This window comes from Streptomyces sp. NPDC088706 (genome assembly GCF_044752765.1).
In the GTDB taxonomy this organism is placed as follows: Bacteria; Actinomycetota; Actinomycetes; order Streptomycetales; family Streptomycetaceae; genus Streptomyces.
On the sequence record NZ_JBIVLW010000015.1, the window covers coordinates 1 to 114,246 of the forward strand.

General features: G+C 71.5%; 105 protein-coding genes, 3 tRNA genes, 1 pseudogene and 1 riboswitch (1 of these 110 only partly in view). Of the genes and pseudogenes, 86 read left to right on the top strand and 23 right to left on the bottom strand.

Annotated elements, in window-relative coordinates; genetic code table 11:
* Positions 1–21 precede the first annotated feature (21 nt).
* The 3 genes from ACIQAK_RS26405 to ACIQAK_RS26415 all read left to right on the top strand — a co-directional run bounded on the left by ACIQAK_RS26405 (position 22) and on the right by ACIQAK_RS26415 (position 271).
* Positions 22–94, top strand: a tRNA-Glu gene (locus tag ACIQAK_RS26405).
* A 12-nt stretch (positions 95–106) separates the two neighbouring features.
* Positions 107–178, top strand: a tRNA-Gln gene (locus tag ACIQAK_RS26410).
* Positions 179–198: 20 nt separating this feature from the next.
* Positions 199–271: transfer RNA gene (locus ACIQAK_RS26415), tRNA-Glu, on the top strand.
* Positions 272–450: 179 nt separating this feature from the next.
* Here ACIQAK_RS26415 and ndgR read toward each other — a convergent pair.
* The gene (gene ndgR / locus ACIQAK_RS26420) at positions 451–1,167 is read right to left on the bottom strand and encodes an IclR family transcriptional regulator NdgR (RefSeq protein ID WP_003966003.1); all 717 of its coding nucleotides are present in this window, start codon (positions 1,165–1,167) and stop codon (positions 451–453) included.
* 173 nt (positions 1,168–1,340) lie between these two features.
* Between ndgR and leuC the strand changes: the two genes are divergently transcribed.
* The 4 genes from leuC (at position 1,341) to ACIQAK_RS26440 (ending at position 4,492) form a co-directional block, all read left to right on the top strand.
* A complete protein-coding gene (gene leuC, locus ACIQAK_RS26425) occupies positions 1,341–2,768 on the top strand; it encodes a 3-isopropylmalate dehydratase large subunit (protein ID WP_366387678.1) in 1,428 nt (475 codons plus the stop codon).
* A gap of 2 nt (positions 2,769–2,770) precedes the next feature.
* On the top strand, positions 2,771–3,364 hold the full coding sequence (leuD, locus tag ACIQAK_RS26430) for a 3-isopropylmalate dehydratase small subunit (RefSeq protein ID WP_366387679.1): 594 nt from the start codon (positions 2,771–2,773) through the stop codon (positions 3,362–3,364).
* Positions 3,365–3,468: 104 nt separating this feature from the next.
* Complete coding sequence (locus ACIQAK_RS26435; RefSeq protein ID WP_015611645.1) at positions 3,469–3,696, top strand: hypothetical protein; 228 nt, start codon at positions 3,469–3,471, stop codon at positions 3,694–3,696.
* Positions 3,697–3,838: 142 nt separating this feature from the next.
* Entirely contained in the window at positions 3,839–4,492 is a 654-nt protein-coding gene (locus ACIQAK_RS26440) for an HU family DNA-binding protein (RefSeq protein ID WP_366387680.1), read from the top strand.
* A gap of 97 nt (positions 4,493–4,589) precedes the next feature.
* On the opposite strand, the gene ACIQAK_RS26445 is transcribed toward ACIQAK_RS26440, so the two are convergent.
* On the bottom strand, positions 4,590–4,793 hold the full coding sequence (locus tag ACIQAK_RS26445; protein WP_366387681.1) for a hypothetical protein: 204 nt from the start codon (positions 4,791–4,793) through the stop codon (positions 4,590–4,592).
* Between the two features lie 10 nt (positions 4,794–4,803).
* Positions 4,804–5,487: a 2-phospho-L-lactate guanylyltransferase gene (gene cofC, locus ACIQAK_RS26450; RefSeq protein WP_366387682.1), complete on the bottom strand. Its 684-nt coding sequence runs from the start codon at positions 5,485–5,487 to the stop codon at positions 4,804–4,806.
* A 160-nt stretch (positions 5,488–5,647) separates the two neighbouring features.
* Between cofC and ACIQAK_RS26455 the strand changes: the two genes are divergently transcribed.
* The 3 genes from ACIQAK_RS26455 to ACIQAK_RS26465 are packed head-to-tail and all read left to right on the top strand — an operon-like array spanning position 5,648 to position 8,614.
* Positions 5,648–6,400: a lysophospholipid acyltransferase family protein gene (locus ACIQAK_RS26455; RefSeq protein ID WP_366387683.1), complete on the top strand. Its 753-nt coding sequence runs from the start codon at positions 5,648–5,650 to the stop codon at positions 6,398–6,400.
* Positions 6,397–7,407 (top strand): NAD(P)H-dependent glycerol-3-phosphate dehydrogenase, encoded by a 1,011-nt coding sequence (locus ACIQAK_RS26460; protein WP_366387684.1) that lies wholly within the window; start codon positions 6,397–6,399, stop codon positions 7,405–7,407. The genes ACIQAK_RS26455 and ACIQAK_RS26460 overlap by 4 nt, the downstream gene beginning before the upstream one ends.
* A gap of 34 nt (positions 7,408–7,441) precedes the next feature.
* A complete protein-coding gene (locus ACIQAK_RS26465) occupies positions 7,442–8,614 on the top strand; it encodes a D-alanine--D-alanine ligase family protein (protein WP_366387685.1) in 1,173 nt (390 codons plus the stop codon).
* Between the two features lie 157 nt (positions 8,615–8,771).
* Here ACIQAK_RS26465 and ACIQAK_RS26470 read toward each other — a convergent pair whose 3' ends face one another.
* The gene (locus ACIQAK_RS26470) at positions 8,772–9,005 is read right to left on the bottom strand and encodes an Lrp/AsnC family transcriptional regulator (RefSeq protein WP_015611652.1); all 234 of its coding nucleotides are present in this window, start codon (positions 9,003–9,005) and stop codon (positions 8,772–8,774) included.
* A gap of 240 nt (positions 9,006–9,245) precedes the next feature.
* Between ACIQAK_RS26470 and ACIQAK_RS26475 the strand changes: the two genes are divergently transcribed.
* Together ACIQAK_RS26475 and thiD are read left to right on the top strand one after the other, a co-directional pair.
* A complete protein-coding gene (locus ACIQAK_RS26475; RefSeq protein WP_366387686.1) occupies positions 9,246–10,217 on the top strand; it encodes a thiamine-phosphate kinase in 972 nt (323 codons plus the stop codon).
* A gap of 32 nt (positions 10,218–10,249) precedes the next feature.
* Entirely contained in the window at positions 10,250–11,059 is an 810-nt protein-coding gene (gene thiD / locus ACIQAK_RS26480) for a bifunctional hydroxymethylpyrimidine kinase/phosphomethylpyrimidine kinase (protein ID WP_366387687.1), read from the top strand.
* Between the two features lie 110 nt (positions 11,060–11,169).
* Here the strand turns inward: thiD and rpmB are convergent, their stop codons facing one another.
* Positions 11,170–11,355 carry a 50S ribosomal protein L28 gene (gene rpmB, locus ACIQAK_RS26485; RefSeq protein WP_019762972.1) on the bottom strand — a complete coding sequence of 62 codons (186 nt, stop codon included), beginning with the start codon at positions 11,353–11,355 and terminating at the stop codon, positions 11,170–11,172.
* Positions 11,356–11,610: 255 nt separating this feature from the next.
* On the opposite strand from rpmB, the gene ACIQAK_RS26490 reads away from it, so the two are divergent.
* The 9 genes from ACIQAK_RS26490 (at position 11,611) to mutM (ending at position 20,844) form a co-directional block, all read left to right on the top strand.
* Positions 11,611–13,326: a DAK2 domain-containing protein gene (locus ACIQAK_RS26490; RefSeq protein WP_366387688.1), complete on the top strand. Its 1,716-nt coding sequence runs from the start codon at positions 11,611–11,613 to the stop codon at positions 13,324–13,326.
* Positions 13,327–13,377: 51 nt separating this feature from the next.
* Positions 13,378–15,591, top strand: a complete 2,214-nt coding sequence (recG, locus tag ACIQAK_RS26495) for an ATP-dependent DNA helicase RecG (RefSeq protein WP_366387689.1) — start codon at positions 13,378–13,380, stop codon at positions 15,589–15,591.
* Between the two features lie 121 nt (positions 15,592–15,712).
* Positions 15,713–16,297: a 16S rRNA (guanine(966)-N(2))-methyltransferase RsmD gene (gene rsmD, locus ACIQAK_RS26500; protein WP_366387690.1), complete on the top strand. Its 585-nt coding sequence runs from the start codon at positions 15,713–15,715 to the stop codon at positions 16,295–16,297.
* A gap of 26 nt (positions 16,298–16,323) precedes the next feature.
* Entirely contained in the window at positions 16,324–16,803 is a 480-nt protein-coding gene (coaD, locus tag ACIQAK_RS26505) for a pantetheine-phosphate adenylyltransferase (RefSeq protein ID WP_366387827.1), read from the top strand.
* 99 nt (positions 16,804–16,902) lie between these two features.
* Positions 16,903–18,021 (top strand): cell division initiation protein, encoded by a 1,119-nt coding sequence (locus ACIQAK_RS26510; RefSeq protein WP_366387691.1) that lies wholly within the window; start codon positions 16,903–16,905, stop codon positions 18,019–18,021.
* Between the two features lie 167 nt (positions 18,022–18,188).
* Positions 18,189–18,854, top strand: a complete 666-nt coding sequence (locus ACIQAK_RS26515; protein ID WP_366387692.1) for a DUF177 domain-containing protein — start codon at positions 18,189–18,191, stop codon at positions 18,852–18,854.
* Positions 18,855–18,856: 2 nt separating this feature from the next.
* Positions 18,857–19,030, top strand: coding sequence for a 50S ribosomal protein L32 (gene rpmF, locus ACIQAK_RS26520; protein ID WP_003965982.1), 174 nt, complete (start codon positions 18,857–18,859; stop codon positions 19,028–19,030).
* A gap of 19 nt (positions 19,031–19,049) precedes the next feature.
* The gene (rnc, locus tag ACIQAK_RS26525; protein WP_366387693.1) at positions 19,050–19,874 is read left to right on the top strand and encodes a ribonuclease III; all 825 of its coding nucleotides are present in this window, start codon (positions 19,050–19,052) and stop codon (positions 19,872–19,874) included.
* 109 nt (positions 19,875–19,983) lie between these two features.
* The gene (mutM, locus tag ACIQAK_RS26530; RefSeq protein WP_366387694.1) at positions 19,984–20,844 is read left to right on the top strand and encodes a bifunctional DNA-formamidopyrimidine glycosylase/DNA-(apurinic or apyrimidinic site) lyase; all 861 of its coding nucleotides are present in this window, start codon (positions 19,984–19,986) and stop codon (positions 20,842–20,844) included.
* Here the strand turns inward: mutM and ACIQAK_RS26535 are convergent.
* Entirely contained in the window at positions 20,817–21,203 is a 387-nt protein-coding gene (locus ACIQAK_RS26535) for a helix-turn-helix domain-containing protein (RefSeq protein WP_366387695.1), read from the bottom strand. The genes mutM and ACIQAK_RS26535 overlap by 28 nt on opposite strands.
* 73 nt (positions 21,204–21,276) lie before the next feature.
* Positions 21,277–22,245: a CAP domain-containing protein gene (locus ACIQAK_RS26540; protein ID WP_366387696.1), complete on the bottom strand. Its 969-nt coding sequence runs from the start codon at positions 22,243–22,245 to the stop codon at positions 21,277–21,279.
* Between the two features lie 169 nt (positions 22,246–22,414).
* Here ACIQAK_RS26540 and ACIQAK_RS26545 point away from each other — a divergent pair, with 169 nt between their 5' ends.
* The 4 genes from ACIQAK_RS26545 (at position 22,415) to ACIQAK_RS26560 (ending at position 29,108) form a co-directional block, all read left to right on the top strand.
* On the top strand, positions 22,415–22,696 hold the full coding sequence (locus ACIQAK_RS26545; RefSeq protein WP_366387697.1) for an acylphosphatase: 282 nt from the start codon (positions 22,415–22,417) through the stop codon (positions 22,694–22,696).
* A gap of 438 nt (positions 22,697–23,134) precedes the next feature.
* Positions 23,135–23,347, top strand: coding sequence for a hypothetical protein (locus ACIQAK_RS26550; protein WP_003965973.1), 213 nt, complete (start codon positions 23,135–23,137; stop codon positions 23,345–23,347).
* A gap of 374 nt (positions 23,348–23,721) precedes the next feature.
* Positions 23,722–27,483: an AAA family ATPase gene (locus ACIQAK_RS26555; protein WP_366387698.1), complete on the top strand. Its 3,762-nt coding sequence runs from the start codon at positions 23,722–23,724 to the stop codon at positions 27,481–27,483.
* Between the two features lie 206 nt (positions 27,484–27,689).
* Positions 27,690–29,108 carry a sugar porter family MFS transporter gene (locus tag ACIQAK_RS26560; RefSeq protein WP_366387699.1) on the top strand — a complete coding sequence of 473 codons (1,419 nt, stop codon included), beginning with the start codon at positions 27,690–27,692 and terminating at the stop codon, positions 29,106–29,108.
* A 38-nt stretch (positions 29,109–29,146) separates the two neighbouring features.
* On the opposite strand, the gene ACIQAK_RS26565 is transcribed toward ACIQAK_RS26560, so the two are convergent.
* The gene (locus tag ACIQAK_RS26565; RefSeq protein WP_366387700.1) at positions 29,147–30,127 is read right to left on the bottom strand and encodes an LLM class flavin-dependent oxidoreductase; all 981 of its coding nucleotides are present in this window, start codon (positions 30,125–30,127) and stop codon (positions 29,147–29,149) included.
* 178 nt (positions 30,128–30,305) lie between these two features.
* On the opposite strand from ACIQAK_RS26565, the gene ftsY reads away from it, so the two are divergent.
* A complete protein-coding gene (gene ftsY / locus ACIQAK_RS26570; RefSeq protein WP_366387701.1) occupies positions 30,306–31,517 on the top strand; it encodes a signal recognition particle-docking protein FtsY in 1,212 nt (403 codons plus the stop codon).
* 144 nt (positions 31,518–31,661) lie between these two features.
* On the opposite strand, the gene ACIQAK_RS26575 is transcribed toward ftsY, so the two are convergent.
* A complete protein-coding gene (locus tag ACIQAK_RS26575; RefSeq protein WP_366387702.1) occupies positions 31,662–32,309 on the bottom strand; it encodes a bifunctional DNA primase/polymerase in 648 nt (215 codons plus the stop codon).
* A gap of 420 nt (positions 32,310–32,729) precedes the next feature.
* Between ACIQAK_RS26575 and ACIQAK_RS26580 the strand changes: the two genes are divergently transcribed.
* From ACIQAK_RS26580 to ffh, 5 genes are all read left to right on the top strand, one after another.
* On the top strand, positions 32,730–34,205 hold the full coding sequence (locus ACIQAK_RS26580) for a hypothetical protein (RefSeq protein WP_366387703.1): 1,476 nt from the start codon (positions 32,730–32,732) through the stop codon (positions 34,203–34,205).
* 400 nt (positions 34,206–34,605) lie between these two features.
* Positions 34,606–35,958: an ammonium transporter gene (locus tag ACIQAK_RS26585; protein ID WP_366387704.1), complete on the top strand. Its 1,353-nt coding sequence runs from the start codon at positions 34,606–34,608 to the stop codon at positions 35,956–35,958.
* Positions 35,955–36,293 (top strand): P-II family nitrogen regulator, encoded by a 339-nt coding sequence (locus ACIQAK_RS26590; RefSeq protein ID WP_006127894.1) that lies wholly within the window; start codon positions 35,955–35,957, stop codon positions 36,291–36,293. Before ACIQAK_RS26585 ends, ACIQAK_RS26590 begins: the two co-directional genes overlap by 4 nt.
* A gap of 65 nt (positions 36,294–36,358) precedes the next feature.
* Positions 36,359–38,821 carry a [protein-PII] uridylyltransferase gene (locus ACIQAK_RS26595; RefSeq protein WP_366387705.1) on the top strand — a complete coding sequence of 821 codons (2,463 nt, stop codon included), beginning with the start codon at positions 36,359–36,361 and terminating at the stop codon, positions 38,819–38,821.
* 132 nt (positions 38,822–38,953) lie between these two features.
* Entirely contained in the window at positions 38,954–40,507 is a 1,554-nt protein-coding gene (ffh, locus tag ACIQAK_RS26600) for a signal recognition particle protein (protein WP_366387706.1), read from the top strand.
* 139 nt (positions 40,508–40,646) lie between these two features.
* Here ffh and ACIQAK_RS26605 read toward each other — a convergent pair whose 3' ends face one another.
* The gene (locus ACIQAK_RS26605) at positions 40,647–41,504 is read right to left on the bottom strand and encodes a methyltransferase domain-containing protein (protein ID WP_366387707.1); all 858 of its coding nucleotides are present in this window, start codon (positions 41,502–41,504) and stop codon (positions 40,647–40,649) included.
* 536 nt (positions 41,505–42,040) lie between these two features.
* Between ACIQAK_RS26605 and ACIQAK_RS26610 the strand changes: the two genes are divergently transcribed.
* The 17 genes from ACIQAK_RS26610 to ACIQAK_RS26690 all read left to right on the top strand — a co-directional run bounded on the left by ACIQAK_RS26610 (position 42,041) and on the right by ACIQAK_RS26690 (position 55,065).
* A complete protein-coding gene (locus ACIQAK_RS26610; protein WP_014048587.1) occupies positions 42,041–42,634 on the top strand; it encodes a hypothetical protein in 594 nt (197 codons plus the stop codon).
* A gap of 157 nt (positions 42,635–42,791) precedes the next feature.
* The gene (gene rpsP, locus ACIQAK_RS26615) at positions 42,792–43,232 is read left to right on the top strand and encodes a 30S ribosomal protein S16 (protein WP_366387708.1); all 441 of its coding nucleotides are present in this window, start codon (positions 42,792–42,794) and stop codon (positions 43,230–43,232) included.
* A 2-nt stretch (positions 43,233–43,234) separates the two neighbouring features.
* A complete protein-coding gene (locus ACIQAK_RS26620) occupies positions 43,235–43,474 on the top strand; it encodes an RNA-binding protein (protein WP_003980229.1) in 240 nt (79 codons plus the stop codon).
* A gap of 132 nt (positions 43,475–43,606) precedes the next feature.
* Positions 43,607–44,218, top strand: a complete 612-nt coding sequence (gene rimM, locus ACIQAK_RS26625; protein WP_366387709.1) for a ribosome maturation factor RimM — start codon at positions 43,607–43,609, stop codon at positions 44,216–44,218.
* Positions 44,218–45,039 (top strand): tRNA (guanosine(37)-N1)-methyltransferase TrmD, encoded by an 822-nt coding sequence (trmD, locus tag ACIQAK_RS26630; RefSeq protein WP_366387710.1) that lies wholly within the window; start codon positions 44,218–44,220, stop codon positions 45,037–45,039. The genes rimM and trmD overlap by 1 nt, the downstream gene beginning before the upstream one ends.
* Before the next feature lie 129 nt (positions 45,040–45,168).
* Positions 45,169–45,519, top strand: coding sequence for a 50S ribosomal protein L19 (rplS, locus tag ACIQAK_RS26635; RefSeq protein ID WP_031124475.1), 351 nt, complete (start codon positions 45,169–45,171; stop codon positions 45,517–45,519).
* A gap of 45 nt (positions 45,520–45,564) precedes the next feature.
* Positions 45,565–46,338, top strand: a complete 774-nt coding sequence (gene lepB, locus ACIQAK_RS26640) for a signal peptidase I (RefSeq protein WP_366387711.1) — start codon at positions 45,565–45,567, stop codon at positions 46,336–46,338.
* A complete protein-coding gene (gene lepB / locus ACIQAK_RS26645) occupies positions 46,331–47,407 on the top strand; it encodes a signal peptidase I (RefSeq protein ID WP_366387712.1) in 1,077 nt (358 codons plus the stop codon). Before lepB (ACIQAK_RS26640) ends, lepB (ACIQAK_RS26645) begins: the two co-directional genes overlap by 8 nt.
* Positions 47,310–48,221 carry a signal peptidase I gene (lepB, locus tag ACIQAK_RS26650; protein WP_366387828.1) on the top strand — a complete coding sequence of 304 codons (912 nt, stop codon included), beginning with the start codon at positions 47,310–47,312 and terminating at the stop codon, positions 48,219–48,221. Before lepB (ACIQAK_RS26645) ends, lepB (ACIQAK_RS26650) begins: the two co-directional genes overlap by 98 nt.
* A 50-nt stretch (positions 48,222–48,271) precedes the next feature.
* Positions 48,272–49,027: a signal peptidase I gene (gene lepB, locus ACIQAK_RS26655; RefSeq protein WP_366387713.1), complete on the top strand. Its 756-nt coding sequence runs from the start codon at positions 48,272–48,274 to the stop codon at positions 49,025–49,027.
* Positions 49,024–49,512, top strand: a complete 489-nt coding sequence (locus ACIQAK_RS26660; RefSeq protein ID WP_366387714.1) for an NUDIX hydrolase — start codon at positions 49,024–49,026, stop codon at positions 49,510–49,512. The genes lepB (ACIQAK_RS26655) and ACIQAK_RS26660 overlap by 4 nt, the downstream gene beginning before the upstream one ends.
* 64 nt (positions 49,513–49,576) lie before the next feature.
* Positions 49,577–49,885 carry a DUF2469 domain-containing protein gene (locus ACIQAK_RS26665; protein WP_003965949.1) on the top strand — a complete coding sequence of 103 codons (309 nt, stop codon included), beginning with the start codon at positions 49,577–49,579 and terminating at the stop codon, positions 49,883–49,885.
* 165 nt (positions 49,886–50,050) lie between these two features.
* Complete coding sequence (locus ACIQAK_RS26670) at positions 50,051–50,410, top strand: YraN family protein (protein WP_366387715.1); 360 nt, start codon at positions 50,051–50,053, stop codon at positions 50,408–50,410.
* A complete protein-coding gene (locus ACIQAK_RS26675; protein WP_366387716.1) occupies positions 50,410–52,032 on the top strand; it encodes an ATP-binding protein in 1,623 nt (540 codons plus the stop codon). The genes ACIQAK_RS26670 and ACIQAK_RS26675 overlap by 1 nt, the downstream gene beginning before the upstream one ends.
* Positions 52,033–52,193: 161 nt before the next feature.
* The gene (gene dprA / locus ACIQAK_RS26680; protein ID WP_366387829.1) at positions 52,194–53,321 is read left to right on the top strand and encodes a DNA-processing protein DprA; all 1,128 of its coding nucleotides are present in this window, start codon (positions 52,194–52,196) and stop codon (positions 53,319–53,321) included.
* A 252-nt stretch (positions 53,322–53,573) separates the two neighbouring features.
* Entirely contained in the window at positions 53,574–54,410 is an 837-nt protein-coding gene (gene whiG, locus ACIQAK_RS26685; RefSeq protein ID WP_366387717.1) for an RNA polymerase sigma factor WhiG, read from the top strand.
* A gap of 97 nt (positions 54,411–54,507) precedes the next feature.
* Positions 54,508–55,065 (top strand): helix-turn-helix domain-containing protein, encoded by a 558-nt coding sequence (locus ACIQAK_RS26690; protein ID WP_366387830.1) that lies wholly within the window; start codon positions 54,508–54,510, stop codon positions 55,063–55,065.
* Here the strand turns inward: ACIQAK_RS26690 and ACIQAK_RS26695 are convergent.
* The gene (locus tag ACIQAK_RS26695) at positions 55,016–55,906 is read right to left on the bottom strand and encodes a M23 family metallopeptidase (RefSeq protein WP_366387718.1); all 891 of its coding nucleotides are present in this window, start codon (positions 55,904–55,906) and stop codon (positions 55,016–55,018) included. The genes ACIQAK_RS26690 and ACIQAK_RS26695 overlap by 50 nt on opposite strands.
* 280 nt (positions 55,907–56,186) lie before the next feature.
* On the opposite strand from ACIQAK_RS26695, the gene rpsB reads away from it, so the two are divergent.
* From rpsB to ACIQAK_RS26740, 9 genes are all read left to right on the top strand, one after another.
* Positions 56,187–57,113, top strand: a complete 927-nt coding sequence (rpsB, locus tag ACIQAK_RS26700) for a 30S ribosomal protein S2 (RefSeq protein WP_366387719.1) — start codon at positions 56,187–56,189, stop codon at positions 57,111–57,113.
* 99 nt (positions 57,114–57,212) lie between these two features.
* A complete protein-coding gene (gene tsf, locus ACIQAK_RS26705; RefSeq protein ID WP_366387720.1) occupies positions 57,213–58,049 on the top strand; it encodes a translation elongation factor Ts in 837 nt (278 codons plus the stop codon).
* 161 nt (positions 58,050–58,210) lie between these two features.
* Positions 58,211–58,984, top strand: coding sequence for a UMP kinase (pyrH, locus tag ACIQAK_RS26710; RefSeq protein ID WP_366387721.1), 774 nt, complete (start codon positions 58,211–58,213; stop codon positions 58,982–58,984).
* 115 nt (positions 58,985–59,099) lie between these two features.
* Positions 59,100–59,657, top strand: coding sequence for a ribosome recycling factor (gene frr / locus ACIQAK_RS26715; RefSeq protein ID WP_018509617.1), 558 nt, complete (start codon positions 59,100–59,102; stop codon positions 59,655–59,657).
* Positions 59,657–60,742: a phosphatidate cytidylyltransferase gene (locus ACIQAK_RS26720; protein ID WP_366387722.1), complete on the top strand. Its 1,086-nt coding sequence runs from the start codon at positions 59,657–59,659 to the stop codon at positions 60,740–60,742. Before frr ends, ACIQAK_RS26720 begins: the two co-directional genes overlap by 1 nt.
* A gap of 100 nt (positions 60,743–60,842) precedes the next feature.
* Entirely contained in the window at positions 60,843–61,949 is a 1,107-nt protein-coding gene (gene rlmN, locus ACIQAK_RS26725) for a 23S rRNA (adenine(2503)-C(2))-methyltransferase RlmN (RefSeq protein ID WP_084749954.1), read from the top strand.
* Between the two features lie 65 nt (positions 61,950–62,014).
* A riboswitch (TPP riboswitch) is annotated at positions 62,015–62,131 on the top strand.
* Between the two features lie 82 nt (positions 62,132–62,213).
* Positions 62,214–63,314 carry a thiamine ABC transporter substrate-binding protein gene (locus ACIQAK_RS26730; protein WP_366387723.1) on the top strand — a complete coding sequence of 367 codons (1,101 nt, stop codon included), beginning with the start codon at positions 62,214–62,216 and terminating at the stop codon, positions 63,312–63,314.
* A 53-nt stretch (positions 63,315–63,367) separates the two neighbouring features.
* Positions 63,368–64,981 carry an iron ABC transporter permease gene (locus ACIQAK_RS26735; protein WP_366387831.1) on the top strand — a complete coding sequence of 538 codons (1,614 nt, stop codon included), beginning with the start codon at positions 63,368–63,370 and terminating at the stop codon, positions 64,979–64,981.
* Positions 64,982–64,986: 5 nt separating this feature from the next.
* Positions 64,987–66,009 carry an ABC transporter ATP-binding protein gene (locus ACIQAK_RS26740; protein ID WP_366387724.1) on the top strand — a complete coding sequence of 341 codons (1,023 nt, stop codon included), beginning with the start codon at positions 64,987–64,989 and terminating at the stop codon, positions 66,007–66,009.
* Positions 66,010–66,088: 79 nt separating this feature from the next.
* Here the strand turns inward: ACIQAK_RS26740 and ACIQAK_RS26745 are convergent, their stop codons facing one another.
* The 4 genes from ACIQAK_RS26745 to ACIQAK_RS26760 all read right to left on the bottom strand — a co-directional run bounded on the left by ACIQAK_RS26745 (position 66,089) and on the right by ACIQAK_RS26760 (position 70,041).
* Positions 66,089–67,249, bottom strand: coding sequence for a hypothetical protein (locus tag ACIQAK_RS26745; RefSeq protein ID WP_366387725.1), 1,161 nt, complete (start codon positions 67,247–67,249; stop codon positions 66,089–66,091).
* Complete coding sequence (locus tag ACIQAK_RS26750; protein WP_366387726.1) at positions 67,231–67,968, bottom strand: ATP-binding cassette domain-containing protein; 738 nt, start codon at positions 67,966–67,968, stop codon at positions 67,231–67,233. Before ACIQAK_RS26750 ends, ACIQAK_RS26745 begins: the two co-directional genes overlap by 19 nt.
* Positions 67,969–68,185: 217 nt before the next feature.
* The gene (locus ACIQAK_RS26755) at positions 68,186–69,565 is read right to left on the bottom strand and encodes an aspartate aminotransferase family protein (RefSeq protein WP_366387727.1); all 1,380 of its coding nucleotides are present in this window, start codon (positions 69,563–69,565) and stop codon (positions 68,186–68,188) included.
* Complete coding sequence (locus tag ACIQAK_RS26760; protein ID WP_030928325.1) at positions 69,550–70,041, bottom strand: Lrp/AsnC family transcriptional regulator; 492 nt, start codon at positions 70,039–70,041, stop codon at positions 69,550–69,552. The genes ACIQAK_RS26755 and ACIQAK_RS26760 overlap by 16 nt, the downstream gene beginning before the upstream one ends.
* A gap of 176 nt (positions 70,042–70,217) precedes the next feature.
* On the opposite strand from ACIQAK_RS26760, the gene ACIQAK_RS26765 reads away from it, so the two are divergent.
* From ACIQAK_RS26765 to ACIQAK_RS26775, 3 genes and pseudogenes are all read left to right on the top strand, one after another.
* Positions 70,218–71,657, top strand: coding sequence for a gamma-aminobutyraldehyde dehydrogenase (locus ACIQAK_RS26765; RefSeq protein WP_366387728.1), 1,440 nt, complete (start codon positions 70,218–70,220; stop codon positions 71,655–71,657).
* Positions 71,658–71,832: 175 nt separating this feature from the next.
* On the top strand, positions 71,833–72,996 hold the full coding sequence (locus tag ACIQAK_RS26770) for a spermidine/putrescine ABC transporter substrate-binding protein (RefSeq protein ID WP_366387729.1): 1,164 nt from the start codon (positions 71,833–71,835) through the stop codon (positions 72,994–72,996).
* A gap of 89 nt (positions 72,997–73,085) precedes the next feature.
* Positions 73,086–73,409 (top strand): annotated as a pseudogene (locus ACIQAK_RS26775) (hypothetical protein); the annotation flags it as partial.
* Position 73,410: 1 nt separating this feature from the next.
* On the opposite strand, the gene ACIQAK_RS26780 reads toward ACIQAK_RS26775, so the two are convergent.
* Positions 73,411–74,109 carry a glycerophosphodiester phosphodiesterase gene (locus tag ACIQAK_RS26780; protein ID WP_366387730.1) on the bottom strand — a complete coding sequence of 233 codons (699 nt, stop codon included), beginning with the start codon at positions 74,107–74,109 and terminating at the stop codon, positions 73,411–73,413.
* 23 nt (positions 74,110–74,132) lie between these two features.
* Entirely contained in the window at positions 74,133–75,167 is a 1,035-nt protein-coding gene (locus ACIQAK_RS26785) for an adenosine deaminase (protein ID WP_366387731.1), read from the bottom strand.
* Between the two features lie 138 nt (positions 75,168–75,305).
* On the opposite strand from ACIQAK_RS26785, the gene ACIQAK_RS26790 reads away from it, so the two are divergent.
* A complete protein-coding gene (locus tag ACIQAK_RS26790) occupies positions 75,306–76,004 on the top strand; it encodes a DUF4190 domain-containing protein (RefSeq protein WP_366387732.1) in 699 nt (232 codons plus the stop codon).
* Here the strand turns inward: ACIQAK_RS26790 and ACIQAK_RS26795 are convergent.
* Positions 76,001–76,636, bottom strand: a complete 636-nt coding sequence (locus tag ACIQAK_RS26795; RefSeq protein WP_366387733.1) for an NADAR family protein — start codon at positions 76,634–76,636, stop codon at positions 76,001–76,003. The two genes, ACIQAK_RS26790 and ACIQAK_RS26795, sit on opposite strands and share 4 nt — an antisense overlap.
* 207 nt (positions 76,637–76,843) lie before the next feature.
* On the opposite strand from ACIQAK_RS26795, the gene ACIQAK_RS26800 reads away from it, so the two are divergent.
* The 8 genes from ACIQAK_RS26800 (at position 76,844) to ACIQAK_RS26835 (ending at position 86,651) form a co-directional block, all read left to right on the top strand.
* Entirely contained in the window at positions 76,844–78,358 is a 1,515-nt protein-coding gene (locus ACIQAK_RS26800) for a gamma-aminobutyraldehyde dehydrogenase (RefSeq protein WP_366387734.1), read from the top strand.
* A 73-nt stretch (positions 78,359–78,431) separates the two neighbouring features.
* Complete coding sequence (locus tag ACIQAK_RS26805) at positions 78,432–79,679, top strand: spermidine/putrescine ABC transporter substrate-binding protein (RefSeq protein ID WP_366387735.1); 1,248 nt, start codon at positions 78,432–78,434, stop codon at positions 79,677–79,679.
* Between the two features lie 92 nt (positions 79,680–79,771).
* The gene (locus tag ACIQAK_RS26810) at positions 79,772–80,929 is read left to right on the top strand and encodes an ABC transporter ATP-binding protein (protein WP_366387736.1); all 1,158 of its coding nucleotides are present in this window, start codon (positions 79,772–79,774) and stop codon (positions 80,927–80,929) included.
* Complete coding sequence (locus tag ACIQAK_RS26815) at positions 80,926–81,867, top strand: ABC transporter permease (protein WP_366387737.1); 942 nt, start codon at positions 80,926–80,928, stop codon at positions 81,865–81,867. The genes ACIQAK_RS26810 and ACIQAK_RS26815 overlap by 4 nt, the downstream gene beginning before the upstream one ends.
* On the top strand, positions 81,867–82,670 hold the full coding sequence (locus ACIQAK_RS26820; RefSeq protein ID WP_366387738.1) for an ABC transporter permease: 804 nt from the start codon (positions 81,867–81,869) through the stop codon (positions 82,668–82,670). Before ACIQAK_RS26815 ends, ACIQAK_RS26820 begins: the two co-directional genes overlap by 1 nt.
* A 23-nt stretch (positions 82,671–82,693) precedes the next feature.
* On the top strand, positions 82,694–84,109 hold the full coding sequence (locus ACIQAK_RS26825; RefSeq protein ID WP_366387739.1) for an FAD-dependent oxidoreductase: 1,416 nt from the start codon (positions 82,694–82,696) through the stop codon (positions 84,107–84,109).
* Positions 84,110–84,275: 166 nt separating this feature from the next.
* The gene (locus tag ACIQAK_RS26830) at positions 84,276–84,740 is read left to right on the top strand and encodes a hypothetical protein (RefSeq protein WP_366387740.1); all 465 of its coding nucleotides are present in this window, start codon (positions 84,276–84,278) and stop codon (positions 84,738–84,740) included.
* Positions 84,741–84,827: 87 nt separating this feature from the next.
* The gene (locus tag ACIQAK_RS26835; protein WP_366387741.1) at positions 84,828–86,651 is read left to right on the top strand and encodes a glycoside hydrolase family 18 protein; all 1,824 of its coding nucleotides are present in this window, start codon (positions 84,828–84,830) and stop codon (positions 86,649–86,651) included.
* Between the two features lie 88 nt (positions 86,652–86,739).
* Here ACIQAK_RS26835 and ACIQAK_RS26840 read toward each other — a convergent pair whose 3' ends face one another.
* Positions 86,740–87,534, bottom strand: coding sequence for a phosphatase PAP2 family protein (locus ACIQAK_RS26840; protein WP_401370511.1), 795 nt, complete (start codon positions 87,532–87,534; stop codon positions 86,740–86,742).
* A 149-nt stretch (positions 87,535–87,683) separates the two neighbouring features.
* Complete coding sequence (gene gabT, locus ACIQAK_RS26845) at positions 87,684–89,024, bottom strand: 4-aminobutyrate--2-oxoglutarate transaminase (RefSeq protein WP_366387743.1); 1,341 nt, start codon at positions 89,022–89,024, stop codon at positions 87,684–87,686.
* Between the two features lie 640 nt (positions 89,025–89,664).
* Between gabT and ACIQAK_RS26850 the strand changes: the two genes are divergently transcribed.
* The 10 genes from ACIQAK_RS26850 (at position 89,665) to ACIQAK_RS26895 (ending at position 105,179) form a co-directional block, all read left to right on the top strand.
* Complete coding sequence (locus ACIQAK_RS26850; RefSeq protein WP_366387744.1) at positions 89,665–92,061, top strand: ATP/GTP-binding protein; 2,397 nt, start codon at positions 89,665–89,667, stop codon at positions 92,059–92,061.
* A 173-nt stretch (positions 92,062–92,234) separates the two neighbouring features.
* Positions 92,235–93,809 (top strand): PucR family transcriptional regulator, encoded by a 1,575-nt coding sequence (locus ACIQAK_RS26855; protein WP_366387745.1) that lies wholly within the window; start codon positions 92,235–92,237, stop codon positions 93,807–93,809.
* Between the two features lie 204 nt (positions 93,810–94,013).
* Positions 94,014–95,459, top strand: a complete 1,446-nt coding sequence (locus ACIQAK_RS26860; protein ID WP_366387746.1) for an aldehyde dehydrogenase family protein — start codon at positions 94,014–94,016, stop codon at positions 95,457–95,459.
* Positions 95,460–95,764: 305 nt separating this feature from the next.
* Entirely contained in the window at positions 95,765–97,720 is a 1,956-nt protein-coding gene (locus ACIQAK_RS26865) for an acyl-CoA dehydrogenase family protein (protein ID WP_366387747.1), read from the top strand.
* Between the two features lie 127 nt (positions 97,721–97,847).
* Complete coding sequence (gene dxr, locus ACIQAK_RS26870) at positions 97,848–99,101, top strand: 1-deoxy-D-xylulose-5-phosphate reductoisomerase (protein WP_366387748.1); 1,254 nt, start codon at positions 97,848–97,850, stop codon at positions 99,099–99,101.
* Positions 99,098–100,408 carry a site-2 protease family protein gene (locus ACIQAK_RS26875; protein ID WP_366387749.1) on the top strand — a complete coding sequence of 437 codons (1,311 nt, stop codon included), beginning with the start codon at positions 99,098–99,100 and terminating at the stop codon, positions 100,406–100,408. The genes dxr and ACIQAK_RS26875 overlap by 4 nt, the downstream gene beginning before the upstream one ends.
* A 186-nt stretch (positions 100,409–100,594) precedes the next feature.
* Entirely contained in the window at positions 100,595–101,749 is a 1,155-nt protein-coding gene (gene ispG / locus ACIQAK_RS26880) for a flavodoxin-dependent (E)-4-hydroxy-3-methylbut-2-enyl-diphosphate synthase (RefSeq protein ID WP_366387750.1), read from the top strand.
* Positions 101,750–101,916: 167 nt separating this feature from the next.
* Positions 101,917–102,759, top strand: a complete 843-nt coding sequence (locus ACIQAK_RS26885; protein WP_366387832.1) for a GNAT family N-acetyltransferase — start codon at positions 101,917–101,919, stop codon at positions 102,757–102,759.
* A 74-nt stretch (positions 102,760–102,833) separates the two neighbouring features.
* Positions 102,834–103,406, top strand: a complete 573-nt coding sequence (locus tag ACIQAK_RS26890) for a GNAT family N-acetyltransferase (protein ID WP_366387751.1) — start codon at positions 102,834–102,836, stop codon at positions 103,404–103,406.
* Positions 103,407–103,475: 69 nt separating this feature from the next.
* Positions 103,476–105,179 carry a proline--tRNA ligase gene (locus ACIQAK_RS26895; protein ID WP_366387752.1) on the top strand — a complete coding sequence of 568 codons (1,704 nt, stop codon included), beginning with the start codon at positions 103,476–103,478 and terminating at the stop codon, positions 105,177–105,179.
* Between the two features lie 61 nt (positions 105,180–105,240).
* Here ACIQAK_RS26895 and ACIQAK_RS26900 read toward each other — a convergent pair whose 3' ends face one another.
* From ACIQAK_RS26900 to ACIQAK_RS26910, 3 genes are read right to left on the bottom strand one after another with little or no spacing between them, the layout of a single operon-like run.
* On the bottom strand, positions 105,241–106,173 hold the full coding sequence (locus ACIQAK_RS26900; protein WP_366387753.1) for an aminoglycoside phosphotransferase family protein: 933 nt from the start codon (positions 106,171–106,173) through the stop codon (positions 105,241–105,243).
* Between the two features lie 28 nt (positions 106,174–106,201).
* Complete coding sequence (locus ACIQAK_RS26905; RefSeq protein WP_366387754.1) at positions 106,202–106,711, bottom strand: ferritin-like domain-containing protein; 510 nt, start codon at positions 106,709–106,711, stop codon at positions 106,202–106,204.
* Positions 106,708–107,223, bottom strand: coding sequence for a hypothetical protein (locus tag ACIQAK_RS26910; RefSeq protein WP_366387755.1), 516 nt, complete (start codon positions 107,221–107,223; stop codon positions 106,708–106,710). Before ACIQAK_RS26910 ends, ACIQAK_RS26905 begins: the two co-directional genes overlap by 4 nt.
* A gap of 176 nt (positions 107,224–107,399) precedes the next feature.
* Here ACIQAK_RS26910 and rimP point away from each other — a divergent pair, with 176 nt between their 5' ends.
* From rimP to truB, 7 genes are all read left to right on the top strand, one after another.
* The gene (gene rimP / locus ACIQAK_RS26915; protein WP_366387756.1) at positions 107,400–107,903 is read left to right on the top strand and encodes a ribosome maturation factor RimP; all 504 of its coding nucleotides are present in this window, start codon (positions 107,400–107,402) and stop codon (positions 107,901–107,903) included.
* A gap of 2 nt (positions 107,904–107,905) precedes the next feature.
* Complete coding sequence (gene nusA / locus ACIQAK_RS26920; protein WP_366387757.1) at positions 107,906–108,946, top strand: transcription termination factor NusA; 1,041 nt, start codon at positions 107,906–107,908, stop codon at positions 108,944–108,946.
* A 113-nt stretch (positions 108,947–109,059) separates the two neighbouring features.
* On the top strand, positions 109,060–109,338 hold the full coding sequence (locus ACIQAK_RS26925) for a YlxR family protein (RefSeq protein ID WP_366387758.1): 279 nt from the start codon (positions 109,060–109,062) through the stop codon (positions 109,336–109,338).
* A gap of 148 nt (positions 109,339–109,486) precedes the next feature.
* Entirely contained in the window at positions 109,487–112,633 is a 3,147-nt protein-coding gene (infB, locus tag ACIQAK_RS26930; protein WP_366387759.1) for a translation initiation factor IF-2, read from the top strand.
* A 187-nt stretch (positions 112,634–112,820) separates the two neighbouring features.
* Positions 112,821–113,114 (top strand): DUF503 domain-containing protein, encoded by a 294-nt coding sequence (locus ACIQAK_RS26935; protein ID WP_015611818.1) that lies wholly within the window; start codon positions 112,821–112,823, stop codon positions 113,112–113,114.
* A 36-nt stretch (positions 113,115–113,150) separates the two neighbouring features.
* Positions 113,151–113,624: a 30S ribosome-binding factor RbfA gene (gene rbfA, locus ACIQAK_RS26940; protein WP_366387760.1), complete on the top strand. Its 474-nt coding sequence runs from the start codon at positions 113,151–113,153 to the stop codon at positions 113,622–113,624.
* Positions 113,621–114,246, top strand: partial view of a tRNA pseudouridine(55) synthase TruB gene (gene truB, locus ACIQAK_RS26945; protein WP_366387761.1) — the 5' portion only. The gene runs 274 nt beyond the window's last position; only the first 626 of its 900 coding nucleotides appear in the window; its start codon is at positions 113,621–113,623; its stop codon lies beyond the right edge, outside the window. Before rbfA ends, truB begins: the two co-directional genes overlap by 4 nt.

The following is a 114,246-nucleotide window of genomic DNA, read 5'->3' on the forward strand; positions in this document are numbered from 1 at the left end:
CACGTAAGATCAGCAGGACAAGCCCCCGTTGTGTAGCGGCCTAGCACGCTGCCCTCTCACGGCAGTAGCGCCGGTTCGAATCCGGTCGGGGGTACTTGTCACACCATGGGCTATGGTGTAATTGGCAACACTACGGTTTCTGGTACCGTCATTCTAGGTTCGAGTCCTGGTAGCCCAGCGCAAGTCAGCAGTAACCACGCCCCCGTTGTGTAGCGGCCTAGCACGCTGCCCTCTCACGGCAGTAGCGCCGGTTCGAATCCGGTCGGGGGTACAACAGAGCGGTACGGGAAGGCTTTTCACTTCGGTGGAGGGCCTTTTCGCTTGCCCGGACCAGAAGGCCCCGGGGCAAGTCGCTTATGTCACACGGCTGTTGGCGGGGAAGGAAAAGGGCCGCCACGGCGCTGGGGCGGCCTTTCGGAACAGGGGAGAAGGGTGTGGCGCGGGCGGACGTCAGCCCGTGCGGCGCAGGGCCTCGCTCAGCCGCGCGGCCGAGTCGATGACCGCCTGGGCGTGCATCCGGCCCGGGTGGCGGGTCAGCCGCTCGATCGGCCCGGAAACCGAGACGGCGGCGACCACCCGGTTCGAGGGGCCGCGCACCGGGGCCGAGACCGAGGCCACGCCCGGCTCCCGCTCGCCGATCGACTGGGCCCAGCCCCGCCGCCGAACGCCGGAGAGTGCCGTCGCCGTGAACCTGGCCCCCTGGAGGCCCCTGTGCAGCCGCTCCGGCTCCTCCCAGGCCATCAGGATCTGGGCGGAGGAGCCCGCCTTCATGGTGAGCGTCGAGCCGACCGGCACCGTGTCCCGGAGTCCGGACAGTCGTTCCGCCGCCGCCACGCAGATGCGCATGTCGCCCTGTCGGCGGTAGAGCTGGGCGCTCTCGCCGGTGATGTCGCGCAGGTGGGTCAGTACCGGTCCGGCCGTGGCCAGCAGGCGGTCCTCGCCCGCCGCGGCGGCCAGTTCCGACAGCCGGGGGCCGAGAATGAACCGGCCCTGCATGTCCCTCGCCACCATCCGGTGGTGTTCCAGTGCCACAGCCAGTCGATGGGCCGTGGGCCGTGCGAGCCCGGTCGCCGCGACCAGCCCGGCGAGGGTGGCCGGACCGGACTCCAGGGCGCTCAATACCAGAGCCGCCTTGTCGAGAACGCCGACGCCGCTAGAGTTGTCCATACGACGATACTCCCGTCTCACTCTGTGAAACGCAAGTTCAATTTTCCGCGGAAGTTGCGAACCTGTACGGGCGGCCCCACCACGGCCCGCAGCCACCGCCCCGCGGGGGATCCGGACGGCGGCGCACCGAATCTCTAGTTGGGCCGGCGAAGACGCCGGCCGGAGGGAAAGCGATGGGTAGGACACTCGCGGAAAAGGTCTGGGACGACCACGTCGTCCGACGCGCGGAGGGCGAGCCCGACCTTCTCTTCATCGATCTGCACCTGCTGCACGAGGTGACCAGCCCGCAGGCCTTCGACGGTCTGCGCCAGGCCGGACGCCCGGTGCGACGCCTCGACCTCACCATCGCCACCGAGGACCACAACACCCCGACCCTCGACATCGACAAGCCGATCGCCGACCCGGTCTCCCGTGCCCAGCTGGAGACCCTGCGCAAGAACTGCGCGGACTTCGGCGTCCGGCTGCACCCGCTCGGCGACGTCGAGCAGGGCGTCGTGCACGTGGTCGGCCCGCAGCTGGGCCTGACCCAGCCCGGCACCACCGTGGTCTGCGGCGACTCCCACACCTCCACGCACGGGGCGTTCGGCGCGCTGGCGTTCGGCATCGGCACCAGCCAGGTGGAGCACGTCCTGGCCACCCAGACGCTGCCGCTGGCCCGCCCGAAGACGATGGCCATCACGGTCGACGGCGAACTGCCCGATGACGTCACCGCCAAGGACCTGATCCTGGCGATCATCACCCGGATCGGCACCGGCGGCGGCCAGGGCTACATCCTCGAATACCGCGGCTCCGCCATCGAGAAGCTCTCGATGGAGGCCCGGATGACCATCTGCAACATGTCGATCGAGGCAGGTGCCCGCGCGGGCATGATCGCCCCGGACGCCACCACCTTCGCCTATCTGGAGGGCCGCGACGCCGCCCCCAAGGGCGAGGACTGGGACGCCGCCGTCGCGTACTGGAAGACCCTGCGCTCGGACGACGACGCGGTGTTCGACGCCGAGGTCGTCATCGACGCCACCGAACTGGCCCCCTTCGTCACCTGGGGCACCAACCCCGGCCAGGGCGCGCCGCTCTCCGCCCACGTCCCCGACCCGGCTTCGTACGAGGACGCCTCGGAGCGCAACGCCGCCGAAAAGGCCCTGGAGTACATGGGGTTGACCGCGGGCCAGCCGCTGCGCGAGATCAGCGTGGACACCGTCTTCGTAGGTTCGTGCACCAACGGCCGCATCGAGGACCTGCGCAACGCCGCCGCGATCCTGGAAGGCCGCAAAGTCGCCGACGGCGTACGGATGCTGGTCGTCCCCGGCTCCGTCCGGGTCGCCCTCCAGGCCGTCTCGGAAGGCCTGGACAAGGTCTTCACCGGGGCCGGCGCCGAATGGCGGCACGCGGGTTGCTCGATGTGCCTCGGTATGAACCCCGATCAGCTGGCCCCCGGTGAGCGCTCCGCCTCCACCTCGAACCGCAACTTCGAGGGCCGGCAGGGCAAGGGAGGCCGCACCCACCTGGTCTCGCCCCAGGTCGCCGCCGCCACCGCCGTGCTGGGCCACCTGGCCTCGCCCGCCGACCTGTCCGACACCCGTACCCCCGCCGGAGTCCGATAGCCATGGAAGCCTTCACCACGCACACCGGCCGGGCCGTCCCGCTGCGCCGCAGCAACGTCGACACCGACCAGATCATCCCCGCCCACTGGCTGAAGAAGGTCACCCGCGACGGGTTCGAGGACGGTCTCTTCGAAGCCTGGCGCAAGGACGCCGACTTCGTCCTCAACCGTCCCGAGCGGCAGGGCGCCTCGGTCCTGGTGGCCGGTCCCGACTTCGGTACGGGCTCCTCCCGCGAGCACGCGGTCTGGGCCCTGCAGAACTTCGGCTTCAAGACCGTCATCTCCTCCCGCTTCGCCGACATCTTCCGGGGCAACTCGCTGAAGAACGGGCTGCTGACCGTGGTCCTGGACCAGCAGGTCGTCGACGCCCTGTGGGAGCTGAGCGAGGCCGACCCGACCGCCGAGATCACCGTCGACCTGGAGTCCCGGCAGGTCCGCGCCGAGGGCATCACGGCCGACTTCGAGCTGGACGAGAACGCCCGCTGGCGGCTGCTCAACGGTCTCGACGACATCAGCCTCACCCTTCAGAACGAAGGGGACATCGCGGCTTACGAGGCGGCCAGGCCGACCCACAAGCCGCGTACAATTGATGCCTGAGCAGCGCTTTTCCACGACTGCGCCCCCTGCCTCCGGGCAGGGGGCGCAGTCGCTTGTTGAGCCCCCCTCGGGCGACAACTCGCCCCAGATGGCACAATCGGTGCATGGAACGCGACAGCCAACTCAAGCTTTACGGCCAAGTCGCCGACCGATTGAAGGAAGCGCACGCGAAGGTGCGTGCACTGCAAGTCCCGGAGAGCGTACGGATGGCGCTGTCCCGGAAGCTGCTGGTCGTCACGGCCGCGGCGAAGCACGATCTCCCGGACGCGGCAAGGCGTCTGGACCGGTTGATGAAGGACCTCGATGAGGGCCGATTCCCCGAAGGTGACTGACACGTGGAACTGCGCATCGGTCGACTTCGTTGCGGCACTAGGGTGATTAGCCCGTTTCGTGTTTGATTTGCGGTATATATCTGCCTAACGTGCGAAAAAGCCTGAACGCATTCGTTCTGGCAATGTCTCCGAAGGGGAAGACGTGAACAAGGCGCAGCTCGTAGAAGCGATTGCCGACAAGGTCGGCGGCCGCCAGCAGGCCGCGGACGCGGTCGACGCGGTGCTCGACGCGATCGTCCGTGCCGTTGTCGCCGGGGACCGTGTCTCGGTCACCGGCTTCGGCTCGTTCGAGAAGGTCGACCGCCCCGCCCGGTACGCCCGCAACCCGCAGACGGGTGAGCGCGTCCGGGTCAAGAAGACCTCGGTGCCCCGCTTCCGCGCGGGTCAGGGGTTCAAGGACCTGGTGAGCGGCTCCAAGAAGCTCCCCAAGAACGACGTGGCCGTGAAGAAGGCCCCCAAGGGCAGCCTCTCGGGCGGATCTTCCGCCGCCCGCACGACGGTCAAGGCCGCCGCCGCCAAGAAGTCGGCCGCCAAGAAGGCCACGGCGAAGAAGACCACCGCCAAGAAGACGGCTCCGGCGACGACCGCCGCCGCCAAGAAGACCACCGCCGCCGCGAAGAAGACGGCCCCGGCCAAGACCGCCGCCGCCGCGAAGAAGACGGCCCCGGCGAAGAAGGCCACCGTGACCGCCAAGAAGACCGCGCCCGCCAAGAAGGCCACGGCGAAGAAGGCGCCCGCGAAGAAGACCACGGCGCGGACCACCACGGCCAAGAAGGCCACCGCACGCAAGAAGTAGGACCGGGCACCCGCTCGCTCCTCACACGCGCCGGGCCGGGCTCCCCCCTGGGGGAGCCCGGCCCGCGGGCTGTCCGGGGGACTCGCCCCCGTACGGTCTAGAACGTCTGCAGCGTCACCAGCGTGATCCGCAGGGCGGCGCCTTCACCCTCGCCCTCGATCCGCACCCGCTGCCCCGGACGCAGCAGCAGCAGGCCGCCCGCGTCGAAGGCCGGGGCGTCGAACCCCACCGGGGTGCCGTCGTCCAGCAGCACGCTGCCGGTACGGGTCTCGGGGTCGTACGTGTACGAGGTCGCCTGCATGGGCGGCAGCCTATCGGTCCGGGGCCGGGGAGATGGCCGACCCGAGCCGCTCGGTGTACGGCCCCACCCCCAGAGCCAGGGCCACTTCCAGGTCCTCTCCCGTATCCACGTCCCGGCGCACCGAATCGACCCCGGGCAGGGCTATTTCCACCGCGCCCGAAGCCAGATGCCGGGCGGCGGACCGGCCGCCGAAAGCCGGACGCAATTCTGTTCCCGCACGGCAGGACAGAAATGTCGTTCCGATTCCCGCCGCGTCCCGGAGAAATGTGCGGGGAAAAGCGGAAGCAAATTCGAGCACCCGAGCCAATTCCCCGGCGCGCAGGGCCGGCAGATCCGCGTTCAGCGCGGCCACCGGGACGGCCGGCGCGAGCGCCCGCACGGACCGGGCGCCGTACGCCAGCGCGGCGTTGAGTCCGGCCGCCGGCAGGTCCGGCACGATCCGAGCGCCGAGCGCCGTCAGGGCCTGACCGGCCGCCGCGTCGTCCGTGACGACCACCACATCCCGCACCCGGGCACAGGAGAGCGCCGCCACCACCGTGTCCTGCGCGAAGGCCAGGGCCAGCCGGGGCCGGGCGAGCTCGCCCGCCGCCCGCCCCAAGCGGCTCTTGGCCCGCGTCAGCGGCTTCAGCGGAACGACCAGGGACCAGGGCCCCGCCGCATCGGTGTTCGTGGCGATCTCCCCCTCCGTACGCATGAGGACCCATTCTCGCCCGCCGGTACGACAACCCGGAGGTCCGGGCCCGGAGGTGAGGCGTACGGTGTTCTCGACAGAGGAGGGGCCTGGGGCGAGACTTGACCGTCGGTAGCCGGCAACAGGTCGATGTCCGATGAGGTCCTTAGAGGAAGGTGTCCGAGTGTCCCGCCGCAGCATCGGCTTCTGGTACCGCCTGGCGGCGGTTATCGCCAAGCCGCCACTGGTGGTTCTGTTCAAGCGCGACTGGCGGGGGATGGAGCACATTCCGGCCGACGGCGGATTCATCACCGCCGTCAATCACAACTCCTATCTGGACCCGCTCTCCTACAGCCACTTCCAGTACAACACCGGACGCGTGCCCCGGCTGCTGGCGAAGGCCGGACTCTTCCGCACCCCCTTCGTCGGGATGATGCTGCGCGGCACCGGACAGATCCCCGTCTACCGTGAGACGACCAACGCGCTGGACGCCTTCCGGACCGCCGTCGACGCCATCGAGCGCGGCGAGTGCGTCGCCTTCTACCCCGAGGGCACCCTCACCCGCGACCCCGACATGTGGCCGATGGCCGGCAAGACCGGTGCCGCCCGCGTCGCGCTGATGACCAAGGCCCCGGTCATCCCCGTCGCCCAGTGGGGCGCCAACCTGGCGATGCCGCCGTACGCAAAGGAGAACAAGCTCCGGCTGTTCCCCCGCAAGACCCTGACGGTGCAGGCCGGTCCGCCCGTCGACCTCAGCCGTTTCTACGATGTCGAGCCGACGCCCGACGTGCTGCGCCAGGCGACCGAGGTCATCATGGCCGCGATCACCCGCCAGCTGGAGGACGTACGAGGGGAGAAGGCCCCCACCGAGCTCTACGATCACCGCGAAGCCCGCGCTGAACAACGGCGCAGGGCGCAGGGAAAGGGATCCACGTGACGCACCCCGTAAAAGCAGCCGTCTTCGGAACCGGCTCATGGGGTACGGCGTTCGCCGTGATCCTCGCCGACGCGGGCTGCGAGGTCACCCTCTGGGGGCGCCGCGCCGAGGTCGCCGAGACCGTCAACACCACCCGCACCAACCCGGACTACCTGCCGGGCATCGCGCTACCCGACACCATCCGCGCCACCACCGACCCCGCCGAGGCCCTGCGCGGCGCCGACTTCGCCTTCCTCGTCGTGCCCTCCCAGACATTGCGCGCCAACCTCGCCGACTGGGCCCCGCACCTGGAGGCGGGCACCGTCCTGGTCTCCCTGATGAAGGGCGTCGAGCTGGGCACCGCCAAGCTGATGAGCGAGGTGATCGAGGACGTCACCAAGGTCTCCGCCGACCGCATCGCCGTCGTCTCCGGCCCCAACCTGGCCAAGGAGATCGCCGAGCGCCGCCCCGCCGCGGCCGTCGTCGCCTGCGCCGACGAGTCCGTCGCCCAGCGCCTCCAGGCCGCCTGCCACACCCCGTACTTCCGGCCGTACACCAACACCGACGTGGTCGGCTGCGAGCTCGGCGGCGCGGTGAAGAACGTGATCGGCCTCGCCGTCGGCATCGCGGACGGCATGGGCCTCGGCGACAACACCAAGGGCTCCCTCATCACCCGCGGCCTCGCCGAGACCACCCGCCTGGGCGTGGCCATGGGCGCCGACCCGCTGACGTTCTCCGGACTGGCGGGCCTGGGCGACCTGGTGGCCACCTGCTCCTCGCCGCTCTCCCGCAACCACACCTTCGGCACCAATCTCGGCCGCGGTATGACCCTCCAGGAGACGATCGCCGTCACCAGGCAGACCGCCGAGGGCGTCAAGTCCTGCGAATCGGTCCTCGACCTGGCGCGTCGGCACGGGGTCGACATGCCCATCACGGAAACCGTCGTCTCCATCGTCCACGAGGGCAAGTCACCGGTCGTCGCCGTCAAGGAGCTGATGTCGCGGAGCGCCAAGGCCGAGCGACGCTGACGTCTCCCTTACCAGCAGGTACGCTCAACGCGATATGAGCAGCGAGAACCTCCCCCAGAGCCCTGAGCGCGCCGAGAGCCCGCAGCAGCACCGTAAGCCGCGTGTGGCTGTCGTGTTCGGCGGCCGCAGCTCCGAACACGGCATCTCGGTCGTCACGGCCGGCGCCGTCATGAAGGCCATCGACCGGACGAAGTACGACGTCCTGCCGATCGGCATCACGACGGACGGCCGCTGGGCGCTCACCGCCGACGAGCCCGAACGCATGGCCATCACCGACCGTAAGGTCCCCGACGTGGCCCAGCTGGCGGAGTCCACCGAGGGCACCGTCGTCCTCTCCGTGGACCCGGGCAGCCGCGAGGTCGTCTACAGCGAACCCGGTTCGGTGCCCAAGGCGCTCGGCGAGGTCGACGTCGTCTTCCCCGTGCTGCACGGCCCGTACGGGGAGGACGGCACCCTTCAGGGGCTGCTCGAACTCTCCGGTGTGCCCTACGTCGGCGCCGGCGTCCTCGCCTCGGCCGTCGGCCAGGACAAGGAGTACATGAAGCGCGTCTTCCTCTCCTTCGGGCTGCCGGTCGGACCCTACGAGGTCGTCCGCCCGCGCGAGTGGGACCACGACCCCTCCGCCGTACGCGAGCGGATCGTGGACTTCGCCGGTGAGCACGGCTGGCCGCTGTTCGTGAAGCCCGCCCGCGGCGGCTCCTCCATGGGCATCACCAAGGTCGACGAGCTCTCCGGGCTCGACGCGGCGATCGAGGAGGCCCGCCGCCACGACCCCAAGTTCCTGGTGGAGTCGCTGCTGCGCGGCCGCGAGATCGAGTGCGGGGTGCTGGAGTTCGAGGACGGACCGCGCGCCAGCGTGCCCGCCGAGATCCCGCCGGTCACCGCGCACGAGTTCTACGACTTCGAGGCGAAGTACATCGACTCGGCCGCCGGTCTGGTGCCCGCCCCGCTCACCGAGGAGCAGACCGCCGAGGTCCAGCGGCTCGCCGTCGCCGCCTTCGACGCCACCTCCTGCGAGGGCCTGGTGCGTGCCGACTTCTTCCTCACCGAGGACGGCACGTTCGTCATCAACGAGATCAACACCCTGCCGGGCTTCACCCCGATCTCCATGTACCCGCGCATGTGGCAGGAGAGCGGCGTGAGCTACCCGGAGCTGGTCGACCGGCTGATCCAGGCCGCGTTGACCCGTTCCACCGGACTGCGCTGACACACCCGGAAGGCCGGGGCGGCCTGTGCCGCCCCGGCCTTCCGTGGTGGGGGCATCCGTCTTCGTGGGCCGGGGGCGCCACGGCGCAGTACGATCGCCCCGTCAGCGCGCGGAGATCACGGTGCCGCGCGTCCCACGCGCGGCAACCGGACGGGGGTCAGAGGTGGACGACCGGACAGGTCAGCGTTCGCGTGATGCCGTCCACCTGCTGCACTTTGGCGACCACCATGCGGCCGAGCGCGTCGACCGTGTCGGCCTGGGCCCGCACGATCACGTCGTACGGACCGGTGACGTCCTCTGCCTGGATGACTCCCGGAATCTTGGAAATGGTCTCGGCGACGATCGACGCCTTGCCCACCTCGGTCTGGATGAGGATGTACGCCTGTACCACGGAACCTCCAGGGCGGCCACGAGGATCATGTGGGGGAAAGGGACGCCACGTTATCGCGTCGCCGAGGGTGACGGGGAGACCTACGGGCCGTGTGACGTCCACAGCGTGGCGTGCGGAGCGCGGAAGTTGACGTATCCCTTGACGGTACCGGCGGCTCTCCTGACGGTACCGACAGCAGTGACGGCGCGCGACCGGGGGCCCGGACGGGTGTCCGGGGCGATAAATGAGAGGTGAGACTCGGTGAAGGGAACCGTGGGCGAGTTGGGGGAGTTCGGGCTCATCAGAGAGCTCACGTCCCGGCTCACCACCACTCCGGCGGTACGGCTGGGGCCCGGCGACGACGCCGCGGTCGTGGCCGCTCCCGACCGCAGGGTCGTGGCCAGTACGGACATCCTGCTGGAAGGGCGGCATTTCCGCCGCGACTGGTCGACGGCGTACGACGTCGGCCGCAAGGCGGCGGCCCAGAACCTCGCCGACATCGCGGCCATGGGAGCCGTGCCCACCGCGCTGCTCCTCGGCCTCGTCGTCCCCGCCGACCTCCCGGTCACCTGGGCCGCCGAGCTGATGGACGGGCTCCGCGACGAGTGCCAGGTGGCGGGGGCGGCCGTGGTCGGCGGCGATGTGGTCGGCGGCGACACCATCACCGTCGCCATCACCGCCCTCGGCGACCTGCGCAACCACGAACCCGTCACCCGCGCCGGCGCACGCCCCGGTGACGTCGTCGCCGTCACCGGCTGGCTCGGCTGGTCCGCCGCCGGCTACGCCGTGCTCTCCCGCGGCTTCCGCTCGCCCCGCGCCTTCGTCGAGGCCCACCGCCGCCCGGAACCGCCGTACCACGCGGGCCCCGCCGCCGCCGGACTCGGCGCCACCGCGATGACCGACGTCAGCGACGGCCTGGTCGCGGACCTCGGGCACATCGCCGAGGCCAGCAAGGTCCGCATCGACCTGCGCTCGGGCCTCATCGACATCCCCTCGCAGATGTCCGACATCGGCCAGGCCGTCGGTGTCGACCCGCTCCAGTGGGTGCTGACCGGGGGAGAGGACCACGCCATCGTGGCGACCTTCCCGCCCGACGCGAAACTCCCCGCCCGCTGGAAGGTGATCGGCGAGGTCCTCAACCCCTCCGCCCTGCCCCAGGTCACCGTCGACGGTGCCCCCTGGACCAGCAAGGGCGGCTGGGACCACTTCGGTGCCATCGAGGACACCCACTAGTCCCCTGCGGGGCTGCCGCTAGATTGCTGCGTATGCCCATACGTACCGCTGTACCGCCCCGCGTCCTCACCGTCGCCGGATCCGACTCCGGCGGCGGTGCGGGGATCCAGGCCGATCTGAAGACCATGCTCGCCCTCGGTGTGCACGGCATGAGCGTGCTCACCGCCGTCACCGCACAGAACTCCCTCGGCGTCCAGGGCGCGTGGGAGCTTCCGGTGGACGCCGTACGCGCCCAGTACCGCAGCGTCGTCGACGACATCGGCGTCCAGGCGGTGAAGACCGGGATGCTCGCCTCGGCCGCCCTCGTCGAGACCGTCGCCGAACTGCTCGCCGGGACAAGGGCTCCCATCGTCGTCGACCCGGTCGGGGTCTCCAAGCACGGGGACGCCCTGCTCGCCGCCGAAGCGCTCGACTCCGTACGGACCAAGCTGCTGCCCGTCGCCACGGTGGCCACTCCGAACCTCGACGAAGTGGCCCAGCTCACGGGCGTACAGGTCACCGACGAGGACGGAATGCGCCGGGCCGCCGAGGAGATCCTCGCGTTCGGACCGCGCTGGGCGCTGATCAAGGGCGGCCACCTGCCCGGCGAGGCGGTGGACCTGCTCTCCGACGGGAGCGCCGAACACTGGCTGCGCGCCCCCCGCCACGACAACCGGCACACCCACGGCACCGGCTGCACCCTGGCCTCCGCCATCGCCTCCGGGCTCGCGCTCGGTCAGGACGTGCCCACGGCGGTGCGGGGCGCGAAGGCGTACGTCACCGGAGCGATCCGGGCGGGATTCGCGCTCGGCGGCGGCATCGGCCCGGTCGACCACGGCTGGCGGACCCGCCGGACCGACTGATCAGCCCCCGGGCACCCGACGAGCACAGCCCCCTGAGCACAGCAAAAAGCCGGTCCACCGAGGTGGACCGGCTTTTCGGGCAACCGGAAGGCTGCGCTACGACGGATACGTCAGCGCGCGACCTTGCCGGCCTTGATGCACGAGGTGCAGACGTTGAGCCGCTTCGGCGTTCGACCGACCACGGCACGCACGCGCTGGATGTTGGGATTCCAGCGACGGGACGTACGGCGGTGCGAGTGCGAAATGCTGTTGCCGAAGCCCGGCCCCTTGCCGCAGACGTCGCAGTTGGCAGCCACGGGTCACTCCAAAGACTTCAGATGCACTTACAGTGAATTCCGGCGCGCCGGAATCATTGAATGAAGTGGCGGTACCGGAGGAATGGCCCGACTCTCATCGGGCAACCGAAGCAGCATACAACGCCTGCTTCGGAGATACGAAACTACCACGGGTTGGCCCACCGCCCTCCCGCCCCCTGTCCCGGCCGGGACCCTGACAGGCGGGCTAACCTGCGGTGCAGCCCGTTGCCACGGCCGCTTCAAGGAGGACCATCGGTGCCGCAGCTCCCCGACGATCTGGACGCCGTCGCGGTGCGCACCTGGTGCTCACTGGCGCTGGAGGCCCTGGGCCGGGAGCGGGCGGAGATCGACGCGATCAACGTCTATCCCATCGCCGACGGGGACACCGGCACCAACCTCTACCTGACCGTCGAGTCCGCCGCAGCGGCCGTCGAAGCGGTCTTCGCCGCCCATGAGACCGGCACCACCGCACCCGCCACCGCCGACGCCGTACGCGCCATGGCGCACGGCGCCCTGATCGGCGCCCGCGGGAACTCCGGCACGATCCTGGCCCAGCTGCTGCGCGGGATGGCCGGGGTGCTCGCCGACGGCGGTGACGCGGCCCACCTGCGCCTCGCCCTCACCCGGGCCGCCGCGGCCGCCCGGCAGGCCGTCGCCCACCCGGTGGAGGGCACGGTGCTGACCGTCGCCGCCGCGGCCGCCGAAGCCGCGCAGGGCGAGGAGCCGGACCTGTACGCCGTGGTGAGCGCCGCCTACGAGGGCGCGCGCGCCGCGCTGGCGAAGACCCCGGAGCAGCTCGCCGTGCTCGGCCGGGCCGGGGTCGTGGACGCCGGGGGACGCGGGCTGGTCGCGGTCCTGGGGGCGCTGGTGGAGGCGGTGACCGGGCGGGCGCCGGTACGCGGGCCACGCGCCGGTTCCGGGACGGCGCCCGCGCCGGTGGACGGCGGGGCGGTGGTGGGGCTGCCGGTGGGAGGCGTGCCCGTGGGCAGCGTTCCCGTGGGCAGCGTTCCCGTTGTGGACGGACCGCTCGACTGCCCCGAGGACGCGGACGGCGGCGGCCCCGCCTTCGAGGTGATCTACCTCCTGGAGGCCCGGGACGAGCAGGTGGACCGGTTGCGGACCCGCCTCGACGCGCTCGGCGACTCCCTGGTCGTGGTGGGCGGCGACGGGCTCTGGCACGTCCACGTCCATGTCGACGACGCCGGGGCCGCGGTGGAGGCGGGCGTCGAGGCCGGGCGGCCGTACCGCATCCGGATCACCCACTTCGCCACCGAGAGCGGCCACGACGTCCGTATCCAGGCGGAACCCGCCCAGCGCGCCGTGGTCGTCGTGGTCCCCGGCGACGGCCTCGCCGGGCTCTGCGCCGAGGCCGGCGCCACCACCGTGATCGCCCGCCCCGGCGAACCGCCCGCCAGCGGCGAACTGGTCGACGCCATCCGCCGCGCCCACGCCCGCGAGGTGGTGCTGCTGCCCAACGACGCCGCCCTGCGCCACACCGCGGCCGCCGCCGCCGAACAGGCCAGGACCGAGGGGGTCAGGGTCGCCCTCGTCCCCACCCGCGCCGCCGTCCAGGGCATCGCCGCCCTCGCCGTCCACGAGCCGGACCGTGGCTTCGACGAGGACGTGGTCGCCATGAGCGCCGCCGCCGGCGCCACCCGCTACGCCGAACTGGCCGTCGCCGAGCGCCAGTCGTGGACCATGGCGGGCATCTGCCAGGCCGGGGACATCCTCGGCCTGATCGACGGGGACGTGGCCGTGATCGGCGCCGACGTCCCGGCCACCGCCCGCACCGTGCTGGACCGGATGCTGGCGGCCGGCGGCGAACTGGTCACCCTCGTCCTGGGCGAGGACGTCCCGGACGCGCTCGCCGACGCGCTGGAGGAGCACGTACGCGAGGGCCATCTCGCCGTGGACACCGTGGTCTACCGCGGCGGACACCAGCGCGCACCGCTGCTGATCGGCGTCGAGTAGCCGCACCACGCGAGCGTGCCCGGCGGACAGCTGTCAGTGCCGTGGTGTGCAATGGATCGCGTGTCCTCGTTCGATGAACCTCTCAAGAAGCTGCTCGGCGGAGCCACCGCGAAGGTGATGGCCGAACATCTCGACCTGCACACGGTCGGTGATCTGCTGCACCACTACCCGCGGCGGTACGAGGAGCGCGGCAAGCTGACCGCGCTGGCCGACCTCCCGCTGGACGAGCACGTCACGGTGGTCGCCCAGGTCGCCGACGCCCGCATCCTGATGTTCAACAACGGCCGGGGCAAGCGCCTGGAGGTCACCCTGACCGACGGCAGTGGCCGCCTCCAGCTGGTCTTCTTCGGCCACGGCGTCCACAAGCCGCACAAGGAGCTGCTGCCGGGCCGCCAGGCGATGTTCGCGGGCAAGGTCTCCGTCTTCAACCGGAAGATGCAGCTGGCCCACCCCACGTACCAACTGCTCGACGCCTCCGACGCCGACGAGGCGACCGAGGCCGTGGACGCCTTCGCCGGACGGCTGCTGCCGATCTACCCCGCCTGCAAGCAGCTCGACTCCTGGCGGATCGCCAAAGCCGTCGACGCCGTACTGCCGAGCGCCCAGGACGCGGTGGACCCGCTGCCCGCCGCCCTGCGCGAGGGGCGCGGCTTCACCCCGCTGCCCGAGGCCCTGCTGAAGGTGCACCGGCCGCAGACGAAGGCGGACGTGGAGGACGCCAAGGACCGGCTCAAGTGGGACGAGGCGTTCGTCCTCCAGGTCGCCCTGGCCCGCCGCCGGTACGCCGACACCCAGCTCCCCGCCGTCGCCCGCCGCCCCGTCGCCGACGGCCTGCTGGACGCCTTCGACGCCGAGCTGCCCTTCACCCTCACCCAGGGCCAGGAGAAGGTCAGCAAGGAGATCTTCGACGACCTGGCCACCGAGCACCCGATGCACCGCCTCCTCCAGGGCGAGGTCGGCTCCGGGAAGACGATGGTGGCCCTGCGCGCCATGCTCACCGTCGTCGACGCGGGCGGCCAGGCCGCGATGCTCGCGCCCACCGAGGTCCTCGCCCAGCAGCACCACCGCTCGATCACCGAGATGATGGGCGAGCTGGCCGAGGGAGGCATGCTCGGAGGCTCGGACCGGGGGACCAGAGTCGTCCTGCTCACCGGCTCCATGGGTACGGCCGCCCGCCGGCAGGCCCTGCTCGACCTGGTCACCGGCGAGGCCGGGATCGTCATCGGCACCCACGCCCTGATCGAGGACAAGGTGCGGTTCCACGACCTGGGCCTGGTCGTCGTGGACGAGCAGCACCGCTTCGGTGTCGAACAGCGCGACGCCCTCCGCTCCAAGGGCAAGCAGCCGCCCCACCTCCTCGTCATGACCGCCACCCCCATCCCGCGCACGGTCGCCATGACGGTCTTCGGCGACCTGGAGACCTCCGTCCTGGACCAGCTCCCGGCCGGCCGCTCCCCGATCGCCAGCCATGTCGTCCCCGCCAAGGACAAGCCGCACTTCCTCAGCCGCGCCTGGGAGCGCGTCCGCGAAGAGGTGGAGAACGGTCACCAGGCGTACGTGGTCTGCCCCCGCATCGGCGACGACGCCGAGGAGGCGGAGGGGAAGAAGGGGAAGTCCAAGAAGGCGGCCCCCGAGGAGGACGGCGACAAACGGCCGCCGCTCGCCGTGCTGGAGATCGCGGACGAGCTGCGCAAGGGCGCGCTGGCCGGGCTGGGCGTCGAGGTGCTGCACGGGCGGATGCACCCGGACGAGAAGGACGACGTGATGCGCCGGTTCGCCGCCGGCGACGTCGACGTCCTGGTCGCCACCACCGTCATCGAGGTCGGCGTCAACGTCCCCAACGCCACCGCCATGGTGATCATGGACGCCGACCGGTTCGGCGTCTCCCAGCTCCACCAGCTCCGCGGCCGGGTCGGCCGGGGATCCGCCCCCGGACTCTGCCTGCTGGTCAGCGAGGCCCACGAGGCGAGCCCCGCCCGCGCCCGCCTCTGTGCCGTCGCCGCCACCCTCGACGGCTTCGAGCTCTCCCGCATCGACCTGGAGCAGCGCCGCGAGGGAGATGTGCTCGGCCAGGCCCAGTCCGGGGTGCGCTCCTCGCTGCGGATGCTCACCGTCATCGACGACGAGGAGGTGATCGCCGCCGCCCGCGAGGAGGCCGTCGCGGTCGTCGCCGCCGACCCGGAGCTGGAGCACCTGCCGGAGCTGCGCACGGTGCTGGCCGCGCTGCTGGACAAGGACCGCGAGGAGTACCTCGACAAGGGGTGAGCCCACGGGGGAGAGGCGGACGGGTGGGTGCGGGCCGCACGCCATATCGTGGACGCACGGCACGCGCCCGCCGCCGCACCGACCACCCCGCACCCCCTACGACCCCGAGGACCCGACACCCATGACCCGCGTGATCGCCGGATCGGCCGGCGGACGCCGCCTGGCCGTACCGCCCGGCACCGGCACCCGCCCCACCTCCGACCGCGCGCGGGAGGGCCTGTTCTCCACCTGGGAAGCGCTGCTCGGCACGCTGGAAGGCGTCCGCGTCGCCGATCTGTACGCCGGATCCGGCGCCGTCGGCCTCGAAGCGCTCTCCCGAGGCGCCGTCCACGCCCTGCTCGTCGAGGCGGACCAGAAGGCGGTGCGCACGGTCCGGGACAACGTCCGCACGCTCGGCCTGCCCGGCGCCGAGGTCCGTACCGGCAAAGCCGAGCAGATCGTGACAGGACCGGCGCCCTCGCACCCGTACGACCTCGTCTTCCTGGACCCGCCGTACGCCGTCACCGACGATGACCTCCGCGAGATCCTGCTCACACTCCGTGCTCAGGGGTGGCTCACCGGCGATGCGCTCGTCACCGTGGAACGCAGCACCCGGGGCGGAGAATTCGGCTGGCCCGCCGGATTCGAGCCACTGCGGGCCCGTCGCTACGGCGAGGGAACGCTTTGGTACGGTCGCGCCGCCGCTACGTGCGAAGACGCACGATGACCGGACCGGAGAGCGAGGGAATGACAGTGCGCCGCGCCGTCTGTCCGGGGTCCTTCGACCCCATCACCAACGGACATCTCGACATCATCCAACGTGCCTCGAAGCTGTACGACGTGGTGCACGTCGCGGTGATGATCAACCAGTCCAAGCAGGGGCTGTTCACCGTGGACGAGCGGATCGAGCTGATCCGCGAGGTCACCGCCGACTTCGGCAACGTGGAGGTGGAGTCCTTCCACGGCCTGCTGGTCGACTTCTGCAAGCAGCGGGAGATCCCGGCGATCGTGAAGGGCCTGCGGGCCGTCAGCGACTTCGACTACGAGCTCCAGATGGCCCAGATGAACAACGGCCTCTCGGGCGTCGAGACGCTCTTCGTACCGACCAACCCGACGTACAGCTTCCTGTCCTCCTCGCTGGTCAAGGAGGTCGCCACCTGGGGTGGTGACGTCTCCCACCTGCTGCCGCCCGCGGTCCACGCGGCCCTCGTGGAGCGTCTGGACGAGCGCTGACCGGCTGACGGCCCGTCACCAGGTGTCGGGCGGGAGTCGACTGGCCTTACAGTCGTCCCGTCCGTCTCCAACAGAGCAGCAGAGAGTGGCGAGCACACGGTGGACGTGCAGAGGAAGCTCGACGAGATCGTCGAAGCGGTCGGGAACGCCCGCGCCATGCCCATGTCGGCCTCGTGCGTGGTCAACCGCGCCGAGCTGCTCGCCATGCTCGAAGAGGTACGTGAGGCCCTGCCCGGCTCGCTCGCCCACGCCCAGGAGCTGATCGGCGGCCAGCAGCAGTTCGCCGAGCAGGCCCGGCAGGAGGCCGAGCGGATCATCCGGTCCGCCCACGCCGAGCGCTCCTCCCTGATCACCGAGACCGAGATCGCCCGCCAGTCGCAGAGCGAGGCGGACCGGATCCTCTCCGAGGCCCGCCGCGAGGCCGAGGAGGTCCGGGCCGAGGCCGACGACTACGTCGACAGCAAGCTCGCCAACTTCGAGGTCGTCCTCACCAAGACCATCGGCTCCGTGGACCGCGGCCGCGAGAAGCTGCTCGGCCGGGGCCAGGGTCTGGACGAGCAGGGCTACCAGGACCCCGACTTCGCCGAGGCCCCCGAGCGCAGCGCCGACCCGGAGATACTGCGCCGGCGGGCGGACGCGTACGTGGACGCCAAGTTCGGCGCCTTCGAGGCGGTGCTCGCCAAGACCCTGGAGGCGGTCGGCCGCGGCCGGCAGAAGCTGCACGGCCGGGTCGCCTCCGACGACCTCGGGGCCCACATGGCCGCCCAGGACGCTGCGGGCGCCCAGGGCCACACCAGCGACGCCGACTACCTGGCCGGACTCGCCGAGCTCGCCACCCCGGAGCCGCGGCAGGTGCCCCAGCAGCCGCTCTACCAGGAGCAGCGGCTCGCCCAGGACGAACCGGACCACGCACCGGCGGAGTACGGGCAGGCCGAGTACGCGCAGGCGGCCTACGGCTACCAGGAGCAGCCGCCGCAGCAGACCGCCCAGGACCCCTACGGCTACCAGCAGGTGCCGGACCCGTACGCGGCCTACCAGCAGCCCGCCTACGACCCGAACCAGTACCCGCCCCCGCCGCAGGCCCAGCCGGAGTACGGCTGGCAGCAGCAGCCCCAGGTGCCCGCCCAGCAGAACCAGGGCGCGCTGGACGAGACCAGCCTCTTCGACACCAGCATGATCGACCTGGAGCAGCTGCGCCGCTACGAAGAGGGCCGCTGACCCGAGGCCGGGCTGGTCCGATTGGGTGCTGAGCGGTCCGTCCAGTATCCTGAATCCTCGGCCGCGCACAGGTCCGCGATCTCGGCTGCCCGTTTCGTCTCCGAAGCGGTGCCGGCCCGAATCGGGACCACGGACGGCCCCTCCCCTTCGCAGCGAGCACGACACCCATGATTCTGAAAGCAGGAAACGCCCTGAACGGCCACCTCGACCACCGCAACCCTCTCGTGTTCGATACGCGCGAGCTGGGTCGGCGTCCAGGTGCCCTGAAGCGGCTCTCCCGCTCGGTGGACGCACCCGGTTCACCGGTTCTCGGTATCGACGGCGTCATCGGTGTGCCGGAAGGCGCGCCCCTGGAGCTGGACCTCCGACTCGAATCGGTCATGGAAGGGGTGCTTGTCACAGGGACCGCCCGTGCGAGCGCCGAGGGGGAGTGCGTAAGGTGTCTGGAGCCGCTGACCGTCGAGGTCGACGCGGATTTCCAGGAGATGTTCTCGTACCCTGACGCCGATGACCGGGGCCGCCCTGCGGACCCGGCCGACGACGCCGAGGGCGACGAGGACAGGTTCTTCCTTGAGGACGGCTTGTTCGACCTCGAGTCAGTGCTGCGTGACGCGGTAGTGCTCGCACTGCCCATGCAGCCGGTGTGCAAGGAGACCTGCGCCGGTCTGTGTTCCGAATGCGGAATCAGGCTGGACGAGAACCCGGGCCACCACCACGACGCCGTCGACATCCGTTGGGCGGCACTGCAAGGACTCGCCGAGACCGTTCAGGACGGCGAGAAGGACAACATGGGCGGCGCCGAACCGGGCGTCGACGAGAAGCAGGAGAAGTAGCCGTGGCTGTTCCGAAGCGGAAGATGTCGCGCAGCAACACGCGCCACCGCCGGTCGCAGTGGAAGGCTGCGGTCCCCACCCTGGTTTCGTGCGAGCGTTGCCAGGAGCCGAAGCTCCAGCACATTGCGTGCCCGAGCTGCGGCACCTACAACAAGCGCCAGGTCCTCGAGGTCTGAGCGGCTGGTGAGAGGCCCGATGTCTGAGTTGTCCAGCGCCAAGAAGCAGGCAGACAACGTCAACACAGCCTCGTCCCACACGCTTCTGGAAGGGCGGCTCGGGTATCACCTCGAGTCCGCCCTTCTGGTGCGTGCGCTGACCCATCGTTCGTACGCATACGAGAACGGCGGTCTGCCCACCAACGAGCGGCTCGAATTCCTCGGGGATTCGGTGCTCGGCCTGGTGGTCACGGACACGCTGTACCGCACCCACCCCGACCTGCCCGAAGGCCAGCTGGCCAAGTTGCGGGCCGCGGTGGTCAACTCACGTGCACTTGCGGAGGTGGGCCGCGGCCTCGAACTCGGCTCCTTCATCCGGCTCGGCCGCGGTGAAGAGGGCACGGGTGGCCGGGACAAGGCTTCCATCCTCGCCGACACACTGGAAGCGGTGATCGGCGCGGTCTATCTCGACCAGGGCCTCAGCGCGGCCTCGGAGCTGGTCCACCGGCTCTTCGACCCGCTGATCGACAGGTCCTCGAACCTCGGCGCCGGCCTGGACTGGAAGACCAGCCTCCAGGAGCTCACCGCGAGCGAGAGCCTCGGAGTCCCCGAGTACCTCGTCACGGAGACCGGCCCGGACCACGAGAAGACCTTCACTGCTGCTGCTCGCGTCGGTGGTGTCTCGTACGGCACCGGCACCGGCCGTAGCAAGAAGGAAGCGGAGCAGCAGGCGGCGGAATCCGCCTGGCGCGAGATCAGCGCCGCCGCGGAGGCACGGCAGGCCGCGGAGAAGTCCGCGGCCGACGGAGGGGCCGCCGACACCCCTGCCGAACCGTCGCCGAACGCGGACGCCACTCCGGCCTGAAGCACAACCCGAAACCCCTCGGTGCCCCGCGCACCGGGGGGTTCTCGCTGTCCCGGGGAGCGGGTACCGCGCCCCCGTACTACCGTCGTCGTGTCTGGAGTGGTCCACCGTGCCCGAGCTGCCCGAGGTCGAAGTCGTACGCCGGGGCCTGGAGCGCTGGGTGAGCGGCCGGACCGTCACCGACGTCGAGGTCCTGCACCCCCGCTCGGTCCGCCGGCACCTCGCGGGCGGCCCCGACTTCGCCGCCCGGCTGCGCGGGGTCCGCTTCGGTACGGCGATGCGGCGCGGCAAGTACCTCTGGGTACCGATCGACGAGGCCGCCTCCTCGCTGCTGGGTCATCTCGGTATGAGCGGACAGCTGCTGGTCCGGCCCACGGACGCGCCCGACGAGAAGCACCTGCGCATCCGGTTGCGGTTCGACGACGCGCTCGGTACCGAGCTGCGCTTCGTGGACCAGCGCACCTTCGGCGGGCTCTCGCTCCACGACACCACCCCCGACGGCCTGCCCGACACCATCGCGCACATCGCCCGGGATCCGCTCGACCCGCTCTTCGACGACGCAGCGTTCCACACGGCCCTGCGCCTGCGCCGTACGACGGTCAAGCGCGCGCTGCTGGACCAGTCGCTGATCAGCGGCGTCGGCAACATCTACGCGGACGAGGCGCTCTGGCGCGCCAAGCTCCACTACGACCGGCCCACCGCGACCCTGACCCGCCCCAGGTCCGCCGAGCTGCTCGGCCACGCCCGGGACGTGATGAACGCGGCCCTCGCCCAGGGCGGCACCAGCTTCGACAGCCTCTACGTCAACGTCAACGGCGAGTCCGGCTACTTCGACCGCTCACTCGACGCGTACGGCAGGGAGGACGAGCCGTGCCGCCGCTGCGGGACGCCGATGCGCCGCCGCGCCTGGATGAACCGGTCCAGCTACTTCTGCCCGCGCTGTCAGCGGCCGCCACGGCTCTCGTCGTAGCGCGTCCGGGCGGTCAGTACGTCACCCATCCGCCCCTCGACGAGCTGGATGAGCCCGATGAGTCTCCCGGCGACCTCGCGGCCGAACGGGGTGAGCTCGTAATCCACCCGGGGCGGATTGACCGGCTGCGCGTCCCGCAGGACCAGCCCGTCGCGCTCCAGGGCGTGCAGCGTCTGGGAGAGCATCTTCTCGCTGACCCCGTCGACCCGGCGGCGCAGCTCGTTGAACCGGAGCCTGTTCCCGTACAGCGCGCCCAGCGTCAGACTGCCCCAGCGGCCGGTGGCGTGCTCCAGCGTGGAGCGCGAGGGGCACTGCCGGGAGAAGACGTCGAAGGCGAGATCGCCCGGGTCGCTGGCCATCTCATCAGCTTACGCCCGCACCGCGCCCACTCCGAGTGAGCGCGGTGCGGGCGTGAGTCGGGGGTGCGATGCGTCAGAAGCCGAAGTTCTGGGTCCACCACGGGCCGCCGGAGCCCTCATGGACGCCGATGCCGATCGTCCTGTAGTCGCAGTTGAGTATGTTCTCGCGGTGGCCGTCGCTGTTCATCCAGGCGGTCATCACGGCCTGGGCGTCGGCCTGGCCGCGGGCGATGTTCTCCGCGCCGAGTCCCTGCACGCCGGCTTGGGCGGCCCGGTCCCAGGGGGTGTCGCCGTCCGGGTCGGTGTGGTCGAAGAAGCCGCGGGCCGCCATGTCCTCGCTGAAGTTCTGGGCGAGCGAGGTGAGGGGGGTGCTGGTGGTCAGCGGGGAGCAGCCGACCTTCGCGCGCTCCTGGTTCACCAGGGCCAGCACCTCGGCGCGGGCGGAGGTGCCGGAGGGTGAGGGGGCGGGCTTCTTGCTGGGCGGCGGGGCGACGGTCTTCTTCGGCGGCGCCGGAGTCCTGCTCGCCGGGGCGGTGCTCTTCTTCGGGGCCGTGGTGGGCGCCTTCGACCTCTCGGACGGTGTGGTGACCGGCTTCCTTGAGGGGGTGGCGGAGGGCGCGGCCGGCTTCGACGGGGTCTTCGACGCGCTGCTGGAGGGCGACTTCGAGGGGGTCGTGGACGGCGACTTCGTGGGCGTCTTCGACGGGGCCCCGGGGCGCTCGCTGCCCCGGCTGGTGGGGGAGGCGGAGCGGTCGGCCGGGGCGGTGGAGCCGCCCTGCTGCGTCAGCAGGTCGGGGGCGCCGCCGGTGCGCACCTGGTCGGCCGCCGATCTGCCGCCCGAGGTGTGGGTGTCGCCGCCGGGGAGCAGCCCCGAGGCGACGGCGACCGCGCCGACCGCCATCGCGGCCGACGCACCGAGGAGCCCGGTGCGCAGGGGCACCGCGGACTTCTTCTTCCGGCGCGTGCCCCGGTGCCGCGAGGAGGCTCCGGCCGCGGGTTCCTCGGCGGCGGGGCCTGCGGCGGATCGTCGGTGGCGTCCCATGCGCGGTGCCTTCCTCATGCTCCGGACGTCACGGCGACGTCACCCGATTACCGGTCGATCTTCATTCCCATACTCACCCGATCGAGTGAGGCTATTGCGACGGGACTGTACGCCATGGGTCAAAGGGGCCGCCGTGCCCTTGGAGCTATTGGCCGGTTAGCGTTCGGGCATGAACGAAGAGGCACGGCTGGTCGTCTGGGTACGCGGCCGAGTACAGCAAGTAGGATTCCGCTGGTTCACCAGGGCAAACGCTTTGGAGATCGGCGGACTCGTGGGCTTTGCACTCAATCTCGACGACGGCCGGGTGCAGGTCGTAGCCGAGGGGTCACGTGACAATTGCCACCGTCTGCTGGACTGGCTGCGCTCCGCCGACACACCCGGGCGGGTAGACGGAGTCACTGAGATCTGGGACACCCCGCGCGGCGGTTACGACGGATTCGCCATCCGCTGATACGGGGTCGTGCCGGCGCCGCGGATCCGCTCGGTGAACGCGGCGCGGCGAACGGTCACCGGTCGGCCCCTCGGACCCCCGCACCCGAAATGACCTGCGGAAGGACCGCGCGGAGACCGACGGTTGCCAGAAGCGGAATGTCGTGCAAGGCTGCGGCATTGACGAAGATCTCCACACCCGTCGGGGTCCCGCAGGAGAGTCGCGCCGCATGATCGTCCGGCCGCGCGCCCCCGGGACACCTGGCTCCACGGGGTGTGATCGTGTTGACCGTCAAACTTTTTGGTGAGACGCTGAAAACCCCGCGCACCTTAGCTGTTCGGTAGAGCTGATATGCAGCAGAACCGCAGTGGTGACAGAGCCCTGCCGAGCACCGCGGGTGCGATCCCCTGACGACCCACACCGCATCGGTCGGTCACTCATTGTGGAGGACCATCCATCATGGCAAAGGCGCTTCTCGGTTACGTCGGCGGTTCCGACCCGCGACTCCTCGCCGAGATGCGACGGCTCCAGCAGCGCGTCCAGGACCTGGAATCCGAGCTCAACCGGATCCAGGACGAGAACGACGCGCTCAACGCCGCCGCTCAGCACCAGGAGTCGCTGCTCGACAGCATCGACATCGACGTACCCCAGGGCGAGCCCGCACTGACCTGACCGGTGGCCCCTCGGGCCGGTCGCTGTGCATGCTCGGCAGCCTCGTGACATCTCTCTATATCTGATCCGTCCTGCGTCACGGATCGCCGTCCCCGGAGGACCGGGTCCCTGACCGAGGGGGCTCTCTGTCTCCGGTTGCCGGCGGCGCACCGCCCCGGTCGCCGTGGCGATGCGCCGTGCAGGACCGCACCAGGATCTACGCGGCAAGTTCTACGCGAACAAGTTCTACGCGAACAAGATCTACAGGGACGCTTCGGCGTCCCTTTTTTCTTTGCCCGGACCCCCCGGCCCCCGCCGCAGCCCCCTCGCTCACCGTCTGATGTGCCCTGCACCTTCATCACCGAAACCGAGCGGGAAAGGTAGAGTCCGGCGGCGTGCACCTCAAGGCCCTGACCCTGCGTGGTTTCAAATCGTTCGCATCCTCCACCACCCTGCGGTTCGAACCGGGGATCACCTGCGTCGTCGGCCCCAATGGATCCGGAAAGTCCAATGTGGTGGACGCCCTCTCCTGGGTCATGGGGGAACAGGGGGCCAAATCCCTGCGCGGCGGCAAGATGGAAGACGTGATCTTCGCCGGGACGACCGGGCGGCCCCCGCTCGGCCGGGCCGAAGTGTCGCTGACCATCGACAATTCCGATGGCGCATTGCCCATCGAGTACGCCGAAGTGACGATCACTCGGATCATGTTCCGCAATGGCGGCAGTGAATACCAGATCAACGGCGACACCTGTCGGCTGCTGGACATCCAGGAACTCCTCTCCGATTCCGGTATCGGCCGTGAGATGCACGTCATCGTCGGCCAGGGCCAGTTGGACTCCGTCCTGCACGCCGACCCGATGGGCCGCCGGGCCTTCATCGAGGAGGCCGCCGGCGTCCTCAAGCACCGCAAGCGCAAGGAGAAGGCGCTGCGGAAGCTGGACGCGATGGGCGCCAATCTGGCCCGTGTCCAGGACCTCACCGACGAGCTGCGCCGTCAGCTGAAGCCGCTCGGGCGGCAGGCCGCCGTCGCCCGCCGGGCCGCCGTCATCCAGGCCGACCTGCGCGACGCCCGCCTCCGGCTCCTCGCCCACGACCTGGTGACCCTGCGGGACGCGCTGCGCGACGAGATCGCCGACGAGGCCGAGGTGAAGAAGCGCAAGGACGCGGCCGAGGCCGAGCTGAAGGCGGCCCTCACCCGGGAGGCCGAGCTGGAGGGTGAGGTGCGCCGCCTCGCGCCGCGGCTCCAGCGGGCCCAGCAGACCTGGTACGAGCTGTCGCAACTGGCCGAGCGGGTCCGCGGCACGGTCTCGCTGGCCGACGCCCGGGTCAGGAGCGCCACCGAGGCCCCCGCCGAGGAGCGCCGCGGCCGTGACCCCGAGGACCTGGAGCGCGAGGCCGCCCGGATCCGCGAGCAGGAGGCGGAGCTGACGGCGGGCCTGGAGGCGGCCGAACACGCGCTGGAGGACACCGTCGCCCACCGCGCCGACCTGGAGCACGAGCTGGCCGCCGAGGAGCGCCGCCTCAAGGACGCCGCCCGGGCCATCGCGGACCGCCGCGAAGGACTGGCCCGCCTGAGCGGCCAGGTCAACGCGGCCCGCGGCCGGGCCGGTTCGGCACAGGCCGAGATCGACCGGCTGGCCGCCTCCCGCGACGAGGCGCAGGAGCGCGCGGTCACCGCCCAGGAGGAGTACGAGCAGCTCAGGGCCGAGGTCGAAGGCCTGGACGCGGACGACGAGGAGCTGACCGCCCGCCACGAGGAGGCCAAGCAGGCGCTCGCCGGGGCCCAGGCCGCCCACAGCGCCGCCCGCGAGGAGGCGACGGCCGCCGAGCGCAGGCGGGCGGCGGTCGCGGCCCGGCACGACGCACTGGCCCTGGGGCTGCGCCGCAAGGACGGTACGGGCGCGCTGCTGGGCGCCCGGGACCGGCCGGCGGGGCTGCTGGGCCCGGCCGCCGAACTGCTCACCGTCGAGCCCGGGTACGAGGTCCCGGTCGCCGCCGCCCTCGGTGCCGCGGCGGACGCGGTGGCGGTCCGGGACCCGGCCACGGCCGCCGAGGCGATCCGGCTGCTGCGCGCGCGGGACGCGGGGCGCGCGGCGATGCTGCTGGGGAGCGGGGCGGCGGGCGCCGACGAGGGCCCCCGGGCCGGTCACGTACCGGGGCAGGGCGGGGAGCACGTACCGGGTGAGGGCCATGCCGCCCGGCTGCCCACGCAGAGCGGAGCGCCCGGTGGCGCGGAGGACGAGGCGCCGGGCGGCGCGGAGGGTGGAGCGCACAGCCCTACGAGGACCGCAGGGCCGGGAAGGACGGAGACCGGGGCCGGCGCTCCGGGCCGTACCGAGAGTGTCACCAGCCTCGCCGCCCCCGCCGTGGCCGCCCTGGTCACCGGCCCCGCCCCCCTGATGCGCGCCGTGCACCGCCTCGTACGCGACATGGTCGTCGTCCCCACCCTGCGGGACGCCGAGGCCCTCGTCGCCGCGCACCCCGGGCTGACGGCGGTGACCGGTGAAGGGGACGTGCTCTCCGCCCACTTCGCGCACGGCGGCTCCGCCGGGGCACCCAGCCTCCTGGAGGTGCAGGCCTCCGTGGACGAGGCCGCCGCCGAGCTGGCCGACCTCGCCGGGCGGTGCGAGGAGCTGGCGCGGGCCCAGCGGCTGGCGGGGGAGCGGCGCGAGGAGGGCACCGCGCTCGTCGAGGAGCTGGGGGAGCGGCGGCGGGTGGCCGAGCGGGAGAAGTCGGGCGTCGCCCAGCAGCTCGGCCGGCTCTCCGGGCAGGCCCGGGCCGCGGCGGGCGAGGCCGAGCGGATGACGGCCTCCGCCGCCCGCGCCCAAGGGGCCCTGGAGCGGGCGGTGGCGGAGGCGGAGGAGCTGGCCGAGCGGCTGCTGGTGGCCCAGGAGGCGCCCGTGGAGGAGGAGCCCGACACCTCCGTACGGGACCGGCTCGCCGCCGACGGTGCCAACGCCCGCCAGACCGAGATGGAGGCCCGGCTCCAGGCCCGTACCCACGAGGAACGGGTCAAGTCGCTGGCCGGGCGCGCCGACGGGCTCGACCGGGCGGCCAGGACCGAACGCGAGGCCCGCGCCCGTGCCGAGCAGCGCCGGGCCCGCCTGCGGCACGAGGCGGCCGTCGCCTCCGCCGTCGCCTCCGGCGCCCGCCAACTGCTGGCGCACGTCGAGGTGTCCCTCGTACGGGCCGACCGGGAGCGGACCTCGGCCGAGGCCGCCAAGGGTGAGCGGGAGCGCGAGCTGGCCGCCGAGCGGGGCCGGAGCCGCGACCTGAAGGGTGAGCTGGACAAGCTCACCGACTCCGTCCACCGGGGCGAGGTGCTGGGCGCCGAGAAGCGGCTGCGCATCGAGCAGTTGGAGACGAAGGCCCTGGAGGAGCTGGGTGTGGAGCCGGCCGGGCTGACCGCCGAGTACGGCCCCGACCAGCTGGTGCCGCCGTCCCCCGCGGCGGAGGGCGAGGAGCTGCCGGAGGACCCGGAGCATCCGCGTAACCGGCCGAAGCCCTTCGTCCGGGCGGAACAGGAGAAGCGGCTGCGGTCGGCCGAACGGGCGTACCAGCAACTCGGGAAGGTGAATCCGCTCGCGCTGGAGGAGTTCTCGGCGCTGGAGGAACGGCACAAGTTCCTCTCCGAACAGCTCGAAGACCTGAAGAAGACCCGGGCCGACCTGCTCCAGGTGATCAAGGAGGTCGACGAGCGGGTCGAGCAGGTGTTCACCGAGGCGTACCGGGACACCGCCCGCGAGTTCGAGGGCGTCTTCGCCCGGCTCTTCCCCGGCGGTGACGGGCGGCTGATCCTGACCGACCCGGACAACATGCTCGCCACCGGGGTGGACGTCGAGGCCCGCCCGCCGGGCAAGAAGGTGAAGCGGCTCTCCCTGCTCTCGGGCGGGGAGCGCTCCCTGACGGCCGTGGCGTTGCTGGTCTCCATCTTCAAGGCCCGGCCGAGTCCCTTCTATGTGATGGACGAGGTCGAGGCCGCGCTCGACGACACCAACCTGCAGCGGCTGATCCGGATCATGGAGGAGCTCCAGGAGAGCTCCCAGCTGATCGTCATCACCCATCAGAAGCGCACGATGGAGGTCGCCGACGCGCTGTACGGCGTCTCCATGCAGGGCGACGGGGTCTCCAAGGTGATCAGTCAGCGGCTGCGCTGACTTTTTACCGGATCATCAGAGGTTCGACGCACGCTCTGCGCGGACCTGGGTAGACGTCGTTCCGACCCCGGTGTTTGACTTCGTTTCTTGAACGCATAACCTCTGCAAAGTTAATTTCACCTTCAAGTGGTGGCGGGCCGGATGTTGTGCCCCACTGGGAAGGCTCACCCCCCACCTCTGACTTGGGCCAGGCATCAGGAGTTCACGTGACCAGCACAGCGAACGGACCGGAGTCCGGAGCCCGAGCGGCCCATCCGGACCACCTCGGCCATGTCATCTTCATCACGGCGGCCGCGGCGATGGGCGGCTTCCTGTTCGGCTACGACAGTTCGGTCATCAACGGGGCCGTCGAGGCCATCCGTGACCGGTACGACATCGGCTCCGGGACGCTCGCCCAGGTCATCGCCGTCGCGCTGATCGGCTGTGCGATCGGCGCCGCCACCGCCGGCCGGATCGCGGACCGGATCGGCCGCATCCGCTGCATGCAGATCGCCTCGGTGCTCTTCACCGCCAGTGCGATCGGCTCCGCGCTGCCGTTCGCGCTCTGGGACCTGGCGATGTGGCGCGTCATCGGCGGCTTCGCCATCGGCATGGCGTCCGTGATCGGCCCGGCCTACATCGCCGAGGTCTCCCCGCCCGCCTACCGCGGCCGGCTCGGCTCCTTCCAGCAGGCCGCCATCGTCATCGGCATCGCCATTTCCCAGCTGGTCAACTACGCCGTCCTGCAGATCGCCGACGGCGACCAGCGCGGCGAGATCCTGGGCCTGGAGGCCTGGCAGTGGATGCTCGGCGTGATGGTCGTCCCGGCCATCCTGTACGGCCTGCTCTCCTTCGCCATCCCCGAGTCCCCGCGCTTCCTCATCTCGGTCGGCAAGAAGGACCAGGCACGCAAGATCCTCGCGGAGGTCGAAGGCAAGAACATCGACCTCGACGCCCGCGTGGCCGAGATCGAGACCGCCATGCACCGTGAGCACAAGTCCTCCTTCAAGGACCTGCTCGGCAGCCGCTTCGGCTTCCTGCCCATCGTCTGGGTCGGCATCGGCCTGTCGATGTTCCAGCAGCTCGTCGGCATCAACGTGGCGTTCTACTACTCGGCGACGCTGTGGCAGTCCGTCGGTGTCGACCCGAGCGGCTCGTTCTTCTACTCGTTCACCACCTCCATCATCAACATCATCGGTACGGTGATCGCCATGGTGCTGGTGGACCGGGTGGGGCGCAGGCCGCTCGCCCTCGTCGGTTCCGTCGGTATGGCGGTCGCGCTCGCCGTCGAGGCCTGGGCCTTCTCCGCCGACCTGGTCGACGGCAAGCTGCCCGAGACGCAGGGTGTCGTGGCCCTGATCGCCGCCCACACGTTCGTGCTCTTCTTCGCCCTGTCGTGGGGTGTCGTCGTCTGGGTCTTCCTGGGCGAGATGTTCCCCAACCGCCTGCGCGCCGCCGCACTCGGCGTCGCCGTCTTCGCGCAGTGGATCGCCAACTGGGCCATCACCGCGAGCTTCCCGAGCCTGGCCGACTGGAACCTCTCGGGGACGTACATCATCTACACCTGCTTCGCCGTGCTCTCGATCCCCTTCGTGCTCAAGTTCGTGAAGGAGACCAAGGGCAAGGCGCTGGAGGAGATGGGCTGACCCCCCGCTGCCCCCTCTCCTCGACCCGCTGCCCCGGCTCATCCCCGAGCCGGGGCAGTCGGCGTCCGCAGCGCCGAGCAGAACAGCCGCAGGCTGCGCCACCCTTCCTCCACCGGCATCCCGCCGCATAGGGGATGCAGCACCAGGGAGTCCGCGTCCCTCGCCGCCAGGGCCTGCGGTGTGAGGATCCGGTACACCCCCTCCGCGCGCAGCTCCGCCACCGTCGTGGCCGCCGAGCGCACCGCCGAGCGGATGTCCTTCGACTGCCAGGAGGCGTACGTCCGCGCTTCGTGCAGCAGGTGCTCCCCGTGCAGCGCCCACGCCCGCTCCGGGTCCTCGGACACATGGAGCAGCGGCGTCCGGGCCGCGGGCATCACGCAGTACCCCTGTGTCCCGTAAGCCTCCCGCTGCCGGTGGTAGTACGCCTCCAGCTCCGGCAGATGCGCGCTCGGGAAGAACGGCAGCCCCAGCCGGGCCGCCCGCCGCGCCGCCGCCCGCGAGCCCCCGCCCACCAGGAGCAGCGGATGCGGCCGGGTGTACGGGCGCGGGGTGACGCGTACCGTACGCCCCCGGTACGGGAACGGCTCCCCGGTCCAGGCCGTCAGCAGCGTCTCCAGCAGCTCGTCCTGGAGCCTGCCGCGCCGCCTCCACTCGACCCCCGCCCGCTCGTACTCCTCGGGCCGGTAACCGATCCCCGCGACCGTCACCAGCCGGCCCGCGCTCAGCAGGTCGAGCACCGCGATGTCCTCCGCGAGACGCAGCGGGTCGTGCAGGGGGCCGATGATCGCCGACACCGTCACCGCGATCCGGCGGGTGGCGCCGAAGACCGCACCGGCGAAGGTGAACGGGGAGGGCAGCCAGGAGTTCGCCACCCCGTGGTGCTCCTCGGTCCGCACGGTGTCGACGGAGTGCTCGTCCGCGTACGCGGCCATCTCCAGGGCGGCCCGGTAGCGGGCCGCGTGGGTTACGGGGGTGGCTTCGGGATCGACGAGGTTGAACCGGACCACGGTGAAGGCCATGACGGGCGTTCCCTTTCGCCGGGTGGGCGGGCGGAGCGCACCGTAGCTGCCGTGTCGTCAGAAGTGTAGGGATGAACATGCCGCGCTACGCCCAAAAGGTGCATAGGGGTTCGGTGGAGGGCCGGACGGCGTGCGGGGCCGTGCCCACGCGGCGGCTGTGGCCGATACTGGTCGGGTTATGGAACTCGTCGAAATCGTCATCCTCGCTGTAGTCATCGCCCTGGTCGCTGTCGGCCTGGTCGGCGGGCTCGTGGTCGGCAGCCGCAAGAAGAAGAAGCTGCCGCCCCCGCCGCCGTCCACGCCGACCATCACCCCTCCCGCCGAACCGCGTGTCGGCGAGGAGGCCGAGACGCCGCGCGACGAAGCGCGGCGCACCATCGACGAAGTCGGCCTCCCGGACGCCACCGCGCCCGTCGAGGAGACCCCGGTCGTCGAGGCTCCGGCGCCGCCCGCGCTGGAGATCCCCGAGCCCACCGAGGGCCGGCTCGTCCGGCTGCGGGCCCGGCTCGCCCGCTCGCAGAACTCGCTCGGCAAGGGGCTGCTCACGCTGCTGTCCCGGGACAACCTGGACGAGGACACCTGGGAGGAGATCGAGGACACCCTCCTCACCGCCGACGTCGGCGTCGCCCCCACCCAGGAACTCGTCGAGCGGCTCCGCGAGCGCGTCCGGGTGCTCGGCACCCGCACCCCCGAGGACCTGCGTGCCCTGCTGCGCGAAGAACTGATCACCCTGCTCGGCCCGGACTTCGACCGCGAGGTCAAGACCGAGGGCGGCGCCGAGACCCCGGGCGTCGTGATGGTCGTCGGCGTCAACGGCACCGGCAAGACCACCACCACCGGCAAGCTGGCGCGGGTGCTCGTCGCCGACGGCCGCAGCGTGGTGCTCGGCGCGGCCGACACCTTCCGCGCCGCCGCCGCCGACCAGCTCCAGACCTGGGGCGAGCGCGTCGGAGCCCGTACGGTCCGCGGGCCCGAGGGCGGCGACCCGGCGTCGATCGCCTACGACGCGGTCAAGGAGGGCATCGCCGAGGGGGCCGACGTCGTCCTCATCGACACCGCCGGCCGGCTGCACACCAAGACCGGTCTCATGGACGAGCTGGGCAAGGTCAAGCGGGTCGTCGAGAAGCACGGTCCGCTGGACGAGATCCTGCTGGTCCTGGACGCCACCACCGGGCAGAACGGCCTCGTGCAGGCCCGGGTCTTCGCCGAGGTCGTGGACATCACCGGCATCGTCCTCACCAAGCTCGACGGCACCGCCAAGGGCGGCATCGTCATCGCGGTCCAGCGCGAGCTGGGCGTACCGGTGAAGCTGATCGGGCTGGGGGAGGGGGCGGACGACCTGGCTCCGTTCGAGTCCGGCGCCTTCGTGGACGCGCTGATCGGGGACTGACGCGGGCTCACACCCTTGCGTACGGCGGACGGGCGGCGGCTCCCACGGGAGCCTGCCGCCCGTCCGCCGTTCCCGTCCGCCGTTCCGTCCGCCGTTCCCGTCCGCCGTTCCGTCCGCCGTTCCCGTCCGCCGTTCCCGTATCCGTTACGAGCGGTGGCAGACGTACGCCAGCGTCCCCAGCAGCAGCCGCGCCCGCGGGGGAGTGGCGGCGGTGTCCAGCACCGGTGGGCGCAGCCAGCGGACCGGGCCGAGGCCGCCGAGGTCGGAGGGCGGGGCGGTGATGTGCGTGCCCGGACCGAGCGCCCGCAGGTCCAGGTCCGCGTCGTCCCAGCCCATGCGGTAGAGCAGGCCGGGCAGTTCGGCGGCGGCTCCGGGGGCGACGAAGAACTGCGCCCGGCCGGTCGGCGTCACCGCCACCGGACCCAGCGGCAATCCCATCCGCTCCATCCGCACCAGGGCGCGCCGCCCGGCCTGCTCCGCGACGTCCAGGACGTCGAAGGTGCGGCCCACCGGCAGCAGCATCGAGGCGCCCGGCGTCTCGCCCCAGGCGTCCGCCGCGGCGTCGAGACCGGCCCCCGCCGGGACCTCCCGGGCGAAGCCGAGCGGATGGGCGCCGGGGGAGGAGCAGGCCCGCTGCCCGCAGGAGCAGGCGCCGGCCTCGGCCCGGGTGCCGGGCACCACGGCCCAGCCCCGGAGTCCTGTGTACTCGGCCACCGCGGTGCCCTCGGTGCCGCGGCCGCGCCGTCGCGCGCCGGAACGTTTCTCACGGATGCCGCCGATCGTGAAGCCCATGCCCCCTCCAACGGGTCCGACTCATCGGTGGTTACGACCCGGAGCGCTCGGGTGACCCAACCGTCGCTGCGACTCGATCGAGTGGTTGTGCGCAGTGGTGCGGCACGGTTCGCGCGCCCCCAGGCGCAGCCGTACGCTCGCCCTCGGTCGTCGTGGCCCAAGTCAAGCGCGCCGGGAGGCAGTCGGGTTCATTCGAAGGGGTGGCGAATGGTGGCGTTTCCGCGATCCCCGTCGCGGGAGTGGTGATCGTAGGATTACCGTCGGTACACGGGTCCTGGGAGAATGTGCGGCCACGGGTATGCCCCAGGCAACCCGCTTTCCTGTTCGATCGTGTGCAACTCCCGTACGAGCAGCACCGATGCACGGCATTCTGATAATGGTTCGCGCGACAAGAGGATTCAGCGGGATGGGGGCGTTCCAGTGAGTGGCAGCGGCGCAGGCGATACGGATGCCGGTAAGCGCCCCAACGGGCAATTGGGGTCGTGGTTCGTGCGCAGTGGCTGGTCCAAGGGCGAGCTGGCGCGCCAGGTCAACCGGCGGGCGCGGCAGATGGGCGCCCACCACATCAGTACCGACACCTCCCGGGTGCGGCGCTGGCTCGACGGCGAGCAGCCGCGCGAGCCGATCCCGCGCATCCTCTCCGAGCTGTTCTCCGAGCGGTTCGGCGCCGTGGTCGCCGTCGAGGACCTCGGGCTGCGCACCGCGCACCAGTCACCCTCGGTGGCCGGCGTCGACCTGCCCTGGGCGGGCCCGCAGACCGTCGCCCTGCTCAGCGAGTTCTCCCGCAGCGACCTGATGCTCGCCCGGCGCGGCTTCCTCGGCAGCTCGCTGGCGCTGGCCGCCGGGCCCGCGCTGATCGAGCCGATGCAGCGCTGGCTGGTGCCCGTCCCGGCCAAAGCCCCCGACGAACCGGAGTCGGAGGCCGCCGCCCGCAGGCCCTCCCGGCTCTCCGGCCCCGAGCTGGACCTGCTGGAGTCGACCACCGCGATGTTCCGGCAGTGGGACGCCCAGTGCGGCGGCGGACTGCGCCGCAAGGCCGTCGTCGGGCAACTCCACGAGGTCACCGACCTGTTGCAGGAGCCGCAGCCGGGACCCACCGCCCAGCGCCTCTTCCGCTGCGCCGCCGAGCTCGCCGAGCTGGCGGGCTGGATGAGCTACGACGTCGGCCTCCAGCCCACCGCCCAGAAGTACTTCGTGCTCGCCCTGCACGCCGCCAAGGAGGCCGGGGACAAGCCGCTCGGCAGCTATGTGCTCTCCAGCATGAGCCGCCAGATGATCCACCTGGGCCGCCCCGACGACGCCCTGGAGCTCATCCACCTCGCGCAGTACGGCAGCCGCGACTGCGCCACCCCCCGCACCCAGGCCATGCTGTATGCGATGGAGGCCCGCGCCTACGCCAACATGGGCCAGCCCAGCAAGTGCAAGCGCGCGGTCCGGATGGCCGAGGACACCTTCCTCGACGCGGGACTGGACGGCGAGCCCGAGCCCGACTGGATCCGCTTCTTCTCCGAGGCCGAACTCAACGGGGAGAACGCCCACTCCTACCGTGACCTGGCCTATGTCGCCGGCCGAAGCCCCACCTACGCCTCCCTCGCCGAGCCCGTCATGGAGAAGGCCGTCGAGCTGTTCGGCGAGGACGACGAGCACCAGCGCTCCTACGCGCTCAACCTCATCGGCATGGCCACCGTCCACCTGCTCCAGCGCGAGCCCGAGCAGTCCACCGTGCTCGCCGGACAGGCCCTGAAGATCGCCAGGAAGGTCCGCTCCGAGCGGGTCAACACCCGGCTGCGCAAGACCGTCGACACCGCTGCCAGGGACTTCGGCGATGTCGCCGATGTCGCCCGGCTCACCGACCTGCTCAGCGAACAGCTGCCGGAGACCGCCGAAGCGGTCTGACCCGGCACCACCGGCCCCGGCCGCGGCGCCCCTCCGTACAGCCCGACTCGGCTCCCCCATCGCCTGGTCACCCGGAGAGGAGCCGCGGCCGGTTCGCGTTGTACGGCACCCAGGGGTATCCGGCGGCGTTTCAACCGGACCGTATGCGGCGTGGGCTGCATGGTAGGCAGGGCACCGGACCCGCCACCCGGGATTCATTCCGACGTAACACGCACCACCTCTTCGTCACGCTCGTGAAACATCGTGCGGCATCCCCGGAAACGGCGCTCCGCCAATCTCATGGCGCACAGGCGGTCTCCGGCCATGATCCCGGACACCCCCTGACCGGCCCGCACCCTTCCCAGTGGTCCCGCAGCCTTCCCCCGCACGCCGCGGCCGCTCCGACGACGAGGAGACGCCGATGCCCCCAGGCATCACGACGCTTGCCGCAGACGCCCCAGAGCTGTCTGCCGCCAACACCGGGTTCATGCTCATCTGCTCGGCCCTGGTGATGCTCATGACCCCCGGCCTGGCCTTCTTCTACGGAGGGATGGTCCGCGTCAAGAGCACCCTCAACATGCTGATGATGAGCTTCATCAGCCTCGGGATCGTCACGATCCTGTGGGTGCTCTACGGATTCAGCCTCGCCTTCGGCTCCGACGTCGGCTCGGTCATCGGCTGGAGCTCCGACTACGTCGGCCTCGGCAACATCGGCGTCACCGAACTCTGGGACGGCTACACCATCCCGGTCTACGTCTTCGCCGTCTTCCAGCTGATGTTCGCCGTCCTCACCCCGGCTCTGATCAGCGGCGCGCTGGCCGACCGCGTGAAGTTCTCCGCGTGGACGATCTTCATCGTCCTGTGGGTCACGGTCGTCTACTTCCCCGTCGCCCACTGGGTCTGGGGCTCGGGCGGCTGGCTCTTCGAGATGGGCGTCATCGACTTCGCCGGCGGTACCGCGGTCCACATCAACGCGGGTGCCGCGGCCCTCGGCGTGATCCTCGTCATCGGCAAGCGCATCGGCTTCAAGAAGGACCCGATGCGGCCGCACAGCCTGCCGCTCGTCATGCTCGGCGCGGGCCTGCTGTGGTTCGGCTGGTTCGGCTTCAACGCCGGATCCTGGCTCGGCAACGACGACGGCGTCGGCGCGGTCATGTTCCTCAACACCCAGGTCGCCACCGCCGCCGCCGTCCTCGGCTGGCTCGTCTACGAGAAGCTGCGCCACGGTTCCTTCACCACGCTCGGCGCCGCCTCCGGCGCGGTCTCCGGCCTGGTCGCCATCACCCCCGCGGGCGGATCCGTCTCCCCGCTCGGTGCCATCGCCGTCGGTGCCATCGCCGGTGTCCTGTGCGCCATGGCCGTCGGCCTGAAGTACAAGTTCGGCTACGACGACTCCCTGGACGTCGTCGGCGTCCACCTCGTCGGCGGCATCATCGGCTCGATCCTGGTCGGCTTCTTCGCCACGGGCGGTGTCCAGTCCGACGCCAAGGGCCTCTTCTACGGCGGCGGTGTCGAACAGCTCGGCAAGCAGGTCGTCGGCGTCGCCGCGGTCCTCGCGTACTCTCTGGTCGTCTCCGGCCTCATCGCCCTCCTGCTCCACAAGACCATCGGGATGCGGGTCTCCGAGGACGTCGAGGTCTCCGGCATCGACCAGGTCGAGCACGCCGAGACCGCGTACGACTTCAGCGGCGCCGGCGGCGGCACGGTCTCCCGCACCACCGCACCCGCCCAGGACACGACAGCAGCACCGAAGGCAAAGAAGGTGGACGCATGAAGCTCATCACCGCGGTCGTGAAGCCGCACCGCCTGGACGAGATCAAGGAGGCCCTCCAGGCCTTCGGCGTCCAGGGGCTGACCGTCACCGAGGCCAGCGGTTACGGGCGTCAGCGCGGCCACACCGAGGTCTACCGGGGCGCCGAGTACACCGTCGACCTGGTCCCCAAGATCCGCATCGAGGTCCTCGTCGAGGACGAGGACGCCGAACAGCTCATCGAGGTCGTCGTCAAGGCCGCCCGTACCGGCAAGATCGGTGACGGGAAGGTCTGGAGCGTCCCGGTCGACACCGCCGTCCGCGTGCGGACCGGCGAACGCGGCCCGGACGCCCTCTGACCGACGGCTCCGACAGACGGCCGGACGCCACCTGGCCGACGGCCCGCCAAACGGAAGGCACCTGGGTGACGAGCACCGAAGCGATCACCGATGGCGAAGACTCGGGACCCAGCGGCTACGCGGCGGCCCGGCTGCGCCTCCTCCAGCAGGAGGCGCGGTCCGGGCCGCCGCGCCGTGCGGCCCTCGCCCGGCTCACCGACGACTGGCTCACCGGCCTGTTCACCGCGGCGGCCACCCGCGCCGGGGTCCGCGGCGCCGCCCTCGTCGCCGTCGGCGGCTACGGCCGCGGCGAACTCTCCCCGCGCAGCGACCTCGACCTGCTCCTCCTGCACGACGGCAGCGCCGACCCCGCGGCCATCTCCGCCCTCGCGGACGGCATCTGGTACCCGGTCTGGGACCTGGGCCTGGCCCTCGACCACTCCGTACGCACCCCCGGCGAAGCCCGGAAGACGGCCGGGGAGGACCTCAAGGCCCAGCTCGGCCTGCTGGACGCCCGCCCGGTGGCCGGCGAGCTCGGCCTGGTCGCCTCCCTGCGCACCGCGATCCTCGCCGACTGGCGCAACCAGGCGCCCAGACGCCTCCCCGCCCTCCACGAGCTCTGCCAGGAGCGCGCCGAGCGGATGGGCGAGCTCCAGTTCCTCCTGGAACCCGACCTCAAGGAGGCCCGCGGCGGCCTCCGCGACGCCACGGCCCTGCGTGCCGTGGCCGCCTCCTGGGTCGCCGACGCCCCGCGCGAAGGGCTCGACCAGGCCCGCCGCACCCTCCTGGACGCCCGCGACGCCCTCCACCTCACCACCGGCCGCGCCACCGACCGCCTCGCCCTCCAGGAGCAGGACCAGGTCGCCCAGGCGCTGGGCCTGCTCGACGCCGACGTGCTGCTGCGCCAGGTGTACGAGGCCGCCCGCACGGTCTCGTACGCCACCGACGTCACCTGGCGCGAGGTCAACCGGGTGCTGCGCGCCCGCTCGGTCCGCCCCCGGCTCCGCGCCATGCTCAGCGGTTCCCTCGGCACCGCCAAGCCCGTCCCCGAGCGCGCCCCGCTCGCCGACGGCGTGGTGGAGGCCGACGGCGAAGTGGTCCTCGCCCGGGCCGCCCGCCCCGACCGCGACCCCGTCCTCACCCTGCGCGCCGCGGCGGCCGCGGCCGAGGCCGGACTGCCGCTCTCCCGCCACCTCGTACGCCACCTCGCCACCACGGTCCGGCCGCTGCCGGTCCCCTGGCCGCCCGAGGCCCGCGAGGAACTGGTCACCCTGCTCGGCGCGGGGGAGTCCACCATCGGCGTCTGGGAGGCGCTCGAAGCGGAAGGGATCATCACCCGGCTGCTCCCCGACTGGGAACGCGTCCACTGCCGCCCCCAGCGCAACCCCGTGCACACCTGGACCGTCGACCGGCACCTCGTGGAGACCGCCGTCCGCGCCGCCTCCCTCACCCGCCGCGTCCACCGCCCCGACCTGCTCCTGGTCGCCGCCCTCCTGCACGACATCGGCAAGGGCTGGCCCGGCGACCACTCGGTGGCCGGCGAGGTCATCGCCCGGGACATGGCCACCCGGATCGGCTTCGACAAGCACGACGTGGGCGTCATCGCCACCCTCGTACGCCACCACCTGCTGCTCGTCGAGACCGCCACCCGGCGCGACCTGGACGACCCCGCCACCGTGCGGTCGGTCGCCGAAGCCGTCTCCACCGCCTCCACCCTGGAGCTGCTGCACGCCCTCACCGAGGCCGACGCGCTCGCCACCGGGCCCGCCGCCTGGTCCACCTGGCGGGCCTCCCTCGTCACCGATCTCGTCAAGCGCGTCGCAGCCGTCCTCGCGGGGGAGACCCCCGAGGAACCGGAGGAGGCCGCACCCAGCGCCGAGCACGAACGCCTGGCGATCGAGGCCCTGCGCACCGGCGAACCCGCCCTCACCCTGCACACCCACCCCGAGGAGCCCGCCGATGAGGGGGAGGTGGAACCGGTCGGCGTCGAGCTCCTCATCGCCCTGCCCGACCGCCCCGGCGTCCTGCCCGCCGCGGCCGGCGTCCTCGCCCTGCACCGCCTCACCGTGCGCGCCGCCGACCTGCGCGCGGTGGAACTCCCCAACGAAGTGGGGGAGCGGGCGGACCTGCTGCTGCTCAGCTGGCGGGTGGCGGCCGAGTACGGGTCCCTCCCGCAGGCCGCCCGGCTCCGCGCCGACCTCGTACGCGCCCTGGACGGCTCCCTGGACATCCGGGCCCGGCTCGCGGAGCGGGAGGCCGCCTATCCGCGCCGCAGGGGCGTGAAGGCCCCGCCGCCCCGGGTCGCCGTCGCGGCGGCCGGCTCGCGCCGCGCCACCGTCATCGAGGTCCGCGCCCAGGACGCCCCCGGGCTGCTGCACCGGATCGGCAACGCCCTGGAGCAGAGCGCGGTACGGGTGCGCAGCGCCCATGTCTCCACCCTCGGCGCCAACGCCGTGGACGCCTTCTACGTCACCGGGACCGACGGCGAACCGCTGCCGGAGGTCCGGGCCGCGGAGGTCGCCAGGGAGGTCGAGAAGGCCCTCGGCTGACCCGTACGGCACCGGTGTGGAGCCCTCGCCCGGCTCCGTATCCCGGGCGAGGGCTTGGTGTTCTCCGGGGGACGGATACCCTGGAGGGCGATTGACCTGCCCCGCCCCCGACCCTGAGGACCGACGAGCGCCGTGTTCGATACTCTCTCCGACCGCCTTAGCGCGACCTTCAAGAACCTCCGGGGCAAGGGCCGCTTGTCCGAGGCGGACATCGACGCCACGGCACGCGAGATCCGTATCGCCCTGCTGGAAGCCGACGTCGCCCTGCCCGTGGTGCGGGCGTTCATCGCCAAGGTGAAGGAGCGGGCGCGCGGCTCCGAGGTCTCCCAGGCGCTGAACCCCGCCCAGCAGGTCGTCAAGATCGTCAACGAGGAGCTCGTCGCCATCCTCGGCGGCGAGACCCGCCGGCTGCGGTTCGCCAAGAACCCGCCCACCGTGATCATGCTCGCCGGCCTCCAGGGTGCCGGTAAGACGACGCTGGCCGGAAAGCTCGGCCTCTGGCTCAAGGGCCAGGGCCACTCCCCGCTGCTCGTCGCCTGCGACCTCCAGCGCCCCAACGCCGTCAACCAGCTCAGCGTCGTCGCCGAGCGCGCCGGCGTCGCGGTGTACGCCCCCGAGCCGGGCAACGGCGTCGGCGACCCGGTCCAGGTCGCCAAGGACTCCATCGAGTTCGCCAAGGCCAAGGTGCACGACATCGTCATCGTCGACACCGCCGGCCGCCTCGGTATCGACCAGGAGCTGATGCGCCAGGCCGCGGACATCCGCGACGCCGTCAGCCCCGACGAGATCCTCTTCGTCGTCGACGCGATGATCGGCCAGGACGCGGTCAACACCGCGGAGGCCTTCCGCGACGGTGTCGGCTTCGACGGCGTGGTGCTCTCCAAGCTCGACGGCGACGCCCGTGGTGGTGCGGCCCTGTCGATCGCCCATGTCACGGGCAAGCAGATCATGTTCGCGTCGAACGGCGAGAAGCTGGAGGACTTCGACGCGTTCCACCCGGACCGGATGGCTTCCCGCATCCTCGACATGGGTGACCTGCTCACCCTGATCGAGCAGGCGGAGAAGACGTTCAGCCAGGAAGAGGCCGCCAAAATGGCCTCCAAGCTGTCGTCGAGCAAGGGCGGCAAGGACTTCACGCTCGACGACTTCCTGGCCCAGATGGAGCAGGTCCGCAAGATGGGCTCCATCTCCAAGCTGCTCGGGATGCTGCCCGGCATGGGGCAGATCAAGGACCAGATCAACAACATCGACGAGCGCGACATCGACCGCACCGCCGCGATCATCAAGTCGATGACCCCCAAGGAGCGCGCCGAGCCGACGATCATCAACGGCTCGCGCCGGGCCCGTATCGCCAAGGGTTCGGGCGTCGAGGTCTCCGCGGTCAAGGGCCTGGTGGAGCGCTTCTTCGAGGCGCGCAAGATGATGTCGAAGATGGCCCAAGGCGGTGGCATGCCCGGGATGCCGGGGATGCCCGGCATGGGCGGCGGCCCCGGCCGTCAGAAGAAGCAGGTCAAGCAGGCCAAGGGCAAGCGCAAGAGCGGCAACCCGATGAAGCGCAAGGCCGAGGAGGCCGCCGCGGCGGAGCGCCGCGAGCAGGCAGCCGCCCAGGGCGGTGCGCTCGGGCTGCCGGCCCAGGAGGACAAGAACTTCGAGCTGCCGGACGAGTTCAAGAAGTTCATGGGCTGACCGGCCCCCGGATCACGCGTAACCAGCCCTCGGACCATGCGTAACCGGCCCCCGGACCCGCGCAACCGGCCCCCGGACCATGCGTAAGGGGCGCCCTTGAGAGAGGGCGCCCCTTACGCATGCCAGGAACGACCGCCGGTCAGGTCGTGCAGACCAGGTAACGGAAGACGTTCGGCATCCACACCGTGCCGTCCGGGCGCCGATAGGGATGCAGCGCCTCCGCGACCTCCTTCTCCACCTGGGAGCGGTCGGTGGCCCGTACGGCGGCGTCGAACAGGCCGGTCGACAGCAGCCCGCGCACCGCGCTGTCCGGATCGGCGTACCCGAACGGGCACGAGACCCGCCCCGAACCGTCCGGCTGTAGCCCGGCCCGCGCGGCCACGTCCTCCAGGTCGTCCCGGAGGGCCGGCCGCCACCCGCCCGGCCGGGCGGGGCGGGCGGACTCCGCCAACCGGGCCGCGACCCGCAGCACGGGCGCCGTGGCACACCGCTCCGGCGGACCCCAGCCGGTCAGCACCACGGTGGCGCCCCGGGCGGCCAGCGGCAGCGCCGACTCCAGGTCCGGCGCCGGCCCCTCGGAGTCACCGGCCGCGCAGCCGATCGGCTCGAACACGGTGATCAGGTCGTACGGTGCCCCGTCCGCGCCGGTGCCCGCCGGGAGGCCGTTCTCGTGCAGCCGGGCCCGGTGCGCGGGCGCACCTTCCTTGTCCGCGTCGGGCAGCAGCCGCGCACGCGCCAGCGCCAGGCGCTCGCGGTCGGAGTCCACGCCCGTGACATGCGCCCCCCGGGCCGCCGCGACGAGCATGGCGAGCCCGGAGCCACAGCCGAGCGACAGCATCCGGGTGGCGGCCCCGACTTCGAGCCGGTCGTACACCGCCTCGTAGAGCGGTGCCAGCATGCGTTCCTGGATCTCGGCCCAGTCGCGGGCACGGGTACCGGCGTCCGCCGGCGCGGAGGGATCCGCGTCCCGGTGGTTCCGGACGAGCGTTGGTGTCATGGAAAGCGCCCCAATCCGCCAAGAGGTCGATCTTGCCCGAGTGGATGGCCCCCGCGTGCGTATGTCCGCACCCCCGTATGCCAGGGAACTGCGCATCCGCCGATCCGTCCAGGGGGCGTGGGGCAATGCTTGCGTGCCCCGGTCGTGCGCCCCGTCGGCGGACCGCCGCGCCAGGCCTTTCACGCCGTCGTGAGCCCGGCCCGGCCGAGGGCCGCACACACCCTCGTACCGCGTCCGCGCTTCGGACCAGTCTTACCCGACCCGGGGCACCGGGCACGTCGAGCGGTCCGGCGGGTACCCTCACCGGCGGACCCGTAAGTGGCGCCGGACGCCGGCGCACCGCACATCCCGTGCGCCGGGCGCACCGCGCGCTGTGCACCACCTTGGTGCGAGCTGTGCGGCTTCTCCGCAGTTCGGCGCACCCGCCCGCGTCCGGACACATCCAGGGCACATCACGGGCAACTGACTGGTACGTGCAAATTATTTGGGATGCCCCGGAATAGGAACACCGGGGCACTCGGACTCGTTGTCACGACGTGAGCACGACACCACCTGTACTTGCCGCAGAGCTGGCACAGGCGTGGGCCGACATTCAGCGGTACCACCCCGAGCTGCCCGATCTAGCCGCGCCCGAGTCCCTGATCGGAGAGTCCTCGTCCGCCTGTGGCGCCGAGCTCTCCTTCGAGCGACTGCTCCACGAGGCAGTCCACGGCATCGCCGCCGCGAGAGGAGTCCGTGACACCTCACGTGCCGGCCGCTACCACAACCGACGCTTCCTCGCGATCGCCGAGGAGCTGGGCCTCGACCATGTCGAGGAGCCCCACCCCAGCAGCGGATTCTCGCTGGTCACGCTGAATCCGGAGGCCAAGCGCCGGTACCGTCCGACCACCGAACGGCTGCAGCGCGCCCTCAAGGCGCACACGGTCGCCACCGCCGCCGACACCAAGCGCTCCTTCCGGGGCCCGGCCGCCCGGCACGGTTCCTCCGGGGGCGGCGTCCGGGTCAAGGCCGTCTGCGACTGCGGACGCAACGTCCGTGTCGTCCCCTCGGTCCTGGCCCAGGCCCCGATCGTCTGCGGCGGCTGCGGCAAGCCGTTCCGGATTCCGGAAGCGGCGGTCGCGGTGGGGTGAGCGGAAGTGGTGTGGCACAATGGCTAGCTGTACTCGACAGTCGCACAGGACCCCTCTCTCCTCCGGCTGACGCGTCCATCGGGCACTCCGAGTACCGCAACCCCACGTGGCATCTTGTTGTGCCCAACCACGTCAGAGACCAGGAGACACCACTTCCGTGGCAGTCAAGATCAAGCTGAAGCGTCTGGGCAAGATCCGTTCGCCTCACTACCGCATCGTCGTCGCCGACTCCCGTACCCGCCGTGACGGCCGGGCCATCGAGGAGATCGGCCTGTACCACCCGGTGCAGAACCCCTCGCGCATCGAGGTCAACTCGGAGCGCGCGCAGTACTGGCTGTCCGTCGGCGCCCAGCCGACCGAGCCGGTCCTCGCGATCCTGAAGCTCACCGGTGACTGGCAGGCCCACAAGGGTCTCCCGGCCCCCGCGCCGCTGCTGCAGCCGGAGCCCAAGGCTGACAAGCGTGCCCTGTTCGAGGCGCTGTCCGCGGACGGCGACGAGGCCAAGGGTGAGGCCATCACCCCCAAGGCCAAGAAGTCCGACAAGAAGGCGGACGAGACGGCTGACGCTGCCGCGTCCACCGAGTCGACCGAGGCCTGAGCATGCTCGAGGAGGCTCTCGAGCACCTCGTGAAGGGCATCGTCGACAACCCCGACGACGTGCAGGTGGCCTCGCGCACCCTGCGCCGCGGGCGCGTGCTGGAGGTCCGGGTCCACCCCGACGACCTCGGTAAGGTGATCGGCCGCAACGGCCGCACCGCTCGCGCTCTGCGGACCGTCGTAGGCGCCATCGGCGGCCGTGGCATCCGCGTCGACCTCGTCGATGTGGACCAGGTCCGCTGACCGCAGTTGAACACCGGCCAGGGCCGGGGAGGGCTTTCGAGCCGTCCCCGGCCTTTGTCGTCGGCCACCACCCCGGGCGTTCCCGCGACAGGTCGGGTCCCCAGTTCCCCACCCCATCAATCGGAGAACAGCGTGCAGTTGGTAGTTGCGCGGATCGGCCGCGCCCACGGCATCAAGGGCGAGGTCACCGTCGAGGTACGAACGGACGAGCCGGAGCTGCGGCTCGGGCCCGGCGCCGTCCTGGCCACCGACCCGGCGGCCATTGGCCCGCTGACCATCGAGACGGGCCGCGTGCACAGCGGCAGGCTGCTGCTGCGCTTCGAGGGCGTGGCCGACCGCACCGGCGCCGAGGCCCTGCGCAACACCCTGCTGATCGCCGACGTGGACCCCGAGGAACTCCCGGAGGACCCCGAGGAGTTCTACGACCACCAGCTGATCGACCTGGACGTCGTCCTCGCCGACGGTACGGAGATCGGCCGGATCACCGAGATCTCGCACCTGCCCTCGCAGGACCTCTTCATCGTGGAGCGCCCCGACGGCAGCGAGGTGATGATCCCCTTCGTGGAGGAGATCGTCACCGAGATCGACCTGGAGGAGCAGCGCGCGGTCATCACCCCGCCGCCCGGCCTGATCGACGAGAGGGAGGCCGTGGTGGCCTCCTCCCGTGACGAGGAGCAGGACGAGGGCCAGGACGAGGGTAAGGACGAGGACGAGGCCGACGAGGCGCCGCGGGGCGACGCCTGATGCGGCTCGACGTCGTCACGATCTTCCCCGAGTACCTGGACCCGCTGAACGTCTCCCTCGTCGGCAAGGCCCGCGCCCGCGGAGTGCTCGACGTCCACGTCCACGACCTGCGGGAGTGGACGTACGACCGGCACAACACCGTCGACGACACCCCCTACGGCGGCGGCCCCGGCATGGTCATGAAGACCGAGCCCTGGGGGGACGCGCTGGACGAGGCGCTGGCCGACGGGTATGAGTCCGGCGCGCACGCCCCGGTCCTCGTCGTGCCCACCCCCAGCGGTCGCCCGTTCACCCAGGAGCTGGCCGTCGAGCTCTCCACCAATCCCTGGCTGGTCTTCACCCCGGCCCGGTACGAGGGCATCGACCGCCGGGTGATCGACGAGTACGCCACCCGGCTCCCGGTCGTCGAGGTCTCCATCGGCGACTACGTGCTGGCCGGCGGGGAGGCCGCCGTCCTCGTGATCACCGAGGCCGTCGCCCGGCTGCTGCCCGGCGTCCTGGGCAACGCGGAGTCCCACCGCGACGACTCCTTCGCCCCCGGCGCGATGGCGAACCTCCTGGAAGGCCCCGTCTACACCAAGCCGCCCGCGTGGCGCGGCCGGGGAATCCCGGACGTCCTGCTCAGCGGCCACCACGGGAAGATCGCGCGCTGGCGGCGGGACCAGGCCTTCGCCCGTACCGCCCTCAACCGGCCCGACCTGATCGAGCGGTGCGAGGCGGGAGCCTTCGACAAGAAGGACCGCGAGATCCTCTCCATCCTCGGCTTCGCCCCGAAGCCCGGCGGCCGATTTTGGCGCAGGCCGTCCGCCGTGGAAGAATAGGCCGCTGCTGTACGTCCGATGTGCGCCCCTGCCACAGGGGGAAAGACGCCCGCCCGACGCGGTCAGCACTCCGAACCTCTCCCGACATCCCGTCGATGACCTGTGGCATCGGCGAAGAAAGCAGAACTCATGACTTCCCTGCTCGATGGCGTCAACGCCGCCTCTGTCCGTACGGACGTCCCGGCGTTCCGCCCCGGCGACACCGTCAACGTCCACGTGCGCGTGATCGAGGGCAACCGCTCCCGTATCCAGCAGTTCAAGGGCATCGTCATCCGCCGCCAGGGCTCGGGCGTCAGCGAGACCTTCACGGTCCGCAAGGTCTCCTTCAGCGTCGGCGTCGAGCGCACCTTCCCGGTGCACAGCCCGATCTTCGAGAAGATCGAGCTCGTCAGCCGCGGTGACGTCCGTCGCGCCAAGCTGTACTTCCTCCGTGAGCTCCGCGGCAAGGCCGCGAAGATCAAGGAGAAGCGCGACAACTGAGCTGCTTCCGGCGTCCACAGCGCGGCCGGATAGGATTCGGCCGCGATGGACACGCAAGCAGAGCACTCGGAGCGCGATCGCTCCTCGGAACCCCGCGCCGGGTCCGAGGAGGGGTCGCGCTTCTCGCGCGTCCGGGGCCGCGTCGAAGCCGTACGGCCCTGGCGGCGGCGCGTCCTCGCCGGGGCAGTGGCGGGCACGGCCGCGCTGCTGCTGTTCAGCGCGTTCGTGGTCCAGCCCTTCCTGGTCCCCAGCGGCTCGATGGAGCCCACGCTGCGGGTCGGCGACCGGGTGCTCGTCAACAAGCTGGCGTACCGGTCCGGCGCCGTGCCCGAGCGCGGTGACGTCGTGGTCTTCGACGGGACCGGCTCCTTCGTCCGCGAGGGCCTGGACGAGAACCCGGTGGCCGCGTCGGCCCGCGGGGCGGCGGCCTCCCTGGGCTTCGCCGAGCCCGCCGACACCGACTTCGTGAAGCGCGTGGTGGGCGTGGGGGGCGACCGAGTCGTCTGCTGCGACGCGCGGGGCAGGCTCCGGGTGAACGGTGTGCCGGTGGACGAGACGTACCTCCAGCCCGGCGACTCCGCCTCCAAGGCCCCGTTCGACGTCGTGGTGCCGCGGGGCACGCTCTGGATGATGGGCGACCACCGCAGCCGCTCCAGTGACTCCCGCGACCACCTGGGGTCGCCCGGTGGCGGGATGGTCCCCGTCGAGCGGGTGATCGGCCGGGTGGACTGGCTGGGCTGGCCGCCCGCCCGGATCGGCGGCCTTCGGGGGACCGGCGCCTTCGAGGGCGTACGGGCACCCGGCGGGGCGCATGGGTAACCGCGGGCGCCCGCGCGGCGCCCATGCCCCCGACGCGTCCCTGCCGACCGGGAGCCGGCCCACCGTGCCGCGCTCGCTGCCGACCCGGGCCGAGCGCCGCAAGCTCGCCAGGAAGGTCCGGCGCAAGCGCCGCAGATCCGCGGTGCGGGAGATACCGGTCCTCATCGTGATGGCGCTGCTGATCGCGCTGGTGCTGAAGACCTTCCTCGTGCAGGCGTTCGTGATCCCGTCCGGATCGATGGAGCAGACGATCAAGATCGGCGACCGTGTCCTGGTGGACAAGCTGACCCCGCTGTTCGGGTCGAAGCCGCAGCGCGGGGACGTCGTCGTCTTCAAGGACCCCGGCGGCTGGCTCCAGCAGGAGAACGCCGGAGGGAAGAAGGACCCGCCGGTCGGCGTCAAGCAGGTCACCGAGGCGCTGAAGTTCATCGGTCTGCTGCCATCCGACGACGAGCAGGACCTGATCAAACGGGTGGTGGCCGTCGGCGGCGACACGGTGAGGTGCTGCGGCACCGACGGTCGCGTCACCGTCAACGGCGTACCGCTGACCGAGCCCTATCTGCACCCCGGCGACCGGCCCTCGACCGTCCGGTTCGAGGTGGAGGTCCCGGCCGGGCGCCTCTTCATGATGGGCGACCACCGCTCCAACTCCGCCGACTCCCGCTTCCATCTCGACGAGCCGGACAGGGGCACGGTCTCCGAGGACGAGGTGGTGGGGCGGGCCGTCGTGATCGCCTGGCCGCTCGCCAACTGGAGCACCCTGGAGGAGCGCGAGGCCTTCGCCGCGGTGGCGCGGGCGAGCGGATCGGAGACGGCGGGTCCGGGGCCGTCGCATAGGGTTGCCACTTCGGATCGAGACGGAATGGTCCGGCTCCCGACCCCTGCGGAACTCCCGCTCGTTATGGGAGTGGTGGGCCTGCACCGGATCGGGCGCGGGCAGTGGCACGTATTGAGGAGTGGATGTGGGGGATTTGGCGGTCGGCGCACGATCCGGACACGACGAACCCGAGGACCGGCCGGAGCGCGACGAGTCTCCCGCGGGCGGGGCTGCGGTCCCGCCGGACGGTGACGGCGGTACCCCGGGCGACGGCGGTGGTGCGCCGGGCGGCGGCAGGGCTCCCAAGAGGCAGCGCTCCTTCTGGATGGAGCTGCCCCTGCTCGTCGGTATCGCGCTGATCCTGGCGCTGTTGATCAAGACCTTCCTGGTCCAGGCGTTCTCGATCCCCTCGGACTCGATGCAGAACACCCTGCAGCGGGGCGACCGGGTGCTGGTCGACAAGCTGACCCCCTGGTTCGGCTCCGAGCCGGAGCGCGGCGAGGTCGTGGTCTTCCACGACCCGGGCGGCTGGCTGGAGGACACCGCGACCCCGGAACCCAACGTGGCGCAGAAGTTCCTCAGCTTCATCGGTCTGATGCCCTCCTCCGAGGAGAAGGACCTGATCAAGCGGGTCATCGCCATCGGCGGCGACACCGTGGAGTGCAAGGAGAACGGACCGGTCACGGTCAACGGCAAGGCGCTCGATGAGAAGTCGTTCATCTTCCCGGGGAACACCCCGTGCAACGACAAGCCCTTCGGCCCGATCAAGGTGCAGGAGGGCCGGATCTTCGTCATGGGCGACCACCGGCAGAACTCCCTGGACTCCCGCTACCACCAGGAGCTCCCCGGCCAGGGCACCGTCTCCACGGACGAGGTCGTCGGCCGGGCGATCGTCGTCGCCTGGCCCGTGGGCCGCTGGGCGACCCTGCCCATCCCCAGCACGTTCGACCAGCCCGGGCTGAACGCGACCGCCGCGATGGCTCCGGCCGCCCTGGGCGTAGCCGGAGCGCTGCCTCTCGTGCTGTGGCGGCGCAGGAGGCTGACCGCCGGGCGTACCGCCGGGTAGGGTGCCGACTCGGATCAGCGATTGTCGATCTCCGATGGGGGAGCGCTGGGATGAGCGGTACGAAACGCGACGATGACGGCCGCGGCCGGACCGGCGCCATGGTGTCGGGTCTGGCCGTGGCGGTCGGCTGTGTGCTCTTCCTGGGCGGGTTCCTCTGGGCGGCGGTGGTGTACAAGCCGTACGCCGTCCCCACCGATTCGATGTCCCCCACGGTGAACGCCGGCGACCGGGTGCTCGCGGAGCGCATACAGGGCGCCGACGTCCGCCGCGGTGACGTGGTGGTCTTCACCGACCGCGTCTGGGGCGACACCCCGATGGTGAAGCGCGTGGTGGGCGTCGGCGGGGACACGGTGGCCTGCTGCGACAAGGGCGGACGGCTCACCGTCGACGGGACGCCCGTCGAGGAGCCGTACATCAACCGCGGCCCCGCCGCCCCGGGGACACCGGCGCCCGCCTCCCCGCAGAAGTTCTCCGCCGAGGTGCCCGAGGGCCAGATCTTCCTCCTCGGCGACGAGCGCTCCACCTCTCTGGACTCCCGGGTCCATCTGGAGGACGCCGGCCAGGGCTCCGTACCCCTGAGCGCCGTCCAGGCCCGGGTCGACGCGGTGGCCTGGCCGCTGGACGGCATGATCGGCCGCCCCGCGTCGTTCGCCGCGCTGCCCGGTGGCGTCTCCGCCGACGGCCCGCTCCCGCTCCAGGTGGGTGCCGTGCTGGTGGGCGCGGTGCTCATCCTGGGCGGGGCCGTGTACGGACCCGTCGCCGCCCGCTCAGCCCGCCGCGGGCGGACCGCCGGAACCACCCCGTGACCGGCACGGCCCGCCGGGTCGCCCGGGTGGTGCTCCTGGACCCCGACGACCGCATCCTCCTGCTCCACGGCCACGAGCCGGGCGACCCCGGCAACGACTGGTGGTTCACGCCGGGCGGCGGCCTGGAGGGCGACGAGACCCATGCGGAGGCGGCCCGCCGCGAGCTGGCCGAGGAGACCGGGATCACCGATGTCGAGCTGGGCCCGGTGCTCTGGAAGCGGATCTGCTCCTTCCCGTTCGACGGGCGGCGCTGGGACCAGGACGAGTGGTACTTCCTGGCCCGTACGGCACAGACCGCCACCGACCCCCAGGGCCTCACCGAGCTCGAACTGCGCAGCGTCGTCGGTCTGAGGTGGTGGACTTCCGCCGAACTCCTCGCGGCGCGTGAGACGGTGTACCCGACCAGACTCGCCGAGCTGCTGCGCACGCTCCTCGACGAGGGTCCCCCGCGTGTTCCGTTGGTCCTCGCCGCCGAAATCGTCTGATCGGCCGGGGGCGTCGGAGGCTGACGCACAATGGGGGGACGCACGGCTGAAGGGGAAACATGCCATGAGCGCCGAGGACCTCGAGAAGTACGAGACCGAGATGGAGCTGAAGCTCTACCGGGAGTACCGCGATGTCGTCGGTCTGTTCAAATATGTGATCGAGACCGAACGGCGCTTCTACCTCACCAACGACTACGAGATGCAGGTGCACTCGGTCCAGGGTGAGGTCTTCTTCGAGGTGTCCATGGCGGACGCCTGGGTCTGGGACATGTACCGGCCCGCGAGGTTCGTCAAGCAGGTCCGCGTGCTGACCTTCAAGGACGTCAATATCGAAGAGCTCAACAAGAGCGATCTGGAACTTCCGGGAGGCTGACGCCGCGCGGCCCGTGCGTCACAGGGCCGCCGACTCGTGCGAGATGCGAACACAGACCCGGTCACCCATGTGGGTGGCCGGGTTTTCCACATCCGGGAAGTTGTCCACCAAGATCCACAACTTCCGTCCGGCCGGGACAGAGTCGGTCCCGGAGGTGGTGGAGAGATGAACGCACGGGGGGCACTCGGGCGGTACGGCGAGGATCTGGCGGCCCGGCTGCTGACCGACGCCGGGATGGCCGTGATCGAGCGGAACTGGCGCTGTCGCGCCGGAGAGGTGGACATCGTCGCCAGGGACGGCGACGCACTGGTCTTCTGCGAGGTCAAGACCCGCAGATCGGACGCTTTCGAACATCCCATGGCCGCGGTCACCCCGGTCAAGGCGGATCGCCTGCGGCGGCTCGCCGAGATCTGGCTGGAGCGGCACGGCGGGCCACCGGCCGGCGGGGTCCGGATCGACCTGGTCGGGGTGATCGTGCCCCGGCGCGGCGCCCCCGTCACCGAACACGCGCGGGGGGTGTCCTGATGGGGTACGCGCGGGCGTGTTCCGTGGCGCTGGTCGGCGTCGAGGGCGTGGTGGTGGAGGTCCAGGCGGACCTGGAGCCCGGGGTCGCGGCCTTCACCCTGGTCGGGCTGCCGGACAAGAGCCTGATCGAGAGCCGGGACCGGGTGCGGGCGGCGGTGGTCAACTCCGGGGCCGAGTGGCCGCAGAAGAAGCTCACGGTGGGGCTCTCCCCGGCGTCGGTCCCCAAAAGTGGATCGGGTTTCGACCTCGCCGTGGCGTGCGCGGTCCTCGGTGCGGCGGAGCGCATCGACCCGGCCTCCATCGCCGATGTGGTGATGATCGGCGAGCTGGGCCTGGACGGCCGGGTCCGTCCCGTACGGGGCGTGCTGCCCGCCGTCCTCGCGGCGGCCGAGGCCGGATACCAGCAGGTCGTCGTCCCCGAACAGACGGCCGGGGAGGCCGCCCTGGTGCCGGGCGTATCGGTCCTGGGCGTCCGGAGCCTGCGCCAGCTGATCGCCGTCCTCCGCGACGAACCGGTCCCCGACGAGCCCGTCGACGACCGGGGGCGCCCCGACGCGATGCTCGCCGGACTCATGGTCCCGGGCACCGGCCTCGGCGCCGGTCTTGCCCCGGCCTCCCCACGCGGCGAGGGGCACCCCCCGGACCTGGCGGACGTCGCGGGACAGCTGCGACCCCGCAAGGCCCTGGAGGTGGCGGCGGCCGGGGGACACCATCTGCTGCTCTCGGGTCCGCCGGGCGCGGGCAAGACCATGCTGGCCGAACGGCTCCCGGCGGTCCTGCCGCCGCTGACCCGGCAGGAATCCCTCGAAGTGACGGCGGTCCACTCCGTGGCGGGCATCCTCCCCCCGGGTGAACCGCTCGTCTCCCGGGCGCCCTACTGCGCCCCGCACCACTCGGCGACCATGCAGTCGCTGGTCGGCGGCGGCAACGGCATGCCGAGACCGGGGGCGGTCTCGCTCGCTCACCGAGGGGTCCTGTTCCTGGACGAAGCACCCGAATTCTCGGGCAAGGCCCTGGACGCGCTGCGCCAGCCGCTGGAGTCGGGCCATGTGGTGGTCGCGCGGGCGGCGGGGGTGGTGCGGCTGCCCGCCCGGTTCCTGATGGTGCTGGCCGCCAACCCGTGCCCCTGCGGGCGGCACACCCTCACCGGTGCGGGCTGCGAGTGCCCGCCCTCGGTGGTCCGCCGCTACCAGGCACGGCTCTCGGGCCCGCTGCTCGACCGGGTGGACCTGCGGGTCGAGGTGGAGCCGGTGGACCGCGCGGATCTCCTGGAGCAGGGCGGCCGGGGCGAGCCGACGGCCGTGGTCGCCGCGCGGGTGCGGGAGGCCAGGGCACGGGCGGCGGAGCGGCTGACCGGGACGCCGTGGACGACCAACAGCGAGGTACCCGGCCACGAGCTGCGGACCCGGCTGCTCGCGGCCCCCGGGGCGCTGGCCGCGGCGGAGCGGGATCTGGAGCGCGGCATCCTCACGGCCCGGGGCCTGGACCGGGTGCTCAGGGTGGCCTGGACGGTGGCGGACCTGAGAGGCGCCGCCCGACCGGAGGCCCACGACATCGCGGTGGCCCTGGAGCTGCGGACCGGCATCCAGCGCGGGGCGCCGATGGAGGCGGGGGCGTGGTGAGCGGGGTGGATGCGGAGCGGTTGGGCCGGGGGTCGGGGCCCGAGCGGCCGGAGTCGGGCGAGGGGGCGCCGGGTGTGGGACAGCTGAGGCTGGGGTTGGACGCCGGGCCGACGGGCCGGGGGCCGGAGCCCGAGCGGGTGGCGCGGGCTGCTCTGACGCGGGTGTTGGAGCCGGGGGACGAGCGCGCCGGGGTGTGGCTGCGGCAGGCGGGACCTGTCGCCCTGCTGCGGGCACTCCGGGTCGCGGACGGCTCCGCGGAGAAGCTGCCGGGGATGACCGCCGTACGGCTGGAGGGTTACCGGCTCCGTGCGGCGGCGGTCGAGCCCGAGCGGGACCTGGCAGCGGTCGCCGCCCTGGGCGGGCGCCTGGTCTGCCCGGGGGACCGGGAGTGGCCGAGCCAGCTCGACGACCTGGGGGACGCGCGGCCCGTCGGGCTCTGGGTGCGGGGCCGGCCGAACCTGCGGCTGTGGGCCCTGCGCTCGGTCGCGGTGGTGGGTGCGCGGGCCTGCACGCCGTACGGGGCGCACATGGCGGCGACCCTCGGCGCCGGTCTCGCGGAGCGCGGCTGGGTGGTGGTGTCGGGTGCGGCGTTCGGCGTGGACGGGGCGGCGCACCGCGGGGTCCTGGCCGCGGGCGGTGCGACGGCGGCGGTGCTGGCCTGCGGTGTCGACGTCCCCTATCCCCGGGGCCACGCGGAGTTGATCGGGCGGGTGGCTCAACAGGGCCTCGTGGTGGCGGAGTTGCCGCCGGGCTCTCATCCCACCCGCAGCAGGTTCGTCCTGCGCAACCGGGTGATCGCCGCCCTGACCAGGGGAACGGTCGTGGTGGAGGCGGAGTACCGCAGCGGTTCCCTCGTCACCGCCCGGCAGGCACAGCGGCTCGGCCGGTTCGTGATGGGGGTGCCGGGACCCGCCACCAGCGGACTGTCGGCAGGAGTCCACGAACTGCTGCGCGGCGAGGGGGTGCTGGTCACCGACGCGTCCGAAGTCGCCGAGCTGGTCGGGGACATCGGCGACCTCGCACCGGACCGGCGCGGCCCCGTGCTGCCCCGCGACCGGCTGGACCCGGTGGCGGCGAGGGTCCTCGACGCCCTTCCGTACCACGGCCCCACCGACGCGCGAGCGCTCGCCCGCAGCGCGGGGACCTCCGCCGACGAAGCACTCGGGCGGCTGTACGAGCTGCACTCACTGGGGTTCGTCGAACGTGAGGGCGACGGCTGGCGGTTGACGCGTTCGCCCATGACGCGTCCGTCCCTCCGCGGCGGCGAGGCACGGCGAGGCGGTTCTTGACCTGGAGCATTCGGGTGAAAAGGTGAGCCGATGACCTCGCACGATCGATCGGTGACCGGTCGGGGGCCGTCGCCCACGGCGATGGCCCCGGCCACGGCGGGGGTGGGCAGCGTGAACGACAGAACGCAATGACGCAGCCCGGATCTCCGCTCCTGTGCGGACTGCGACACTTCAGTCACGCTACGCTCACAAGGATTCCGCCCCAGACAGAAGTCCCCCAGCACTTCACGGCAGAACGGCTCAAGGCACCACATGCCCCAGCACACCTCCGGGTCTGACCGCGCGGCAGTACCACCCGTTGCGCGTGGCACTGTGCGCCCTCCCGCCCCCTCCTCACTCGACGAACTGTGGCGTTCGTACAAGACCACCGGCGACGAGCGGCTGCGGGAACAGCTGATCCTGCACTACTCGCCCCTCGTCAAGTACGTCGCGGGCCGGGTGAGCGTGGGGCTGCCGTCCAACGTCGAGCAGGCGGACTTCGTCTCCTCCGGAGTCTTCGGACTGATCGACGCCATCGAGAAGTTCGACATCGAGCGGGCCATCAAGTTCGAGACGTACGCGATCACCAGGATCCGCGGCGCGATGATCGACGAACTGCGGGCGCTCGACTGGATCCCGCGCTCGGTGCGGCAGAAGGCGCGGAACGTGGAGCGCGCCTACGCCACGCTGGAGGCGCGGCTGCGGCGCACCCCGTCCGAGTCCGAGGTCGCATCGGAGATGGGTATCACCCTGGAGGAACTGCACGCGGTTTTCAGCCAGTTGTCACTGGCCAACGTGGTCGCCCTGGAGGAGTTGCTGCACGTCGGCGGCGAGGGCGGCGACCGGTTGAGCCTGATGGACACCCTGGAGGACACCGCCGCCGACAATCCGGTGGAGGTCGCCGAGGACCGCGAGCTGAGACGGCTGCTCGCGCGTGCCATCAACACCCTCCCCGACCGGGAGAAGACGGTGGTGACCCTCTACTACTACGAGGGGCTGACCCTCGCGGAGATCGGCAACGTCCTCGGTGTGACGGAGAGCCGGGTCAGCCAGATCCACACCAAATCCGTGCTCCAGCTCCGGGCCAAACTGGCCGATGCCGGACGCTGAGAAGTCCCTCCTCCGGCCACCCGGACCGAGGCTGAGCCCTTCCCTCCGGCACCTGCCGCCGTAGAGTGGACGCGTGCCCAGGATTCGAGCGGCCTCCGTGGCCGAGCACCGGACCATGCAGCGCGGCGCCCTCCTGGACGCCGCGCGCTCCCTGCTGTCCGAGGGCGGTACGGAGGCGCTGACCTTCCCCGCACTCGCCGAGCGTACGGGCCTCGCCCGGTCCTCCGTGTACGAGTACTTCCGCTCCCGTGCCGCCGTCGTCGAGGAGCTCTGCGCCGTCGACTTCCCGGTCTGGGCGGCCGAGGTCGAGAACGCGATGCAGCGCGCCGAGACCCCCGAGGCCAAGGTCGAGGCGTATGTGCGTCGCCAGCTCGACCTCGTCGGGGACCGGCGCCACCGCGCGGTCGTGGCGATCTCCGCGAGCGAGCTGGACGCCGGGGCCCGGGAGAAGATCCGGGCCGCGCACGGCGGTCTGATCGCCATGATCGTCGAAGCGCTGGGCGACCTCGGCCACACCCAGCCGAGGCTGGCCGCGATGCTCCTGCAGGGATCGGTGGACGCTGCCGTGCGCCGTATCGAGCTGAGTGTGGCGGAGGAGCCCGGCGTCATCGCGGACACCGCCGTCGCGATGATCCTGCGCGGCGTACGCGGCTGAGCGCGGCGGTCCCCGGCGCCGCCGCCCCTTCCGGTTCGGGCACCCCGAACACCGGCAGCAGCCGTGAGGGGCCGCGCCGCAGGAGGGAGGGGGGCAGCAGCGAGAGCGGGTCCAGGTAGGTGTCGCCCCGCCGCAGGCCCCAGTGCAGACAGCCCGCGGCGCAGTGGAACGGCCCCGCCTCCAGCGCGCCGACCGGCCGGCCGGCGACCACCTCCGCGCCCTCGGCCACCAGCGCCCGCACCGGCTCGTACGTCGTGCGCAGCGGGGGAGCCCCGCTCCCGGCCAGCTCGACGACGAGCACCCCGCGCCCGGCCACCCGTCCCGCGAACGAGACCCGGCCGGTGGCGGCGGCCAGGACCTCCGCGCCCGGCCGGGCCGTCAGGTCGACGCCGCGGTGGCCGGACCCGTACGGGCCGGTGGGCGGCGCCCACCCCCGTACCACCGTGGGTCTGCCGGCCAGCGGCCAGACCGGGCCACCGTCCAGCTCCGCGAACGTCCCGCGACCCGCACCCGCACCCGCACCCGCATCCGCATCCGCATCCGCATCCGCATCCGCATCCGCACCCGCATCCGCATCCGCACCCGCGCCCTCGTCCGGCCCGCCCGCCGACGTGGGCGGCTCCGCAGCCGTGTCCAGCCCGGCCGCCGGCGGGGGCCTCTCCGCCTTCGCGTCCGGCCCCGGCGGTGGCGGCGCCACCTCGCTCCGGGCGGCGGGCAGAAACCGGGTGCCGGCCGAGGTCACCGGCAGCGCCGCCGTCAGCACGGCCACGACCAGCAGGAACATCGGCACGCGGCACCGGTGGGGGCCGGGCGCGCGGGGCGGTGCGGGCAGGAATCGCATGGACCAACGCTCTCCCGGAGGGCCGGATTCCGGGGATCATGGACCACTCCTGTGGAGTACTCGCCGGTTGTGGACATCGCCGTCACCCGGCACCCTGCGGGTCCCGTACACTTCTTGTGGCGATCCGGGTCACCGGGTCGACTTCGCACGCCCCGCCACCTCCCCCATTTTCCGGATGGGTGGCCGCGCTCCTCGGTCCCTCGTGGCACGGCGCGTCGGGGCGTCAGGCGCGAACGCAAACCTGCGGTCGCGGTAACCGAGTACCTCAAGGAGTACGGCCATGGCCGTCGTCACGATGCGGGAGCTGCTGGAAAGCGGCGTCCACTTCGGTCACCAGACCCGTCGCTGGAACCCGAAGATGAAGCGCTTCATCTTCACCGAGCGCAACGGCATCTACATCATCGACCTGCTCCAGTCGCTGTCGTACATCGACCGCGCCTACGAGTTCGTCAAGGAGACCGTCGCCCACGGCGGCTCCATCATGTTCGTGGGTACGAAGAAGCAGGCCCAGGAGGCCATCGCCGAGCAGGCGACGCGCGTCGGCATGCCGTACGTCAACCAGCGTTGGCTCGGTGGCATGCTCACCAACTTCTCCACCGTCTACAAGCGCCTTCAGCGTCTGAAGGAGCTGGAGCTCATCGACTTCGAGGACGTGGCCGCCTCCGGCCTCACCAAGAAGGAGCTCCTGGTCCTCTCGCGTGAGAAGGCCAAGCTGGAGAAGACCCTCGGTGGTATCCGCGAGATGCAGAAGGTGCCCAGCGCCGTCTGGATCGTCGACACCAAGAAGGAGCACATCGCCGTCGGTGAGGCGCGCAAGCTCCACATCCCGGTCGTCGCGATCCTCGACACCAACTGCGACCCCGACGAGGTCGACTACAAGATTCCGGGCAACGACGACGCGATCCGCTCCGTCACCCTGCTCACCCGCGTGATCGCCGACGCCGTCGCCGAGGGCCTCATCGCCCGTTCCGGTGCCGCCACCGGTGACTCGAAGCCGGGCGAGAAGGCCGCCGGCGAGCCCCTCGCCGAGTGGGAGCGCGACCTGCTTGAGGGCGACAAGAAGGACGAGACCGCGGCTGACGCCGAGGTCCAGTCCTCCGCCGAGACCGAGAAGGTCGCCGACGCCGAGAAGCCGGCCGAGGCCGTCGCCGAGGCCGAGGCCGCTGCCGAGGCTCCGGCCGCCGACGCGGACGCCGAGCAGGCCTGACACCCGTCACGGCTGCTGACGGCGGGGGCCGGCGCCACAAGCGCCGCCCCCGCCGTTCACCCGTAGATCTTTCAGACTTCGAGAGAGACATACAGACTCATGGCGAACTACACCGCCGCTGACGTCAAGAAGCTCCGCGAGCTCACCGGCGCCGGCATGATGGACTGCAAGAAGGCGCTCGACGAGGCCGACGGCAGTGTCGACAAGGCCGTCGAGGCGCTCCGTATCAAGGGCCAGAAGGGCGTCGCCAAGCGCGAGGGCCGCTCCGCCGAGAACGGTGCCGTCGTCTCCCTCATCTCCGAGGACAAGACGTCCGGCGTCCTCCTAGAGCTGAAGTGCGAGACGGACTTCGTCGCCAAGGGCGACAAGTTCCAGGCCGTCGCCAACGCGCTCGCCGCGCACGTCGCCGCCACCTCCCCGGCCGACATCGCCGCGCTCCTCGCCTCCGAGATCGAGCCCGGCAAGACCGTCCAGGCCTACGTGGACGAGGCCAACGCCAACCTCGGCGAGAAGATCGTCCTGGACCGCTTCGCGCAGTTCACCGGCGACTTCGTCTCCGTGTACATGCACCGCACCATGCCCGACCTGCCCCCGCAGATCGGTGTCCTGGTCGAGCTGGACAAGGCCGACGCCGAGCTGGCCAAGGGCATCGCCCAGCACATCGCCGCGTTCGCCCCGAAGTACCTCTCCCGCGAGGACGTCCCGGCCGAGGTCGTCGAGGCCGAGCGCCGCGTCGCCGAGGAGACCACGCGCGCCGAGGGCAAGCCCGAGGCCGCCCTCCCGAAGATCGTCGAGGGTCGCGTCAACGGCTTCTTCAAGGAGGCCACGCTTCTCGGCCAGCCGTACGCGCTGGACGCGAAGAAGTCCGTCCAGAAGGTCCTGGACGAGGCCGGTGTCACCCTGAAGCGCTTCTCGCGCATCAAGGTCGGCATCTGAGTCCGTCCGGGCGAACAGCACTCGACCCGATAGGGTCGGGTGCGGTCGACGGCCGCACTCACGCCGGACGACCGCAGATCTGACGAGGAGGCCATTGCCGCTGTAGGGACACCAGACCCACCGGCAATGGCCTTCTTCGTATGTGCACGAGGAGAATTTCCATGGACAAGGGCGCGGACGCCTCTCAGGCCGACGACAAGCGCGACGACACGATTTCCGGGCGCTTCATGCTGAAGCTCTCCGGCGAGGCCTTCGCCGGCGGTGGCGGCCTCGGCGTCGACCCCGACGTCGTGCACACCATCGCCCGCGAGATCGCCGCCGTCGTACGCGACGGCGCCCAGATCGCGGTGGTCATCGGGGGAGGCAACTTCTTCCGCGGTGCCGAGCTCCAGCAGCGCGGCATGGACCGGGCCCGGTCCGACTACATGGGCATGCTCGGCACCGTCATGAACTGCCTGGCGCTCCAGGACTTCCTGGAGAAGGAGGGCATCGACTCGCGCGTCCAGACCGCCATCACCATGGGCCAGGTCGCCGAGCCGTACATCCCGCTCCGCGCCGTACGGCACCTGGAGAAGGGGCGCGTGGTCATCTTCGGCGCCGGCATGGGCATGCCGTACTTCTCCACCGACACCACCGCCGCCCAGCGCGCCCTGGAGATCGACGCCGAGGCGCTGCTCATGGGGAAGAACGGGGTGGACGGGGTGTACGACTCCGACCCGAAGGCCAACCCCGACGCGGTGAAGTTCGACGCGCTGGAGTACGGCGAGGTGATCACGCGCGACCTGAAGGTCGCCGACGCCACCGCCATCACGCTCTGCCGTGACAACCAGCTCCCGATCCTCGTCTTCGAGCTGACCGCCGAGGGCAATATCGCCCGCGCGGTCAAGGGTGAGAAGATCGGCACGCTCGTCAGCGACGAGAGCACCCGGGCCTGACGGCCCCCAGGATGGACAACGGCCTGCCGGTCGGACACCGTGCAGGTGAGGACGCGACGCAGGACCCGCAGGGCCCGTCGATGACGGGTCCGCTCAAGACACGCAGGAGCACGTGGTGATCGAAGAAATCCTCCTCGAGGCCGAGGAGAAGATGGAGAAGGCCGTTGTCGTTGCGAAAGAGGACTTCGCCGCGATCCGTACCGGCCGCGCGCACCCGGCGATGTTCAACAAGATCGTCGCCGACTACTACGGCGCGCTGACCCCGATCAACCAGCTGGCCTCGTTCTCGGTTCCCGAGCCGCGGATGGCCGTCGTGACGCCGTTCGACAAGACCGCGCTGCGCAACATCGAGCAGGCGATCCGCGACTCCGACCTCGGCGTCAACCCGAGCAACGACGGCAACATCATCCGGGTGACGTTCCCCGAGCTGACCCAGGACCGCCGCAAGGAGTACATCAAGGTCGCCAAGACCAAGGCCGAGGACTCCAAGATCTCGATCCGCTCCATCCGCCGCAAGGCCAAGGAAGCGCTCGACAAGCTCGTGAAGGACAAGGAGTCCGGCGAGGACGAGGTGCGCCGCGCCGAGAAGGAGCTCGACGACACCACCGCGAAGTACGTCGCGCAGGTGGACGAGCTGCTCAAGCACAAGGAAGCCGAGCTGCTCGAAGTCTGATGAACGACTCTTCCTGGGGCGCACCGCAGGGAGCCGGTTTCCGGGGTGCCCCCGAGATGGGGGTCGCTCCGGCGGGTCCTGCCTACGATGTGTATGAAGCCCAGCAGACTCGGCCCATGCCCAACGTGCCGGACGTTCCCGACGCAGGTAGAGACGCAGAGAGCCCCGACGGCCGGGACGGGGACGCCGCGTACGTCAGCGGCCCCCTGTTCCGTGACGAGAAGCCGCAGGAGCCCATGTCCACCCCGTTGCCGTCCCCGCCGCAGAAGAAGCGTGCGGGGCGTGATCTGCGCGCCGCCATAGGGGTCGGCCTGGGGCTCGGCGCCGTCATCGTGGCCTCGTTGTTCATCGTGAAGGCCGTCTTCGTCGGCGTGGTCGCCCTCGCCGTCGTGGTCGGCCTCCGGGAGCTCACCTCCCGGCTGCGGGAGCAGAAGGGCATCAAGGCGCCCCTCGTCCCGCTGGCGGTGGGCGGGGCCGCGATGGTCGTCGCCGGTTACGCGCGGGGCGCGGAGGGCGCCTGGGTCGCCATGGCCCTGACCGCCCTGGCGGTGCTGGTCTGGCGGATGACCGAACCGCCGGAGGGGTACCTCAAGGACGTCACCGCCGGCGTCTTCGCCGCGTTCTACGTCCCGTTCCTCGCCACCTTCGTCGCCCTGATGCTGGCGGCGGACGACGGGCGGTGGCGGGTCCTGGTCTTCCTCGTCCTCACCGTCGTCAGCGACACCGGGGCGTACGCGGTCGGCTGGCGCTTCGGCACCCACAAGCTCGCGCCGCGCATCAGCCCCGGCAAGACCCGCGAGGGTCTGCTCGGTGCCGTTTCCTTCGCCATGGTCGGCGGCGCGCTGTGCATGGAGTTCCTGATCGACGGCGGCGCCTGGTGGCAGGGGCTGCTGCTCGGTCTCGCGGTCGCCGTCAGTGCCACCCTCGGCGACCTGGGCGAGTCGATGATCAAGCGGGACCTCGGGATCAAGGACATGGGCACCCTGCTCCCCGGCCACGGCGGCATCATGGACCGGCTGGACTCGCTGCTGCCGACCGCGCCGGTGGTCTGGCTCCTGCTGGTGCTGTTCGTCGGCTCCGGCTGAGCCCGTACGCACCCGTCCCACCTGCACGTTCTACGAGTGAGGGTCCGTCGTCCACAGGGCGGCGGGCCCTCACCCGTCTGTCTGCGACACTGGATGAACCATGCCTAAGCCCGGAGAACTCACTTTCGTCGCGCCCCGCGGAGCCAAGAAGCCGCCGCGGCACCTCGCCGACCTCACGCCCGCCGAGCGCAAGGAAGCGGTCGCCGCGACCGGCGAGAAGCCGTTCCGCGCCCAGCAGCTCTCGCAGCACTACTTCGCGCGGTACGCGCACGACCCGGCGCAGTGGACCAACATTCCCGCCGGGTCCCGGGAGAAGCTCGCCGAGGCGCTGTTCCCCGACCTGATGTCCGTGGTCCGCCACATCAGCTGCGACGACGACACCACCCGTAAGACGCTGTGGAAGCTGCACGACGGGACGCTCGTCGAGTCCGTCCTGATGCGCTACCCCGAGCGCGTCACGATGTGCATCTCCTCCCAGGCCGGCTGCGGGATGAACTGCCCCTTCTGCGCCACCGGGCAGGCCGGGCTCGACCGCAATCTGTCCACCGCCGAGATCGTGCACCAGATCGTCGACGGCATGCGGGCCCTGCGCGACGGCGAGGTGCCCGGCGGTCCTGCCCGGCTCTCCAACATCGTCTTCATGGGCATGGGCGAGCCGCTCGCCAACTACAACCGCGTCGTCGGAGCGATCCGCCGGCTCACCGACCCCGAGCCGGACGGTCTCGGCCTCTCCCAGCGCGGGATCACCGTCTCCACCGTCGGGCTCGTCCCGGCGATGCTGCGCTTCGCGGACGAGGGCTTCAAGTGCCGCCTGGCCGTCTCGCTGCACGCCCCGGACGACGAGCTGCGCGACACCCTGGTCCCCGTCAACACCCGGTGGAACGTGCGCGAGGTGCTGGACGCCGCCTGGGAGTACGCGGAGAAGTCCGGCCGCCGCATCTCCATCGAGTACGCCCTGATCCGGGACATCAACGACCAGGCCTGGCGCGGCGACCTGCTCGGCCGGCTGCTCAAGGGCAAGCGGGTGCACGTCAACCTGATCCCGCTCAACCCCACGCCCGGCTCCAAGTGGACAGCCTCGCGGCCCGAGGACGAGAAGGCGTTCGTCGAGGCCATCGCGGCCCACGGCGTGCCCGTCACCGTCCGGGACACCCGCGGCCAGGAGATCGACGGGGCCTGCGGGCAGCTGGCGGCCTCCGAGCGCTGAGTGCGGACGGCCTCACGGCACCCGGCCGAAAACCGCCGGTGTAGCCTGGGCGCGAAATCAACTTCATATTCCGACAGGGGAGCGCCACAGCGCTGAGAGTGCGGCACCGAGGACAGGTCGGCCGCAGACCCTCTGAACCTCGCCCGGGTCATTCCGGGTAGGAAGTTCGGACCTTACTCAAGCTGTTGCGCCCTGCCCGCTTCCGGTACGACCCGGCGGCGGGCAGGGCCGCGTCTCTTCCTGGTCACCTCCAGGAGGAATCACATGAACACCACCAAGAAGTACGCCTCGACCGCGCTCGCGGCGGCGCTCGGCGTCACCGTCCTCGCGGGCTGCGGCGGCTCGGGCGACAGCTCGGCCGGGTCCGGCGCGTCCAAGGGCAGCGGCTCCAGGACCGTCACCCTGGTCACCCACGACTCCTTCAACGCCTCGCCAGCGGTGCTGAAGCGGTTCACCAAGGAGAGCGGCTACACCGTCAAGCTCCTCAAGAGCGGCGACGCCGGCGCCGCCCTCAACCAGGAGATCCTGACCAAGGGCTCCCCGCGCGGCGACGTCTTCTTCGGCGTCGACAACACCCTGCTCTCCCGCGCCCTCGACAACGGCCTCTTCACCGCGTACGAGGCCAAGGGCCTGGACCGGGTCGCGGAGGGCACCGAGCAGGACGACAAGCACCGCGTCACGCCCGTCGACACCGGCGACATCTGCGTCAACTACGACAAGAAGTACTTCGCCGACAAGAAACTCGCGCCGCCGCAGACCTTCGAGGACCTGCTGAAGCCCGCGTACAAGAACCTCCTCGTCACCGAGAACGCGGCGAGCTCCTCGCCCGGCCTCGGCTTCCTCCTCGGCACCGTCGCCACCCAGGGCGAGGACGGCTACGAGGCGTACTGGAAGAAGCTCAAGGCCAACGGCGTCAAGGTGGTCGACAGCTGGGAGCAGGCCTACAGCGAGGAGTTCTCCGGCTCCGCCGGCGGCAGGAAGGCCAAGGCGGACCGGCCGCTCGTCGTCTCCTACGCCTCCAGCCCGCCCGTCGAGGTCCTCTACGCCGACCCGCGGCCCGAGGAGGCCCCCACCGGCGTCTCCACCGGGACCTGCTTCCGGCAGACCGAGTACGCCGGACTGCTGGACGGCGCGAAGAACGAGGAGGGCGGCAAGGCGCTGCTGGACTTCCTGATCAGCAAGCCGTTCCAGGAGGACGTGCCGCTGAACATGTTCGTGAACCCGGTCGTCACGGACGCGAAGCTCCCGGCGATCTTCACCGAGTTCGGCGAGAGTGTCGACAAGCCGGCCACGGTGGCGCCGGACAAGATCGCCGCCAACCGTGAGCAGTGGGTCCGGTCGTGGCACTCGCTCGCCGTGAAGTAGCCGGTACCGCCGGCGGGGGAGGGCGGCGCGGGGCGGCGGTACGGCTCGGCCTGATGGCCGTGCCCGTCGCGTTCTTCGCCCTCTTCTTCGGCTACCCCGTGACCGCGATCGTCGGCCGTGGGCTGAAGGTGGCGGGCCGGTGGCAGTTCGGGCGGATCGGCGAGGTGCTGATCCGCCCGGACATCCTCGACGTCCTCTGGTTCACCACCTGGCAGGCCCTCGCCTCCACCGCGCTCACCCTGCTGATCGCCCTGCCCGGCGCGTATGTCTTCGCCCGCTTCGACTTCCCCGGGAAGCAGGTGCTGCGCGCGGTCGTCACCGTGCCCTTCGTGCTGCCCACGGTCGTCGTCGGCACCGCGTTCCTGGCGCTGCTCGGGCGCGGCGGCTTCCTGGACGAGCTGTGGGGGCTGCGGCTCGACACCACCGTGTGGGCGATCCTGCTGGCGCACGTCTTCTTCAACTACGCCGTGGTCGTACGGACGGTGGGCGGCCTCTGGTCGCAGCTGGACCCGCGCCAGGAGGAGGCCGCCCGGGTGCTCGGCGCCGGACGGTTCGCCGCCTGGCGGCGGGTGACGCTGCCCGCGCTCGCTCCGGCGGTGGCCGCCGCCGCACTGATGGTCTTCCTGTTCACGTTCACCTCGTTCGGTGTCGTGCAGATCCTCGGCGGCCCGGGCTACTCCACCCTGGAGGTGGAGGTCTACCGCCAGACCGCCCAACTGCTCGACCTGCCGACGGCCGCCGTGCTGACCATGGTCCAGTTCGCGGCGGTCGGCGCGATCCTCGCCCTGCACGCCGTGACCGTACGCCGCCGGGAGCGGGCGCTGAAGCTCGTCGACCCGGCGCAGACCTCCCGCCGGCCGCGCGGCGCCGGACAGTGGGCGCTGCTCGGCGGGGTGCTGTTCACCGCGCTGCCGCTGATCCTGCTGCCGCTCGGGGTGCTGGTGGAGCGGTCGTTCGACGGGCCGGGAGGTCACGGCCTCGGCTACTACAGGGCACTCCAGACGGCCGGGGGCAGCGGCTCGACCTTCTTGGTGCCGCCGCTGGAGGCGGTCGGCAACTCACTGCGATACGCGTTCGTCGCCACCCTCATCGCCCTGGTCGTCGGCGGTCTCGCGGCGGCAGCCCTGACCCGGCGGGCGGGGCCGCTGGTACGCGGATTCGACGCGCTGCTGATGCTGCCGCTCGGGGTCTCCGCCGTCACCGTCGGCTTCGGCTTCCTGATCACCCTGGACAAGCCGCCGCTGGACCTGCGGACCTCCTGGATCCTGGTCCCGCTGGCCCAGGCGCTGGTGGGCGTCCCCTTCGTCGTACGGACCATGCTCCCCGTACTCCGTGCGGTGGACGACCGGCTGCGCGAGGCCGCCGCCGTGCTGGGGGCCTCACCGCTGCGGGCCTGGCGCGAGGTCGATCTGCCGCTGGTGCGCCGGGCGGTGCTGGTCGCGGCCGGGTTCGCGTTCGCCGTGTCGCTCGGGGAGTTCGGCGCCACCGTCTTCATCGCCCGGCCCGACAACCCGACCCTGCCGGTCGCGGTCGCCCGGCTGCTGGGTCGGTCCGGGGAGCTCAACTACGGGCAGGCGATGGCCCTCAGCACGATCCTGATGCTGGTGTGCGCGGCCTCGCTGCTGCTCCTCGAACGCATCCGTACCGACCGATCCGGGGAGTTCTGAACGACATGCTGAGCTTGCAGGCGGCCACCGTACGGTTCGGGCAGCGGGCCGCCCTCGACGCCGTCGACCTGGAGGTCGCCGACCACCGGATCGTCTGCCTGCTCGGCCCCAGCGGCAGCGGGAAGTCCACCCTGCTCCGGGCCGTCGCCGGGCTCCAGCCCATGGACGGCGGCCGGGTGCTGCTGGCCGGCCAGGACCAGGCGGGCGTCCCGGTCCACCGGCGCGGCCTCGGCCTGATGTTCCAGGATCACCAGCTCTTCCCGCACCGCGATGTCGGCGCCAACGTCGCCTTCGGGCTGCGGATGCACGGCACCGGGCGGGCGGAATCCGAGCGCCGGGTCCGTGAACTCATGGAGCTGGTGGGCCTCCCCGGCGCCGAGCGACGTGCGGTCGCCGCCCTCTCCGGCGGGGAGCAGCAGCGCGTCGCCCTGGCCCGCGCTCTCGCCCCACGCCCCAAGCTCCTGATGCTGGACGAGCCGCTCGGCCAGCTCGACCGCAGCCTGCGGGAACGGCTCGTCGTCGAACTGCGCACCCTCTTCCAGGACTTGGGTACGACGGTGCTAGCCGTCACCCACGACCAGGGCGAGGCGTTCGCGCTCGCCGACCGGGTCGTCGTGATGCGGGACGGCAGGATCGCCCAGGAGGGCAGCCCGCTGGACGTCTGGCAGCGCCCCGCCTCCGCGTTCGTCGCCCGCTTCCTCGGCTTCGACAACGTCACCCCCGCCACGGTCACCGGCCGGGCCGCCGCCACCGCCTGGGGCAAGGTGCCGGTGCCCGAGGGCTCCCCGCAGGGCGAGGCCGACCTGCTGGTGCGCCCCGCCGGGGTCCTGATCGGCGCCCCCGAGGACGGGCTGCGCTGCACGGTCGGCGTCCGCACGTTCCGCGGGAACCACGTGACCGTGCGGCTGGCCCCCGGGAACGCGCCGGTGCTGGAGGCCGAGTGCGCCCTGCGGGACACCCCGGACGAGGGCGCGGTGGTGGGCGTCCGCTTCGACGCGGCGGAGACGGTGGTGCTGGCAGGTCCCTAGGCGGTGGCCCGGGGTCCCGGGTGCGGCGGCGGGCCGTCCGTGGGGGACGGGAGGGGCTGCCGCCGTCCCCAGGAGATCTTCAGCGCGCCAGGGGTAGCGCCGCCAGCTCCGCGAACAGCCAGGTCAGCGGGGCGAGCACGACCAGCAGCACGGCGGCCCGCAGAGCGGTCGCGGCGCGCAGCACCGAGGCCGGGGCCCCCATCCGCAGCAGCGCCTGGGCGGTCCGGGCGCGGGCCTGCCTCGCCTCCAGGGCCGAGGTCAGCAGCGTCGCCGCCGTACAGCCGAGGACCAGCACCGCCCCGAGCGCCGTGAGCGGACCGTAGGGGCGCTCGTCGCCCCCGTACAGCGCCGACGCGGTGATCACCGCGGCGAAGACCGCGCAGACGATCCCGAGCGGGCGGCCGATCCGGCGCGCCTCGCTCATCAGGACCCGGCCCGCCAGCAGGCGTACGGCACCGGGCCGCATCGTCTGGAGCGCCCGCCCGCACAGATGGGTCAGCCCCGGTCCGGCCAGCGCCAGGCCGATCGCGGCCAGCGTCCAGCCCGCCAGTACCGCCACCGGTGTCGCGTCGAACCGGCCCGGCAGCGGGAACGCGTGCCCGGCGGCGCCCCGCGACGCATACGCCTCGACCGCCAGGCCCGCGGCCACCAGCGCCACGCCCCAGGGCAGGCCGCCCGGCACGGGCGCGGGCTCGGGCAGCTCCTCGGAGCCGAGGGTGTCCTCGGCCGCGTCGGGCCGCGACCGCAGCGCCAGCGCGCTCGCCGTGGCCGAGACCACCGGTACCAGGGCCAGCAGCATCAGGGCGGCGGCCGGCGGCAGCGGGGTGCCCGCGCCGAGGAACTCCGCCGCGCCACCGTCGAACGGCATCCCGGTCAGATCGCCGCGCAGATGCAGGAAGAACAGCAGCGCCACCATCGAGCCCAGCGTGGTGGAGACGGCGGTGGAGACCGCCGCCAGCACCGAGAGCCGCACCGGGCCCAGGCCCAGCGAGGAGAGGCCGGGACGGGGCCGCGTGCTCGGATCCGTACGGGCCACCGCCACGGCGAACTGCGCGGTGGCGGCCAGCGGGACGAAGCACCAGAGCAGCCGCAGCACCGAACCGGCGGAGGCGGGGTGCGCCGAGGCGTACCCCAGGGCGCACAGGAGGAGGAAACCGACACCGGCGGAGGCGGCGGCGACGAGCAGCCGCCGGACCAGGACGAGGGGGTGCGTACCGCGGGTCAGACGGAGAGCGAGCACGCCGCGCTGCCCTCCCCGTCGGGTACGCCGGGCAGCGCGACGGTGGCGACGCGGCGGCCGTCCAGCAGCGGGACGGTCCGGTCGGCGAGGGCCGCGACCTCGGCGTCGTGCGTGGCCAGGACCATCGTGATGCCGTGCGAGCGGGCCGCGGCGGTCAGGGTGCGCAGCAGCTGGGAGCGCTCGGCCCGGTGCAGGGTCGCGGTGGGCTCGTCGGCGAAGATCACCGCCGGCTGCGCGCACAGGGCCCGGGCGACGGAGACCCGCTGGCGCTCGGCCTGCAGCAGGGCGTGCGGGCGCTTCTTGGCGAGGGCGGCGATGTCGAGGCGCTCCAGCCACTCCGTCGCCGCCTTCTTCGCGGCCCGGTGCGAGGCGCCGCGCAGCAGCAGGGGCAGCGCCGCGTTCTCCCAGCTGGTCAGCTCGGGGACGAGCTCCGGGTCGGCGCCGATCCAGCCGAACCGTTCCCTCCGCAGCTGCTCGCGCACCCGGGGGGCCATCGTGTGCACGGGGACGCTGTTGAACCAGACCTCGCCCTGCTCGGGCACCAGCCGGCCCGACAGGCAGTGCAGCAGGGTCGTCTTGCCGCTGCCGCGCGGGCCGGTGACGGCCAGGATCTCGGCGTCGCGGATGCCCACGGAGACACCGCCGAGACCGGGCGATCCGTTGTGGGAGTGGTGCAGGGAGCGCGCCCAGATCACGTCGTTGTCCGGCGGGGCCACCATGGCGTACACCTCGGTTCGGATGAGTTTTCCCATTCCCCCGTACGGGGGAACGAGGACGCGGCCGATCGGTCACTGGGCACCGTAGATAGTCGGACCGGTGTGTACGCACAGCACGCGGCCCGGAGGCACCCCTTCTCACTCGAAAGGGCGCATCCGGGCCGGGTGGACCGTATGAAATGACCGTCGAATGATGATCATCCGGCGCTCATGGCGGTGGTCAGAGCTTCGTCCACGCCTCCGTCAGCACGGCTCGCAGGATGGACTCGATCTCGTCGAACGTGGACTGGTCCGAGATCAGCGGCGGCGCGAGCTGGACGACCGGGTCGCCGCGGTCGTCGGCGCGGCAGTAGAGGCCGTTGGCGTACAGCGCCTTGGAGAGGAAGCCGTACAGGACGCGCTCGGTCTCCTCGTCGGTGAACGTCTCCTTGGTGGCCTTGTCCTTCACCAGCTCGATGCCGTAGAAGAAGCCGTTGCCGCGGACGTCGCCGACGATCGGCAGGTCGTGCAGCTTCTGCAGCGTGGTGAGGAAGGCGTTCTCGTTGTCCAGGACGTGCTGCGTGAGGTTCTCACGCTCGAAGATGTCCAGGTTGGCGAGGCCGACCGCGGCGGAGACCGGGTGGCCGCCGAAGGTGTAGCCGTGCAGGAAGGTGTTGCCGCCCTGGTAGAACGGCTCGGCGATCTTGTCCGAGACGATGCAGGCACCGATCGGGGAGTAGCCGGAGGTCATGCCCTTCGCGCAGGTGATCATGTCCGGCACATAGCCGAACTTGTCGCAGGCGAAGATCGTGCCGAGGCGGCCGAAGGCGCAGATGACCTCGTCGGAGACGAGCAACACGTCGTACTTGTCGCAGATCTCGCGGACCCGCTGGAAGTAGCCGGGCGGCGGCGGGAAGCAGCCGCCCGCGTTCTGCACGGGCTCCAGGAAGACCGCGGCGACGGTCTCCGGGCCCTCGAACAGGATCTCCTGCTCGATCTGGTCGGCGGCCCAGCGGCCGAAGGCCACCGGGTCGTCGCCGAAGAGCGGGGCGCGGTAGATGTTGGTGTTCGGCACCTTGTGCGCGCCGGGGACCAGCGGCTCGAAGGGGGCCTTCAGGGCCGGCAGTCCGGTGATGGACAGGGCGCCCTGCGGGGTGCCGTGGTAGGCGACCGCACGCGAGATGACCTTGTACTTGGTCGGCTGGCCCTTGAGCTTGAAGTACTGCTTGGCCAGCTTCCAGGCGGTCTCGACGGCCTCGCCGCCGCCGGTGGTGAAGAAGACCTTGTTGAGGTCGCCCGGGGCGTAGTCGGCGAGCCGCTCGGCGAGCTCGACGGCCTTCGGGTGGGCGTAGGACCACACCGGGAAGAAGGCGAGCTCCTGGCCCTGCTTGTACGCCGTCTCGGCGAGCTCGTGACGGCCGTGGCCGGCGTTGACCACGAACAGGCCGGAGAGGCCGTCGAGGTAGCGCTTGCCCTTGTCGTCGAAGATGTAGGTTCCCTCGCCACGCACGATGGTGGGAACGGGTGCGTTCTCGTAGTCCGACATGCGGGTGAAGTGCATCCACAGGTGGTCGTACGCGGTTCGGCTGAGGTCCTTGCTCACGGCTATCGGGTTCCCCACATATAGGTCTGCTTCTTGAGCTTGAGGTAGACAAAGCTCTCGGTGGAGCGCACGCCGGGAATGGCCCGGATGCGTTTGTTGATCGTCTCCAGCAGGTGGTCGTCGTCCTCGCAGACGATCTCCACCATCAGGTCGAAGGAGCCCGCGGTCATCACCACGTACTCGCACTCGGCCATGGCCGACAGGGCCTCGGCCACCGGGTCGAGGTCGCCCTCGACGTTGATGCCGACCATCGCCTGACGCCGGAACCCCACGGTGAGCGGGTCCGTGACGGCGACGATCTGCATCACGCCCTGGTCGAGCAGCTTCTGGACGCGCTGGCGCACAGCCGCTTCGGAGAGGCCGACGGCCTTGCCGATCGCGGCGTACGGACGGCGTCCGTCCTCCTGGAGCTGCTCGATGATTGCGAGGGAGACGGCATCGACCGCTGGGGACGACCCGTTCCCGGTCCTGGAGTCTGCGCTGCGACTGGCCACGCATCCACTCTGCACCGCACTCGTCTGTCTCGCAACCCCAGATCGATGAAATTCGTTGACTAGACCCTCAGAACCGACTGAATCCGAAGCTGGGGCTAGTTGCCTATGTCGAAAGCGGCGCCGGAACGATTAAGGTGGACATCTCACCCATCGGACAGCCGACAGGAGGGGTGGTTATGACCACCGAGGTGCGCCGTCTGCGCAACTACATCAACGGAGAGTTCCGGGACGCCGCGGACGGGCGGACCATCGATGTGGTCAGCCCGGTGACGGAAGAGGTCTACGCGACCTCGCCGCTCTCCGGCCAGGCCGACGTCGACGCCGCCATGGAGGCCGCCGCGGCCGCGTTCCCGGCCTGGCGCGACACGACGCCCGCCGAGCGCCAGAAAGCCCTGCTGAAGATCGCCGACGCCTTCGAGGAGCGGGCGGAGGACCTGATCGCCGCCGAGTCGGAGAACACCGGCAAGCCGCTGGGGCTGACCCGCAGCGAAGAGATCCCGCCGATGGTGGACCAGATCCGCTTCTTCGCGGGGGCCGCCCGGCTCCTGGAGGGCCGCTCGGCCGGCGAGTACATGGAGGGCCTGACCTCCATCGTCCGCCGCGAGCCCGTCGGCGTATGCGCCCAGGTGGCGCCGTGGAACTACCCGATGATGATGGCCGTATGGAAGTTTGCCCCGGCCCTCGCCGCGGGCAACACCGTCGTGATCAAGCCGTCCGACACCACCCCGGCGTCGACCGTGCTGATGGCCGAGATCATGGGCCAGATCCTGCCCAAGGGCGTCTTCAACGTCCTGTGCGGCGACCGGGACACCGGCCGCGCCATGGTCGAGCACCCGATCCCCGCGATGGCCTCCATCACCGGTTCGGTCCGGGCCGGCATCCAGGTCGCCGAGTCCGCCGCCAAGGACGTCAAGCGCGTCCACCTGGAGCTCGGCGGCAAGGCGCCCGTCGTGGTCTTCGACGACGCCGACATCGCCAGGACCGTCTCGGGCGTCTCGGAGGCGGGCTTCTTCAACGCCGGCCAGGACTGTACGGCCGCGACCCGCGTCCTGGTCCACGAGTCCATCCACGACGAGTTCGTCACCGCGCTCGCCAAGGCCGCCGCCGACACGAAGACCGGGCGGCCGGACGACGAGGACGTGGCGTACGGCCCGCTCAACAACGCCAACCAGCTCAAGCAGGTCAGCGGCTTCATCGAGCGGCTGCCCGCCCACGCCAAGGTCGAGGCGGGCGGCCACCGGGTCGGTGACAAGGGCTACTTCTACGCCCCGACCGTCGTCTCCGGCCTCAAGCAGGACGACGAGATCATCCAGAACGAGGTCTTCGGGCCCGTCATCACCGTCCAGTCGTTCACCGACGAGAAGCAGGCCGTCGAATACGCCAACGGCGTGGACTACGCGCTGGCCTCCTCGGTGTGGACGACGAACCACTCCCGCGCCATGCGGATGTCCAAGAACCTCGACTTCGGCTGCGTGTGGATCAACACCCACATCCCGCTGGTCGCGGAGATGCCGCACGGCGGATTCAAGAAGTCCGGCTACGGCAAGGACCTCTCGGCGTACGGCTTCGAGGACTACACGCGCGTCAAGCACGTCATGACGTCCATCGAGGACTGACCGCCGCGCACGTCGCAGGGATACGGCCCCGGGCTCCGCGCCCGGGGCCGTATCTCGTACGCCGGTCCTGTACAGGGTGTGCGGAAGGGGCCCGTCCCGCTGGACGCTTGGTCCATTGCCCGCCCCGGCGGCCGACGGGCATCCTGCGCGGGTGCGAGTGATCCCGAACCACCCCATGTCCCGCCGTTCCCTGCTGCGCGCCCTCGGGGCGGGGGCGGCCGGGGCCGGCCTGGCCGGCTGCGGGGTGCCCGCCGCCTTCGTCGAGCCGGGGGAACGAGCGGGGCGGGACAGCTCCGCGACCGACCACCGCCTCCACTTCGCCAACTGGCCCCTCTACATCGACACCGACGACGAGAACACCTCGAAGCGGCCCACCCTGGACGCCTTCTCGAAGCGGACCGGGATCTCCGTCACGTACACCGAGGAGATCAACGACAACGACGAGTTCTTCGGGAAGATCAGCCCCGCCCTGATGAACCGCCAGCAGACCGGGCGGGACCTGATCGTCATCAGCGACTGGATGGCCGCCCGCTTCGTCCGGCTCGGCTGGGTCCAGGAGATGGACCGGGCCGAGCAGCCCAATGTGGCCAAGTACCTCGACCCGCAACTGCGCGACCCCGCCTTCGACGAGGGGCGGCGCCACAGCGTCCCCTGGCAGTCCGGGATCACCGGCATCGCGTACAACCGCAAGCGGCTCGGCCGCGAGCTCCGGTCCACGGGCGACCTGTGGGCGGACGACCTGCGGGGCAAGGTGACCCTGCTGGCCGGGCTCGACGAGTCGTTCGCCCTGCTGATGCAGGGCGACGGCGTCGACATCACCCGCTGGAGCGCCGACGACTTCCACACCATGTGCGAGCACATCGAGAAGCGGGTCCGCTCCAAGCACATCCGCCGCTTCACCGGCAACGACTACATCAAGGACCTCTCCACCGGCGACGTGCTGGCCTGTCAGGCGTACTCCGGTGACGTCATCCAGCTCCAGGCGGACAACCCGGACATCGAGTTCGTCGTCCCCGAGGAGGGCGCCGAGCTGTGGGCGGAGTCCCTGATGATCCCCAACCTCGCCCGCCACAAGCGCAACGCGGAGCGCCTTGTGGACCACTACTACGATCCCGAGGTCGCCGCCGAACTCGCCGCCTGGGTCAACTACGTCTGCCCGGTGCCCGCCGCCCGTGACGTGCTGGCCTCCTCGAAGGACGAGGAGAGGGCCGCGCTCGCCGAGGATCCGCTGATCTTTCCCGACGACGCGATGCGCGAGCGGCTGGCCATCGCCCGTGACATCACCTCCGAGGAGCGGATGGGCTTCGCCAAGAAATGGAACGCCATCGTCGGGTTGTGAGCCCATGCCGGGGCGGCGAGAAGAGCGCGTAAATGCGGGCGTACGCTGCGGATATGAGCGAGCGACACGCCCTCACGCGGCGTATACGCGAGCGGGACCAGCCCTTCATGCTGTACGGCACCGACTGGCTGGCCTTCGCCCACCTGGTCATCGCGGTCGCCTTCTACGGGCCCTACCGCGATCCGGTCCGCAACATCTGGGTCGTCGAGTTCGGCATGATCGCCTGCGCCGGGATCATCCCGCTCGCCCTGATCTGCGGGCCGATCCGGGGCATCCCGTTCTGGTGGAGCGTGATCGACATGTCCTTCGGGGTCTTCGGTGTCATCCCGCTGCTGATCGTCCGCCGCATGATCAAGCGGCTGGAGGTGCTGGAGCGGGCGGCCGCCCCGGCACCCCTTCCGGTTGCCGCCTGAGTCACGCCTTGCCGGTACGCAGCGTGTGCAGCGTGTCGATCCGGTTGGTGGTGATCGAGTCGACGCCCCGCTCGATCAGCCGGCGCATCGTGCGCTTGGTGTCGGCCGTCCAGGCGGAGACGAGGAACCCGTCCCGGTGCGCCCGGTCGGCCAGTTCGCGGCTGACGAGGCCGAAGCGGTAGTTCAGCCAGCGGGGCTTCACCGCCGCCAGCAGGACCGGGCGCGGCGGGGCGAGCGTGTTCCAGGTCAGCGCGATCTCGGCGGCCGGGTCCGCGGCGCGCACCCGCAGCATCGCGTCCGCGCCGGCGCAGTAGTACGCCCGGTCACCCGCCCCGCACTCCAGGACCGTGGCGACGATCGTCTTCACCGACGCGTCCGTGGAGCCGGGCAGGTCCACCATCACCCGGCGCCCTCCGGCGGCGTCCAGCGCCTCGCGCAGGGTCGGCACTCCGCCGCCGGTCAGCTCCTGCACCTCCCGGTGGTTCAGCCGGTCCAGGCGCAGGTCGTGGCCCCACAGCCGCTCCAGCGTGGTGTCGTGGAGCAGGACGGGCACCACGTCGCGGGTCACCCGCACATCGATCTCGACCGCGTCCGCCCCCCGGTCGAGGGCGGAGCGGATCGAGGGCAGCGTGTTCTCGCGGGCCCGGTACGGGTCGCCGCGATGCGCCACGGCGGTGAAGGGGGTGGTGGTGTCGGCCATGGGGCCATTGTGACGAGGCGGGGTCAGCGGGCGGGGCCCCGGAGCCAGTTCGCCGTGTACGTGTCGATCTCCTCGGCCAGTCGGCGCTTGCCGGCCGGGTCGTGGAACGAGGCCTCCACCGCGTTCTTCGCCAGGCCGGCGATCCCCTGTTCGTCCAGCTCCAGCAGCCGGGCGGCGACCGCGTACTCGTTGTTCAGATCGGTGCCGAACATGGGCGGGTCGTCGCTGTTCACGGTGACCAGGACCCCGGCCCGCACCATCTCCCGGATCGGGTGGAGCTCGATGTCGGTGACCGCGCGGGTGGCGATGTTGGACGTCGGGCAGACCTCCAGGGCGATACGGTGCTCGGCGAGGTGCTCCAGCAGCTTCGGGTCCTGCACGGAGCTGGTGCCGTGGCCGATGCGCTCGGCCCGCAGCGCGGTGAGCGCGTCCCAGATCGTCTGCGGTCCCGTGGTCTCCCCGGCGTGCGGCACCGAGTGGAGCCCTTCGGCGATGGCCCGGTCGAAGTAGGGCTTGAACTGCGGGCGCTCCACCCCGATCTCCGGTCCACCGAGGCCGAAGGAGACAAGCCCCTCCGGCCGCCGTTCCACCGCGAGCCGGGCCGTCTCCTCGGCGGCCTCGAGTCCGGCCTCGCCCGGTATGTCGAAGCACCAGCGCAGGATGACGCCCAGCTCCGACTCGGCGGACTTGCGGGCGTCCTCGATCGCCTCCATGAAGGCCACCTCCGGGATCCCGCGCCGGGTCGAGCTGAACGGGGTCACCGTCAGCTCCGCGTACCGGATGTTCTGCCGGGCCATGTCCCGGGCCACCTCGAAGGTGAGCAGCCGGACGTCCTCGGGGGTGCGGATCAGGTCCACCACCGAGAGGTAGACCTCGATGAAGTGCGCGAAGTCGGTGAAGGTGAAGTAGTCGGCCAGTGCCTCCGGGTCGGTGGGGACCTTGGAGTCCGGGTGCCGGGCGGCCAGTTCGGCGACGATCCGCGGCGAGGCGGACCCGACATGGTGGACATGGAGCTCGGCCTTGGGCAGCCCGGCGATGAAGGGGTGCGGATCGGTCATGTGTCTCTCTCCCACAATTCGGCGTGTGCATCGGCGAAGCCCGCGAGGGCGTCCGGCCGGCTGCACCGATCATCCTAGGCGGGGTGAGACGGCGGGGAGCCGGGCCGTAGCATGACGGGACCACGATGGGGGAGGCCCATGTCAGACAACACAGAGCAGCCCGGGGGCGGGGCCGCGCCGCGCGATCCATGGGCACCGCCGGACAGCAGGGTGGAGTTGGGCAAGCAGGACGCCGCCACTCCGCCGCCGCCCGCCGTCCACGACCAGCAGACCATGACGTCGATGCCGAGCGCGGGCCCGGCCCCGGACTCCACCGGACCGATACCGTCGGGCGGCGGCTTCGGCCCTCCGCCCTCGGCCGTACCGCCGCCGCCGGTCGGCCCGGGCGGCCCCGGCCACCAGGCACCGCCGCCCCCGACCGCCGGCCACTACGGCTACCCGGCCCCGCCGGCGCAGCCGTACGGCGGCTATCCCGGGTACGACGCCTACGGCGGCCAGCAGGCCTGGGGGCCCCAGCCCTCGAACGGCCTCGGCACGGCCGCGCTGGTGCTCGGCATCATCTCGGTGGTCGGCTTCTGCCTGTACGGGGTGAACATCGTCCTCGGCATCCTCGCGCTGATCTTCGGCATCATCGGCCTCGGCCGGGCCAAGCGCGGCGAGGCGACCAACCGGGGCATGGCGATCGCCGGGATCATCACGGGCTCGGTCGGCATCCTGCTCGGTTCCGTGCTCCTGGGCTTCATCATCTGGGCCGTCGCCAACGGTGACTCGAGCTTCGAGGAGACCTACGACGACGACCCGTTCGCCACGTCGCTGGTCATCGAGGGCCGGGGCTAGCCACCGGCGCGTACGGCATCCGCCGCCGGGCCCGGCAGGGAGGCTCTCCCCGCCGGACCGGGCGGCGCTGTCGTACCCGCCGTCCGAACGGCCCGCAGCCGCGCCCGCGCCTCCATCAGCGCGAACCCCAGCAGATTCAGCCCCTGCCACTCCCGCGGCCGCTCCACCCGCTCGTCGTCCGCGGCCAGCCCGATGCCCCAGATCCGGTCCAGCGGGGATGCCTCCACCAGCACCCGGTCGCCGGTGCCCAGCAGGTAGCCGGCCAGCTCAGGGCTCTGCCCGAACTTGTGCGTGCTGCCTTCCACGACCAGGGCGAACCGCTCGCGTATCCACACGTCCTCGTCGAAGCCGCGCACCAGCCGCCCCGCCTTCTTCGCCGTGGCCGGGCTGCTCGCCGCGACGGCCGCCCGCTCCGCCTCCGGATCACCGAAGAGGCGCGCCTTGCCGGCCATCATCCAGTGCTCCGCGCTCGCGTACGTGACGCCCTCCACCGTGAACGGCGACGGCCACCACTGGCTGAGGCAGCTCGGTCCCAGCCGCCCGTCCGGGCGCGGGCGGTGTCCCCAGAACGGCAGATACTTCACCCGCCTGCCCCGCGCCACGTCCGTCAGAAGCTCATCGATCGGTCCCATGGCATGTGAGTGTGGCATCCGCCACTGACACTCCGTACGGGGATTTCCGCATCGACACGACACATGGTCGACAGATTCCGTCGCGTAACCAAAAGGCAACAACGGAATCACTTGTTGGGCCTGGACCCCTCTGTCAGGATCGGCACTCAATTCACGAAGAGGCTACGCCGACCCCGCCCAGCGGGTACAGCGGCGGAGGAGAGCGTCATGAGCAACGGCTTCCAAGTTCAGGACCGCTTCGCGGAAGGTGCGCAGTACATCGGCGGCAAGCTGCTCCCGGGCACGTCCGGCCGCCACCACGACGTGGTGAACCCCGCGACCGGCGAGAGCGTCCTGCGGTACGAGCTGGCGGGCACCGACGACGTGGACGCGGCGGTCGCCGCCGCCCGGGCCGCCTTCCCCGGCTGGTCCGGCGCCACCCCCGGTGAGCGCTCCGAGGTCCTGCACCGGTTCGCCGCGGTCCTCGCCGAGCAGGCCGACGACTTCGCGTACGCCGAGTCCCTCCAGTGCGGCAAGCCGGTCAAGCTCTCCACCGAGTTCGACGTCCCCGGCACCGTCGACAACGCCGCGTTCTTCGCCGGCGCGGCCCGCCACCTGGAGGGCAAGGCCGCCGCCGAGTACGACGGCGACCACACCTCCTACGTACGGCGTGAGGCGATCGGTGTCGTCGGCTCCATCGCCCCCTGGAACTACCCCCTCCAGATGGCCGCCTGGAAGGTCCTCCCGGCCGTCGCCGCGGGCAACACCATCGTCCTCAAGCCCGCCGAGCTCACCCCCCTGACCTCGCTGATGTTCGCCCAGGCCGCCACCGAGGCCGGCATCCCCGACGGCGTCATCAACATCGTCACCGGCGCGGGCAAGGACGCGGGCGAACACCTCGTCGGCCACCCCGACGTCGTGATGACCTCCTTCACCGGCTCCACCGCCGTCGGCAAGCGGGTCGCGGAGATCGCCACCGCCACCGTCAAGCGCCTCCACCTGGAGCTCGGCGGCAAGGCCCCCTTCGTGGTCTTCGACGACGCCGACCTGGAGGCCGCCGTCCACGGCGCGGTCGCCGGCTCCCTGATCAACACCGGCCAGGACTGCACCGCGGCCACCCGCGCCTACGTGCAGCGCCCCCTCTACGACGCCTTCGTCCGGGACGTCGCCGCCCTCATGGAGACCGTCCGCCTCGGCTCACCCTTCGACGCGGCCACCGACCTCGGCCCCCTCATCAGCCACGCCCAGCGCGACCGCGTCGCCGCCTTCGTCGAGCGGGCCCGCGGCTACGCCCAGGTCGTCACCGGCGGCGAGGCCCCCGGCGGGGACCTCGCGGACGGGGCGTACTACCGGCCGACCCTCATCGCCGGCGCCGCCCAGGACAGCGAGATCGTCCAGTCGGAGATCTTCGGCCCGGTCCTGGTCGTCCTGCCCTTCGACACCGACGACGAAGGCATCGCGCTGGCCAACGACACCCCCTACGGACTGGCCGCCTCCGCCTGGACCCGCGACCTGTACCGCGCGAACCGCGCCACCCGCGAGATCCAGGCGGGCTGTGTGTGGGTGAACGACCACATCCCGATCCTCTCCGAGATGCCGCACGGCGGATACAAGGCCAGCGGCTTCGGCAAGGACATGTCGGCGTACTCCTTCGAGGAGTACACGCAGGTCAAGCACGTCATGTACGACAACACCGCGGCCGCCCGCAAGGACTGGCACCGCACGATCTTCGGGGACCGATAGCAGCTGCCGCGCGATCGGGGCCCGTCCACGACGACAGGCCCCGGCGGCCTCCCACCCGAAAGGGCAAACGCGTATGGAAAGTTACGAGCCCGAGCGCCTCTCGTCCGCCCAGCTGGCGGCCATGAAGCGTTCCCTGACCGGCGGCCGGGGCGCCCTCACCCGCCGCTCCCTGCTGCGCGCCTCCGGCATGGGCGCCCTCGCACTGGGCGGGATAGCCACCCTCGGCGCCTGCGGCATCCCGCCCGCCGGACGCGCCGAGGGAGCAGCCGCCGCCGACGACCACTCGGCCAAGGAGAAGGAACTCACCTTCTCCAACTGGACCGAGTACATGGACGTCAGCGACGACGAGAAGAGCCGGCCCACCCTTGAGGCGTTCACCAAGCGCACCGGGATCCGGGTCAGGTACACCGAGGACATCAACGACAACGTCGAGTTCTTCGGGAAGATCAAACCGCAGCTCGCCGCCGGCCAGAACACCGGGCGCGACCTCATCTGCGTCACCGACTGGCTGGCCGCCCGCATCATCCGGCTCGGCTGGGCGCAGAAGCTCGACCCCTCGAACCTCCCGCACGCCTTCGCCAATGTCTCCGCCCAGTTCCGCACCCCCGACTGGGACCCCGGCCGCGCCTACTCCTACCCCTGGACCGGCATCCCCACGGTCATCGCGTACAACGCGAAGGCGACCGGCGGCCGGAAGGTCGACTCGGTCACCCAGCTCCTCGACGACCCGAAGCTCAAGGGCCGGGTCTCCTTCCTCTCCGAGATGCGCGACACCATCGGCATGACCCTGCTCGACCAGGGCAAGGACCCGGGGAAGTTCACCGACGCCGACTTCGACGGCGCGATCGGCCGGCTCCAGAAGGCCGTCGACAGGAAGCAGATCCGCCGCTTCACCGGCAACGACTACACCGCCGACCTCAGCAAGGGCGACATCGCCGCCTGCGTCGGCTGGGCCGGGGACATCATCCAGCTCCAGGCCGACAACCCGGACATCGAGTTCGCCATCCCGACGGCCGGTTACATCACCTCCAGCGACAACCTCCTGGTCCCCGCCCAGGCCCGGCACAAGACCAACGCCGAGAAACTCATCGACTACTACTACGAGCCGCCGGTCGCCGCCCAGCTCGCCGCGTACATCAACTACGTCTGCCCGGTCGACGGCGTACGCGGTGAACTCGCCAAGATCGACGAGTCGATGGCCGCCAACACCCTGATCCTCCCCGACCGGGAGATGGCGGCGAAGTCCCGCTCCTTCCGCTCCCTGAGCACGGAGGAGGAGACGGCGTACGAGGAGAAGTTCGCCAAGCTCATCGGCGCCTGACCGGACCCGGTCACCGGCCCCGCAGCGGGCGGGCCCCAGCCAGGTCACCCCCTCCGTCCGAACTCCCCCCGAACACACTGGGACTGCGACCCATGACACAGCAGCAGCAGCAGACCGCGGGCGGCGATGTCCGCCTCGCCGGGATCAGCAAGACCTACGGCTCCTTCACCGCCGTACAGCCGCTCGACCTGACCGTCCCCCAGGGCTCGTTCTTCGCCCTGCTCGGCGCATCCGGCTGCGGAAAGACCACCACCCTGCGAATGATCGCGGGCCTGGAGGAGGCCACCACCGGCACGGTCCTCCTCGGCGAGAAGGACATCACCGACCTGCCCCCGTACAAGCGGCCCGTCAACACCGTCTTCCAGAGCTACGCGCTCTTCCCGCACCTGGACATCACCGAGAACGTCGCCTTCGGACTGCGCCGGCGCGGCATCAAGTCGGTGAAGAAGCAGGTCGACGACATGCTGGAGCTGGTCCAGCTCGGCGACTTCGCCCGCCGCAAGCCGCACCAGCTCTCCGGTGGCCAGCAGCAGCGCGTCGCCGTCGCCCGCGCGCTCATCAACCACCCGCAGGTCCTGCTGCTGGACGAACCGCTCGGCGCCCTCGACCTCAAGCTCCGCCGCCAGATGCAGCTGGAGCTCAAGCGGATCCAGACCGAGGTCGGCATCACCTTCGTGCACGTCACCCACGACCAGGAGGAGGCCATGACCATGGCCGACACCGTCGCGGTGATGAACGGGGGCCGCGTCGAGCAGCTCGGCGCCCCCGCCGACCTCTACGAGAACCCGCGCACCACCTTCGTCGCCAACTTCCTCGGCACCTCCAACCTCATCGAGGGCGAGATCGTCTCCTGCGGCAGCGACCTCGTCGTGGCCGCGGGCGGTGGGAAGCTCACCCTGCCCCGCGAGCGATGTTCGGCCCCCACCACGAGCGGCGGCCGGCTCCTCCTCGGCATCCGGCCCGAGAAGATATCCCTGGCCCACGCGGGCGACACGGGCGACATCGCCGCAGGCCGTAACCGGGTCACCGGCCGCATCACCGACTCCAGCTTCATCGGCGTCTCCACCCAGTACGTGGTCGAGAGCCCGGCCGGGACCGCCCTCCAGGTCTACGAGCAGAACATCGAGCGCGACTCCCGGCTCACCCCCGGCGCCGAGGTCGTCCTGCACTGGAACCCCGCCCACACCTTCGGCCTCGACGCCGCCCAGGACATCGACGCGGGCGCCACCAGCGTGGAGGACGCGGAGTGAGCCTCACCGAAGCGCCGCCCGCGCCCCCCGCACAGCCCGAGGAGCCCCGGAAGCTCGCGCTCCGCAAGCCCTCCACCCGCAAACGGCTCGTCCCGTACTGGCTGCTGCTCCCCGGCATCCTCTGGCTGGTCGTCTTCTTCGCCCTGCCGCTCGTCTACCAGGCATCCACCTCGGTACAGACCGGCTCCCTGGAGCAGGGCTTCGAGGTGACCTGGCACTTCCAGACGTACGTGGACGCGCTGCGCGACTACTACCCGCAGTTCATCCGGTCCCTGCTGTACGCGGGCACCGCCACGATCCTGTGCCTGCTGCTCGGCTACCCCCTCGCCTACCTCATCGCCTTCAAGGCGGGCCGCTGGCGCAACCTGGTGCTGGTGCTGGTCATCGCCCCGTTCTTCACCAGTTTCCTCATCCGTACGCTGGCGTGGAAGACGATCCTCGCCGACGGCGGCGCGGTCGTGGACCTGCTCGACACCCTGCACGTCCTGGACGTCACCAGCTGGCTCGGCTGGACCGAGTCCAACCGGGTCCTGGCCACCCCGATGGCGGTCGTCTGCGGTCTGACGTACAACTTCCTGCCGTTCATGATCCTGCCGCTGTACACCTCGCTGGAGCGGATCGACGGCCGACTGCACGAGGCGGCGGGCGACCTCTACGCCACCCCCGCCACCACCTTCCGCAAGGTGACGTTCCCGCTCTCCATGCCCGGCGTCGTCTCCGGCACCCTGCTGACCTTCATCCCGGCCAGCGGCGACTACGTCAACGCGGAGCTGCTGGGCTCCACCGACACCAAGATGGTCGGCAGCGTCATCCAGAGCCAGTTCCTGCGGGTCCTGGACTATCCGACGGCCGCCGCCCTCTCGTTCATCCTCATGGCGATCGTCCTGCTGATGGTCACCTTCTACATCCGCCGCTCCGGGACGGAGGACCTGGTCTGATGCCCGTACTGCGCTGGATACGCCGGAACCTGATCGTCATCGCGGGTCTGCTGACCCTCGCGTACATGATCCTGCCGAACATCGTCGTGATGGTGTTCTCGTTCAACAAGCCCAACGGCCGCTTCAACTACGCCTGGCAGCGGTTCTCGCTGGACGCCTGGAAGGACCCCTGCGGGGTCGCCGACCTCTGCGGCTCGCTCTCGCTCTCCCTCCAGATCGCCTTCTGGGCGACGCTGGGGGCCACCGCGCTCGGCACGGCGATCGCCTTCGCACTGGTCCGCTACCGCTTCCGGGCGCGCGGCGCGATCAGCTCGCTGATCTTCCTGCCGATGGCGATGCCCGAGGTGGTCATGGCCGCCTCCCTGCTCACGCTCTTCCTGAACATGGGCGCCCAGCTCGGCTTCTGGACCGTGCTCATCGCCCACATCATGTTCTGCCTCAGCTTCGTGGTGACGGCCGTCAAGGCGCGCGTGATGTCGATGGACCCGAGACTGGAGGAAGCCGCCCGCGACCTCTACGCGGGCCCCGTGCAGACCTTCGTACGGGTGACCCTACCCATCGCCGCCCCGGGAATCGCGGCGGGAGCGCTGCTCGCCTTCGCGCTCTCGTTCGACGATTTCATCATCACGAATTTCAACGCGGGCTCCACCGTCACCTTCCCCATGTTCGTCTGGGGTTCGGCACAGCGCGGCACACCCGTACAGATCAACGTCATCGGTACCGCCATGTTCATCATTGCGGTAACGGTGGTTCTCGCCGGACAGGTCATAGCGAGCCGGCGGAAGAACAACGCTCGACCCTGAAATTCCTGAAGGAGTTGGAAACCATGGCCCCAGCTGCCATGAGTATCGCCGCACAATCACTCTCCGGCGCCAGGCCGGTCTCCTACTGGCTCGACGACCCCGCCAGGCCCGATCCGCTTCCCGCCCTCACCGGCGACGAGCACACCGACCTCCTGGTCATCGGCGGCGGCTACACCGGCCTGTGGACCGCGCTCATCGCCAAGGAGCGCGACCCGGACCGGGACGTCGTCCTCATCGAGGGGCACGAGGTGGGCTGGGCCGCCTCGGGCCGCAACGGCGGCTTCTGCGCCGCCTCCCTCACCCACGGCCTGGCCAACGGCGTGGAGCGGTGGCCGGACGAGATCGCGCAGCTGGAGGAGCTGGGGGAGCGGAACCTCGACGCCATCGAGGCCGCCGTCGCGCGCTACGGCATCGACTGCGAGTTCGAGCGGACCGGCGAGATCGATGTCGCCACCGAGCCGCACCAACTCGATGAGCTGCGGGAATGGCATCAGGAGATCCAGAAGCTCGGTATCACCGGCGTGGACTTCCTGGACCGCGAGGCCCTACGCGCCGAGGTCGACTCGCCCACCTTCCTCGGCGGCCTCTGGGACCGCCGGGGCGTGGCGATGCTGCACCCGGCCAAGCTCGCCTGGGGCCTGAAGCGGGCCTGCCGGGAGCTGGGCGTACGGATCTACGAGCACACCCGGGGCCTCGACCTCGTGCGCTCCGGCTCGGGGATGGCGGTGCGTACGCCGTACGGGCGGGTCTTCGCCCGGCGGGTGGCGCTCGGCACCAACATCTTCCCCTCGCTCGTCAAGCGGGTCCGCCCGTACACCGTGCCGGTCTACGACTACGCGCTGATGACCGAACCGCTCACCCCCGGACAGCTGGAATCCATCGGCTGGCAGGGGCGCCAGGGGCTGGGCGACAGTGCCAATCAATTCCATTACTTCCGGCTCTCCGCGGACAACCGGATCCTGTGGGGCGGATACGACGCGATCTATCCGTACGGAGGCCGGCTCAGCGCCGATCTCGACCAGCGTCCGGAGACGTTCCTGAAGCTCGCGGAGCAGTTCTTCGACTGCTTTCCGCAGCTTTCCGGGCTGAATTTCTCGCACGCCTGGGGCGGCGCGATCGACACCTGTTCCCGTTTCACGGCGTTCTTCGGCACGGCCCATCAGGGGCGGGTCGCCTACGTCGCCGGATATACCGGTCTCGGCGTCGGCTCGACGCGATTCGGGGCCGATGTGATGCTCGATCTGCTCGCCGGTGAGGAGACCGAGCGGACCGGCCTGGAGATGGTGCGTTCGAAGCCGATGCCGTTCCCGCCGGAGCCTTTCGCCTGGGCGGGGATCGAGATCACCAAGCGGTCCCTCGCCCGCGCCGACAGCAACGGCGGGCACCGCAACCTGTGGCTGAAGGTCATGGACAGGCTGGGCCTCGGCTTCGACAGCTGACCGACCGGCCTCGGTCCTCAGCGCTGTGTCCCGCTTCACCGCCGGCGTGACCCACGTCACTGCCAACAAGTAGTCCCGACCCGCGTCATAGTCAGCGCCTGACGCTCTCTCGCCCGTGTACGCACCGGTAGGAACCTGCCGGTGCCCACGTCAACGGGAGGCAGGCATGACTGGCTCGGAGACCAGGGCCGCGGTCGAATGGCTCACATCGGTGGCACCGGATCCACGCGCCTGTCGGTGGGAGTGGGAGCGCGACCCGCACGGGATCGCGCTCCTGCCCGCCGGGAGGCGCTGGGACGTGCTGATCCTGCCGGGGAAGCTGGGATACCCGACGCTCGACGTGCTCACCCGTCTCGTCGGCCGGCCCGGCCCGGTCCTCGCCGACAGCGGCGAGTCGCGCACGGGCTTCTTCGTCCCGCCGGGCACCGCGTCCCGCTGGGTCGGCACCGGTGTCCGGGGCGCCGGCCCCGGCACCTGGATCGTCGTCCCGCACCCGGGCCGGGCGGCCGGGGGGGTGCGGTGGCTGATCCCGCCGGACGGCTCGGGGACGCTCACCGACGCGGGGCTGCTGGAACTGGCCATGCACGAGGCGGCCGGAGCCGCCGCCCAGGACGGCCGCGAGGGAGGGTGACCCACTGCCGGAGGCCTTGACAACCTGATTGGTCTGGACCATGTTGTGCGCACGCCACATCCAAATCCCCCCTGCACGGAGGCTGTTGTGGAACGCACCGGACCAACCGTCACAATCTCCGGACTTCTGGCCACCTGTACGGCCGCAGTGCTCGCTGCCGGTGCCCTGGTCGCCACGGCACCGGCGGCAAGCGCGGCGGACGTGGACGTGGCGCGCAACGGCGGCTTCGAGGCGGGTCTCGACGGCTGGAGCTGCAGCGCCGGCAGCGGGGCGGCCGTCTCCACCCCGGTGCGCGGCGGTACCGCGGCGCTGAAGGCGACCCCGGCGGGCAACGACAACGCCAGGTGCTCCCAGGCGGTCACGGTCAAGCCCAACTCCCGCTACACGCTGAGCGCCTGGGTGCAGGGCAGCCCCGTCTACCTCGGCGCCACCGGCACCGGCACCACCGACGTCTCCACCTGGACCCAGTCCACCGGTGCCTGGAAGCAGCTCACCACCAGCTTCACCACCGGCCCCTCCACCACCTCCGTGAGCGTCTACACCCACGGCTGGTACGGCACCCCCGCCCACTACGTCGACGACCTCACCCTCGTCGGCCCCGGCGGCGACCCCGTCGTCCTCCCGGCCGTCCCCGCCGGTCTGAAGACCACCGCGATCACCTCCTCCTCCGTCGCGCTCTCCTGGAACGCCGTCTCCGGCGCGACCGGCTACCACGTCTACCGAGGCGGTACGAAGGTGGCCACGGCCACCGGCCCCTCCGCCACGGTGACAGGACTGGCCGCCTCCACCGCGTACAGCTTCCAGGTCACCGCCGCCAACGCGGCCGGCGAGTCCGCGAAGTCGGCCGCCGTCACCGCGACCACCACGGCGGGTGGCGGGGGCGGCGACAACCAGCTCCCGGCGCGGGCGCTGGTCGGCTACCTCCACGCCAGCTTCGCCAACGGCTCCGGCTACACCCGCATGGCGGACGTGCCCGCCTCCTGGGACGTCATCAACCTCGCCTTCGGGGAGCCCACCTCGGTCACCTCCGGCGACATCCGCTTCTCGCTCTGCCCGGTCGCCGAGTGCCCGAACGTCGAGTCCGAGGCGGAGTTCAAGGCGGCCATCAAGGCCAAACAGGCGGCGGGCAAGAAGGTCCTGATCTCCATCGGCGGCCAGAACGGCCAGGTGCAGCTCGCCTCCACCGCCGCCCGGGACGCCTTCGTCACCTCGGTCTCGAAGATCATCGACACCTACGGCCTGGACGGCCTGGACATCGACTTCGAGGGCCACTCCCTCTCCCTGAACACCGGCGACACCGACTTCCACTCCCCTACCTCACCGGTGATCGTCAACCTGATCTCCGCGGTGAAGTCCCTCAAGGCGAAGTACGGCTCCGACTTCGTCCTCACGATGGCGCCCGAGACCTTCTTCGTGCAGCTCGGCTACCAGTTCTACGGCTCCGGCCCCTGGGGCGGCCAGGACCCGCGGGCCGGCGCCTACCTGCCGGTCATCCACGCCCTGCGCGACGACCTGACCCTGCTGCACGTCCAGGACTACAACTCGGGCCCGATCATGGGGCTGGACAACCAGTACCACTCGATGGGCGGCGCGGACTTCCACATCGCCATGACCGACATGCTGCTCGCCGGCTTCCCGGTCGCGGGCAACACCAGCCGCGTCTTCCCCGGCCTGCGCCCCGACCAGGTCGCCATCGGCCTCCCCGCCTCCACCCAGGCGGGCAACGGCCACACGTCGCCGGCCGAGGTCGACAAGGCGCTCAACTGCCTGATCAAGAAGACCGACTGCGGCTCCTACCGGACCCACGGGACCTGGACCGATCTGCGCGGCCTGATGACCTGGTCGATCAACTGGGACCGGTTCAACCAGTGGGAGTTCTCCCGGAACTTCGACTCCTACTTCGGCAGCTGACCCACCAGGCGTACGGCCGGTGACCGCCGGCCGTACCCCACCAGACCGATGCCCGTCGCCGGGGTGAAGAGGATCGCGGCGACGGGCATCATCCACGCCGTCGGGCGGCCCACCACAGCGGCGCGAGCAGCACCGGCCCCAGGCACCAGCTCGCCAGGACGTCCAGCGGCCAGTGGTAGCCGTGCAACACCAGCCCGGCACCGGTCGCCGCGGTCAGCAGCACAGCGGCGCAGGGCAGCGTCCAGGACCGTAGCCACGCCGGGCGGGGAAGGGCCAGCAGGAGCAGGGCAGAGGCCCCGTACGCCACCGCCGCCGTCGCCGTATGGCCCGACGGGTAGTAGTTGACCGCCTCGGTCAGCGGGCCCTGCCGGGCGGTGGCCACCTTGAGCGGGATCACCAGCGCGGGCACCGCGGCCATGGTGAGGGCCGCGTACACCGGTAGCCGGCGGGCGCCGCGCCGGAGCGCGTACGCGATGGCGCAGCCGAGGACCGGGAGCGCCACCGGCACCGCGCCCAGGTCGGAGAAGAGCTGGGTCAGGGCCGACGGGCCGCGCCGGAACAGGCCCTCGCCGACGCGTTCGTCCAGCCGGAGCAGCGGGCCGTCGGCCGCGACCTGCCAGGTGATCAACGCGAACAGCGCCACCAGGGAGCCGAGAAGGAGAGAGGCCGGCCATCCGGGAACAGGGGGGGTTGTTCCGGAATGGCCGGCGGGACCGGGTCGCCGCGCGCCCCGGGGGGTGTGGGGCGGGCGGCCGTCCGATCGGTGAGGAGTCCCGGGGCCGGAGGCCCCGGTGGCGTGCCCGCAGGCACGCCCGGGACGGTGCTGGGAAAGCCCCGGCCCGGAACCACCCGCGGTTTCCCGCGGGCGATGTGTTTCTCTCATCCGCAGGAACCGTACGGCAGTGGAGAGGCGTCCGACAGTCGCGACCGCCACCCGCCATCGCCCCCGCACACCTTCTTCACAGGCCCTCACCCGGATGCCGGACGGCGACCGGGAAACGCCACCGCCGCCCGGCTCCGGGTTCGAAGGAGTCAGAGCGTGCCGAAAGCCTGCTCGATGACGTCGAGGCCCTCGCCCAGCAGGTCCTCGCCGATCACCAGCGGCGGCAGGAACCGCAGGACGTTGCCGTAGGTGCCGCAGGTCAGGACCATGACGCCCTCGGCGTGGCAGGCCTTGGCGAGCGCGCCGGCCGCCTCCGGGTTCGGGTCCTTGGTGCCGGACTTCACCAGCTCGATCGCGATCATGGCGCCGCGCCCGCGGATGTCGCCGATGATGTCGCCGTTCGGGAGCTTGGCCCGCATCTCGGCGAGGCGGCCCTTCATGACCTCCTCGATCCGCTTGGCCTTGCCGTTCAGGTCCAGCTCGCGCATGGTCTCGATGGCGCCGAGCGCACCCGCGCAGGCGACCGGGTTCCCGCCGTACGTACCGCCCAGACCGCCGGCGTGCGCGGCGTCCATGATCTCGGCGCGGCCCGTCACGGCGGAGAGCGGCAGACCGCCGGCGATGCCCTTGGCGGTGGTGATCAGGTCCGGGACGATGCCCTCGTCCTCGCAGGCGAACCACTGGCCGGTGCGGCAGAAACCGGACTGGATCTCGTCCGCGACGAAGACGATGCCGTTGTCCTTGGCGAACTGGGCGATCGCCGGGAGGAAGCCCTTGGCCGGCTCGATGAAGCCGCCCTCGCCCAGCAGCGGCTCGATGATGATCGCGGCGACGTTCTCCGCGCCGATCTGCTTGGTGATCTCGTCGATGGCCTGCGCGGAGGCCTCGGCACCGGCGTTCTCGGCGCCGGTCGGCCAGCGGTAGCCGTAGGCGACCGGGACGCGGTAGACCTCGGGCGCGAACGGACCGAAGCCCTGCTTGTACGGCATGTTCTTCGCCGTCAGCGCCATCGTGAGGTTCGTCCGGCCGTGGTAGCCGTGGTCGAAGACGACGACGGCGGTGCGCTTGGTGTAGGCGCGGGCGATCTTCACCGCGTTCTCGACGGCCTCGGCGCCCGAGTTGAACAGCGCCGACTTCTTGGCGTGGTCGCCCGGCGTCAGCTCGGCGAGCTGCTCGCAGACCTCGACGTACCCCTCGTACGGCGTGACCATGAAACAGGTGTGGGTGAAGTCCGCGAGCTGCGCGGACGCCCGGCGTACGACGGCCTCGGCGGAGGCGCCCACCGACGTCACGGCGATGCCGGAGCCGAAGTCGATCAGACGGTTGCCGTCCACGTCCTCGATGATCCCGCCGCCCGCGCGGGCGGTGAACACCGGCAGGGTGGAGCCCACACCTGCGGCGACGGCCGCGAGACGGCGAGCCTGCAGCTCGACCGACTTCGGGCCGGGGATGGCAGTGACGACGCGGCGCTCCTGCGGGATTGCGGTCATGAGGGGCTCCTGGGGGTGTTTCGGACGCTCTTCTCATCGCAGGCTAGGGGCGGAGGACGTACCCGGGCATGCTCCGATCGGGAGTGGTGGGCGCGTGTCGTTGTCCGTCGCGGACAGATGACGGGCCGCTGGTCGGCCGCGCCCCTGCCGACCTGGTGCGATGCGGGTCCGGGGCGGTCCGGGACGGTCACTCTTCGGGCGGGTTGCTGAACTCCCCGTGTGCGCGCACTAGATTGACCGGGGCAGTGGACGGACCGGCAGGTCAAGGGGGCAGTGGTTCATGGACGACGAGGGCACGCGGGGCGTACGGGGCGCGAGCGCGGACAAGGTGCCGGGACCGGCCGTGCCACCACCGCCGACCGCCCCGCCGCGGGTGGAACCGCCGGGGGAGCCGGGGGCTTCGCGGGGTGGGCCGCCGGTGGGGGAGCCGGGGGCCTCGTGGGGTCGGCCGCCGGTGCCCGCCGAGCGTGGGGCCTCCTGGGGTGGGCAGCCGCAAGGGGAGCTGGGAACCTCCTGGGGTAGGCCGCCGGTGCCCGTCGGGCCCGGGGCCTCCTGGGGTGGGCCGCCGCCGGGGGAGCCGGGGGCCTCGTGGGGTGGGCAGCCGGTGGGGGAGCCGGGAACCTCCTGGGGTGGGCCGCCGGTGCCCGCCGAGCCTTGGGCGTCGGCGCCCGGGCAGCCTTCGGCACCGCGATCCGGGCCGCCCTCCGCCCGGACCTCCCCGCCGCGCCCGGCCGGCCCGCCCCTCGCCTCACCGCCCCTCGCCTCACCGCCCCCCGTCGAGCAGCCGGTCGCCGGGCCCCCCGCCCTGGACGCCTGGCTCCGTACGCCCCGCCCACCCCAGGCCCCCGGCGTCTGGCGGTTCGGGTTCACACCGCGCCCGCCCGAGCAGGACGCCGAGGTCTCCGACCGCTCCCTCCTCGTCGGCGCCCTCATCTCCCTCCTCTCCGCCCTCCTCCTCTGGTCGCTCTGGCGCAACGGCTACCTCCCGTACCGGCTCGTCCCGCTCAAGCTCTTCACCCCGGGCGAGTGGTGGAACCCGGGCACCGGCGGCGGCCCCCGCACCATCGAGGGCAGCGACGCCCTCACGGTGTACGAGGCCCTCCTCTTCGGGCTGCTCGCCTACGGCTGCGGCCGGATCGGCAACTTCTCCGAACTCTTCCGCCGCCATGCCGTCCGCCGTGGGCAGCCGTTCCTCGCCCTCGCGGCGGCCGTCGCGGCGGGCCTCACCCAGCTCCTCGTCTGGAACGAGACCCTGCCGGTCGTCCGCCCGGTCCTGGTCCTGGTCGCCGCCGTCGCGGGCGGCGAGATCTACCAGAGCCAGAGCGTCGTCAACGTCGTCTACGCCCTGATCGCCGTCGCCGTCCTGTATCCCTTCGCCCGCCTCGGCCGCTGGCGCGAACTGATCGCCGCCCGCCGGAACGGCTCCCCGCCCGCCCCGGCCGACAGCTCATCGGCCCCCGCCACCGCGACCTCCGCCGACCAGTGGCCCGAACTGCGCGCGGCGGGCTGGACCGACGCGGCGGACACCCTCACCGCCGAGGTCCGCACCGGCCGGATGAACGACGTGGACGTGGCCCGCCTGCGCCACGCCTGGGCGCAGGCCACCCGCAGCCCCGACCGCCTCGCCCCCCTCGCCGAAGCCGTCCTGCGCACCGGGGGAGCGGCCGCCCTGCACCCTTCAGGGCAGCGCGACCTGCCCCACCGCACCGCCCGCCACGACGTGCTCACCGGCCAGGTCCGGATCGGCCGCTGCGCGGAGGACCCGCACAACCCCTACGCCCGCCGGTCCACCGGGATCGCCCTGGACCCGACGCTGCTGGGCACCTCGCTGCTGGCCGTCGGACCGCCGGGGTCCGGGAAGTCCGCCCGCCTGGTGCGGCCCGTCGTCGAGGCCCTCGGGCTGCGCGCCCTGGCCGGGGCGGCGGCCGTACTCGCCGTCGGCGGCGCGGGCGCGCCCGTCGGCCCGGACGACGCCTTCGACGTCGTCGTACGCGTCGGCAACCCCGCCTCCGCCCACGACCTCGACCTGTACGGCGGCACCACCGATCCCGATGAGGCCGCCGCTGTCCTCGCGGAGGGGCTCGTCGGCGACGTCGGCAGCCTGGACAGCCGCCGCGCCGCCACCGTTCTCGCCCAGCTGCTCGGCCCCTACCGGGCCGCCCACGGCCACTTCCCCTCCGTGCCCGAACTGCGCGAACTCCTCGACGGCTCCCCGGAGGCCCTCGCCGGACTCCGCGCCACCCTCGAAGCCGCCGGGCACCAGGCGATGCTCCGCGAGCTGGAGGCCCGTACCCGGCAGGCGGGCGGCCCCGGCGACCCCGCACCGGCCCTCGCGGACCGGGTCGCGCTGCTCGACCGGCCCGCGTTCGCCGGGTTCTTCGCCGCCGGCCCGGACGCCCGCCCCTTCGCGCTGCGCTCGCTCGGCCAGTACCCGCTGCGGGTCCGTGTCGACCTGCCGGAGCGCGGCCACGCGGAGGCGTCCCGCCTCCTCACCCGCCTCCTCCTCGCCCAGTTCACCGCGATCACCGCCGCCCGCACCGACACCACGCTCTTCGTCGGCCTGGTCCTGGACGATGCGACCCACGCGGTGACCGCCGAGACCGTACGGGGCATCCGCCGGCTGCGCTCGGTCAACGCGGGGGCGGTCCTCACCCTGCGTACGGTCGACGACGTCCCCGAACCCCTGCACACCCCGCTGCTCGGCGCGGTCGGCTGCACGGCCGCCTTCTCCGGCATCACCACCTGGGACGGCAAACGCTTCGCCGAGGCCTGGGGCAAGGAATGGGTGGAGACCCGCGAGGTCGCCCAGCACACCGTCTTCGCCGACCAGCCCTTCACCCGCGCCCTGCACGCGCTGCGCAAGCTCGTCACCGGCAGGGCGGTGACCACGGACGCGGTGACCGTCCGGCAGGTGGAGAAGGAACGCTGGTCGGCCTCGGAGCTGGCGTACGCGGTCCCCGCCGGGCACGCGGTGGTGCGGCTGACCACGGTCGAGGGCGAGCACGCACCGCCGCTGCTGGTGGAGCTGGGCGGCTGAGAACCGCTACCCGCGAGTAGGGCGTCCGGTGGCTGAGAGCGGTTACCGGAACTCTGCCGCCCTGGCAGAATCGGTGCCAGCCGTTCATACGGGACGGCGCAATACCCACCACCGATCCGGCCGGCGGAACGCCCCCCGGCCAGGCGTCACCGACCTCGAGGGTTCCCGGTCCCATGCCCCCCACGCTCACCTCGCTCGTCCAGCACTCGGCGCTCAAGCTCACCGTGCGGGCCGGCGCGGACCGGCTCGACACCCCGGTGCGCTGGGCGCACGCCAGCGAGCTCGCCGACCCCGTCCCGTACATGGACGGCGGCGAACTGCTCCTCGTGACCGCCACCAACCTGGACGCCGAGAACGCCGAGTCCATGCGGCGGTACGTGCGGCGGCTGGCCGGTGCCGGGGTCGCCGGGGTCGGCTTCGCGGTCGGGGTGAACTACGAGGCCATCCCGGCCGCCCTCGTCGAGGCCGCCGAGGAAGAGGGCCTGCCGCTCCTCGAAGTGCCCCGCCGCACCCCGTTCCTCGCCATCAGCAAGGCCGTCTCCGCCGCCATCGCCGCCGACCAGTACCGCGCGGTCACCGCCGGCTTCGAGGCCCAGCGCGAACTGACGAAGGCGGCGCTCGCCGGGGACGGCCCTACCGACCTGCTGGCCCGTCTGGCCGTCCACATCGACGGCTGGGCCGCGCTGTACGACACCTCCGGCGCGGTGCTCGCAGCCGCCCCCGACTGGGCCGCCCGCCGGGCCGCCCGCCTCACCCCCGACGTCCAGCGCTTGCGGGACAGGCCCGCCCCCGCCAGCGTCGTCGTCGGCGACAGCGAGGACCGGGTCGAGCTCCAGTCGCTGGGCACCGGCCGCCGGGCGCGCGGGGCGCTGGCCGTCGGTACGGGAGCGGCGCTGGGCACCGCCGAGCGGTACGCCGTGCACTCCGCCGTCGCCCTGCTCACCCTGACCACCGCCCGCTCCCGCTCCCTCCAGGGCGCCGAACAGCGCCTGGGCGCCGCCGTACTGCGCATGCTGCTGGCCGGGCAGCCCGACCACGCCCGGGCGGTCGCCGGAGACCTGTACGGCGGCCTCCTCGACGCCCCCTTCCGGCTGCTGATCGCGGAGGCGGCCGCGCCCGCCGGGTTCGACCTGCTCACCGAGACGATGGAGGCCGCCGCCGCCCGCTCCGGCGAGGCGCTGCTCATGGTCCCCGAGGGTGGGCGGGTCGTGGTGCTGGCGGCCGACGGCGGTGCCGCCGTCGCCGCCTGCGCGGCCTACGCCGAGGCCCAGGACGACCGCGCCCCGCGCGAGGGAGGCGCCGAGGACAGCGACGTGGTGGTCGGACTCTCCGCCCCCTGCGGCCCGATCGCCGTCTCCGCCGCGTACAAGCAGGCGGAGCAGGCCCTCTCGGTCGCCCGCCGCCGAGGCAGGGCCCTGGTCGAGCACGAGGAGCTGGCGGCCGGTTCGGTGCTGCCACTCCTGGCCGATGACGCCGTACGGGCCTTCGCCGACGGCATGCTCCGCGCCCTGTACGAGCACGACGCCAAGGGCCGCGGTGATCTCGTGGCCTCCCTGCGCGCCTGGCTCTCCCGCCACGGCCAGTGGGACGCTGCCGCCGCCGACCTCGGCGTGCACCGGCACACCCTGCGCTACCGGATGCGCCGGGTGGAGGAGATCCTGGGCCGCTCGCTGGACGACCCGGACGTCCGGATGGAGCTGTGGCTCGCGCTGAAGGCGACCGAGGCGGCGGCACCGGCCGAGGAGTAGGCCCGTCCACCTTCGTGCCCCTGGCCAATTCGGAGCACCGGCCCCCCACCCCACTCCACCCCGGCTAAACACCATCCCCACCTCCCCGCTCTACCGTGGGACCACAGAGGGGCAGCCCCTCCCGGGCGCCCGCCACCTCCGTCACGTCTTCCGTCACGTCTTCGTCACGACTTCCGTCACGACCTCCGAAGGGCCGGAACCTCCATGACTTCGCCCCACGCCTTCTGGGTGGCCGGCCGCCAGGCCACCGGTGCCGACAGCTTCGACGTCACCAACCCGTACGACGGACGCCTCGTCGGCACCGTCAGCGTGCCGACCGACGCCCAGGTCGAGGAGGCCGTCGCCGCCGCCCACGCCGTACGGGACGAGTTCGCAGCGACCCCGGCACACGTGCGGGCCGCGGCCCTCGACCACGTCGTACGGCGGCTGGGGGAGCGCACCGAGGAGATCGCCCAGCTGATCTCGGCGGAGAACGGCAAGCCGATCAAGTGGGCGCGCGGCGAGGTCGGCCGAGCCATCTCCGTGTTCCGGTTCGCGGCCGAGGAGGCCCGCCGCTTCAACGGCGGCGAGGCCCAGCGGCTCGACACCGACCTCGGGGGCACCGGCCGCCTCGGGCTGACCCGGCGCTTCCCGCGCGGAGCCGTCCTCGGCATCGCACCCTTCAACTTCCCGCTGAACCTCAGCGCCCACAAGGTCGCCCCGGCCATCGCGGTAGGCGCCCCGATCATCCTGAAGCCGGCCCCCGCCACCCCGATCTCCTCCCTGGTCCTGGGCGAGCTGCTGGCCGAGACCGACCTCCCGGCCGGCTCCTGGTCCGTCCTGACGGTCCCGAACGACAAGATGCCCGCCCTGGTCCAGGACGAGCGCCTGCCGGTCATCTCCTTCACCGGCTCGGGCCCGGTCGGCTACGCGATCATGGAGTCGGTGCCCCGCAAGCACTGCACCCTTGAGCTGGGCGGCAACGGCGCGGCCGTCGTCCTCGGCGACTACGCCTCGGACGAGGACCTGGACTGGGCGGCCACCCGGATCGCCACGTTCTCCAACTACCAGGGCGGCCAGTCCTGCATCTCGGTGCAGCGCGTCATCGCCGACGCCTCGGTCTACGACCGGCTCGTGCCGAAGATCGTCGCCGCCGTCGAGGCCCTGGTCACCGGCGACCCGGCCGACGTCGCCACCGACGTGGGCCCCCTGGTCAGCGAGGACGCCGCCCAGCGCGTCGAGTCCTGGGTCGACGAGGCCGTTCAGGGCGGCGCGGAGCTGCTCACCGGCGGCAAGCGCGACGGCGCCACCTACGCCCCGACGGTCCTGGCCTCCCTCCCCGACGACGTGCAGCTCTCCTGCGAAGAGGTCTTCGGCCCGGTCATGTCCCTCCAGAAGGTCGACGGCGAGGCCGAGGCGTTCGCCGCCGTCAACTCCTCCAAGTACGGCCTCCAGGCGGGCGTCTTCACCCACGACATCCAGACCGCCTTCCGCGCCCACCGCGCCCTGGAGGTCGGCGGCGTGATCATCGGTGACGTCCCCTCGTACCGCGCCGACCAGATGCCGTACGGCGGCGCCAAGCAGTCCGGCGTCGGCCGCGAGGGCGTGCGCTACGCGATGGACGACTACACCTACGAGCGCGTCCTGGTCCTCACGGGCCTCGCCCTGTAACACCCCGATACGACCCCGCCCGCGCCGCCGCCTGGACAGCGGGCGCGGGCGGGGGCGCGAAAAGAACGGCCGGAGCCCATGGTGCGGGGGCTCCGGCTGTTTCCGCTGGGCCGCCGCCGACCTGCGCCGGCACTCGGATCGTCCGAGAAGTGGCGGGCTCTCGGCGCCCCGGGGCCCGATCGGGGCCGGTGCGGGTGCCGAACCGCGGGTACAGGGGTTACATACGGACCAGTAGGCAGCGACTAGCAGTCCGTGCGTCCAGGTGCCCGTCCGCCCCGGTGACGCGCGGCGAGGTGAGGCCCGGCATGTCCGCACCACACAACACCCCCCAGGTCCCCAAGGCCCCCAAGGTCACCGAGCGTGAGGCGCGCAAGGTCGCCGAAGACGCCCGTGAGCAGGACTGGCGCAAGCCCAGCTTCGCCAAGGAGCTGTTCCTCGGGCGCTTCCGGCTCGACCTGATCCATCCGCACCCCCAGCCGCCGCCCGACGACATCCGGCGCGGCGAGGAGTTCCTGGCGCGGCTGCGCACGTTCTGCGAGACGCACATCGACAGCGCCCGGATCGAGCGCGAGGCGAAGATCCCCGATGAGGTGATCGCCGGTCTCAAGCAGCTCGGTGCCCTCGGGATGAAGATCGAGACGAAGTACGGCGGTCTCGGCCTCACCCAGGTGTACTACAACAAGGCGCTCGCCCTGGTCGGCTCCGCGAGCCCCGCGATCGGTGCGCTGCTCTCGGCGCATCAGTCGATCGGCGTACCGCAGCCGCTGAAGATTTTCGGCACCCAGGAGCAGAAGGACGTCTTCCTGCCCCGGCTCGCCACCACCGACATCTCCGCGTTCCTGCTCACCGAGCCCGACGTCGGCTCCGACCCGGCCCGCCTCGCCACCACCGCCGTGCCCGACGGGAACGACTACCTGCTGGACGGGGTGAAGCTCTGGACCACCAACGGGGTCGTCGCCGATCTGTTGGTCGTCATGGCCCGGGTTCCGGCCTCCGAGGGGCACAAGGGCGGCATCACCGCGTTCGTCGTCGAGGCGGACGCCCCCGGCGTCACCGTCGAGCACCGCAACGCCTTCATGGGGCTGCGCGGCATCGAGAACGGGGTCACCCGGTTCCACCAGGTCCGGGTCCCCGCCGCCCACCGCATCGGCCCCGAGGGCGCCGGGCTGAGGATCGCCCTGACCACCCTCAACACCGGGCGCCTCTCGCTGCCCGCCATGTGCGTCGGCGCCGGGAAGTGGAGCCTGAAGATCGCCCGCGAATGGTCCACCGTGCGGGAGCAGTGGGGCCGGCCCGTCGCCCGGCACGAGGCGGTCGGCGCGAAGATCTCCTTCATCGCGGCCACCACCTTCGCCCTGGAGGCGATCGTCGACCTCTCCTCGCAGATGGCCGACGAGGACCGCAACGACATCCGTATCGAGGCCGCCCTCGCCAAGCTGTACGGCTCCGAGATGGGCTGGCTGATCGCCGACGAACTGGTCCAGATCCGCGGCGGGCGCGGCTTCGAGACCGCCGAGTCGCTGGCCGCCCGGGGCGAGCGCGCCGTCCCCGCCGAGCAGATGCTCCGGGACATGCGGATCAACCGGATCTTCGAGGGCTCCACCGAGATCATGCACCTGCTGATCGCCCGGGAGGCCGTGGACGCCCACCTCAAGGTCGCGGGCGACATCATCGACCCGGAGAAGCCGCTCTCCGCAAAGGCCAGGGCGGGAGCCGACGCGGCCGGCTTCTACGCCCGCTGGCTGCCCCAGCTCGTCACGGGGGCCGGACAGCTCCCGGGTACGTACGCCGAGTTCAACCCCTCCGGCCACCGCGACCTCTCCGGGCACCTCCGCTACGTGGAGCGCTCCTCGCGCAAACTCGCCCGGTCCACTTTCTACGCCATGTCCCGCTGGCAGGGCCGGATGGAGACCAAGCAGGGCTTCCTCGGCCGGATCGTCGACATCGGCGCCGAACTCTTCGCGATGAGCGCCGCCTGCGTACGGGCCGAACACCTGCGGGGCGCCGGGGAGCACGGCCGCGAGGCCTACCAGCTCGCCGACGCCTTCTGCCACCAGTCCAGGGTCCGGGTCGAGGAGCTGTTCACCCGCCTGTGGTCGAACACCGACGACCTGGACCGGCGCGTGGTCGACGGCGTGCTGGCCGGTACGTACGCCTGGCTGGAGGAGGGCGTCATCGACCCGAGCGGCGAAGGCCCCTGGATCGCGGACGCCACCCCCGGACCCTCCGCCGAGGAGAACCAGCACCGGCCGGTGCACTGATCCGAAGGCCGCGGATGCGGACACGGAGGGGCACGTCCGGCGTGCGGGCGCGCCCCTCCGCACGGGAGGTACGCCCCACCGGGACGCGCTGTCCCCACGCACAGCCGGAGCGGCAACAATGGGGGGCATGAGCGACAGCCCCGCCCCCCTCGCCGATCCGCATCTCCTCTTCGACGCCGCGGACGGCCGCCGGGATCTCGTGATCCTCGGCTCCACCGGGTCCATCGGCACCCAGGCCATCGACCTGGTCCTGCGCAACCCCGACCGCTTCCGGGTCACCGCGCTCTCGGCCGCCGGCGGCCGGACCGCCCTCCTCGCCGAGCAGGCCTACCTGCTGCGGGTGAGCACGGTCGCCGTCGCCGCCCCGGACGCGGTCCCCGCCCTGCGCGAGGCGCTGCGCGAGCGGTACGGGGCCGGCGAGCCGCTCCCCGAGATCCTCGCCGGGCCCGACGCGGCGGCCACACTCGCCGCGAGCGACTGCCACACCGTGCTCAACGGGATCACCGGCTCCATCGGGCTCGCCCCGACCCTGGCCGCGCTGAAGGCGGGCCGCACGCTCGCCCTCGCCAACAAGGAGTCGCTGATCGTCGGCGGCCCGCTGGTGAAGGCGCTCGCCGCCCCCGGTCAGATCATCCCGGTCGACTCCGAGCACGCCGCGCTCTTCCAGGCGCTGGCCGCCGGAACCCGCGCCGATGTCCGCAAGCTCGTCGTCACCGCCTCCGGCGGGCCCTTCCGGGGCCGTACGCGCGAGGAACTGGCCGACGTCACCCGCGAGCAGGCCCTGACCCACCCCACCTGGGCCATGGGCCCGGTGATCACGATCAACTCCGCGACGCTGGTCAACAAAGGGCTGGAGGTCATCGAGGCGCACCTCCTCTACGACATCCCCTTCGACCGCATCGAGGTCGTGGTCCACCCGCAGTCCTACGTGCACTCCATGGTCGAGTTCACCGACGGCTCGACCCTCGCCCAGGCCACGCCGCCGGACATGGGCGGACCGATCGCCATCGGCCTCGGCTGGCCCCAGCGGGTCCCGGACGCGGCCCCCGCCTTCGACTGGTCGAAGGCCTCAAGCTGGGAGTTCTTCCCGCTGGACACCGAGGCCTTCCCCTCGGTCGGCCTCGCCCGCCACGTCGGTACGCTCGGCTCCACGGCACCCGCCGTCTTCAACGCGGCGAACGAGGAGTGCGTCGACGCCTTCCTCGCCGGACAGCTGCCCTTCAACGGAATCATGGATACGGTCACCGCTGTGGTGTCCGAACACGGCACCCCCGCCCCGGGAACCCCGCTCAGCGTCGCGGACGTCCTCGAAGCGGAAACCTGGGCCCGCGCACGGGCCCGGGAACTCTCGGCGAAAGCGACAGCGGAGGCGCGCGCATGAGTCTGACCTCGATCCTGCTGACGGTCCTGGGGATCGCCGTCTTCGTCGTCGGCCTGCTCTTCTCCATCGCCTGGCACGAGCTGGGCCATCTCTCCACGGCCAAGATGTTCGGCATCCGGGTCCCGCAGTACATGGTCGGATTCGGCCCCACGCTCTGGTCGAAGAAGCGGGGCGACACCGAGTACGGGATCAAGGCCATCCCGGCCGGCGGCTACATCCGCATGATCGGGATGTTCCCGCCCGGCGCGGACGGCCGGCTCGAAGCCCGCTCCACCTCGCCCTGGCGCGGCATGATCGAGGACGCCCGCTCCGCCGCGTACGAGGAGCTCGAACCCGGCGACGAGAAGCGGCTCTTCTACACGCGCAGGCCGTGGAAGCGCGTCATCGTGATGTTCGCCGGCCCGTTCATGAACCTGATCCTCGCCGTCGCGATCTTCATGGGCGTCGCGATGACCTTCGGCTTCCAGACGCAGACCACCGAGGTCGCCGGCGTACAGCAGTGCGTGATCTCGCAGAGCGAGAACCGTGACACCTGCAAGGCATCCGACGCGGTCTCCCCGGCCAAGGCGGCCGGTCTGAAGGAAGGCGACAGGATCGTCGCCTTCGACGGCAGGAGGGTCGACGACTGGGCGACGCTCTCCGACCTGATCCGCGGCACGATCGGCCCCGCCGCGATCACCGTCGAGCGCGGCGGCCAGGAGGTGACCCTCGACGCCGTCCTGCGCGAGAACGCCGTGGCGAAGAAGGACGCCGACGGGGAGGTCATCCCCGAGCAGTTCGTCAAGGCGGGCTATCTCGGCTTCGCCGCTCGGACGGAGATCGTGCCGCTCTCCTTCGGCGACTCCGTCGTGCGCATGGGCGACATGATCGAGAACGGCGTCCACGCGATCATCGACCTCCCCTCCAAGATCCCGGACCTGTGGAACGCCGCCTTCAGCGACGGCGAACGCGCCGACGACTCACCGGTCGGTGTGGTGGGCGCGGCCCGGATCGGCGGGGAGGTGATGAATTTGGACATCCCGGCGCAGAACCAGGTCGCCATGATGCTGTTCCTGCTCGCGGGCTTCAACCTGTCGTTGTTCCTCTTCAACATGCTGCCGTTGCTCCCCCTCGACGGGGGGCACATCGCGGGCGCGCTCTGGGAGTCGCTGCGGCGCAAAGTGGCCAAGGTCTTCCGGCGCCCCGATCCGGGCCCGTTCGACGTGGCCAAGCTGATGCCGGTCGCCTATGTGGTGGCCGGACTCTTCATCTGCTTCACGCTGCTGGTCCTGGTGGCCGACATCGTGAACCCGGTCAAGATCAGCTGACCCTCGGCCGGTGACCTCCCCTTCAGCCCCATGAGTGACGACCGGACACACGCGTTGTGTCCGGTCGGTCACCTTCTGGTGGACTTGTCCATACGGTGCGTGCGTCCCGGCCGCGGTGCCGTAACCTCGAAGCCCGGAGCCCGCCGATTTCGGGACCTTGATCCACACCTTGGGGATGCACAGCGCATGACTGCGATTTCTCTCGGAATGCCGGCCGTTCCGACCAAGCTCGCCGACCGAAGGGTCAGCCGACAGATCCAGGTCGGATCGGTCGCGGTCGGCGGCGACGCGCCCGTTTCCGTGCAGTCGATGACGACGACACGGACATCGGACATCGGTGCCACGCTCCAGCAGATCGCCGAGCTGACCGCGTCCGGCTGCCAGATCGTCCGGGTCGCCTGCCCGACCCAGGACGACGCCGACGCGCTCGCCACGATCGCCCGGAAGTCGCAGATCCCGGTGATCGCCGACATCCACTTCCAGCCGAAGTACGTCTTCGCCGCGATCGACGCGGGCTGCGCCGCGGTCCGCGTGAACCCCGGCAACATCAAGCAGTTCGACGACAAGGTCAAGGAGATCGCCAAGGCGGCCGGCGAGACCCGCACCCCGATCCGGATCGGCGTCAACGCCGGCTCCCTGGACGCGCGGCTTCTGAAGAAGTACGGCAAGGCCACCCCCGAGGCCCTCGTCGAGTCGGCCCTGTGGGAGGCGTCCCTCTTCGAGGAGCACGGCTTCGGCGACATCAAGATCTCGGTCAAGCACAACGACCCGGTCGTGATGGTCAACGCCTACCGCCAGCTCGCCGCCCAGAGCGACTACCCGCTCCACCTCGGCGTCACCGAGGCCGGTCCGGCGTTCCAGGGCACCATCAAGTCGGCCGTCGCGTTCGGCGCCCTGCTCTCCGAGGGCATCGGCGACACCATCCGCGTCTCCCTCTCGGCCCCGCCGGCCGAGGAGGTCAAGGTGGGCCTGCAGATCCTGGAGGCGCTGAACCTGAAGCAGCGCCGCCTGGAGATCGTCTCCTGCCCGTCCTGCGGCCGCGCCCAGGTCGACGTCTACAAGCTCGCCGACCAGGTCAGCGCCGGTCTGGAGGGCATGGAGGTCCCGCTGCGCGTCGCGGTGATGGGCTGCGTCGTCAACGGCCCCGGCGAGGCCCGTGAGGCCGATCTCGGTGTCGCCTCCGGCAACGGCAAGGGCCAGATCTTCGTCAAGGGCGAGGTCATCAAGACCGTGCCCGAGTCCAAGATCGTCGAGACCCTCATCGAGGAAGCCCTGAAGATCGCCGAGCAGATGGAGAAGGACGGTATCGCGTCCGGCGAGCCCCAGGTCTCCATCAGCTGACCCGTGACTCTCCCCCGTCGCCGCCGCCCCGCCGAGCCCCGCGCCCGGCGGGGCGGCGGCGTGTCCAAGGCCGGTCCAGGAGCCCGCTTCCGGACCCGGGCAGCGTTCCAGGGCCTTGTTGGGTACAGTGCGGAAATCAGCAGACCGCATGGTGAGGCCCCCTCGTGTTGACGCAGACCACCACCCGGGTCCTCGAACCCAGCGACCTCGGCGCAGCGCTCGCCATCCTGGAGAGCGAGCCCGTGGCCAACGCCTTCGTCGCGTCCCGCGTGCAGGTCGCCGGGCTCGACCCCTGGCGCCTCGGTGGCGAGATGTGGGGCTGGTACGCCGACGGCAGGCTCCGCTCCCTCTGCTACGCCGGCGCCAACCTCGTCCCCATCTGCGCCGGCCCCGAAGCCGTACGCGCCTTCGCCGACCGGGCCCGCCGGGCCGGCCGCCGCTGCTCCTCGATCGTCGGCCCCGCCGAACCCACCGCCCTGCTCTGGCGGCTCCTGGAGCCGGGCTGGGGCCCCGCCCGCGAGGTCCGCGCCAACCAGCCCCTCATGGTCACCGAGAGCCCCTCCGCCGACGTCACCCCCGATCCGCTCGTCCGCCGCATCCGCAAGGACGAGACCGAGGTCCTGATGCCGGCCTGCGTGGCGATGTTCACCGAGGAGGTCGGCATCTCCCCGCTCGCCGGGGACGGCGGCCTCCTCTACCAGGCCCGCGTTGCCGAACTCATCGGCGCCGGGCGCTCCTTCGCCCGGATCGACGACGGCAAGGTCGTCTTCAAGGCCGAGATCGGCGCCGCCACCCCCCGGGCCTGCCAGATCCAGGGCGTCTGGGTCGCCCCCGAACACCGCGGCAAGGGCCTGTCCGAGACCGGCATGGCAGCCGTCCTGCGCTACGCCCTGGCCGATGTCGCCCCCGTCGTCAGCCTGTACGTGAACGACTACAACACCCCCGCCCGCAAGGCCTACCGCCGCGTCGGCTTCCGCGAGACCGGCACCTTCATGAGCGTCCTGTTCTGAACGGCCCCTTGCCGGGGGCGCTTCCCGGCCGCCGCCCGTTCCGGCCCGCCCGCCCCGGCCAGTAGGGTTCCGGCATGGCACCAGCAGTCACCGGGAACGGCCCCGCGCACTCCGGCATCGAGGTCGGCCCCCTCGACCTGGCCGCACGCGTGGACGAAGCCCTCCACGTCCAGGCGGCGGCCTTCGGGCTCAGCCAGGACGAGATCGACGTACGCCGCCACATCGTCCTGCGACACCTCGACCACCCCGGGGCCCGCGCCCTCGGCGCCCTCACCCCCGACGGGCGGCTCGTCGGCTTCGTCTACGGACTGCCCAACGACCGCGCCCACTGGTGGTCCACCGTCGTCGAGCCCTACCTCAGGGCCACCGGCTCCGACGGCTGGCTCGACGACTCCTTCGTCATCACCGAGCTCCACGTCCACCCCGACCACCAGCAGCACGGCATCGGCCGCACCCTGATCACCACCATCACCGACGCCGTCCCGCACCCCCGCTCGATCCTCTCCGCGATCGACAAGGACAGCCCCGCCCGCGCCCTGTACCGCGCGCTCGGCTACCGCGACCTGGCCCGCCAGGTGGTCTTCCCCAGCGCCTCGCTCCCGTACGCCGTGATGGGTGCGCCCCTGCCGCTGCTGCGCGGCGACTGAATGGATTTCCGCCTGCCCGCACCGCCCGGTTAACCTCGGGCTCACCACCCTTGCGAGCAGGAGTTCATCATGGCCCAGGTCCAGCGCATGTCCCGATTGATGATCAAGACACTGCGCGACGACCCGGCGGACGCCGAGACGCTCAGCCACAAGCTGCTGGTCCGCGCCGGGTACGTGCGCCGCAACGCGGCCGGCATCTGGTCCTGGCTGCCGCTCGGCAAGAAGGTCCTGGACAACATCTCCAACGTCGTGCGCGAGGAGATGGACGCCATCGGCGCCCAGGAGGTCCTGCTGCCCGCCCTGCTGCCCAAGGAGCCCTACGAGGCGTCCGGCCGCTGGGAGGAGTACGGCGACCTGCTCTTCCGCCTCCAGGACCGCAAGGGCGGCGACTACCTCCTCGGCCCCACCCACGAGGAGATCTTCACCCAGACCGTCAAGGACCAGTGCACGTCCTACAAGGACCTGCCGGTGATGCTCTACCAGATCCAGACGAAGTACCGCGACGAGGCGCGCCCCCGCTCGGGCGTGCTCCGCGGCCGCGAGTTCCAGATGAAGGACTCGTACAGCTTCGACACCACCGACGAGGGCCTCGCGCACTCCTACGCGCTGCACCGGGCCGCGTACATCAAGATCTTCGAGCGCCTCGGCCTGGACCACCGCGTCGTCTCCGCCGTCTCCGGCGCGATGGGCGGCTCCGCCTCCGAGGAGTTCCTGGCGCCCGCCGCCGCCGGTGAGGACACCTTCGCGGACTGCCCCAACTGCGACTACGCAGCCAACACCGAGGCCGTGATCTTCGCGCTCGCCCCGGTCGACGGCTCGGCGCACGGCGCGGTCGAGGAGCTGGACACCCCCGACACCCCGACCATCGAGACCCTCGCCGCGCACCTGGGCGTCCCCGCCTCGGCCACCCTGAAGAACCTGCTGGTCAAGGTGGACGGCGAGATCGTGGCCGTCGGCGTCCCCGGCCACCGCGAGGTCGACCTCGGCAAGCTCGGCGAGCACCTGGCGCCCGCCGTCGTCGAGCTGGTCACCGCCGAGGACTTCGTCGGCCGTGACGACCTGGTACGCGGCTATGTCGGCCCCCAGGGCCTGGAGAAGGTCCGCTACCTCGCCGACCCCCGGGTCGCCCCCGGCACCTCCTGGATCACCGGCGCCAACCAGGAGGGCAAGCACGCTGCGAGCGTCGTCGCGGGCCGTGACTTCGAGGTCGACCAGTACCTCGACGTCGTCGTGGTCGAGGAGGGCGACCCCTGCCCCAAGTGCGGTACCGGCCTCACCCTGGACCGCGCCATCGAGATCGGCCACATCTTCCAGCTCGGCCGCAAGTACGCCGACACCTTCCAGCTCGACGTGCTGGGCCAGCAGGGCAAGCCCGTCCGCGTCACGATGGGCTCGTACGGCATCGGCGTCTCCCGCGCCGTGGCCGCCCTCACCGAGCAGACCGCCGATGACAAGGGCCTGTGCTGGCCCCGCGAGATCGCCCCGGCCGACGTCCACGTCGTCGCCGCGGGCAAGGCCCTCCAGACGGAACTGGCCCTCGACGTCTCGGAGAAGCTCAACGCGGCGGGCCTGCGGGTCCTGGTCGACGACCGTCCCGGCGTCTCGCCCGGCGTGAAGTTCACCGACTCCGAGCTCATCGGCGTGCCGAAGATCCTCGTCGCCGGCCGCCGCTCCGCCGACGGCGTCCTGGAGCTGAAGGACCGCCGCACCGGCGAGCGCGAGGAGCTCACGGTGGACGAGGCGATCGCCCGCCTCACGGCCGACCTGGTGTGATCCCGTACGAGGAGGGCCCCCGCACACCGTGTGCGGGGGCCCTCCTCGTACGTGCGCGTCCCTACAGCCAGCCCGCGAACTCCAGGTTGACCTCGCCCATCTGCCGCCGCCCCTCGGCCAGCGCGCGGGTCCCCGACTCGACCGCCCGGAACAGCGTCCAGCCGTGCAGCCGCGCCTGATCCACCTCCAGGGACTCCGCCAGCCTCTTCACCCGCCGCCGGGCCGTCACCGGGCCACCAGGGGAGGCGATCAGGTCCTCCGCCCGGTCCCGCACCAGCCGCGCCAGGTCGTAGGCGCGCTCGCCCACCAGCGGCTCCGGACCCACCGTCAGCCACGGGGCACGCTCACCCGAGAGCACCTTGCTCTGGCGGAAGTTGCCGTGCAGGAGCAGCAGTTCGGGGGAGCCCTCCACCAGCTCGGTACGGGCCGCGAGGGCCGCGTCCACTAGCGGGGCGAGCTCCGGATCGGCCTCGGCGGCCGCCCGCATCCCCTCGCTCTGCCGTCCGGTCCGCTCGGCCACCGTCTCGAAGGGGTGGCCGGCGGGCGGCTCGACCCACAGCCGCCGGACCGTGCCCGCTGCCTCAAGCAGAGCCTTGGCCTCCGGCAGCGAACGCAGCGACACCTCATGGTGCAACCGCTCCAGCAGCAGCGCCCCGGACGGGTCGAGCCCAGGGGTGTCCAGCTCCGGGGAATCCAGCAGCTTCGCCGCGCCCCAGCCGTTCCAGTGCGCCAGTGCCGCCCGCTCCCGCTCCGGCTCGGCGCGCGGCGGGGCGATCTTCAGCGCGGCCGGGGCCCCGTCGGCCCGCCGGACCAGGAGCACCAGGGCGCTGCGCCCACCGGGGGCGGCCACCCGCTCCACGGCGAGGTCCGGCCCCGCGGCGCCGATCGCCCGTTCGGTGAGCGTGGGGAGCCGGTCCAGCCAGTGGGCCGCCGCGTCGTCCCCGTACATCTCGCCGAGCGCGCGCACCAGGCGCTGCGGCGGTTCGAAACCCATACGTCCGTTGTTCCCTTTCCGTCCTTCGTCAGCCCTGAGGGGTGTCGGCTCCCGCGGCCTCCACCGGGCTCGTCGCGTCCGGATCGGCGCCCGGGGCCCGCTCGGCGAGCCCCGGAAAGGCTACGTTGCCGCCCCGCCAGCGGGCCGCCCGCACGGCCGCCTCCCGCAGTGCGCCCGCCGCGTCGGCGCGCGCGGGCCCTTCGGTGGCCCGTACGAGATCGGAGTACACGCCCGCCACCCGGTCCTCCAGGACCGTGGCGAGCCGCAGTGCCGACACGGCGTCGCTGACGGCGAAGGGGAGAGCGTACGCGGCGTCGGCGGCGACCGGCGCACCGCCCAGGTCACGCACGGTGCGCACGAGCGCGTCCCGGCGCGCCCGGTGCCCGTCGTACGCCGCGTTCGCCTCGGTGCGCCGCTTCCCGGACACCTGGCCGCCTAGCACCCCGTACCCGTAGACGGCCGCGTGCTCGGCGGCCAGCGCGGCCTGCGTGGCGGTGAGGGCGGGGGAGGGGGTCTCATCTTCCAAGGGAAGGGTCATGACGAGGTCTCCTTGGCCAGCTCGGTCAGCAGATACGCGTGCGCCGCGGCGGCGCCGGCCACCGACGCCAGCAGCCGGGCCAGCTCGGGCTCCGCGGTCAGCAGGGCCTCGGCGTGCGCGTCAGCCCTGCGGCGCTCGGCGGCGGCCAGTTCCCTCACGGCGGCTCTCGCGTCGGCGGCCACGGGACCGGGTGCGGCCGGGACGGCCTTTCCGCCGCCCGCCGACAGTGCCTCGGTGTGCTCCCGCACGGCCGCCCGCAGGGGCGCCAGGCCCTTCGCGAGGGCCGGGTGGGACCGGGCGGCCAGGTCGTACTGTGCGAGCGTCACAGCCGCGGTGCGCGCCGCCGCCGTCCGCAGCCTCTTCTCGACCCGGACGGCTTCGGCCTCGGTGCGCCCCGGCCCGCCCCGGCCCGGGCCCTTGTCGTCGTCCCCGCAGCCGGTCAGCACCGCACCCAGTGCCAGAGCCCCCGTCGCGGTGAGCGCCCCCCTGCGGGTCGTCCCCGTGCGCCGCACGTTTCTCCTTCGGGCCGGGACCGATCCTGACACGATCTGTCCTGAAGTGATCACCGCAGGCGAGCGTACCCGCGGTGACGGGGCAGGCGGACGGCAACACCCCTGGCGACCGGATACCCTTTGACCTGACACACGACGATCCCCACAACAGCACACGCGGCCGAGGAGTCACCCGGATGAGCACCACCCAGAGCGAGAGGCTGCGCGGGTTGCTGGAACCGCTCGTCAGCGCGCAGCAGCTGGACCTCGAGGAGATCGAGGTGTCCCGGGCCGGCCGACGTGGAGTGCTGCGGGTCATCGTGGACTCCGACGAGGGCGTGGAGCTGGACACCTGCGCGGAGCTGAGCCGCGCGATCTCCCAGAAGCTGGACGAGACCGACGCGATGGGCGAGGGCGAGTACGTCCTGGAGGTCAGCTCCCCCGGCGCGGATCGCCCGCTCACCGAGCACCGCCACTACGTACGCGCCACCGGCCGGCTGGCCCGCTTCCAGCTCGCCGCCGACGGCTCCGGTGAGCTGGTCGCCCGGATCCTCGCGGTCGACGAGGACGGGCTCGACCTCGAAGTGCCCGGCGTCAAGGGTCGCAAGCCCACGTCCCGCCGCCTCGCCTTCGACGAGATCGCCAAGGCGCGCGTGGAGATCGAATTCAACCGCAAGGACAAGAAGGAAGAGGAGGCGTAGCCGTGGACATCGATGTGAAGCTTCTGAAGGGCTTGGCGCAGGACAAGGAGATCCCCTTCGACGTGCTCGTCGGGGCGATCGAGTCGGCCCTCCTCATCGCGTACCACCGCACCGACGGCAGCCACCGCCGGGCGCGCGTGAAGCTCGACGAGAACGGCCATGTCACCGTGTGGGCCAAGGAGGACCCGGCCGACCTCGAGGAGGGCCAGGAGCCCAAGGAGTTCGACGACACCCCCTCCGGATTCGGCCGGATCGCCGCGACCACCGCCAAGCAGGTCATCCTGCAGCGGCTGCGCGACGCCGAGGACGACAAGACCTTCGGGGAGTACGCGGGCCATGAGGGCGATGTCGTCACCGGCGTCGTCCAGCAGGGCAAGGACCCCAAGAACGTCCTGGTCGACATCGGCAAGCTGGAGGCCATCCTTCCGGTGCAGGAGCAGGTGCCGGGTGAGGAGTACACCCACGGCCTGCGCCTTCGTACGTATGTCGTACGGGTCGCCAAGGGCGTCCGCGGCCCCTCGGTGACGCTCTCGCGGACCCACCCCAACCTGGTGAAGAAGCTGTTCGCGCTGGAGGTCCCGGAGATCGCCGACGGTTCCGTCGAGATCTCCGCGATCGCCCGCGAGGCCGGCCACCGCACCAAGATCGCGGTCCGCTCCACCCGTTCGGGCCTCAACGCCAAGGGCGCCTGCATCGGCCCGATGGGCGGCCGTGTGCGCAATGTCATGGCCGAGCTGCACGGCGAGAAGATCGACATCGTGGACTGGTCGGACGACCCGGCCGAGATGGTCGCCAACGCGCTGTCGCCCGCCCGGGTGAGCAAGGTCGAGGTCGTGGACCTCGGCGCCCGCTCCGCCCGTGTCACCGTGCCGGACTACCAGCTGTCGCTGGCGATCGGCAAGGAGGGCCAGAACGCCCGCCTCGCCGCCCGCCTCACCGGCTGGCGCATCGACATCCGTCCCGACACCGAGACGGACGAGGAGCGCGAGAGCGCCGACCGCGAGCGGGCCGAGCGGGCTCGGGAGCGCTCGGAAAGGCGTTGACCCGGAGCGGCTCCAGGGAATAGATCTTGGCCGTACGCCGCTGAGATCACGACAACATCCGTTCGATTTTTGCCCCAAAGGGGTGAGGTCGGTACGGGGAGGTAGACTAAAACGTGTCTGGCCGGACGCAAGCCCGCGCTTGCCCCGAGCGAACCTGTGTGGGATGCCGGGAGCGAGTGGCCAAGAGCGAGCTGCTGCGCATCGTGGTGGACGAGGGCGCCTGCGCCCCTGATCCACGCGGTACGCTGCCCGGCCGGGGTGCTTATGTGCACCCCACCTCTGTCTGTCTCGACCTGGCGGTTCGCCGCCGGGCATTCCCCCGGGCCTTCAAGGCCAAGGGGCCGTTCGACACCGCGGCACTCACGCGGTTCGTCGAGCGGGTGGCACCGTAGGAAAGTGAACGGCACGGGACCCCGTGCGGTCAGGTACCTCGCGAGTTGGAAGTAGGTCGAGATTGCGATGAGCACTCGATGAGTACGCGATGAGTACGCCCATGAAGTAGCGACGGTCCGGCGGTAACCCGGACCTAAAAGGAGCGAAGTGGCTAAGGTCCGGGTATACGAACTCGCCAAGGAGTTCGGCGTCGAGAGCAAGGTCGTCATGGCCAAGCTCCAAGAACTCGGTGAATTCGTCCGTTCGGCGTCCTCGACGATCGAGGCGCCGGTTGTACGCAAGTTGACCGACGCACTGCAGGGGCCCGGCGGCAACGCCGGCAAGTCCGCTGCCAAGCCTGGCGCGCCCCGCAAGGCGACGCCCGCGAAGCCCGCAGCGCCCTCCCCGGCCGCTGCGGCACGTCCCGCTGCCCCGAAGCCCGGCGCACCGGCCCCCAAGCCGGCCGCTGCCGAGGCCCCGGAGACCAGCACCCCCGCGGCGCCCTCCGCGCCGTCGGCGGGCCCCCGTCCGGGCCCGAAGCCCGCGCCGAAGGCGGCCCCGGTGACCCCGGTCCCGGCCGCCGAGTTCTCGGCTCCGGCTCCGGCCCAGCCGGCCGCCCCCCAGCAGCCCCAGGCCCCGCGTCCCGCGGCCTCCCCGGGACCGCGTCCGGCCGGCGGCTCCGCCCGTCCGGCTCCGGCCGGCGGTCAGCGTGACGGTGGCGCCCGCGACGGTGGTCAGCGTGACGGCGGCCGTGGTGGCGAGCGTGGCGGCGACCGCCCCGCACGTCCCGCCGGCCAGGGCGCACCGCGCCCCGGCGGCGCCCGTCCGGCCGGTCCCCGTCCGGGCAACAACCCCTTCACCTCCGGCGGTTCCACCGGCATGGCGCGCCCCTCGGCGCCCCGTCCCGGCGGTGCCCCGCGCCCCGGTGGCGGCTCGGAGCGCCCCGGCGCCCCGCGTCCCCAGGGCGGCCCCGGCGGCGCCCCGCGCCCCCAGGGCGGTCAGGGTCAGGGCGGTGCCCGTCCCACTCCGGGCGGCATGCCCCGCCCGCAGGCTCCGCGTCCCGGCGGCGGTCCCGCCGGTAACCGTCCCAACCCGGGCATGATGCCGCAGCGTCCCGCTGCCGGCCCGCGTCCCGGTGGTGGCCCCGGCGGTGGCCGTGGTCCCGGTGCCGGTGGCGGTCGCCCCGGTGGTGGCGGCGGTGCCGGTCGTCCCGGTGGCGGTGGCGGCGGTTTCGCCGGTCGTCCCGGTGGCGGTGGCGGCGGCTTCGCAGGCCGTCCGGCCGGTCCCGGTGGTGGCGGCGGCGGTGCCGGCCGTCCCGGTGGTGGCGGCGGCTTCGGCGGTCGTCCCGGCTTCGGCGGTCGCCCCGGTGGCCCCGGTGGCCGTGGTGGCACGCAGGGTGCGTTCGGCCGTCCCGGCGGTCCGGCGCGTCGTGGCCGCAAGTCGAAGCGGCAGAGGCGCCAGGAGTACGAGGCCATGCAGGCCCCGTCGGTCGGCGGCGTCATGCTGCCTCGCGGCAACGGACAGGCCGTCCGGCTGTCGCGCGGTGCCTCGCTCACCGACTTCGCGGAGAAGATCAACGCCAACCCGGCGTCGCTCGTCGCCGTGATGATGAACCTCGGCGAGATGGTCACGGCGACGCAGTCCGTCTCCGACGAGACGCTGCGGCTGCTCGCGGACGAGATGAACTACGTCCTGGAGATCGTCAGCCCCGAGGAGGAGGACCGCGAGCTGCTCGAGTCCTTCGACATCGAGTTCGGCGAGGACGAGGGCGGCGACGAGGCCCTGGTCTCCCGTCCGCCGGTCGTGACCGTCATGGGTCACGTCGACCACGGTAAGACCCGACTGCTGGACGCGATCCGCAAGACGAACGTCGTCGCGGGCGAGGCCGGCGGCATCACGCAGCACATCGGTGCCTACCAGGTCTCCTCCGAGGTCAACGGCGAGGACCGCAAGATCACCTTCATCGACACCCCGGGTCACGAGGCGTTCACCGCCATGCGTGCGCGTGGTGCGAAGTCGACCGACATCGCGATCCTCGTGGTGGCGGCCAACGACGGTGTGATGCCCCAGACGATCGAGGCGCTGAACCACGCCAAGGCGGCCGACGTGCCGATCGTGGTCGCGGTCAACAAGATCGACGTCGAGGGTGCCGACCCGACCAAGGTGCGCGGTCAGCTCACCGAGTTCGGTCTGGTGGCCGAGGAGTACGGCGGCGACACCATGTTCGTCGACATCTCCGCCAAGCAGGGCCTCAACATCGAGGCGCTCCTGGAGGCCGTCGTCCTCACCGCCGACGCCTCGCTCGACCTGCGGGCCAACCCGGAGCAGGACGCGCAGGGTATCGCGATCGAGTCCCACCTCGACCGCGGTCGCGGTGCGGTCTCGACCGTCCTGGTCCAGCGCGGAACGCTGCGTATCGGCGACACGATGGTCGTGGGCGACGCCTACGGCCGGGTGCGCGCCATGCTCGACGACAACGGTCAGAACGTGCAGGAAGCGGGTCCCTCGACCCCCGTCCTGGTGCTCGGTCTCACCAACGTCCCGGGCGCCGGCGACAACTTCCTGGTCGTCGACGAGGACCGTACGGCCCGTCAGATCGCCGAGAAGCGTGCCGCCCGTGAGCGCAACGCCAACTTCGCCCGCAAGGGTGTCCGGTTCTCCCTGGAGAACCTGGACGAGGCGCTCAAGGCCGGTCTGGTCCAGGAGCTCAACCTCATCATCAAGGGCGACGCGTCCGGTTCGGTGGAGGCTCTCGAGTCCTCGCTGCTCCAGCTCGACGTCGGTGAAGAGGTCGACATCCGGGTCCTGCACCGCGGTGTGGGTGCGGTCACCGAGTCGGACATCAACCTGGCGACCGGCTCCGACGCCATCGTGATCGGCTTCAACGTGCGCGCCGCAGGGCGGGCCGAGCAGATGGCCGAGCGCGAGGGTGTGGACGTCCGGTACTACTCGGTCATCTACCAGGCGATCGAAGAGATCGAAGCGGCCCTCAAGGGCATGCTCAAGCCGGAGTACGAAGAGGTCGAGCTCGGCACGGCGGAGATCCGCGAGATCTTCCGCTCGTCCAAGCTGGGCAACATCGCCGGTGTGCTGGTCCGCTCCGGCGAGGTCAAGCGCAACACCAAGGCGCGCCTGCTGCGCGATGGCAAGGTCATCGCGGAGAACCTCAACATCTCCGGTCTGCGCCGCTTCAAGGATGACGTCACCGAGATCCGCGAAGGCTTCGAGGGCGGTATCAACCTCGGAAACTTCAACGACATCAAGATCGACGACGTCATTGCGACGTACGAGATGCGCGAGAAGCCGCGAGGCTGATCCGCGAGGATCCGCAAGGATTCGGCGGGGTACCGGGGGTCCGCCCCCGGTACCCCGCCACCACGGTCGGGGCCGGTCGACGGGTCGTATTTCCGTCGATCGGCCCCGGCCGTTCCGGTACGGTTCTGATGTCCCCGCCAAGTTCTGGCGGGGCACGAACCCGAACCGGCGGGACATCCGGACACACATGTATGTGGGGACCCTGTCCTTCGACCTGCTCCTCGGCGACGTACGGTCGTTGAAGGAGAAACGCTCCGTCGTCCGTCCGATCGTCGCCGAACTCCAGCGCAAGTACGCGGTGAGTGCGGCGGAGACCGGCGGGCAGGATCTCCACCGCAGGGCCGAGATCGGCCTCGCCGTGGTCTCCGGTGACACCGGACACCTGACGGACGTGCTGGACCGGTGCGAGCGGCTGGTGGCCGCGCGCCCCGAGGTGGAGCTGCTGTCGGTGAGACGGCGGCTGCACAGTGACGAAGACTGACAGCCAAGCGAAATCAGAAGGAAGAGTGACGGACCGGTGACCGACAACGCGCGGGCCCGCAAGCTGGCCGATCGCATCCAGGTCGTGGTCGCGGAGACCCTGGACCGCCGAATCAAGGATCCGCGGCTGGGATTCGTGACGATCACGGACGCCCGGGTCACCGGCGACCTGCGGGAGGCCACGGTCTTCTACACGGTCTACGGCGACGACGAGGAGCGCGCGGCCTCCGCCGCGGCGCTGGAGAGCGCCAAGGGCGTCCTGCGTTCCGAGGTCGGACGGCAGACCGGGGTCCGGTTCACGCCGAGCCTGGCCTTCGTCCCGGACGCCCTCCCGGACAACGCCCGCACCATCGAGGACCTCCTCGACAAGGCGCGGGCCAAGGACGCGGAGGTGCGCGAGGTCTCCACGGGCGCGCAGTACGCCGGCGACGCCGACCCGTACCGCAAGCCCGAGGACGAGGACGACGAGGCCGGGGCCTCCGACAAGAACGAGGGTCCGACCTCCGCATGACCGACCAGAACCCGACGCCGGACGGCCTTGTCATCGTGGACAAGCCGTCCGGCTTCACTTCGCACGACGTCGTGGCCAAGATGCGCGGCATCGCCCGCACCCGCCGCGTCGGCCACGCCGGAACGCTCGACCCGATGGCGACCGGAGTCCTCGTGCTCGGCGTCCAGCGGGCCACCAAGCTGCTCGGTCACCTCGCGCTGACCGAGAAGGAGTACCTCGGCACGATCCGGCTCGGCCAGGACACCGTCACCGACGACGCCGAGGGCGAGATCACCTCGTCCACCGACGCGTCCGGCGTGACCCGTGAGGGCATCGACGCCGGGGTGGCGGCGCTGACCGGCGCGATCATGCAGGTCCCCTCCAAGGTCAGCGCCATCAAGATCGACGGCAAGCGTTCCTACGCGCGGGTGCGCGGCGGCGAGGAGTTCGAGATCCCGGCCCGCCCGGTGACCGTCTCCTCCTTCCGCGTCTACGACGTCCGCGAGGCCGTCGCCGAGGACGGCACTCCCGTCGTGGACCTGGTCGTCTCCGTCGTCTGCTCCTCGGGGACGTACATCCGCGCCCTGGCCCGGGACCTCGGTGCCGGGCTCGGCGTGGGCGGCCACCTGACCGCGCTGCGCCG

Coding starts and splice junctions, on each gene's coding strand:
- ndgR (WP_003966003.1), bottom strand. CDS start 1,167: ATGGACAACTCTAGCGGCGTCGGCGTTCTCGACAAGGCGGCTCTGGTA.
- leuC (WP_366387678.1), top strand. CDS start 1,341: ATGGGTAGGACACTCGCGGAAAAGGTCTGGGACGACCACGTCGTCCGA.
- leuD (WP_366387679.1), top strand. CDS start 2,771: ATGGAAGCCTTCACCACGCACACCGGCCGGGCCGTCCCGCTGCGCCGC.
- ACIQAK_RS26435 (WP_015611645.1), top strand. CDS start 3,469: ATGGAACGCGACAGCCAACTCAAGCTTTACGGCCAAGTCGCCGACCGA.
- ACIQAK_RS26445 (WP_366387681.1), bottom strand. CDS start 4,793: ATGCAGGCGACCTCGTACACGTACGACCCCGAGACCCGTACCGGCAGC.
- cofC (WP_366387682.1), bottom strand. CDS start 5,487: ATGCGTACGGAGGGGGAGATCGCCACGAACACCGATGCGGCGGGGCCC.
- ACIQAK_RS26465 (WP_366387685.1), top strand. CDS start 7,442: ATGAGCAGCGAGAACCTCCCCCAGAGCCCTGAGCGCGCCGAGAGCCCG.
- thiD (WP_366387687.1), top strand. CDS start 10,250: ATGCCCATACGTACCGCTGTACCGCCCCGCGTCCTCACCGTCGCCGGA.
- recG (WP_366387689.1), top strand. CDS start 13,378: ATGGATCGCGTGTCCTCGTTCGATGAACCTCTCAAGAAGCTGCTCGGC.
- rsmD (WP_366387690.1), top strand. CDS start 15,713: ATGACCCGCGTGATCGCCGGATCGGCCGGCGGACGCCGCCTGGCCGTA.
- ACIQAK_RS26515 (WP_366387692.1), top strand. CDS start 18,189: ATGATTCTGAAAGCAGGAAACGCCCTGAACGGCCACCTCGACCACCGC.
- rnc (WP_366387693.1), top strand. CDS start 19,050: ATGTCTGAGTTGTCCAGCGCCAAGAAGCAGGCAGACAACGTCAACACA.
- ACIQAK_RS26535 (WP_366387695.1), bottom strand. CDS start 21,203: ATGGCCAGCGACCCGGGCGATCTCGCCTTCGACGTCTTCTCCCGGCAG.
- ACIQAK_RS26540 (WP_366387696.1), bottom strand. CDS start 22,245: ATGGGACGCCACCGACGATCCGCCGCAGGCCCCGCCGCCGAGGAACCC.
- ACIQAK_RS26545 (WP_366387697.1), top strand. CDS start 22,415: ATGAACGAAGAGGCACGGCTGGTCGTCTGGGTACGCGGCCGAGTACAG.
- ACIQAK_RS26550 (WP_003965973.1), top strand. CDS start 23,135: ATGGCAAAGGCGCTTCTCGGTTACGTCGGCGGTTCCGACCCGCGACTC.
- ACIQAK_RS26565 (WP_366387700.1), bottom strand. CDS start 30,127: ATGGCCTTCACCGTGGTCCGGTTCAACCTCGTCGATCCCGAAGCCACC.
- ftsY (WP_366387701.1), top strand. CDS start 30,306: ATGGAACTCGTCGAAATCGTCATCCTCGCTGTAGTCATCGCCCTGGTC.
- ACIQAK_RS26575 (WP_366387702.1), bottom strand. CDS start 32,309: ATGGGCTTCACGATCGGCGGCATCCGTGAGAAACGTTCCGGCGCGCGA.
- ACIQAK_RS26585 (WP_366387704.1), top strand. CDS start 34,606: ATGCCCCCAGGCATCACGACGCTTGCCGCAGACGCCCCAGAGCTGTCT.
- ACIQAK_RS26590 (WP_006127894.1), top strand. CDS start 35,955: ATGAAGCTCATCACCGCGGTCGTGAAGCCGCACCGCCTGGACGAGATC.
- ACIQAK_RS26605 (WP_366387707.1), bottom strand. CDS start 41,504: ATGACACCAACGCTCGTCCGGAACCACCGGGACGCGGATCCCTCCGCG.
- ACIQAK_RS26620 (WP_003980229.1), top strand. CDS start 43,235: ATGCTCGAGGAGGCTCTCGAGCACCTCGTGAAGGGCATCGTCGACAAC.
- trmD (WP_366387710.1), top strand. CDS start 44,218: ATGCGGCTCGACGTCGTCACGATCTTCCCCGAGTACCTGGACCCGCTG.
- rplS (WP_031124475.1), top strand. CDS start 45,169: ATGACTTCCCTGCTCGATGGCGTCAACGCCGCCTCTGTCCGTACGGAC.
- lepB (WP_366387711.1), top strand. CDS start 45,565: ATGGACACGCAAGCAGAGCACTCGGAGCGCGATCGCTCCTCGGAACCC.
- lepB (WP_366387712.1), top strand. CDS start 46,331: ATGGGTAACCGCGGGCGCCCGCGCGGCGCCCATGCCCCCGACGCGTCC.
- lepB (WP_366387713.1), top strand. CDS start 48,272: ATGAGCGGTACGAAACGCGACGATGACGGCCGCGGCCGGACCGGCGCC.
- ACIQAK_RS26665 (WP_003965949.1), top strand. CDS start 49,577: ATGAGCGCCGAGGACCTCGAGAAGTACGAGACCGAGATGGAGCTGAAG.
- ACIQAK_RS26670 (WP_366387715.1), top strand. CDS start 50,051: ATGAACGCACGGGGGGCACTCGGGCGGTACGGCGAGGATCTGGCGGCC.
- ACIQAK_RS26675 (WP_366387716.1), top strand. CDS start 50,410: ATGGGGTACGCGCGGGCGTGTTCCGTGGCGCTGGTCGGCGTCGAGGGC.
- whiG (WP_366387717.1), top strand. CDS start 53,574: ATGCCCCAGCACACCTCCGGGTCTGACCGCGCGGCAGTACCACCCGTT.
- ACIQAK_RS26695 (WP_366387718.1), bottom strand. CDS start 55,906: ATGCGATTCCTGCCCGCACCGCCCCGCGCGCCCGGCCCCCACCGGTGC.
- rpsB (WP_366387719.1), top strand. CDS start 56,187: ATGGCCGTCGTCACGATGCGGGAGCTGCTGGAAAGCGGCGTCCACTTC.
- tsf (WP_366387720.1), top strand. CDS start 57,213: ATGGCGAACTACACCGCCGCTGACGTCAAGAAGCTCCGCGAGCTCACC.
- pyrH (WP_366387721.1), top strand. CDS start 58,211: ATGGACAAGGGCGCGGACGCCTCTCAGGCCGACGACAAGCGCGACGAC.
- ACIQAK_RS26720 (WP_366387722.1), top strand. CDS start 59,657: ATGAACGACTCTTCCTGGGGCGCACCGCAGGGAGCCGGTTTCCGGGGT.
- rlmN (WP_084749954.1), top strand. CDS start 60,843: ATGCCTAAGCCCGGAGAACTCACTTTCGTCGCGCCCCGCGGAGCCAAG.
- ACIQAK_RS26730 (WP_366387723.1), top strand. CDS start 62,214: ATGAACACCACCAAGAAGTACGCCTCGACCGCGCTCGCGGCGGCGCTC.
- ACIQAK_RS26735 (WP_366387831.1), top strand. CDS start 63,368: ATGGCCGTGCCCGTCGCGTTCTTCGCCCTCTTCTTCGGCTACCCCGTG.
- ACIQAK_RS26740 (WP_366387724.1), top strand. CDS start 64,987: ATGCTGAGCTTGCAGGCGGCCACCGTACGGTTCGGGCAGCGGGCCGCC.
- ACIQAK_RS26750 (WP_366387726.1), bottom strand. CDS start 67,968: ATGGTGGCCCCGCCGGACAACGACGTGATCTGGGCGCGCTCCCTGCAC.
- ACIQAK_RS26765 (WP_366387728.1), top strand. CDS start 70,218: ATGACCACCGAGGTGCGCCGTCTGCGCAACTACATCAACGGAGAGTTC.
- ACIQAK_RS26770 (WP_366387729.1), top strand. CDS start 71,833: ATGTCCCGCCGTTCCCTGCTGCGCGCCCTCGGGGCGGGGGCGGCCGGG.
- ACIQAK_RS26780 (WP_366387730.1), bottom strand. CDS start 74,109: ATGGCCGACACCACCACCCCCTTCACCGCCGTGGCGCATCGCGGCGAC.
- ACIQAK_RS26785 (WP_366387731.1), bottom strand. CDS start 75,167: ATGACCGATCCGCACCCCTTCATCGCCGGGCTGCCCAAGGCCGAGCTC.
- ACIQAK_RS26790 (WP_366387732.1), top strand. CDS start 75,306: ATGTCAGACAACACAGAGCAGCCCGGGGGCGGGGCCGCGCCGCGCGAT.
- ACIQAK_RS26795 (WP_366387733.1), bottom strand. CDS start 76,636: ATGGGACCGATCGATGAGCTTCTGACGGACGTGGCGCGGGGCAGGCGG.
- ACIQAK_RS26800 (WP_366387734.1), top strand. CDS start 76,844: ATGAGCAACGGCTTCCAAGTTCAGGACCGCTTCGCGGAAGGTGCGCAG.
- ACIQAK_RS26805 (WP_366387735.1), top strand. CDS start 78,432: ATGGAAAGTTACGAGCCCGAGCGCCTCTCGTCCGCCCAGCTGGCGGCC.
- ACIQAK_RS26810 (WP_366387736.1), top strand. CDS start 79,772: ATGACACAGCAGCAGCAGCAGACCGCGGGCGGCGATGTCCGCCTCGCC.
- ACIQAK_RS26820 (WP_366387738.1), top strand. CDS start 81,867: ATGCCCGTACTGCGCTGGATACGCCGGAACCTGATCGTCATCGCGGGT.
- ACIQAK_RS26825 (WP_366387739.1), top strand. CDS start 82,694: ATGGCCCCAGCTGCCATGAGTATCGCCGCACAATCACTCTCCGGCGCC.
- ACIQAK_RS26830 (WP_366387740.1), top strand. CDS start 84,276: ATGACTGGCTCGGAGACCAGGGCCGCGGTCGAATGGCTCACATCGGTG.
- ACIQAK_RS26840 (WP_401370511.1), bottom strand. CDS start 87,534: ATGAGAGAAACACATCGCCCGCGGGAAACCGCGGGTGGTTCCGGGCCG.
- gabT (WP_366387743.1), bottom strand. CDS start 89,024: ATGACCGCAATCCCGCAGGAGCGCCGCGTCGTCACTGCCATCCCCGGC.
- ACIQAK_RS26855 (WP_366387745.1), top strand. CDS start 92,235: ATGCCCCCCACGCTCACCTCGCTCGTCCAGCACTCGGCGCTCAAGCTC.
- ACIQAK_RS26860 (WP_366387746.1), top strand. CDS start 94,014: ATGACTTCGCCCCACGCCTTCTGGGTGGCCGGCCGCCAGGCCACCGGT.
- ACIQAK_RS26865 (WP_366387747.1), top strand. CDS start 95,765: ATGTCCGCACCACACAACACCCCCCAGGTCCCCAAGGCCCCCAAGGTC.
- dxr (WP_366387748.1), top strand. CDS start 97,848: ATGAGCGACAGCCCCGCCCCCCTCGCCGATCCGCATCTCCTCTTCGAC.
- ACIQAK_RS26875 (WP_366387749.1), top strand. CDS start 99,098: ATGAGTCTGACCTCGATCCTGCTGACGGTCCTGGGGATCGCCGTCTTC.
- ispG (WP_366387750.1), top strand. CDS start 100,595: ATGACTGCGATTTCTCTCGGAATGCCGGCCGTTCCGACCAAGCTCGCC.
- ACIQAK_RS26890 (WP_366387751.1), top strand. CDS start 102,834: ATGGCACCAGCAGTCACCGGGAACGGCCCCGCGCACTCCGGCATCGAG.
- ACIQAK_RS26895 (WP_366387752.1), top strand. CDS start 103,476: ATGGCCCAGGTCCAGCGCATGTCCCGATTGATGATCAAGACACTGCGC.
- ACIQAK_RS26900 (WP_366387753.1), bottom strand. CDS start 106,173: ATGGGTTTCGAACCGCCGCAGCGCCTGGTGCGCGCGCTCGGCGAGATG.
- ACIQAK_RS26905 (WP_366387754.1), bottom strand. CDS start 106,711: ATGACCCTTCCCTTGGAAGATGAGACCCCCTCCCCCGCCCTCACCGCC.
- rimP (WP_366387756.1), top strand. CDS start 107,400: ATGAGCACCACCCAGAGCGAGAGGCTGCGCGGGTTGCTGGAACCGCTC.
- ACIQAK_RS26935 (WP_015611818.1), top strand. CDS start 112,821: ATGTATGTGGGGACCCTGTCCTTCGACCTGCTCCTCGGCGACGTACGG.